Source organism: Variovorax sp. UC74_104 (assembly GCF_044055375.1).
Taxonomy (GTDB): Bacteria; Pseudomonadota; Gammaproteobacteria; order Burkholderiales; family Burkholderiaceae_C; genus Variovorax.
On record NZ_CP171978.1, the window covers coordinates 2,369,508 to 2,483,513 of the forward strand.

A 114,006-nucleotide genomic window follows, 5' to 3' on the forward strand; every position below is an offset into this window, starting at 1 on the left:
GGCGCAGACGGCATAGGCGGCACCGAGCGCAGGCGCCCTCAGGCGTTCTGCAGCGCCCGCGTCACCATGTCGTTCGGCGCAAGCCGCAGCAGATGCGGCAGCAGGCCGAGCGCCTTGTCGCGCAGGCCCGCATGCAGCAGGCCGTTGGCGCAGGTGGAGAGCGTGTCGGCCAGCTCGGGGTGGTCGGGCGCTGTTTTCAGCAGGATGCGGCAGAGCCGGTCGGCGTCGTCGAACTGGCGGATGCGGGCGAAGCGGCGCGCGAGCCGGGCCATGTCTTCCGGCTTGAGCCGAACGCCGGGACGCGCCTGGTCGAGGTAGGCCTGGAAGCTGGCGTGCTGCAGCGCCAGCGTGTCTTCGTCGGTGGCGGGCAGGCGGAAGATGCGGCGCGCGGCCTGGTGGAAGTCATCGCTCGCGGGCTGCAGGCGCGCGGTGTTGAACCAGGCGCGCAGCGTCTCGGCGTCGTTGGGGCGCAGCGCGGCGGCGGCGCGCCATTCGGCGCAGGCGCGGTCGAACTTCATTGCCGAGCCGAACCTGCGGGCCGCGGCCACGTGCTCGTCGAAGCGGTCGTCGTCGCGCACCATCTCCGACTTGACGGTCTCGGGCGTCTTCACGCGGCCCAGCAGCATGGCGCCGTACATCAGCGTGGCGCCGGTCAGCAGGCCGCCGAGGTGGGCCATGTAGGCGATGCCCTGGCCGCCCAGCCAGTGCTGCATCAGCTCGTTGGCGATCCAGGCCGGCAGCAGCAGCAGGGCCGGCGCGGTGACGTAGTTGAAATAGAAGAACAGCTGGTAGAAGAAGCGGATGCGCCGCAGGCGGTACATCACCGCGTACATGCCCATCAGCGCCGAGACCGCACCCGAGGCGCCCAACCCGTAGGTGCCCCCGGCATAGGCCCAGCCGGCCAGCACCGAGGCGCCGACCGCGCCCAGCAGGTAGAACGCCAGGTAGGTGCCGCGCCCCAGCGCCAGCTCCACCGAGAAGCCGAAGAGGAACAGGAACAGCATGTTGCCCAGCAGGTGGCCGGTGCTGCCGTGCAAGAAGGCGTTGGTGATCCAGGTCCAGGGCCTGAATTCGGCGTCCGTCGCGTAGCTCTGCGCCCAGCGTTCGGTGAAGGGCGCGGGCAGCATCGACTCGTACTGCTGGCGGGCGCGCTTCCACTCGTCGTACTGCGGGTTGTCGGGCTTGATGACCTCGTTGGCGCGCAGCTTCTGCAGGAACTTGCGGTCGTTCCGCAGGCCTTCGAGAAGCTGCGGATAGGCCTCCTCGTGCCGCAGCATGCGGCGCGCGAGCTTGCCGCGCTTGGGGTCGGTCTTCTCGAGCCACTCCACGAAGGCCGGCAGCTCCAGCTGGGGCAGCGCGCTCTTCAAGTAATAGGCGGCGGCGCGCTCCTGCCCCTTCTCTTCACTGCGCTGCGGTCCCCAGAACACGATCATGTTCACGAGGATCAGCAGCACCGTCATCCACGGTGGGTTGCGCCAGCTCGGTTTGTTCTCGAGCGGGATGGCGTAGAACACGGTGCGGCCGCTGCTGCAGTTGCGGCCGCGCTCAGCCGAGGCGGGCGCGGTGGCGGGCGACCTGCGCCTTCACCTGCGCCGGCGCCGTGCCGCCCAGGATGTTGCGCGCGTTCAGCGAACCGCGCAGGCTCAGCACGTCGTAGACGTCCTTCTCGATGCTCGGGTTGAACTGCTGCAGCACCGCCAGCGGCAGCTCGGCCAGGTCGACCTGGTGCGAGGTGGCGGCCTTCACGGCGTGGGCCACGGTCTCGTGTGCGTCGCGGAAGGGCAGGCCCTTCTTCACGAGGTAGTCGGCCAGGTCGGTGGCGGTGGCGTAGCCGCGCAGGGTGGCGGCCTCCATGGCCTCGGGCTTCACGGTGATGCCGCCGATCATCTCGGCGAAGATGCGCAGGGTGTCCTTGAGCGTGTCGACCGTGTCGAACAGCGGCTCCTTGTCTTCCTGGTTGTCCTTGTTGTAGGCCAGCGGCTGGCCCTTCATGAGCGTGATGAGCGCCATCAGGTGGCCGACCACGCGGCCGGTCTTGCCGCGCGCCAGTTCGGGCACGTCGGGGTTCTTCTTCTGCGGCATGATCGACGAGCCGGTGGTGAAGCGGTCGGCGATCTTGATGAAGCCGAAGTTCTGGCTCATCCACAGGATCAGCTCCTCGCTCATGCGGCTCACGTGCACCATGCACAGGCTGGCGGCGGAGGTGAATTCGATGGCGAAGTCGCGGTCGCTCACCGCGTCCAGGCTGTTCTGGCAGACGCCGTCCATGCCCAGGGTCCTGGCGACCAGCTCGCGGTCCAGCGGATAGCTGGTGCCGGCCAGTGCGGCGGCGCCCAGCGGCAGGCGGTTGACGCGCCTGCGGACCTCGCTCATGCGTTCCGCGTCGCGGCTGAACATTTCCACGTAGGCCAGCATGTGGTGGCCGAAGCTCACCGGCTGCGCCACCTGCAGGTGGGTGAAGCCCGGCAGGATCACGTCGACGTTCTTTTCGGCGATGTCCACCAGCGCTTTCTGCAACTCGACCAGCAGGTCGCCGATCAGGTCGATCTCGCCGCGCAGCCACAGGCGCACATCGGTGGCGACCTGGTCGTTGCGGCTGCGGCCGGTGTGCAGGCGCTTGCCGGCGTCGCCGACCAGCTGGGTCAGGCGGGCCTCGATGTTCAGGTGCACGTCTTCCAGGTCGAGCTTCCACTCGAAGGCGCCGGATTCGATCTCGGAACGGATCTGCGCCATCCCGCGCTCGATTGCGGCGTGGTCCTGCACGCTGATGATGCCCTGCGCCGCCAGCATGCCGGCATGTGCCAGCGAGCCGTGGATGTCGGCCTGCCACAGGCGCTTGTCGAAGAAGACGCTGGAGGTGTAGCGCTTCACGAGGTCGCTCATCGGTTCGGAGAAAAGGGCCGACCAGGCTTCGGATTTCTTGTCGAGTTGGTTTTGGGTCATGGGAGCCGTCCTGGAGGCAATAATGGGTTGGTTACCCGATGGATCAGATGTCTGCGATGCGCAACCCGGCGATTTTATCGGCCAGCTCTTCCCCCACGCCCCCGCCGTCGTCGGAAAGGGCGCGCGCGGCCGCGTCCCCGGCGCGCGGCGGGCCGTCGATCTTCGACGCCTGCCAGATCGGCGTGGTGCTGCGCACGGTGGTGTTCGTCGAGGCGGTGGTGGCCATCGCAGCCCTTTTCGTGGTCTCCACGCCCGGCGAATGGCTGGTGCAGACCGCCACCATCACCGGCGGGGCGCTGCCCGCCACGCTGCTGTGGCTGGTGAGCGCCTGCGGCCTCAAGAAGCCGCTGCGGCGGCTGCCCAAGCACTGGCAGTACACGGCCGGCGCGCTGCTCGGCGCGCTGTCGGCAACCTACGGCTGCGGCCTGCTGCGCCTGACGGGCGTGCTGGCCAGCGCGCCGTGGCTCGCCAGTGCGCTCACCGGAGCCCTGTTCGCGGGGCTGGTGATGGCCGCGATGGTGCTGCGCGCCCGGGGCCAGACGCCGGCCGCCACCACGGCGCGGCTGGAGGAGCTGCAGTCGCGCATCCGCCCGCACTTTCTTTTCAACACGCTCAACAGCGCCATCGCCCTGGTGCGCGAGGAGCCGGCCAAGGCCGAGACCATGCTCGAGGACCTGGCCGAGCTGTTCCGCCAGGCGCTGGCCGACCCGGGCGAATCGGGCACGCTGGCCGACGAGATCGCGCTGGCCGAGCGCTACCTGGCCATCGAGCAGGTGCGCTTCGGCGACCGGCTGCGCATCCGCTGGGACCTCGATGCCGCCGCCAGCAACGCGCGCCTGCCGCCGCTGCTGCTGCAGCCGCTGGTCGAGAACGCCATCAAGCACGGCGTGGAGCCCAGTCCCGAGGGCGCCAAGCTGCGCATCCGCACCGAGCGGCGCGGCAGCATGGTGGTGATCGAGGTGGTCAACAGCCTTCCGCCGCTGCGCTGGGCCGACGAGCCGCTGCCGCGCGGCCACGGCATCGCGCTGGCCAACGTGCGCGACCGGCTGCGGCTGCTGCACGACATGCAGATGCAGTTCAGCGCCGGCATGGACCAGAAAAGCTACAGAGTACGCATAGCCATTCCCGCCGAATCATGACCCTCAAGACACTCATCGTCGACGACGAAGCCCTGGCGCGCTCGCGCATGCGCACGCTGCTTCGCGACTGCACCTCGCCCGCCGCGGAAGTGGTGGCCGAAGCCTCGCAGGGCGCCGAGGCGCTGCAGCAGCTGGGCACGCTGGCGCTCGACCTGGTGCTGCTCGACGTGCACATGCCCGGCATCGACGGCATCGAGGTGGCGCGCGCGCTGCGCAGCCGCGCCGACGCACCGGCCGTGGTGTTCGTGACCGCGCACGCGGCCCATGCGGTGACGGCCTTCGATCTCGACGCGGTCGACTACCTCACGAAGCCCGTGCGCGCCGAACGCCTGCAGCAGGCGCTGCAGAAGGCCGAACGCTTCCTGAAGGAGCGCCGCGCGCTGCAGGCCGAGGCGGCGCCGGAGACGGTGCTGATCCAGGACCGGGGCCGCGCCGAACGGGTGCCGCTGTCGGAGGTGCTCTACCTCAAGTCCGAATACAAGTACCTCACGGTGCGCACAGCCACGCGCAGCCACATCCTCGACGGCTCGCTCAACGAGTTCGAGGAGCGCTACCCGCAGCGCTTCCTGCGCGTGCACCGCAATGCGCTGGTGGCGCGCGCGGCGATCCGCGCGCTGGAGAAATACGACGACGGCGAGGACGCCGAGGGCTGGGCCCTGCGGCTGGACTCGGTTCCCGAGCCCGTGGCCGTGTCGCGCCGCCAGCTCGCCGCGGTGCGCGAAGTGCTGAAGGAATCGCGATGAGCGACGACAAGCCCGCATCCACGCAAGCACCGCCGGCGGAGCAGGCGGCCGACGTGCCGCTACCGGCCGGAGCCGAACCGGAACCCGAGCCGGCACCGGCGCCCGTTCCGCAAGAGCCGCCCGAGGCCGAACCCGAGCCGCCCCCACCCCCGCCGGCGCGCGAGCGCCTGCTGCTGCACATGCCCGTCGACGTGCGCAGCGCGTCCCTGGTGGTGCTCGCGGTGCTGGCCAGCGTGTTCGCGCTGCAGTGGGGGCAGGCCGTCTTCATTCCGCTGATGCTGAGCCTGCTGCTGACCTATGCGCTGTCGCCGCTGGTCGAACTGCTGCATCGCTGGAAGCTGCCGCGCTGGATCGGCGCGGGGCTGATCCTCCTGGGCCTCTTCGGCGGCCTGGGCTGGACCGGCTATTCGCTCTCCGGCAGCGCCACGCAGCTGCTCGATTCGCTGCCGGTGGCCGCGCAGAAGCTGGGCCAGGCCATGCGCCGCGACCGGGGCGCCAGCGCCACGCCGCTGGACAACGTGCAGCAGGCGGCGGCGCAGCTCGAGAAGGCCGCCGAGGAGAACTCCGCCCGCGTGGCCTCGCGCAAGGGCGTGGCGCGCGTCATCATCGAGCGCCCGAGCTTCAACGTGCGCGACTACCTGCTCACCGGCACTGTCGGGCTGCTGAGCGCAATGGGGCAGTTCACGCTGGTGGCCTTCCTCACCTACTTCGCGCTGTGCTCGGGCGACACCTTCCGGCGCAAGCTCATCAAGATCACCGGCTCGAGCCTGCAGAAGAAGAAGGTGACGGTGCATGTGCTCGACGACATCACGCGCAACATCGAACGCTACCTGCTGGTGCAGATCCTGGTGAGCGCCATCGTGGGCGTGGCCACGGGCCTCGCGTTCTGGGCCGTCGGCATGGAGAACGCGGCCGTGTGGGGAATCATCGCGGCCGTGACCAACCTCATTCCCTACATCGGCTCGGTGATCGTGCTGGCGGCGGCCGGGCTGGTGGCCTTCCTGCAGTTCAACAGCCTGCAGATGGGGCTCGTGGTGGCCGGCATCTCGCTGGGCATCCACACCGTCGTGGGCAACCTGCTGATGCCCTGGCTCACCGGCCGTACCAGCCGCATGAACCCGGTCGCGGTGTTCGTGGGCGTGATCTTCTGGGGCTGGCTCTGGGGCATCTGGGGCCTGCTGCTGGGCATTCCGATCACGATGGTGATCAAGTCGATCTGCGACCGGGTGGAAGACCTGCAGCCGATCGGGGAGCTGCTGGGCGAGTAGCCCGGGCGGGCTGCTCTACATCGAGGGGCTTCGCGGCTTCGTCACCCTGGCGGTCGAGGGCAGTTTCTTCACGAAGGTCGCGTCCGGATCGAGCGGCCTGCCGTCGCGCGTGCGCAGCTCGACCTTCGGCACCGGCTTGCCGCTGTCGCGCTCGACGAGCACCGAATGCGGCTCGCCCCTGGCGTACAGGTGCGCCTCGCCCCAGTGCCGCAGGCCGACCACCACGGGGAACAGTCCCTTGCCCTTGGGCGTGAGCACGTATTCCTGGTAGGCCGATCCGTCGGAGGCGGGCACGAGTTCGAGCACGCCTTCCTGCACCAGGTTCTTCAGCCGGTCCGACAGGATGTTCCTGGCGACGCCCAGGCTCTGCTGGAACTCGCCGAAGCGCTTCATGCCGTCGAAGGCATCGCGGATCACGAGCAGCGACCACTGGTCGCCCACGATGTCGAGCGCGCGTGCCATCGGGCATGCATCGGCCTTGAGGCTTTTTCGTTGGGCCATGGGTTTCTTTCCGAAGCAGGGCAGGTTCGGTCGATACTGCCATTCGGTTTTATTTTAAAACCCAGACGGAAAGGCCCCCTATCGGACAGCGACGTGCGCGCGATGCAGCCGGGCGAAGCGCGCGATCATCAGTGGACCCAGCAGCGCGCCCAGCCCGGCCGAACTCCATGCGGCGGCCCAGGCCTGCGTGCTGCCGATGCCGAAGCTGGCCTGCCCCCAATCGAGCGCAAGGCCGAACACCCAGGGGCTGAGCGCACCCGCGCCGAAGCCCATCACCGAGCGCACCGAGAAGGCCACGCCCAGCCGGTGCGGCGCCACAACGTCGGCCAGCGCGGTCGAGTAGACCGACGAATCGGCGATGGCCAGCAGGTTGTAGACCGCCGCGGCCGCCGCCAGCAGCCACAGCGGCCAGCTCCACATCCAGCCGAAGGCGAAGGACATGCAAAGGCTCGCGACGGTCGCGATCATCATCACCCGCGCACGCCCCAGCCTGTCGGAAGCCGCGCCGCCCGCGATGCTGCCGAACACGCTCACCAGATGCGCCAGTGCCGCCAGCGCGATGCCGGCGCCTTGCCACGACGACGCCATGCCTGAGGAAGCGACCAGATACGCCGGCAGCCATGCCCACAGCGCCATGAGCTCCCAGCAATGGAAGGCGTAGGCCCAGTTACCGGCCATCGCGGGTTTGTCGCGCACCGTGGCGGCCAGGGCGTGCAGGGTGCCTTCGCGGACCGCGCCGGGCGCTCGTGGCGACGGCCGGCGCATGCGGCGCAGCGCGTGCGCAGTGAGCACCGTGCCCGCAACGGTGCAGGCCGCCGCCGCCAGCAGCCCCAGCCGCCACTGCTGCAGATGGCTGAACGTCGCCACCACCGCGAGCGAGAGTGCGTAACCCATCGACGACGATCCAATGAAGAGCCCCATCGCGCGCCCGCGCACGGCGGGCTCGGTGTTGTGCGCCAGCAGCTGCAGCCCTGGCGTGTACGAGGCGCCCGCGCACAGCCCGGCAAGGCCGTAGAGCAGCATGGCCGAGAGATGGTCGTGCGCAAAGAGCGCGAAGGCGAGCGCAGCCGCCGAGCTCACCGCACTGCCCGCGAGGAAGATGCGATGCGGCCCGTAGCGGTCGGCCAGCAGGCCCGCCGCAAAGAGCGAGCTCATGTAGCCCACGTGCCAGGCGCTCTGGATCGAGCCGGCCTGCGCAGCCGTCATGTGCCAGTCGGCCATCGCGAACGGCAGCACACCCGAGTAGGCGGTGACGATCATCGACTGCAGCAGCCGGCTCGCGCACAGCAGCGCCAGCCAGCCGCGCGCGGGGCCGGCGGTGTCGCCCGACATGACGGCGGGCCTCAGCGCAGGGCGCGCTGCATCAGCACGGTGTCGACCCAGCGCCCGAACTTGAATCCGATGTCGCGCAGCACGCCGACCTGCGCGAAGCCCAGGCTCTCGTGCAGCCGCAGCGAGCCCGTGTTGGCACTGCTGCCCACGCAGGCGACCATCTGCGTGAACCCGGCGTCGGTACAACGCCGGATCACTTCGCGCAGCAGCGCCTTTCCGATGCCGTGGCCGTGCATGCCCTGCGCGACGTAGACCGAGTCTTCCACCGAGTGCCGGTAGGCCGAGCGGGCGCGGTAGGCGGTGGCGTAGGCATAGCCGGCGACCTCGCCGTCGAGCAGCGCCACGAGGTAGGGCATGCCGCGCGCGATCACGTCGGCGCGGCGCTGCTGCATCTGTTCGACGGAGGGCACTTCCTCCTCGAAGGAGCACAGGTCGTGCAGCACGTAGTGGCTGTAGATGGATTGAACGGCCGCCATGTGATGCGGCATGGCGTCGAGGATCTCGACCGTGGCGGAAGCGAGCGGAGCAGGGGATGGCGATGACATGGCCCCGATCTTGACGATGCCTCATCGATAAGTGAAGCTTCGCCAGCCTATGCAAGGCATGAGAAAAACTTTGGATAAATCGCTCAACCTCGACCAGCTGCGGTCCTTCGCGCTGGTCATCGAAACCGGCAGCTTCTCGGCCGCCGCCGACAGGCTCGGCCTCTCGCAGCCGGCCGTGAGCCTGCAGATCCGCCAGCTCGAACGCCGTCTGGCGGTGCGCCTGGTGGAGCGTGTCGGCAAGCGCGCGCAGGCCACGCCGGCGGGCATGGAGCTGCTGCGCCATGCGCAAAACATCGAGACCGCGGTGGAGAACGCCATCGACGCGCTCGCCGACCACGCCAGCGGCGTTGCCGGTCGCGTGCGGCTGGGCACGGGCGCGACGGCCTGCCTGCATTTCCTGCCTGCCGTCTTGCGCGGGTTGCGCGAGCGCTTTCCCGAGCTCGGCGTGGTGGTCAGCACCGGCAACACCGAGGACCAGGCGCGCAAGGTGGAGGAGAACAGCCTCGACCTCGCGCTGGTCACGCTGCCCGCGGCCGGGCGCTCTCTGGCGGTGATGCCTGTGCTCGACGACGAATTCGTCGCCATCGGCCGGCACGACCTCGCACCGCTGAAGGCGAAGGTCTCGCCGCACGATCTGGCCGGCTTGCCGCTGGTGCTTTTCGAGCCCGCGGCCAACACGCGCAAGCTGGTCGACCGCTGGTTCGCCGCCGAGGGCCTGCAGCCGCAGCCGGTGATGGAACTGGGCAGCGTGGAGGCGATGAAGGAGATGGTGGCTGCGGGGCTGGGCTACGCCATCGTGCCCGGCATGGCGATGACGGGGCGCGGTGCGCACCCGGAGCTGAAGGCCAGCCAGTTGAATCCGCGCATGCACCGCGCGCTGGCGATCGTGGTGCGGCGCGACAAGCCCGTCAGCAAGGCCTTGCGGGTGGTGCTGGATGCGATCGCGGCGGCCGGGAAGCCCGGCCGCCGCTGACTGCGAAGTAGCTGCTGCTCGTGCTTACTCGGGCACGGCGGCAAGTGCAGCGCCGCCGCGCGCACGGCCCAGCGTGCCGACGATCAGCGCCGCGATCAGCACCAGCACGCCGCTGAGCACCATCGCGCTGGAGATGCCGAAGTTGTCGACCGTCACGCCGCCGATCAGCGCGCCGGAGGCGATCGCCACCTGGAAGCCGCTCACCAGCAGGGCCTGGCCGGCTTCGGGTGCGTCGGGCACCGCTTCCATCATCCAGCCGGTGAGCGCCACCGGGATCAGGCCGAAGGCGACGCCCCAGATCACGACCACCACCGCGCCGGGCACGAAGCCCGAGCCGATCACCGTCGTCAGCAGAAGCGCCGTGGCGAGCATCAGCGCCGCCAGCAGGGTGGTGCCGCGCACGCTGCGCGCCACCAGGCTGCCGCCGAGGAAGGTGCCGACGAAGCCCACCGCGCCGTACACCAGCAGCAGCGTCGACACCGAGTTGGGCGCGAGGCCGAACACCTGCTGCAGCAGCGGCTTCAGGTAGGTGTAGGCCGCGAAGTGGCCGGCGATGAAGAACAGCACCGCGAGCAGACCCACCTGCGCCATGCGGCGCGTGAGCGGCGTCAGCAGGTCGCGCGCACCGATGGCGCGCACCGGCGGAATCGACGGCAGCAGCCACAGCTGCACCAGCAGCACCGCGGCGGCGAGCGCGCCCGTCACCGCGAACGATGCGCGCCAGCCGAACAGCGTGCCCAGGAAGGAGCCGGCGGGCACGCCGAGCACCGTGGCGGCCGACACGCCGGCCAGCACGATCGACATCGCGCGCGCCTGCGAGGCATGCGGCACCAGCTGCGTGGCGGCGGCGGGCGCGAAGGTCCAGAAGCCGCCCACGCACAGGCCGAGCAGCAGGCGGGCCACCAGCATGGTGGCGAAATTGGGCGCGAAGGCCGCGAGCAGGTTCGACGCGATCAGCAGCGTGGTGAGCGCGATCAGCACGGTGCGGCGGTCGAGCTTGCCCGAAGCGACGATGAGCGCCGGCCCGGCGAAGGCGGCCAGTACGCCGGGCATGGTGACCATGAGGCCGGCCGTGCCGTCGGAAACGTTGAGGCCGCGTGCGATGTCGGTGAGAAGGCCGATGGGCATGAACTCGGTCGACACCATCGCGAATGTGCCGACGGCGATGGAGCCGACGGCGAGCCATGCGGAGCGCGAGGCCGGCACGGGCGCTGCCGCGGACGGCGCAGGCGCCCCGAGCTCGTCGATGCACGGGTTGCTGCTGGGTGAATTCATCATGATGGGGGTTGTCCTTTGGAGCGTCGGCGCCGGCGCGCGCACCGATGCCGTTGAAGAGGCGTCGAGTGTGCGAGCCGGCGCCTGCGCGACAAAGGGGCCGTGCGGCAGCAGACAGTTTCCCGGGGACGAACAATGGGCCCTTTTGATGGCTATCGCCATCCACGGGGCCGTTGCGACGGCCTAAGCCAGCGCGGGCCGCAGCTCCAATATGCGGCCATCGGCCACGAAGGAATCGCCGATCAGTACGCGAAAGTTCGTACCGGGCTGGAAGCGCGACAGCGCGGCGGCTGGCGAGAGGAACTCGACCTCGAGCGCGGCCGGCTTGCCGCGCTCCAGCGCATCGCCCGCGGGCACCATCCAGCGCGCAGAGAAGCCTTCCTTGTCGAGCACCAGCGCGCAGCGGTATTCGCCCGGCGCAATGGGCGTGTCCTGCGAGGGCAGGGCAGGCTTGCGGAAGGTGATCTCCGCGAGCGCGGCCGGCGTGAAGGCACCCAGCGCATCGAAGCCGGGAGGTGCCGCCGGCGGCTTGCGGCGCGGCCACTTGCCGATCAGCCACGCGATCACGTTGCCGATGATCGGCACCCACAGCACCATCAGCAGCGTCGCGATGTCGCGCGTGGTGGAGCCCGGTGCCGCGTAGTGCCGCACCACCGCGCCGCCCACCGCCACGCACAGCAGGATGGCGACGATGAGCCTGCGGCGAGAACCGATCTTCGTGCTCATGCGTTCATGCCTTGGCCGGCGGCGCCTCGGGGAAAGACGGAATCTCGCTCGCGTGGTCGAGCCACGGCACCTCGTGCGAAGTCCAGATGTGCGAGGCGGGGCGCTGGCCCGGGTCGTCGTCGAGCGAGCCCAGGCGCAGGATGACCTGCGGCTTGTCCACCCACTCGGCCACGAGGTGCGTGCCGCAGCGCGTGCAGAAGTGGCGCAGCTTGCCGGGCGTCGATTCGAAGGAGCCGATGGCTTCTTCGCCGGCGGTCCAGCGGAAGTCGGCGCGGTCGACGCGCGCGGTGGTGGTGAACGCGGCGCTGTGCGCCTTGCGGCAGGTCTGGCAATGGCAGTGAGCGATGGGGCCGGCGAGGCGCGCGGCTTCGTACCGGACGGTGCCGCAGAGGCAGGAGCCTTTCATGGCGTTCTCTTTCGGTGGATGGGGCTGCGAGTCTATGCGCGCCGCAAACGACGACGGGCCCCGAAGGGCCCGTCCCGGCTCGCGCGGTGGCGTCAGCCCGTGTTGCGCAGCCCCGCCGCCACCCCGTTGATCGAGATGTGGATGCCGCGCTGCAGCCGCTCGCCGCCATCGCCCGCGCGATAGCGCCGCATCAGCTCCACCTGAAGGTGGTGCAGCGGATCGATGTAGGGGAAGCGATGGCGCACCGATCGCTGCATCTCGGCGTTGCCTTCGAGCCGCTGCTTCGCGCCGGTGATGAGCGAGAGCGCGTCGGAGGTGCGGTGCCATTCCGCATCGATCATCGAGAACACCTTCTGGCGCAGCTTGCGGTCGGTCACCAGCTCGGCATAGCGCGAGGCCAGTGCGAGGTCGCTCTTGGCGAGCACCATGTCCATGTTCGACAGCAGCGTGCGGAAGAAGGGCCACTGCGCGTACATGCGCTGCAGCAGCGCCTGGCGCTCCTTGCGGCCGGCCGGGTTGCCCGCTGCGGCCAGGAACTGCTCCACGCCCGAGCCGAAGCCGAACCAGCCCGGAATCGTGAGGCGGCACTGGCCCCAGCTGAAGCTCCACGGCACCGCGCGCAGGTCGTCGATCTTGTGGCTGGGGTTGCGCGAGGCGGGGCGCGAGCCGATGTTGAGCTCGGCGATCTCGCGGATCGGCGTGGAGCCGAAGAAGTAGTCGCCGAAGCCCGGCGTCTCGTAGACCAGCTTGCGGTAGGCCGCCATGCTCGCGGCCGAGAGTTCGCTCGCGGCGGAGAGGAAATTGGCAGGCGCCGACTTGCCCTGCGGCAGCAGCGTGGCTTCGAGCGTGGCGGCCACCAGCGTTTCGAGGTTGCGCCGGCCGATCTCGCGGTTGGCGTACTTCGAGCCGATGACTTCGCCCTGCTCGGTGAGCCGGATCTGGCCGCGCACCGTGCCGGGTGGCTGCGCGAGGATGGCCTGGTAGCTCGGACCGCCGCCGCGTCCTACCGTGCCGCCGCGGCCGTGGAACATGCGCAGGCGGATCGGGTTGGCCTTCTTCTTGTTCAGTTCGTCGAAGAGCGACACCAGCGCGATGCCCGCGCGGTACAGCTCCCAGTTGCTGGTGAAGATGCCGCCGTCCTTGTTGCTGTCGGAGTAGCCGAGCATCACGTCCTGCTCGGCGCCCGAGCGCTCGATGAGCGCCTGGATGTTCGGCAGCGCATAGAAGGCGCGCACGATGGGCGCGGCGTTGCGCAGGTCCTCGATGGTCTCGAACAGCGGCACCACGATCAGGTCGCAGGTCGCCTTGCCGTCCATCGCGCCGCGCAGCAGGCCCGCTTCCTTCTGCAGCAGCAGGGCTTCGAGCAGGTCGCTCACCGTCTCGGTGTGGCTGATGATGTAGTGGCGGATGGCGGCGGCGCCGTAGCGCGCACGCGCGGTGCGCGCGGCCGCGAAGATGGCCAGCTCGCTCTTCGCGAGCGGCGAGTAGTCGGCATCGGGCACGCGCAGCGGCCGGGCGTCGTCGAGCAGCTTGAGCAGCAGCGTCTGCTTGGCCTCTTCGGCCAGCGATGCATACGAGGGCTCGATGCGCGCGGTGGCCAGCAGCTCGGCGATCACGGCCTCGTGCTTGTCGGAGCTCTGGCGCAGGTCGACCGTGGCCAGGTGGAAGCCGAACACCTCCACCGCGCGGATCAGCGGCAGGAGGCGCGGCGCGGCCAGCACGCTGCCGTGCTTTTCCTCCAGCGACTCGGCCACCGTGCGCAGGTCGGCCAGGAATTCTTCCGCGCTCTTGTACGGGTTCTGCGGTGCGACGGCGTGCCGCGCGGCCTCGCCGCCGGTGAGCTCGCGCAGCGTGGCCGCCAGGCGCGCATACACGCCGGTGAGCGCGCGGCGGTAGGGCTCGTCCTTGCGGTGCTCGCTGGTGTCGGGCGAGCGCTCTGCGAGTGCCTGCATTTCCACCGACACGTCGACCAGCGTGGCCGACAGCGACAGCTCGCCGCCGAGGTAGTGCACTTCGGTGAGGTAGTAGCGCAGCGCCAGCTCGCACTGGCGGCTGAGCGCGTATTCGAGCGTCTCGGCCGTGACGTTCGGGTTGCCGTCGCGGTCGCCGCCGATCCACTGGCCCATGCGCAGGAAAGGCGCGACCGACGGCACATGGCCGCCCTGTGCCAGCGCCTTTTCGAGGTCGGCGTACACGCGCGGAATCTCGCGCAGGAAGGTGGCTTCGTAATAGCTCAGCGCGTTCTCGATCTCGTCGGCCACGGTGAGCTTGGAGAAGCGCAGGATGCGCGTCTGCCAGATTTGCGTGACGCGGGTGCGGATCTGCGTTTTCGTTCTCGGCAAACTCCAGCGGCGTGAGCGTGTCCTTGCCCGAGGCATAGGCGCTCTGGCGCAGCCGGATCTCGTCGCGCACCGTCAGCAACTGGGCGATGGCGCGTTCGGCATCGAGGATGCTCTTGCGCTGCACTTCGGTAGGGTGCGCGGTGAGCACCGGCGAGACATAGCTGTGGGCCAGCGAGGCGACGATCTCGTCGGGCTTCACGCCGGCCTTGCGGATGCGCGCGAGCGCGGTCTGCAGGTCGCCCTCGACGCTTTCGCCGGCGCGCTCGGTCTCGGTGCGGCGGCGGATCTGGTGGCGGTCCTCGGCAAGATTGGCCAGGTGGCTGAAGTAGGTGAAGGCGCGGATCACGCGCACCGTCTCGGCGGCGCTCAGCCCCTTGAGCAGGTTCTTCAGCGCCCGGTCGGCCGCCTGATCCGCATCGCGGCGGAAAGCCACGGAGAGAGTGCGGATCTTCTCGACCAGTGCATATGTCTCTTCTCCCTCCTGCTCCCGGATCACGTCGCCGAGGATCCGGCCCAACAGCCGGATGTCTTCGATCAGAGGCTGGTCTTCGGCCTGGCGGCGCTTGGGCGGAGCAGGTGTCTTGCTGGCTTTCATTCGATGTTTGTCCTGGACTTCTTGAATGGAGTGCCGTCTTCGTTGTTGCGGCGCAACATGCTAGCATTCCCTCGGTTTGGAACACGTACTTTTGGGACCGGTCTTGAGCAATATCGTCATCGCCACGCGCGAAAGCAGACTGGCACTGTGGCAAGCCGAACACGTGCAGTCGCTTTTGCAAGAAAGAGGCCACGCCGTCAGCCTGCTGGGGCTGACCACCACCGGCGACCAAATCCTCGACCGCACGCTCAGCAAGGTGGGCGGCAAGGGGCTCTTCGTGAAGGAACTCGAACTCGCGCTCGAGGAAGGGCGCGCCGACATCGCAGTCCATTCGCTGAAGGACGTGCCGATGGACCTGCCCGAAGGCTTCGTGCTGGCCTGCGTGCTGGAGCGCGAAGACCCGCGCGACGCGCTCGTCTCTCCCCGCTTCGATTCGCTCGACGCGCTGCCGCAGGGCGCCGTGGTCGGCACCTCCAGCCTGCGCCGCGTGGCACTGTTGCGCGCGCTGCGGCCCGACCTTCGCATCGAACCGCTGCGCGGCAACCTCGACACCCGCCTGCGCAAGCTCGACGAAGGCCAGTACGACGCCATCGTGCTGGCGGCGGCCGGTCTCAAGCGCCTGGGGCTGGAAAGCCGCATCCGCGTGGCCTTCGACGCCGACACCATGCTGCCCGCCGCGGGGCAGGGTGCGCTCGGCGTCGAAGTGCGCGCCGACCGCAAGGACCTCATCGAACTGCTGGGCTCGCTGGCCCACAGGGGCGACTGGCTCTCCACCGCCGCCGAGCGCGCCGTGAGCCGCGCGATGGGCGGCAGCTGCTCCATGCCGCTGGCGGCCCATGCGCGCTGGCAGGCCGACGGCGCGCTGCGCATCGATGCCGCCTGGGGCGATCCCGAAGGCAACGTGCCGCTGGTGAAGGTGCATGCGCTGGCGCAGGCCGGCGACTTCGCCGAGGCCGACGCGCTCGGCCAGCATGCCGCGGCGCTGCTGCGCGCAGCCGGGGCCCACTGATACCGGTGGTCGTCGTATGACCGGCCGTCCCGTCATCGTCACGCGGCCGGCGCGCGAGGCCGCGCAATGGGTGAGCGATCTGCGCGGTGCAGGTATCGACGCGGTGGCGCTGCCGCTCATCGTGATCGAACCCGCCACCGACGTCGAGCCGCTGCGCGCGGCATGGCGGCAGATCGCCGACTACGCCGCGCTGATGTTCGTTAGCGCCACGGCGGTCGAGCATTTCTTCCAGCACAGGGGAGCCGCCGATTCGCTGGCAGGTCGCCGCTTCTGGGCCACGGGCCCCGGTACGAAGCGCGCCTTGCTGCGTGCGGGCGTGCCGCCCGAGTCCATCGACGCACCGCCGCCCGAGGCCACGCGCTTCGATTCCGAGGCGCTGTGGGAGCGCGTCCACGCGCAGGTGTCGAAGGGCGTTCGCATGTTGATCGTGCGCGGCGGCGACGAAGCCGGACGGCCCGCGGGACGCGACTGGCTTGCCAACGAGGTCGATGCAGCGGGCTGCCTTCGCGACACCGTGGTGGCCTATCGCCGGCTGCCGCCATCGCTGGATGTCGTACAACGCACGCTCGCGACCGACGGCGCCGAAGGCCGCGCGATCTGGCTCTTCAGCAGCTCCGAGGCCATCGGCAATCTGCAGCGCGCGATGCCCGGCGTGCAATGGCATGCCGCGAGCGCGGTCGCCACGCATGCGCGCATCGGCGAAGCCGCGCGGGCTGCGGGTTTCGGGACGTTGCGTGTATGCACACCGCTGCTGGAGGCGCTGGTCGCGTCTATAGAATCCTTGGCATGAGCGCCGCGTCCCCCACAGACGATCTTCCTTCTTCCCCATCCGCTGCCACGGCGCCGGTGCCCGCCCCGCTGGCACCCCACCAGGCACCTGCCGCGCAGGCCGCGGGCGCGCTGCTTCTCTCCCGCATCGGATTCGGCCTCGTGGCCCTCGTGGCGCTGGCCGCATTGCTGATGTCGATCGCGCTGTGGCAGAAGGTCGGCGGCATGAAGGAGCAGCTCGCGCGCCAGAGCGCAGACGCCATTGCGCAGTCGATGGAAGCGCGCACGCTGGCACGCCAGGCCAGCGACACGGTGCGCGATGCCTCGGCGCGCGTCGCATTGGTCGAGACCCGCGTGACCGAAATCGCGCTGCAGCGCTCGCAGCTCGAGGAACTCATCCAGAGCCTCTCGCGTTCGCGCGACGAGAACCTCGTGGTCGACATCGAGTCGGCCGTGCGCCTCGCCCTGCAGCAGGCGCAGGTCACGGGCAGCGTCGAGCCGCTGCTGGCCGCGCTGAAGGCCGGCGACACCCGCATCGCACGCGCCGCGCAGCCGCGGCTCGCTCCCCTGCAGCGCGCCATGCAGCGCGACGCCGACCGCCTGCGCGCCAGCGCCAGCAACGACGGCGGCGAGGCGCTGCAGAAGCTCGACGAACTGATGCGCAACGTGGACGACCTGCCCACGCTCAACGCGGTGGCCGTTCGCGGCACCGGCACCAACGCCTGGCAGCCCGAGCCCATTCCCGCCGACGCGCCCTGGTGGCGCCGCGTGCTGCTCACCGTGCAGGGCGAGGCCCGCTCGCTGGTGCGCGTCGGCCGCATCCAGACCCCCGAGGCGATCCTGCTGGCGCCCGAGCAGTCGTACTTCCTGCGCGAGAACCTCAAGCTGAAGCTGCTCAATGCGCGCCTGTCGCTGCTGTCGCGGCAGATGGAAGCCACGCGCAGCGAGCTGTCGCAGGTGACGGCTTCGCTCAACCGCTACTTCGACCCCGCGTCGCGCCGCACCCAGGCCGCGGCCACGCTGCTGCAGCAGCTGCAGTCCCTGGTGAAGACGACCGAGCCGGTCCGCATCGACGACACGCTGTCGGCACTTGCCACCGCAGCGGCAGGACGGTGATCGGACATCCATGCGCGCAGCAATCTGGCTTCTCGCCCTCTTCGCCGTCGCCGCGGCAGTCGCTCTCTTCGCAGGCAACAACCAGGGCACGATCACCGTGTTCTGGCCGCCGTGGCGTGTCGATCTTTCGCTCAACCTCGTGCTCGTGATCCTGCTGGTGGTCTTCGTGCTGCTGCATGCGGCGCTGCGTGCGCTCGCCGCGCTGTTCTCGCTGCCGAAGCAGGCGCGCCAGTGGCGGCTGCAGCAGAAGGAGCGCACGCTGCATGCGGCACTGCTCGACGCGATGGTGCAGCTGATTTCCGGGCGCTTCTCGCGCGCGCGCAAGGCCGCTCAGGCGGCGCTCACGCAGGAGAAGACGCTGGCCGCGCTCGGCGCCAGCCTGCCGCAGGCGCAGCAGGTTCGCGTGCTGTCGCACCTGCTCGCCGCCGAGAGCGCGCAGGCGCTGCAGGACAAGGCGGCGCGCGACGCGCATCTGCAGCAGGCCCTCAACGAAAGCGTCGACCGCACCGTGCTCGCCAGCCCCGAGACGCGCGAGGGCGTGCAGCTGCGCGCGGCGCGCTGGGCGCTCGAAGACCGCGACGCAGCCGCCGCGCTCGCACGGCTCGAAGAGCTGCCACAGGGCGCCCAGCGCCGCACGCTCGCGTTGCGCCTGCGGCTGAAGGCGGCGCGCCAGGATCGCCGCACGCTCGAAGCGCTCGAAACCGCGCGCCTGCTGGCCAAGCACCGTGCCTTCTCAGATGCGGCTGCGCAGAGCATCGTGCGCGGCCTCGCCACCGAGCTGCTGTCGGGCGCGCACGATCCCGCGCAGCTGCTGCGTGCGTGGAGCGAGCTCGACGCCAACGAGCGCGGGATGCCCGAGGTGGCGATCCACGCCGCCCAGCGCATGGTCGCGCTGCGTGGAGACCTTGCGCTCGCGCGCGGCTGGCTGCTGCCGGCATGGGAACGCATGGTGGCCAATCCGCGCGGCCTGGGCGACGCATTGCGCGTCAAGCTGGCGCGCGCGCTCGAAGCGGGGCTCGACTCGGTGGATGCCGACTGGCTGGCGCGCATCGAAGCAGCGCAGCGCAGCAACCCGCGCGACCCGAACCTGCAGTACCTCGCCGGCATGGCCTGCATGAAGCGCCAGCTCTGGGGCAAGGCACAGCAGCTGCTGATGCAGGCCGGGCTCGGACTGCAGGACACGGAGCTGTATCGCCGCGCCTGGCTGGCGCTCGCCAGGCTGGCCGAAGACCGCGACGACGCCGAGCAGGCGGCTGAGGCCTGGAAGCGCGCGGCGCAGGTCGAGAACAGCTGAATCTCCGCCGGGCCCCGTCAGGGGCAGGCGGGCTTTTCAGGCCCGGCGCCGGTTGCGTCGACCGCTTTCCGCTACCGAACACGAGCCAGCTGACGCCGGCCAGCACCCACACGCCGACGCCGCCGTAGAGCATCACCAGCCCGAAGCCGTGCACCAGCGCCGCGTGCACCGTGGCACCCGACGGGTCGGCCTGCGACAGCACCGGAAAGGCTTCGCCGAGCGACGCGAAGCTGCCGGCCGCGATCTTCTCCGCCAGCGAGCGCAGCTGGAGCGCGTCGAGCGACGCGGAAAGCGCGCCACGCAGATGCGCATGAATCCCTTCGAGCAGCACGAAGCCCATCAGCGCGATGTTGATGGCCAGCGTGATGAGGCGCGCGCTCATGTCCATGCCCGACGCCATGCCCGCACGCGCGCTCGGCACCGAGCCGGTGGTGGTGTTGGTGACGGGCGTGTTGGTCAGGCCCAGTCCGATGCCGGCCAGCAGGCAGCCCGGCAGCATCGTCATCCAGCTCGCGTGGCTCACGCCGCTGCCGTAGCGCATCGCGATGAAGCCCAGCCCGATCACGAACAGGCCTGCGGGGATGACGACGCCCGGCCGATAGCGCAGCGACAGCCGCTCCGCGAGCGGCGGCAGCGCCAGCGTGGGCAGCGTGTAGGCCAGCAGCGCCGAGCCGGCGACGACCGCGTCGTAGCCCAGCGCGCCCTGGAAGTAGATCGGCAGGTAGATCATGAAGGGCCAGAAGCTGAAGTTCATGCCGATGGAGCCGATGATCGAGCCCGAGAAGTTGCGGATCCTGAAGACCGAGAAATCGAACATCGGATGCGGGTTGGTCTTTTCCACCCACAGGAAGAGGGCGAAGCTCGCGGTCGACGCAACGGCGATGCCGATGGCCAGCGGGCTGGTGAAGCCCAGGCCCGGCCCCTGCGTGATGAAGCAGGTCAGCCCCAGCACCGCGAGCGACAGCGTGACGATGCCGGGCAGGTCGAGCCGCTGTGCATCGGGGTCGCGCGACTCCTGCACGCTGCCGAGCACGAGCGCCACCGCCAGCACGGCCAGCGGCGCATGGACCAGGAACACCCACTGCCAGCTCGACAGCGCCACGATCGCGCCGCCGATGATCGGCCGAAGCCCAGGCCCATGCCGAAGACCACGCCCCAGGTGGCGAAGGCACGGCTGCGCTCCTTGCCTTGCTGGAACTGGTGCGAGAGCGCCGCGAGCTGGCAGATCAGCATCGCGCCGCCGCTCAGGCCCTGGAGGAAGCGCGCGACGATCAGCACCGCCGCGTTCTGCGCGAGCCCGCAGGCCAGCGAAGCGAAGCCGAACAGCACCACGCTGACGACCAGGATGCGCTTGCGGCCGTAGCGGTCGGCCAGCGTGCCGGCGGCCATCAGCACCGTGGTGCAGGCGATGGTGTAGGCGTTCATGATCCACTGCATGTCGCTGAAGTCGCCGTGCAGTGTTTTCTCGAGCGTGGGGAGGATGACCGGCACGCTGGAGATCTCCAGGCCGAACATCATGGCAATGAGGCAGATCGCGGCCAGCGCGACGCGGTTCTTGCCGGTGTGGGAGAGAGGCATCGGAGTCTTTCGAAGAGTCCCTGGTCGGGAAGTCCGGGCGATTCTGTGGAAAGTCTCTTCATGATGGAAATGATTTAATTTCCTAGAATCCATGAACAGTCATCATTTATCTGACGCCATGGATTTCGACCCCGCACTGCTGCGCGCCTTCGTGGCCGTCAAGGAAACCGGCGGCTTCACGCGTGCCGCCCAGCGCCTGCATCTCACGCAGTCGGCCGTGAGCCACCAGATCCGGCGCCTGGAAGAACAGGTGGGCCGCCCGCTGCTGCATCGCACGACGCGCCGCCTCACGGTGACGGAGGACGGTGAGGACTTCCTGCGCTACGCGCAGCAGATCCTCGAAACGCTGGATGCGATGACGCGGCGCTTCCAGCCTTCGCCGATCTCCGGCGTGGTGCGCTTCGGCGCCCCGGACACTTTCATGGGCGAGCGGCTGCCGCCGCTGCTGTCGCAGTTCGCGCGCTCCTTTCCCGCCACGCGCATGGAGGTCAGCGTGAGCATGCACCTCGACTTCCGCGCCATGATCCGCGCGGGCGAGCTCGACCTGGCGGTGGTGATGTCGCCGCCGGGCTGCGAGGAGGGCACGCGGCTGCGCCGCACGCAGCTGGTGTGGGCGGCGGCCGAATGCTTCGAGCCGAAGCCGGGCGCATCGCTGCCGCTGGCCTTCTTTCCGAAGCCCTGCGTCAACCGCGAGGTGGCGGCCGGCGCGCTGGATGCCACTTCGCGCGACTGGCACGTGGTCTTCACTTCGGCGAGCCAGCACGGCATTCGCGCGGCAGTGCTGGCCGGGTTGGCCGTCACGGTGCTCACGCGCGAGGACGTGGAGCCGGGCATGAAGATCGTCGACGGCCGCTACGGCCTGCCGACTTTGCCGAGCGTGGACTTCTCGCTGATCTGGAGCGAGAACGGCAGGACCGAATGCGCCTGCAGGTTCGGCGAGCTGATCCTGGAGATGCCGGAGCTGCCGGAACCGGCGGCACGAGACAAGGTTTAGCAGGGCATAAAAAACGGCGCCACGGGCGCCGTTCTTCATTTGCGAGGGTGCGTCGCTCAGTGCGGACGCTGCCCTTGCTGCTGCTGTTCGAACGGCAGCGACATCGAACCGAGGTCGCGGCGGGTTTCGACCAGCACCAGCGGACCTTCATCCAGCACGACCACCGGCGGGCGCTCACGCGGCACGTGCACCGGCTTCGGCTCGGCCTCGATCGCGGCGCGCGCCTGGGCGATGCGCTCGGCGTCGGAGTTGACCCACTGCAGGCCAGAGCCCTCGGCGATCTGCGCGAGCTCGGCCAGCGGCAGTTCGAAAGGCTGGACCTTGGGCAGGGCACGGCCGTTGGCGGCTGCGGGGGCCTTGGCGGAGGCGCTTTCGGCAACCACGATCTGCTCGGCCGCAGCAGCTGCGACGACAGGCGCGGGGCGCTCGGCGCGAACCTGCTGCTGCGGTGCCTCGCGGACTTCCGCGGCGACGGCAACGGTCTCGGCCACTTCGATGCGCTCGGACGCCAGCGGCAGTTGCTGCTCGGGCTCTTGCGAAGAGGAGAAGCCTTCGGCAGCCACGGCTGCGCCTGCTTCGGCTTCTTCACGCGGACCGCGCTCGCGGCGGTCGCGGCCGTAGCGGTCGCGCGAACGGCCGCGGCGCTCTTCGCCGTCGCGGCGCTCTTCGCCGTCGCGGCGCGGTGCCTGTTCGCCGCTGCCGTTGACGGCGGCTTCGCTGCCTTGCTCGGCATCGGCTGCGGCGGCTTCGGCGCCGCGTGCATCCGCTTCGGCTTGCACGGCATCGTTGCGGCGTTCGCGGCGGCCGTCGTTGCGGTCGTTGCGTTCGCCGCGCGGTCCGCGCTGCTCGTCGCGGCCGTTGCGGGGCTGGCGTTGCTGCTCGCCCTGGGCGGCGCCTTCGCCGGCTTCGGCGGCGTTGCGTTCGCGGTCGCCAGTGCGTTCGCCACGCTCTCCGCGCTCATTGCGCTCATTGCGCTCGCCGCGTTCGCGACGCTCGCCACGGGCGCGCGGTGCGCGCTCAGCTGCGTTGCCTTCCTCGCCTGCGACAGCACCTGCCAGTTGCTGGGCTTCGAGGTTGGTGCCATCGAGCGCATCGGCCGGCAGCACGCTGTTGCGGCCCTCGCGACCTTCGCCTTCGCGGCGCTCGCCGCGTCCGTTGCGGCGCTGTTCGCCGTCGCGCGGTGGGCGTGCCTCACGTGCTTCACGCGGCTCGCGTTGTTCGCGCGACTGGTTGTTGGCGCCTTCGTTGCGCTGTTCGTTGCCACGGCCCTCGCCGCGGCCTTCGCGGCGCTCGCCACCACGGCCGCCGCGGCGTTGTTCGCCGTCGCGACCGCCCTGGCGTCCGCCGTTCTCGCCACGGCCCTCGCCACGTTCGCCGCGGCCTTCGCCGTTGCGGCCGCCACGGCGCTGTTCGCCGTCGCGCGCGCCGCCGCGGGTTTCGCCGTCACGGCCGGGGCGGCCGTCGCGGCGGGGCTTCGGTGCCTCGACCGGGATGGGGGCCGGCGCGGGAGCGGCGGCAGGAGCCGGCGTGCCGCCGAACAGGTTCTTGATCCAGGCGAAGAAGCCGGTCTGCGCCGGAACGGGCGCGCTCACCACGGGCGGAGCGACCGGTGCCGGTGCGGCGGGAGCGCGCACGGCTTCGGGCTTGGGCGGCACCACGGGAGCCGGCGCGTCGGGCAGCACGCCCTTGATGACCGGCGTCTGCTTGTTGGTGGGCTCCTGCGAACGGCGGGTGACCGAGGTCGGGTCCTCGATCTCGTCGGCCATCTTGTAGCTGGCCTCGATGTGGTCGAGACGCGGATCGTCGTGCTTCAGGCGCTCGAGCTTGTAGTTGGGCGTCTCGAGCGTCTTGTTGGGCACCATCAGCACGCTCACGCGCTGCTTGAGTTCGATCTTGGCGATCTCGGTGCGCTTTTCGTTCAGCAGGAACGACGCCACTTCCACCGGCACCTGCACGTGCACGGCGGCGGTGTTGTCCTTCATGGACTCTTCCTGAATGATGCGCAGGATCTGCAGCGCGCTCGATTCGGTGTCGCGGATGTGGCCCGAGCCGCCGCAGCGGGGGCAGGGGATCGACGAGCCTTCGGACAGCGCCGGCTTCAGGCGCTGGCGGCTCATTTCCATCAGGCCGAACTTGCTGATCGAGCCGAACTGCACGCGGGCGCGGTCTTGCCGGAGCGCGTCGCGCAGGCGGCTTTCGACTTCGCGGCGGTTCTTCGACTCGTCCATGTCGATGAAGTCGATGACGATCAGGCCGCCCAGGTCGCGCAGGCGCATCTGGCGGGCTACTTCGTCGGCGGCTTCGAGGTTGGTGCGGGTGGCGGTTTCCTCGATGTCGCCGCCCTTGATGGCGCGCGCCGAGTTCACGTCGACCGAGACCAGCGCCTCGGTGTGGTCGATGACGATGGCGCCGCCCGAGGGCAGCTGCACGGTGCGGGCGTAGGCCGACTCGATCTGGTGCTCGATCTGGAAGCGGCTGAACAGCGCCGCGTCGTCGCGGTAGCGCTTCACGCGCGAGGCATGCTCGGGCATGACGTGCGCCATGAACTGCTGGGCCTGGTCGTAGATGTCGTCGGTGTCGATCAGGATGTCGCCGATGTCGTGATTGAAATAGTCACGGATGGCGCGGATGACGAGCGAGGATTCCTGGTAGATCAGGAAGGCGCCCTTGCCGCCCTTGGCCGCGCCGTCGATGGCGCTCCAGAGCTTGAGCAGGTAGTTCAGGTCCCACTGGAGTTCGGGCGCCGAGCGGCCGATACCGGCGGTGCGCGCGATGATGCTCATGCCCTTCGGGTACTCGAGCTGGTCCATCGCCTCCTTGAGTTCGGCGCGGTCGTCGCCCTCGATGCGGCGCGAGACGCCGCCGCCACGGGGGTTGTTCGGCATCAGCACGACGTAGCGGCCGGCCAGCGAGATGAAGGTGGTGAGGGCGGCGCCCTTGTTGCCGCGTTCTTCCTTTTCGACCTGGACGGTGAGTTCCTGGCCTTCGCGGATCGCGTCCTGGATGCGAGCCTGGCTGGCCGACACGCCTTCAGCGAAATACTGCTTGGAGATTTCCTTGAACGGCAGGAAGCCGTGGCGGTCTTCGCCGTAGTCGACGAAACAGGCTTCGAGCGAGGGCTCGACGCGCGTGACGACCGCCTTGTAGATGTTGCCCTTGCGCTGTTCGCGCCCTTCGATTTCGATTTCGTAGTCGAGCAGTTTCTGCCCGTCGACGATGGCCAGGCGGCGTTCTTCGGCCTGCGTGGCATTGATCAGCATCCGCTTCATGATGCGTTGTCCTTATATGTATCGTTCTACAGGCCCTTGACGAGCCAACGATGCACGGACGACGCCCGCGAAACCAGGGAATTGCCGCTTGGGCCCCGGATGCTGTCGCTGCCGCGCAGGGCGCGGGCAGGCCCCTCGAGCGTTAGCTCAAGAAGACAGCCGGGGTGGGGGCGCGTGGATGGGCGCGAGCCAGATTCGGTGTTGGGTGGCTATCTTTTTGATAGCCGGTTGCGCAAGGGTGGAGCGCGCTGCGGACGATGGAATGGCCGAAGCCACTGGCGCAAGCCAGTGCAGGCACATTCGAATCAGCAGCATCAACACAACAAGGGACTCGCTTCGATCCGCCGACAGCTTGGAAGCTGCAGGCTGGGGTATTCCGTATCGGTGTTTCGTGGGTGTCGGCTTGACTTGGGCGCCTGGTCTGCCACTTTGCGCGATTGCGCGGGGTTTGCAGCTCGGCGCCAAAGCGGCATCGACCTACCTGCGCCGCCCTGGGTATTTGATGGCAGTGGACTAAACTTCTGTCTAATCAAGCACTTACACGACCGCGCTGGTGAAAAACATTATAGGTGCGAAGCAAAGCCCCGCGGCTGCTCGAAATCCCGCAGGCCGCGAGGCCTCAGGCGAGCCAGGGGCGCCGCATTCGGCCATCAGATTCCTCACGGTCGACGCCGAATCCGCCGGGCAGCGGCTGGACAACTTCCTTTTCCGCCATCTGAAAGGCGTTCCGAAGACGCACGTCTACCGGATCATCCGGTCGGGCGAGGTGCGCATCAACAAGGGCCGGGCGCAGGCCGAAACCCGCATCGAGGCCGGCGACGTGCTGCGGCTGCCGCCGATCCGCATCTCGCCGCGCGCGGAAGAGGATGCGGCCCCGCCCGCGCCGGCGCGCGAATTCCCGGTGCTGCTCGAAGACGAGTTCGTGCTGGCCGTCGACAAGCCGGCCGGCGTGGCCGTCCACGGCGGCAGCGGGGTGAGCTTCGGCGTGATCGAGCAGCTGCGCACGGCGCGGCCCGCGGCGAAATTCCTGGAACTGGTGCACCGGCTCGACCGCGAGACCTCCGGCATCCTGCTGCTGGCCAAGAAGCGCAGCGCGCTGGTCGCGCTGCAGGACCAGTTCCGCGAGCGCGAGACCGGCAAGACCTATCTGGCGCTGGTCGAAGGCGACTGGCCGGCCAACAAGAAGGTGCTCGACGCGCCGCTTGCCAGATATCTGCTGCCCGACGGTTCGGCCGGCGCCGGCGAGCGCCGCGTGCGCGTGGTCGCCAAGGATCACCCGGACGCCATGCGCGCCGTCACGCTGGTGCGAGTGCTCGCGCGGCTTTCGCTGCCGGGCGAGTCGGCTCCGATGTCGCTGCTGGCGGTCACGATCAAGACCGGCCGCACCCACCAGATCCGCGTGCACCTCGCCTCGGCCGGTCATCCGATCGCGGGTGACGACAAATATGGCGAATCCGCGCGCCAGCGCGCGCTTCACAAGCTCGGCCTCAGGCGCATGTTCCTTCATGCGTGGCGGCTGCAATTCAATCACCCGGCCAGCGGCGAACGCGTGGCGCTGCAGGCTGGCCTGCCGCCCGAATTGCTCGCGCTGATGCCGCCAGCCGCCCTCGAGGCGATGGCCCGACACCCCACTCCCACGGCTCATGACTGATTCCAACAGACCCCTACGCTTCGACCTGATCGCATTCGACTGGGACGGCACGCTCTATGACTCCACCCGCCTGATCGTGCGCTGCATCCAGGCGGCGGTGATCGACGTCGGCGGCGCCAAGCCGAGCGAGAACGACGCAGCCTGGGTGATCGGCCTCGGCCTGGCCGAGGCGCTCGCGCGCGCGGCGCCCGACGTGCCGAAGGAGAAATACCCCGAGCTCGGCGCGCGCTACCGCTATCACTACCTGCAGCACCAGGACGACCTGGTGCTGTTCGACGGCGTGCTGCAGATGCTCGATGCGCTGCGCGAGCGCGGCCACAAGCTGGCCGTGGCCACCGGCAAGTCGCGCCGCGGCCTCAACGAGGCGCTGAAGTCCGTCGCGCTGCGCGACCGCTTCGACGCCTCGCGCACCGCCGACGAAACCTTCGGCAAGCCGCATCCGCGCATGCTGCTGGAGCTGATGGAAGAGCTCGACGTGCCGCCCGAGCGCACCCTGATGATCGGCGACACCACGCACGACCTGCAGCTCGCGCAGAACGCCGGCTGCTCCAGCGTGGGCGTGAGCTACGGTGCGCACGAGCCGGCGAGCTTCGATGAATTCAAGCCGCTGCACGTCGCGCACTCGGTGGCCGACCTGGAACGCTGGCTCCTCGACAACGCCTGAATGAAGATGCCGCCATGAGCGATCAGGAACGCATTCCGCTGTGCAACGCCTCCGACCTGGCCGAAGGCGGCCTGGCGGTGCCCTTCGACGTGGTCTATGGCGGCGAGACCTGCCGGGCCTTCGCCATACGCTTCGAGGGCCAGCCGCATGCGTTCCTGAATCGCTGCAGCCACGTCGCGATGGAACTCGACTTCCAGCCCGACCGCTTCTTCGACGACACGGGCCAGTGGCTGCTGTGCGCGACGCACGGCGCGGTCTACAGGCCCGACACCGGCGAATGCGCGGGCGGCCCGTGCCGCGGCGGCCTCGTGAAGATCGCGCTGAGCGAGCATGACGGCGTGGTGCACTGGCATACTGACTGGAACCTCCACCCCCTGACTTTCTGACATGACCGACCCGAACCGAACCGAACCCTCGGGGTTCGAACCATTTGAGCGGGCCCCTTCCACGAACATGGCCAAAGATCCCACGCAGCGTCCCGGTTGGGAGCGCGCCACTCTCGAGAAGCTTGCCTTCGCATCGCTGAACGAACAGAAGGCCGCGCGCCGCTGGAAGACCTTCACGCGACTGGCCTGGCTGGCCTTCTTCGTCTTCCTGGCCTGGGCCGCGTTCTCGCGCAGCACGCCTAGCGCGGCCAAGAGCACGGCCCACACGGCCGTCGTCGAGATCAAGGGCGAGATCGCCAACGGCGGCGACGCGAGCGCCGAGTTCGTGGTTGCCGCGATGAAGACGGCCTTCGAGGACGAGGGCGCCAAGGGCGTGGTGCTGCTGATCAACTCGCCCGGCGGCAGCCCGGTGCAGGCCGGCATCATCAACGACGAGATCAAGCGCCTGAAGGCCAAGTACAAGAAGCCGGTGTATGCCGTGGTCGAGGAAACTTGCGCTTCGGCGGCCTATTACATCGCCGCGGCGGCCGACAAGATCTACGTCGACAAGGCCAGCATCGTCGGCAGCATCGGCGTGCTGATGGATGGCTTCGGCTTCACCGGCGTGATGGAAAAGGTCGGCGTCGAGCGCCGCCTGCTGACGGCCGGCGAGAACAAGGGCTTCCTCGACCCGTTCAGCCCGATGAGCGACGCGCAGCGCGCGCACGCGCAGACCATGCTCAACCAGATCCACACGCAGTTCATCAACGTGGTGAAGGCCGGCCGCGGCGATCGCCTGAAGCTCGACACGCCCGGCCTGTTCAGCGGCCTCTTCTGGAGCGGCGAGCAGGCCGTCGAGTACGGCCTGGCCGACCAACTCGGCAACGTCGACTACGTGGCGCGCGAAGTGATCAAGGCCGAAGAGGTGATCGACTACACCCGGCGCGACAACGTGGCCGAGAAGCTGGCCAAGAAGTTCGGCGCGGCGATGGCCGAGACCACCGTGCGCCTGATGCACACCACCCCGGCGCTTAGGTAGACCCCCGGGCTTCGCGCACTACTTCGTGTCGCTTCGCCAACCCCCCTTGCAGGGGGCAACACCAGAGGCCCGGCAAAGCCGGCTCCTCGGTGTTTCGCGAAGGATTCAGTTTCCCTATTGGCTAGTGTGGTTGCCAGCGGCCGTGTAGCGCGCCGATGCCGCCAGCGCCGCGGCGAAGACCACCACCACATAGAGCGCGGCCGTCAGCGAGGTCGCCCGCGCCAGCAGCCCGATCACTGCCGGGCCCGCCATGAACCCCAGATAGGCCAAGGCCGAGACCGACGCGATGCCGCGCGCGGGCTCGATGCCCGGCACCTTTGCCGAGGCGGAGAACAGGATTGGCACCACGTTCGCGAAGCCGACGCCCACGCCGGCGAAACCGACCAGCGCCAGCCAGGGCAGGTCGGTGATGAGCACCATCGCCATGGAAACCGCCGCCAGCAGGCCGCTGCCCAGAAGCAGCGCAGCCGGTGAGAAGCGGGCGCGCAGTGCGTCGCCGCCGAAGCGCGCGGCGGCCATCGCGGCCGAGAAGCTCGCGTAGGCCAGCGCGGCCTGTTGCTGCGGACTGCCGATCTCCTGCTGCATATAGAGCACGCTCCAGTCGTAAATGGCACCTTCGGCGATCAGGCCCAGCGCGGCGAGCACACCCAGCACCGCGAGCGTGCCTTTGGGCAGCAGGAAGCCGTGGTCGACCTCGGTTGCGCCGCTGGTAGCCGGCCGGGGCAGCATGCGCAGCGAGGCCAGGGCGACGAGCAGCATCATCGCGGCCGCGACCAGCAGCAGGTGCGCCTGCGCACCCAGGCCGGCCGCGAGCGCGGCGCTGCCGCTGGCGGCGCCGGCCATGCCGCCGAGGCTGAACATGCCGTGCATGCCGCTCATCAGCGGCGTGTCTCCGTGAAGTTCGAGCTGTGCAGCCTCGGTGTTGATGGACACGTCGAACACGCTGGTCACCAGCCCGAACGCGGCCAGCAGGAGCAGCAGGGCGGCATAGCCCGGCATGACGATCAGGCCGGCCAGCAGCAGTGCGTAAACGGTGCCGCAGATGCCGGCCACGCGGCGCGGGCCGTGGCGGCCGATCCAGCGACCCGCGCTGGTCAGTCCGAACATGGCGCCGGCGCCGGCTGCGAGCATGGCCAGGCCCAGCTGTGCCTCGTCGATGCCGTAGTGCGCCTTGACCGTGGGCACGTGCACGCCCCAGGTCGCGAAGATGAAGCCGGCTGCGAAGAACTGCGCACGCGAAGCCCACCGCGTGGCTGAAGTGATGGCCACCATGGTCAGCGGCCGATCGCGAACACGGCGGGCAGGCGTTCGTCTGTCGTGGGCTGGGGCTTCACGGCGCGCCAGGACTTGACTGTCTCGCTGCGCACCTGGGCGTTGGCGAGCGTCAGTCCGCGCGCCACGGCGAGGCGGGTGTTGTGCTGCAGCGTCTGCACCAGCGCCTGCAGCAGTGCGGCGTTGCGATAGGGCGTCTCGATGAAGAGCTGCGTCTGGCCCGACTTGAGCGCCAGCGTCTCCAGCTCGCGGATTCGGGCCTGCCGCTCGCCCGCGTCCTGCGGCAGATAGCCGACGAAGGCGAAGTTCTGGCCGTTGAGCCCGCTTGCGGCCAGCGCGAGCAGCAGAGAGACGGGGCCGGTCAGCGGAATGACGGCAAGGCCGAGGTCGTGCGCGGCGCGCGCCACGGACGAGCCCGGATCGGCCACGGCCGGCATGCCGGCTTCGCTCATCAGGCCGACGTCGTGGCCTTCGAGGGCTGCGGCGAGCAGCGGTCGGGCGTCGAACTGGCCGGCGTGATCGCCTTTCTTGTGCACTTCGCGCGGCAGTTCCTGGATGTTCTGCGCCTGCAGGGGGGCGGCGAGCGGCGCGACGGCGTCGATGCGCTTCAGGTAGGCGCGCGCGGACTTGGCGTTCTCGCAGATCCAGTGCGTGATCTTGGCGGCGGTCTGCAAGGTGCCCAGCGGCACGGCGTCCTGCAGCGGGGCTTGCGCTTCGCAGCCGAAGTCGAGCGGCGCGGGAACGAGGTAGAGCTTGCCCTTTTCCTTCTGCGTCATAGGAGGTCGACCCCCGCGGCGCGCAGCATCCGGCACGTTCTTATCAGCGGCAGGCCGACCAGCGCGGTCGGGTCGTCGCTGTCGATGGCGTCCAGCAGCGCGATGCCCAGGCCTTCGCTCTTGGCGCTGCCGGCGCAGTCGTAGGGCTGTTCGGCCTGCAGGTACTGCTCGATGGCGTCATCGCCGAGGTCGCGGAACACCACGCGCACGGGGGCGATGTCGCGCTGGACGAAGCCGGTTGCCTTGCAGACGACGGCCACGGCCGTCTGGAAGACCAGCGTCTGGCCGCGCATGCGGCGCAACTGGGCGGTGGCCCGGGCGTGGTCGCCGGGCTTGCCCAGCGCTTCGCCGGCGAGGTCGGCCACCTGGTCGGAGCCGATGACGACGGCTTCGGGAAAGCGGGTGGCCACGGCGTTGGCCTTCTCGAGCGCGAGGCGCACGGCGAGGTCGTGCGGTGTTTCGCCGGGCAATGGCGTTTCGTCTACTTCCGGCGAGTGCACGTCGAAGGGCAGGTGCAGGCGGGAGAGCAGTTCGCGGCGGTAGCGCGAGGTCGAGGCGAGGATCACGGTGCGTTGCATGGGGGCGATTGTGCGTGAGGCGTCCAAAACCCTCGGTCATGCCCCATTCCCCCCATGCCGACAGGGCGGCCGGCGCGCTAGACTGGCGCGGATGAAGAGAGAATTCGCCCCCGAACGGCTCAATGTGCCCGGTTTCGCCGCTGCGGCAGCCACGCTGGAAGCCGCCGATCCGGTCCCGAAATACGAACGCCTGGTCGCCGAACTGGCCGCTCCCGCACCCGACGCGGTGGTGAACTGGACGGCCCATGGCGAGGAGCGCCCTGGCGCTGACGGCAAGCCGGTACCCTGGATGCACCTCGAGGCGGAGGCCACCGTGCCGCTGGTCTGCCAGCGCTGCCTGTCGCCGGTGGATACCTCGCTTGGCGTGGATCGCTGGTTCCGCTTCGTGGCCAACGAGGAAGTCGCCGAGGCGGAAGACGAGGAATCTGAGGAAGACCTGCTCGTCGTCAGCCGGGATTTCGACCTGCATGCCCTGATCGAGGACGAGCTTCTGATGGAAATCCCCGTCATGCCGGCCCACGACGTCTGTCCGACGCCCGTGCAGCTTTCGTCGAGCGACGAAGACTTCAAGGCCGCCGAAGAGGCCAAGCCGAATCCCTTCGCAGTGCTCGGCGCGTTGCGTTCGCGCAAGCCGGAAGAGGGAAAGTAGCCCTTTCCCGCAGGCTGGGCTATAATCATGGGCTTCGCGCGCGCCGCCGTGAGCAGCGGTACACGAAACGACCAAGGGGAAAAGGGCATTCCATGCATGCCGCCCGGTTTCTTGTATCGCCACCGCTTGAGCCCGCATCCAATCACCAACCTTACAGTCCAGGAGCCATCATGGCCGTCCAGCAAAACAAGAAGTCGCCTTCCAAGCGCGGCATGCACCGTTCCCACAACGCCCTGGTCGTTCCCGGCATCGCCGTGGAGCCGACCACTGGCGAAACCCACCTGCGCCACCACATCAGCCCCAACGGTTTCTACCGTGGCCGCCAGGTGCTCAAGAACAAGTCCGAAGCCTGATTTCGCATCCCAAGGCCAAGGCCCGAAGCTACTTTTGCCGTAGCGTCGGGCCTTTGTTTTGATGGCTACGCCTTCTTTCTCCGAAAACACCGCTGCGCCTTCCGCGATCACGCTTGCCGTGGATTGCATGGGAGGTGACCATGGGCCGCGCGTCACGCTCGCGGCCTGCCGCGCGTTTCTCGAGCGGCACAGCGACGCTTCGTTGCTGCTCGTCGGCGCGCCGGCTGCGCTGGCGGGGTTCGCCGCCCACCCGCGTGCCCGCATCGTCGCCGCCAGCGAGGTCGTGGGCATGGACGACCCGGTTGAAATCGCCCTGCGCAAGAAGAAGGATTCTTCGATGCGCGTCGCGATCCAGCAGGTCAAGGACGGCGCCGCCCAGGCGGCCGTCTCGGCCGGCAACACCGGCGCCCTCATGGCGATCGCGCGCTATCTGCTCAAGACGCTCGAAGGCATCGATCGCCCGGCCATCGCGCCGCAGCTTCCGAATGCCAAGGGCGGGGCGACGACCGTGCTCGATCTGGGCGCCAACGTCGATTGCGACGCCGAAGACCTGCTCCAGTTCGCCGTGCTCGGCTCGGCCCTGGTGTCGGCGCTGACCGGCAATGAGGCGCCTTCGGTCGGGCTGCTCAATATTGGCGAAGAAGCCATCAAGGGCAGCGAAACGATCAAGAAGGCAAGCCAACTGCTGCGTACGGCTGCCAACTCCAAGGATCTGAACTTCTACGGCAACGTGGAAGGCAACGATATTTTCAAGGGCACGACCGACATCGTCGTCTGTGACGGTTTTGTCGGAAATGTGGCGTTGAAGGCCAGCGAAGGCGTGGCATCGATGATCGGCGAATTCATTCGCGTCGAATTTTCGCGGAGTGTTTTCACCAAGCTGGCGGCAATTGTTGCCTATCCGGTCCTAAAAGCGTTCAAAAGTCGCCTGGATCACCGTCGGTACAACGGCGCGGCCTTGCTGGGCCTGCGCGGGCTGGTTTTCAAGAGCCATGGCTCGGCCGACGAAGTGGCTTTCGGCCATGCTCTGGATCGCGCTTATGATGCCGCTCGCAACAACCTGCTCGATCGCGTGCGGGCCCGCATCGCCCACGCCGCGCCTTTGCTCGCACGGCAGGAACCGGCGGCGCCGGTCGACGCGACGGCCCTTCACGTTTGATGACTCCTTACTCACGCATTACCGGCACCGGCAGCTACCTGCCTCCACGCCGCGTGACCAATGACGATCTCGCCAAGGATCTGGCTACGCGAGGCATCGAGACCTCCGACCAGTGGATCGTCGAGCGCACCGGTATTCACGCCCGGCATTTCGCCGCACCGGACGTCACGAGCAGCGACCTCGGTCTCCAGGCCGCCAGGCATGCCCTGGAAGCCGCCGGCCGCAAGGCCAGCGATGTCGACCTGATCATCGTCGCCACTTCCACGCCCGACATGGTGTTCCCGTCGTCGGCCGCCATCCTGCAGAACAAGCTCGGCATCGCCGGCTGCCCGGCGTTCGACGTCCAGGCGGTCTGCAGCGGCTTCGTCTACGCGCTGACCGTCGCCGACGCGATGATCCGCACCGGCACCGCGCGCTGCGCGCTGGTGGTCGGTGCCGAAGTGTTCTCCCGCATCCTCGACTTCAACGACCGCACCACCTGCGTGCTGTTCGGCGACGGCGCGGGCGCGGTGGTGCTCGAGGCCAGCGAGGAGCCCGGCATCCTGGCCAGCGACCTGCATGCGGACGGCAAGCACGTCGGCATTCTTTGCGTGCCGGGCCATGTGTCGGGCGGCAACGTGCTGGGCACGCCGCTGCTGCACATGGACGGCCAGGCCGTCTTCAAACTCGCGGTCCGCGTGCTGGAAGAAGCGGCGCGCGCCACGCTGGCGAAGGCCGGCAAGGTCGACACCGACATCGACTGGCTCATTCCACACCAGGCCAATATCCGCATCATGGAAGGCACGGCGAAGAAGCTGAGGCTTCCGCGCGAGAAACTGATCGTCACGGTCAACGAGCACGGCAATACGTCGGCCGCGTCGATCCCGCTGGCGCTCGACGAGGCGGTGCGCTCCGGCAAGGTGAAGAAAGGCGAAACGCTCATGCTCGAAGGCGTGGGTGGCGGCTTCACCTGGGGCGCGGTGCTGTTGAATCTGTAGTTAGCTAGTGTGTTGCGGTGCCCTGGAAGGGCGCCGGCAATGCGAGACGACGCGTAAACAATGAAATCCTTTGCATTTGTCTTTCCGGGGCAGGGCTCGCAGGCAGTCGGCATGCTCGACGCCTGGGGCGATCACCCCGCAGTGGTCGAAACGCTGCGCGAAGCATCCGAGGCGCTCGGTGAAGACGTCGGCGCCCTGATCAAGAACGGCCCGAAGGAAGAACTGGCGCTCACCACGAACACCCAGCCGGTGATGCTGGTGGCCGGTGTGGCCGCATGGCGTGCCTGGCTGGCCGAGGGCGGCGCAACGCCTTCCGTCGTGGCGGGGCATTCGCTCGGCGAGTATTCGGCGCTGGTGGCTTCGGGCGTGCTGACGCTCGCGCAGGCGGCGCCGCTCGTGCGTTTCCGCGCGCAGGCGATGCAGCAGGCGGTGCCTGTCGGCGTCGGTGCGATGGCCGCGGTGCTCGGCATGGAGTCGAGCAAGGTGGTGGCTGGCTGCGCCGAGGCCACGGCGAGCTTCGGCCCCGGCAGCGCCGAGGTCGTCGAGGCGGTGAACTTCAACGACCCCATGCAGACCGTGATCGCCGGCAGCAAAGCTGCGGTGGACAAGGCCTGCGAGCTGCTGAAGGCCAATGGCGCCAAGCGAGCCCTGCTGCTGCCGGTTTCGGCCCCGTTCCATTCGAGCCTGATGAAGCCCGCCGCGGAAGCGCTGCGCGAGAAGCTGGCTTCGGTCACATTGGCCGCGCCGCAGATTCCGGTGCTGAACAACGTCGACGTCGCCGTCGAAACCGACGTCGACCGCACCCGCGACGCCCTGGTGCGCCAGGCCGCCGGCCCGGTGCGCTGGGTCGAGAGCGTGCAGGCCTTGAAACTGCGCGGTGTAGCCGCCATCATCGAGTGCGGCCCCGGCAAGGTGCTGGCCGGCATGGTGAAGCGCATCGCCCCCCGATCTGGAAGCCGCGTCGGTGTACGACCCGGCAACGCTCGCGGACACCCGACAATCGCTCGCCGGCTGACGGCGCCAAGGCTTCCATACTTTTCTTATGAGCATTCCCAAATTCGAAGGGCAGGTTGCCCTGGTCACCGGCGCGACGCGCGGCATCGGCGCGGCGATCGCGCTGGAGCTGGCCCAGCGCGGCCTCAAGGTCGTGGGCACCGGCACCACCGACGACGGCGCGGCCAAGATCACCGCCGCCCTGAGCGCCTACGACGGCCGCGGCCGTGCGCTCGACGTCAATGACGGCGCCGCCGTCGAGGCCCTGATCGACGAGATCGTGCAGGCCTACGGCGCCATCCACGTGCTGGTGAACAACGCCGGCATCACGCGCGACACGCTCGCCATGCGCATGAAGGACAGCGACTGGGACGCGGTGCTCGACACCAATCTCAAGGCCGTCTTCTCGCTCTCGCGCGCGGTGATCCGCCCGATGATGAAGCAGCGCTATGGCCGCATCATCAGCATCACCAGCGTGGTGGGCGCATCCGGCAATGCCGGCCAGGCCAACTACGCGGCCGCCAAGGCAGGCGTTGCGGGCATGACCCGCGCGCTGGCCCGCGAACTGGGCAGCCGCAACATCACCGTCAACTGCGTCGCGCCCGGTTTCATCGAGACCGACATGACGGCCAGCCTCCCCGAAGCCCAGCAACAGGCGCTGCTCCAGCAGATCCCGCTGGGCCACCTGGGCAAGCCGGCCGACATCGCGCACGCGGTGGCGTACCTCGCATCGCCCCAGGCGTCCTACGTCACGGGGCAGGAGCTGCACGTCAACGGCGGCATGCACATGTAGCCGCAAGGCGCAAGTTTTCTCCGTCCCGGGGGCACGGCAAATGCCACAATGCGCCCGGCTAAAATCCACCGATTACCTACAACCCTCAGAGGGAACCAAATGAGCGATATCGAAGCACGTGTCAAGAAAATCATCGCCGAGCAGCTCGGCGTGGAAGAGTCCCAGGTGACGAACGAAAAGGCTTTCGTGGCCGACCTCGGCGCCGACTCTCTCGACACGGTCGAACTCGTGATGGCACTCGAAGACGAATTCGGCATCGAAATTCCCGACGAAGATGCCGAGAAGATCACCACGGTGCAAAACGCCGTCGACTACGCCACCAAGAATCAAAAGGCCTGATAGGCCAGCTGACAAGATTGCAACTGCGGCCGGCGGCTTTTTCTTGAACCGCACGCGCCGGCAGGCAACTGTTCAGCGCTTCCAGAAAGGTTTGCCGGCATGACCAAACGCCGCGTCGTCGTTACCGGACTCGGTTGCATCGCTCCTGTCGGAAACACCGTTGCCGAATCCTGGGCCAACCTGTTGGCCGGGAAGTCGGGCATTGCGAACATCACCGCGTTCGATGCAAGCGCCTTCGCCTGCAAGTTCGCAGGTGAGGTCAAGGGTTTCGACATCACCCAATACATCTCGGAGAAGGAAGCGCGTCACATGGACCGCTTCATTCATCTGGGGCTTGCCGCCGCCATCCAGGCGGTGCAGGACAGCGGACTGCCGACCGGCGAAGCGCTCTCCTATGAGCAGGCCGTGCGCATCGGATGCAACATCGGCTCCGGCATCGGCGGCCTGCCGATGATCGAGGAAACGCACGGTGAACTGATGAACCGCGGCCCGCGCCGCGTGTCGCCGTTCTTCGTGCCGGCCTCGATCATCAACATGATCTCGGGCCACGTCTCGATCAAGTACGGCTTCAAGGGCCCGAACATCGCGGTCGTGACCGCCTGCACCACCGGCCTGCATGCCATCGGCACCTCGGCTCGCATGATCGAGTACGGCGACGCCGACGTGATGATCGCGGGCGGCGCCGAGTCGACCATCTCTCCGCTGGGCATCGGCGGCTTCACCGCGCCTCGCGCGCTGAGCACCCGCAACGACGATCCCGCCACGGCCTCGCGCCCGTGGGACAAGGACCGCGACGGCTTCGTGCTGGGCGAGGGCGCCGGCGTGCTGGTGCTCGAGGAGTACGAACACGCCAAGGCGCGCGGCGCCAAGATATACGCGGAAGTCGCGGGCTTCGGCCTGACGGGCGACGCGTATCACATGACCGCGCCCGACGTCGACGGCCCCCGCCGCTCGATGGCCATGGCACTGTCGAATGCGGGCGTCAATGCCGACCAGGTGCAGTACCTGAACGCGCACGGTACTTCCACGCAGATCGGCGACGTCAACGAGACCAATGCGGTCAAGCTGGCTTTCGGCGATCACGCGAAGAAGCTCGTCGTCAACTCGACCAAGTCCATGACCGGCCACCTGCTGGGCGGCGCGGGCGGCATCGAGTCGGTGTTCACGGTGATGGCGCTGCACGAGCAGAAGAGCCCGCCGACCATCAACATCTTCAACCAGGATCCGGAGTGCGATCTCGACTACTGCGCCAACGAGGCGCGCGATCTGAAGATCGACGTCGCGGTCAAGAACAACTTCGGCTTCGGCGGCACCAACGGCACGCTGGTGTTCAAGCGCGCTTGAGCGTCGCTCTGTCATGCACAGCGCGCCGTCGGTGACCTATCCGGTGGGGCGCTCGCGTGGCGCAACCCGGATCCTTGTCGTTCTCTGGGCCCTGGGCGCGCTTTGCGCGGGTGCGTCCTGCTATCTCTTCGATAGCGTCGGATGGCGCCAGCTGCTGCTCGTCCTCAGTGTCGGCTTCGCGGGTGTGGCCGCGGGCTTCGGCCTGCGGCAGGAGGGCGCCGGCGTCCTGCACTTCGACGGCCTCTTCTGGTCGCTGACGGGCAACCGCGCCTCCCGCGGAGTGCATGCGGCGCGGGCGTCAGTGGCGCTCGATTTCCAGTCGTTGATGCTGCTGTGCCTCAGCGAGCCGGGCCGCGCCCGCCGCTGGATCTGGATCGAGCAGCGGTTCATGCCGGAGCGCTGGCGCGACCTGCGTCGCGCGGTATATTCGCGCCCCCCGGCTGCCGCCCGCGCAGCCGACCCCTGGCGCGCGACCGCTCCGGCCGACGCGCCCTGAACCTTCCTCGATGACCACTTCCCCGCCCGTGCCGCCGGATTCCGGCCTGACCGACGCGCCCGCCGTGGCGCCGCGTCCGGGCGACGTCGATTTCCAGCTGGTCCAGCGCACCGTCGCGGGGGACCAGAAGGCGTTCGAGCTGCTGGTCATCAAGTACCAGCGCCGCATCGAGCGGCTGATCGGGCGGATGGTGCGCGACGTCGACCTGATCGAGGACATCGCGCAGGAAACCTTCATCCGCGCGTACCGCGCGTTGCACCAGTTCCGCGGCGAGGCGCAGTTCTATACCTGGCTCTACCGGATCGCCGTCAACACCGCCAAGAAGGCGCTGGTGGACATGAAGCGCGATCCGACCGTTTCCGAGGCCGCGCTCAGGCCTTCTTCCGAGGACGAGGATGAAACTTACCGTCCCGGAAACGAACCAACCAGCGACGAAACCCCCGAATCGGTCATGGCGGCGAACGAAATCGCCGGAGCCGTCGAGGCAGCCATGGAAGCGCTCCCCGCCGAGCTGCGTCAGGCGGTCACGCTGCGCGAGATCGAGGGCATGAGTTACGAAGAGATTGCCGAGGTCATCGATTGCCCCATCGGCACGGTGCGTTCGCGTATTTTCCGGGCGCGCGAGGCCATTTCGGCCAGGGTCAAGCCGTTGCTGGACAACCAGTCCGGCAAGCGTTGGTAAGTAAGCAGGTGAATGAAATGAATCAGACGATGACGGTTCGGGAACAGGTGTCCGCACTTGCGGATGGTCATTTGCAGGGCGAGGCGTTCGCGCAGGCGATCGAGGCTGCCTGCGCCGAAGGCGAATCGCGCGCGACCTGGCAGGCCTACCACGTGGTGGGCGACGTGCTGCGTTCCGGTTCGCATTCGCCGTGCAGCGATACCTCCGCGTTCCTGGCGCGCTTCCAACAGCGGCTGGCGGCGGAGCCGGTGATGGCGGCCCCGGTGTCGGAGCCCGTCGCCGTTCCGGTGGCGGTACCCGTGCAGCGCAGGGCGGAAGCGGCCAACGAGCCGGTGTTCCGCTGGAAGCTGGTGGCGGGCGCCGCATCGCTGATGGCTGTTGCCGCCATCAGCTGGACCCTGGTCGGCAACGGCTCGCCCGTGCAGCAGGGCGGTGCGCAGCTGGCTTCCGTCCAGCAGCAACAGCAGCCGGCCGTCAATTCGGTGCTGGCGGCTGCCGCGGTCAACGGCCCGCAGGCTGCGAGCAGTACGCTGACTCCGACGCGCGTGATCGTGGGCAACGGCAACCCGCAGGTGATGCTGCGCGACCCTCGTCTCGATCAGCTCCTCGAAGCGCACCAGCAGGCTGGCGGCGCTTCGCAGATGCCTTCCGGTTTCCTGCGCAATGCCACCTTCGAGGGCCCGACGCGCTGAGAGCGCGTACCTCCAGCTGCCCGTAATGACCGTTCCGATGCCGATTTCCGCACGCGCCTTCGTGCTTGTGTTTGCCGCTTTCTGCCTGGCGCAGGCCGCCACCGCGCAGACCCGCTCGGGCACCGCGAATGCGAAGAGCGCGGCGACGGCGCAGACGGACGAGCCGCCGGCGATGAGCGTGACCGAGTGGCTGCAGCGCATGCACACCGGCGCCCGGCAGCGCAACTACGTGGGCACCTTCGTCGTGTCGGCGCCGGGCGGCGACCTGTCGAGCGCGCGCATCTGGCATGTGCGCGACGGCGAGCACCAGATCGAACGCATCGAGGCCCTGTCGGGGCCGCCGCGCTCGACCTTCCGGCGCAACCGCAACGTCATGACCTTCCTGCCGGAGGCGAAGGTGGTGAAGGTCGAGAAGCGCGAGAACCTCGATCTCTTCCCGAACCTGCCGGACAAGCCCGATTCGTCCATCGGCGATTTCTACGACGTGCGCGCGATCGGCAAGGACCGGGTCGCCGGCTTCGATGCCGACGTGGTGCAACTGGTGCCTCATGACGGGCTGCGCTTCGGCTACCGCATCTGGAGCGAGCGCCGCTCCGGCCTGGTGGTGAAGCTCCAGACCGTCGACAGCGATTCCCGCGTGGTGGAGCAATCGGCGTTCTCCGAACTGCAGCTCGATGCACCGGTGAAGGCGCAGGCGCTCGCCCAGATGATGTCCAACACTTCGGGCTATCGCGTCGAGAAGCTCGAACTGGAGCGCAGCAGCGCGCAGGACGAAGGCTGGACCCTGCGCACGCCCGTGGCCGGATTCAAGCCCCGAAGCTTCTTCCGTCGTCCCGTGGCGGGCGACGACGGCGGCGGCAAGTCGAAGCAGGATGCGGCCACGGTCCAGTGGACCTTCTCCGATGGCCTTGCTTCGGTGTCGCTCTTCATCGAACGCTACGACCCTGCGCGCTCGCCCCGTGATGGCGTGCTGACCATCGGCGCGACCAACGCCATCCGCAGGCGCCTGCCCGAGCCTGCCAGCGACTGGTGGCTGACCGCGGTCGGCGAAGTACCCCAGCAGACGCTCAACGCATTCGCACAAAGTCTCGCGCGCACGCGCTGATGGGCTTGAGAAGCGCCAATTGCGCTGAACCAAGCCGACGGCGCAGACTCATAGACCTGTTTTTCGCCGCTCTGTTCTTTTGAAAGAAAGCCGATGATCTTCAAAGTCGAGGGACACAAGTTTCGTTCCGGCCTGATGGCCTGCGCGCTCGCGCTGACCGCCAGCGCCACATTCCTGCCGGCCGAGCCGGTCCACGCGCAGACGCGCACGCTGCCCGATTTCACCGACCTGGTCGACCAGGTCGGCCCCTCCGTCGTCAACATCCGCACCGTCGAGAAGGTGGTGCAGCGCGGCGGCAACGGCGAGATGGACGAGGAGATGCAGGAGTTCTTCCGCCGCTTCTTCGGCCAGCCGCTGCCCGGACAGCCGCGCCAGGGACCGCGCCAGAATCGTCCACAGCAGCCGCAGGAGGAAGAGCGCCCGCGCGGCGTCGGCTCCGGTTTCATCCTGACCCCCGACGGCTATGTGATGACCAATGCGCACGTCGTCGAGGACGCCTCCGAGGTGCTGGTCACGCTGCCCGACAAGCGCGAGTTCAAGGCCAAGATCGTCGGAGCCGACAAGCGCACCGACGTCGCCGTCGTGAAGATCGAGGCGACCGGCCTGCCGGCAGTGAAGGTCGGCGACATCTCCAAGCTGCGCGTGGGCGAATGGGTGATGGCCATCGGCTCTCCGTTCGGACTCGAGAACACCGTCACCGCCGGCATCGTGAGCGCCAAGCAGCGCGACACCGGCGAGTACCTGCCGTTCATTCAGACCGACGTGGCCATCAACCCCGGCAACTCGGGCGGTCCGCTGATCAACATGCGCGGCGAGGTGGTGGGCATCAACAGCCAGATCTACTCGCGCTCGGGCGGGTTCATGGGCATCTCTTTCTCGATCCCGATCGACGAGGCGATCCGCGTGAGCGACCAGTTGCGCACTTCGGGCCGCGTCTCGCGTGGCCGCATCGGCGTGCAGATCGACCAGGTCACCAAGGACGTGGCCGAGGCCATCGGCCTGGGCAAGGCGCAGGGCGCGCTGGTGCGCGGCGTCGAGGCGGGCTCGCCGGGCGAGAAGGCGGGTGTCGAGCCGGGCGACGTCATCACCAAGTTCGACGGCAAGCCGATCGAGAAGCCGAGCGACCTGCCACGCCTGGTGGGCAACACCAAGCCGGGCACGAAGAGCACGCTCACGGTGTTCCGCCGCGGTGCCTCGCGCGATCTCAGCGTGACCATCGCCGAGATCGAGCCTGACAAGCCCGGCAAGCGCGCGAGCGACCGCGACGAGCAGCCACAGAAGCCGCCGGCATCGGCTGCTGCCAAGTCGCTGGGCCTGGCCGTGAGTGATCTGACCGATGCGCAGAAGAAGGAGCTGAAGGTCAAGGGCGGCGTGAAGGTCGATGCCGCCAGCGACGCCGCGGCCCGTGCGGGCCTGCGCGAGGGCGACATCATCATGGCGGTCGGCAATGTCGAGGTGTCGAATGCGCGCGAATTCGAGTCTGCCGTTGCCAAGTCCGACAAGGGCAAGTCGCTCAGCATCCTGTTTCGGCGCGGCGACTGGGCGCAGTACGCGCTGATCCGGCAGACACGCTGATCCGGCCCTGGCGTCAAGTGGCCCCACCCGGCAGTCGGGTTTGGGGCCGTTTTTTTGAGGTGTTTACGACGTTCTGACGCCGGCCTCTAAAAAAATCGGAGGCGTCGAAAATGCCTGATTTTGTTTGCGTTCACTAACTTTCAGAAGGCCTAAGGACGGATTTCGGTAGAATAGGACACCCTCGGCGGCTGGTCGGCGCATAAAGAATGGCCCGGCCTTCACGATGCGAGATGTCAGATGGCAGTCCACCGGTGCTCCACAGATCGCCCACAAGTTGTTCAGTAACTGCTTCACCGATCCTGTTGATAACCTGTTCATATCTTTGATGTTGTGGACCTGCAACGACCCCTTTGGACCCCGTTCCTGGATGTACGCGCTTCCCTTTTTGCCTACAATGAAGCTCCAACTACTGCAGTTGCCATTGCTTGTTGGTTCAGGGCGCGTCTCCAGAAGACGCGCCCTTTTTTCTTGCCTGTCGCACTCTGCGTACGAGCCAATTCAAGTACTTAAGCGTTCCCGTTGATGAATCACATCAGAAATTTCTCGATCATTGCGCACATCGACCATGGCAAGTCGACGCTCGCAGACCGTTTGATCCAGCGTTGCGGCGGCCTCGCGGAACGCGAGATGGAAGCGCAGGTTCTCGACTCGATGGACATCGAAAAAGAGCGTGGGATAACCATCAAGGCACAGACCGCGGCGCTGCACTACAAGGCGCGCGACGGGCAGGTCTACAACCTCAATCTGATCGACACGCCGGGCCACGTCGACTTCTCGTATGAAGTGAGCCGTTCGTTGTCTGCATGCGAAGGCGCGCTGCTCGTCGTCGATGCATCGCAAGGCGTCGAAGCGCAGACGGTGGCCAACTGCTACACCGCGCTCGACCTCGGCGTCGAGGTGGTGCCGGTGCTCAACAAGATCGATCTGCCCAACGCGGACCTCGACAACGCGCGCACCGAAATCGAAGACGTGATCGGCATCGACGCGACCGATGCGATCCCGTGCTCGGCAAAGACCGGCGTGGGCATCGACGAGATCCTCGAAGCCATCGTCGCGCGCATGCCCGCGCCGCGCGGCAACGCCGATGGCCCGCTGCGCGCGATGATCGTCGACAGCTGGTTCGACCCGTACGTCGGCGTCGTCATGCTGGTGCGCGTGGTCGATGGCCGCCTCGTGAAGGGCGATCGCATCAAGATGATGGCGTCCGGTGCGATGTACAACGCCGACAGCATCGGCGTCTTCACGCCGGCCAACGAACCCCGCAATTCGCTCGAAGCGGGCGAGGTGGGCTACATCATCGCGGGCATCAAGGAGCTGCAGGCGGCCAAGGTCGGCGACACCGTCACGCTGATCAAGCCAGGTACCGGCGGCGCCGCGGCAACGGCGACCGAGGCGCTGCCCGGCTTCAAGGAGATCCAGCCACAGGTGTTCGCGGGCCTCTACCCGACAGAGGCGAGCGAGTACGACTCGCTGCGCGACGCGCTCGAGAAGCTCAAGCTCAACGATTCGTCGCTGCGCTACGAGCCCGAGGTGAGCCAGGCGCTCGGCTTCGGCTTCCGCTGCGGCTTCCTCGGCCTGCTGCACATGGAAATCGTGCAGGAGCGCCTGGAGCGCGAGTTCGACCAGGACCTGATCACGACCGCGCCGAGCGTGGTCTACCAGGTGGTCAGGAACGACGGCGAAGTGATCATGGTCGAGAACCCATCCAAGATGCCCGAGGTCGGCAAGATGGCGGAAATCCGCGAGCCGATCGTCACCGTGCACCTCTACATGCCGCAGGAATACGTCGGCGCCGTCATGACGCTGGCCAACCAGAAGCGCGGCGTGCAGATGAACATGGCCTACCACGGCCGCCAGGTCATGCTGACCTACGAGATGCCGCTCGGCGAGATCGTTCTCGACTTCTTCGACAAGCTCAAGTCGGTGAGCCGCGGCTACGCCTCCATGGACTACGAGTTCAAGGAGTACCGCGCGTCCGACGTGGTGAAGGTCGACATCCTGCTGAACGGCGACAAGGTCGACGCGCTGTCGATCATCGTGCACCGCACCCAGTCGCAGTACCGCGGCCGGGCGGTGGTCTCGAAGATGCGCGAGATCATTTCGCGCCAGATGTTCGACGTGGCGATCCAGGCCGCCATCGGGGTCAACATCATTGCGCGTGAGACAATCAAGGCCCTTCGCAAGAACGTTCTGGCGAAGTGCTACGGCGGCGACATCACCCGCAAGAAGAAGCTGCTCGAAGAAGCAGAAGGCGGGCAAGAAAAGAATGAAGCAGATCGGCTCCGTCGAGGTCCCGCAAGAGGCCTTCCTCGCCATTCTGCAAGTCGAAGACTGATCGAAAAATGGCATTCATCACCTCCCTGGTCCTCGCGGCCTTCGCCGCCTATGTCGGCGCCTGGTACTTCAACGCGATCGAAGGCAACTTCGCCTTGCTGCTGTTCCTGGCCACCGTGATCACGGGCCTCTACTGGCTGGCCGAGCGCTTCTACTTCCTGCCCCGGCGCGAGCAGGCCGCCGCAAAGCTGGAGGCCTCGCTGATCGACCGCAATGCGCGCCTGGCCGAGCAGGGCATCAAGCAGGTCGACACGGCCGATGCGAAGGCGAGCGAGCGCCTGCTGATGCAGCCCTGGTGGCTCGACTGGACCGCCGGCCTGTTCCCGGTGATCCTGGTGGTGTTCCTGCTGCGCTCGTTCCTCTACGAGCCCTTCAAGATCCCGTCGGGTTCGATGATGCCGACGCTGCTGACCGGCGACCTGATCCTGGTCAACAAGTTCACCTACGGCCTGCGCCTGCCGGTGGTCAACACCAAGATCACCGAAGGCACGCCGCTGGCGCGCGGCGACGTGGTGGTGTTCCGCTACCCGCCCAAGCCGAGCATGGACTACATCAAGCGCGTGGTCGGCGTTCCCGGCGACGAGGTCGCCTACCTGAACAAGAAGCTCACGATCAACGGCCAGCCGGTTTCCAAGAGCCCGGCCGCCGACTACCTCGACAGCGAGTCGATGCGCCTGCTCAAGCAATACGACGAGAAGCTGGGCGACAAGGAGCACAAGATCCTCAACGACGAAACCACGCCGTCGTTCATTCCCGGCGCGGGTGGTTTCAACTTCCCGGGCATCGAGAACTGCCGCTACACGGCCGAAGGGGTGGTCTGCAAAGTCCCGCCCGGCAACTATTTCATGATGGGCGACAACCGCGATAATTCGGCCGATTCGCGTTTCTGGGGCTTCGTGCCGGACAAGAACATCGTGGGCAGGGCCTTCTTCGTCTGGATGAACTTCGGTGACCTGGGACGCATCGGTCCGTTTCAATAAGCAATAGCCAACAAGCTTGGTTCGAGGGGTATGAGGGCATGAGAGCACATCGGTCCGTTCGCAGCAGCGCTGCGCAGCAACGTGGCATTTCGTTCATCGGCTTGGTGTTCGTCGCAGCCGTGCTCGGGTGCCTGGGCGTGGTCATCGCGCAGGTCATCCCGACGCTGATCGAGTGGCAGGCCATCGACAAGGCCGCCAACAAGGCCAAGGAGGGCACGACCGTGCCCGAAGTGCGCGCCATCTTCGATCGGGCCCAGGCCATCGACGACTTCAAGTCGGTCAGCGGCAAGGACCTCGAGATCAAGAAGGTCGGCGACAAGGTGGTGGTTTCGTACTCGTACGAGCGCGAGATCCCGCTCTTCGGCCCGGCCTACCTGACGCTCAAGTACAAGGGCGAAACCCGCTGAACACGGCACCCAAAAAGGTGGACGGCAGCCTGGCCGCGTTGCAGGCGCGCCTGCAGCACACCTTCTCCGATCCGCGGCTGCTGCAGCTCGCGCTCACGCACCGCAGCTTCTCGGCCGACCACAACGAGCGCCTCGAGTTCCTCGGTGACTCGGTGCTGAACCTGGCTGTATCGCACCTGCTCTACATGCGCCTGTCGGCCCTGCCGGAGGGCGACCTGTCGCGCGTGCGGGCCAACCTCGTCAAGCAGGACACCCTGCACCGCCTGGCCGTGGGGCTGGCGCTGTCGCCGCTGCTGCGGTTGGGCGAGGGCGAGGCCCGTTCGGGCGGTCCGAACAGGCCATCGATCCTGGCCGACGCGCTCGAGGCGCTGATCGGCGCGGTGTATCTCGACGCCGGTTTTGCCGCCGCCCAGGCGCTGGTGCACCGGCTCTACGAGTCGGTCGAGATCAACCCGCGCATGGAAGCCGCGGCCAAGGACCCGAAGACCGAATTGCAGGAATGGCTGCAGGGTCACAAAATGAAGCTGCCGGTGTACCGCGTGGCCGCCACACTGGGCGCAGCGCACAAGCAGACTTTCGATGTCGAGTGCGAAGTGCCCGAACTGGGCCTTCGCGAACGCGGCATCGGCGGCTCGCGCCGCGCCGGCGAGCAGGCTGCCGCGGCGGCCATGTTGATCCGGCTCAAGGCACGCGGCGGCGCGTGAAATCCAGAATGAACGACGCTATCAATCCCGTAGCGGAACCCGAAGACGCCGAAGGCGGCGAGGGTACCGCTGGTCCCCAAGGCCCCCAGCACTGCGGCCTCATCGCCATCGTCGGCAAGCCCAACGTGGGCAAGTCGACGCTGCTCAACGCCCTGGTCGGCCAGAAGATCAGCATCACCTCGCGCAAGGCGCAGACCACGCGCCACCGGATCACCGGCATGCGCACGCTGGGCGCCACGCAGTTCGTGTTCGTCGACACGCCGGGTTTCCAGACCCTGCACGCCAACGCGCTGAACAAGTCGCTCAACAAGACCGTGCAGGGCGCGGTCGGCGACGTGGACCTGATCCTGTTCGTGGTCGAGGCCGGCAGCTTCACGCCGGCCGACGAGCGCGTGCTCAAGCTGCTCGGCAAGGGCATTCCGACGGTGCTGCTGGCCAACAAGCTCGACAACGTGCACCGCCGCGGCGACATCGCTCCCTGGCTCAAGAGCATGCAGGAGAAGCACGAGTTCGCCGAATACGTGCCGATGTCCGCCAAGAACCCGAAAGACGTCGAGCGCCTGTTCGGCATCTGCGAGAAATACCTGCCCGAGCAGCCCTGGTTCTACGACGAGGACGAGCTGACCGACCGCAGCGAGAAATTCCTCGCCGGCGAACTGGTGCGCGAGAAGCTTTTCCGCCTCACCGGCGACGAGCTGCCCTACACCTCGACCGTCGTCATCGACAAGTTCGACGAGGAGCCGCCGCAGAAGAAGGGCCAGAAGCGCCTGCTGCGCATCGCCGCCACCATCGTGGTCGAGCGCGACGGCCACAAGGCCATGGTGATCGGCGACAAGGGCGAGCGCATCAAGCGCATCGGCATGGAAACCCGCGTCGAGCTCGAGAAGCTGGCCGACGCCAAGGTGTTCCTCGAGCTGTGGGTGAAAGTACGTTCGGGCTGGGCCGACGACGAAGCCCGCGTGCGCTCGTTCGGCTATGAATAGGCAAACCCCCAGGCTTGCTCGCTTCGCGTAGCCGCCAACCCCCTTTCCGGGGGCAACGCGCGCGGCCCGGCAAAGCCGGTTCCGGCGGCGTTTGCTGGTCTCAAGCCTCGATGCTCGATTGCTCACTGACATGGCCACCCATCGCGTTTCGCACGAGCCGGCTTACGTCCTCCATCGCTACGACTGGAGTGAGTCGAGCCTGATCCTCGAAGTCTTCACCCGCCACCATGGGCGCATCGCGCTCGTGGCGAAGGGGGCGAAGCGGCCGAGTTCCAACTTCCGCCCGGTGCTGCTGCCGCTGCAGCCGCTGCAGCTCAACTACGGCGGCGATGCCGAGATCCGCACGCTCAAGGGCGCCGAATGGATGGGTGGACACGTCATGCCCACCGGCGAGGCGCTGCTGTCGGGCTACTACGTCAACGAACTGCTGCTGCGCCTGCTGGCCCGGGACGACGCCCACGAGGCGCTGTTCGATGCCTACGCCGGCGTTGTCCAGGTGCTGGCGAGCGAGCACGCCGGCGCCCAGGCCGCGACCCAGGCTGCCGCGCTGCGGGCTTTCGAGCTGCTGCTGCTGCGTGAAGTCGGCCTGCTGCCCTCGCTCGACGTCCAGACGCTCACGCTGGAGCCGCTTGCCGCCGATGGGCGCTACAGCCTCGTGCCCGAAGCCGGCCTGCGCCAGGCCGGAGACGACGAGGCCGCGCTGGCCGGTGCCGACTGGCTGGCCCTGCAGGCCGTTCTGGACGACCGGGCCCCATTTACCGCCACATTGCGTGAAATTGCCACGATGAGCGCCGGCGGCAACAGTGCCCTGAGAAACCAGCTGCGTGCACTGCTCAACTACCATTGCGGCGTGTCCACGCTGCGCACGCGGCAAATGATGAGAGACCTGCAAGCATTATGAGCACTCCGGGCCAAGCCGGCGCCAACGCCGCCACCTCGCTGTCCGTCAACCTCAACAAGGTCGCCCTGGTGCGCAACACGCGCCACCTGGGCATCCCGAGCGTGGTGAAGGCCGCGCAGGCCTGCCTGGCCGCCGGCGCGCACGGCATCACGGTGCACCCGAGGCCGGATGCCCGCCACATCCGCGCGCACGACGTGAGCGATCTTTCAGCGCTGCTCGCCAAGGACTGGCCGGGCGTCGAGTTCAACATCGAGGGCAACCCCTTCCAGAACCTGATGGACTTCGTGCGCACGCTCAAGCCGCACCAGGCCACCTTCGTGCCCGACAGCGAGACCCAGTCCACCAGCGACCACGGCTGGACCTTTCCCGACGACGCCGAACGCCTGCGTCCGCTGATCGCCGAAGCCAAGGCGCTGGGCGTGCGCGTCAGCCTGTTCATGGACCCGATTCCCGAGATGATGGCCGCGGTCAAGGCCGTGGGCGCCGACCGCGTCGAGCTCTACACCGAAGGCTACGTGGCCTCGCGCGGCACCCCGAACGAGCAGGCCGTGCTCGCGCGCTATGCCGAGTCGGCGCGCGCGGCCCTCGCGGCGGGCCTGGGCGTCAATGCCGGGCACGACCTGAGCCGGGACAACCTCACGGCCTTCCTGCGCGCCGTGCCGGGCGTGCAGGAGGTTTCCATCGGCCACGCCTTCGTCGCCGACGCGCTCGAGCTCGGCTACACGGCAGCCACGCGCGACTACCTGCGCTGCATCGCCGAGGCGGGCCGGCAGCAACAGCAGCAGCAACAACAATGAACGCCGACGCCGCATGATCTACGGCATTGGCACCGACATCTGCGACCTGCGTCGCATCGCCGCGACCTTCGAGCGCCAGGGCGAGCGCTTTGCCCGCAAGGTGCTGAGCGACGCTGAATTCAAGGTCTGGCAGGCCCGCAGTGCACGCTGGCCGAAGCGCGGCCTGAGCTACCTGGCGACCCGCTTCTCCGCCAAGGAGGCCTTCAGCAAGGCCATCGGGCTTGGAATGCGCATGCCCATGAGCTGGCGCCTGTGCGAGATCGCCAACCTGCGCAGCGGCAAGCCGGTCATCGTGCTGCATGGCGGCCTGAAGGAGTGGTTCGAGGCGCAGGGCCTCACCGCCCACGTGACCGTGACCGACGAAACCGAATACGCCGCGAGCTTCGTGGTGGTGGAGAAGATATAGATATGACCGCCGGGCTAGCCGACCGCCCCCATGCGCCACTGATCATCGACGTTGCCGGCACGGCACTCACCGACGCCGACCGCCGGCGCCTCGCCGATCCGCTCGTGGGCGGCGTGATCCATTTCGCCCGCAACTGGCAAGACCGCGCGCAGATGACCGCGCTGAACGCCGAGATCAAGTCGATCCGGCCCGACCTGCTGATCTGCGTCGACCACGAAGGCGGCCGCGTGCAGCGCTTCCGCACCGACGGTTTCACCCACCTGCCATCGATGCGCGCGCTCGGCGAGCTCTGGATGCGCGACGCCATGCGCGCCACCCAGGCCGCGACGGCGGTCGGGCAGGTGCTGGCGGGCGAACTGCGCGCCTGCGGCGTCGACTTCAGCTTCGCACCGGTGCTCGACCTCGACTACGGCGGCAGCAGCGTCATCGGCAACCGCAGCTTCCACCGCGACCCGCGCGTGGTCGCGCTGCTGGCCAAGAGCGTGATGCACGGCATGCTGCAGATGGGCATGCGCAACTGCGGCAAGCACTTTCCGGGACATGGCTTCGTGCAGGCCGACTCGCACGTCGAGATCCCGGTGGACAAGCGCAGCCTCAAGGCCATCCTGGCCGACGACGCCAAGCCCTACGACTGGCTGTCGGGCTCGCTCGCGGCCGTGATGCCGGCGCACGTGATCTACCCGAAGGTCGACAGGCGGCCGGCGGGTTTTTCGTCGAAGTGGCTCGGCGAGATCCTGCGCAATCGCTTCGGCTTCGACGGGGCGGTGTTCAGCGACGACCTGAGCATGGAGGCCGGGCGCTACATCGACGGCAAGCTGCTCAGCTTCACCGATGCGGCGCTGGCGGCGCTGGAGGCCGGGTGCGACATGGCGCTGCTGTGCAATCAGAGCATTGGCGATGGACGCCTGCTCGATGAGTTTCTGGAGGATTTCGAGGCTGCCGCGCGCGCAGGCGGGTGGCGGCCGGACGCGAGCAGCGAAGCGCGCCGACGGGCGCTGCTGCCGCAATGCGCTCCGCCCGATTGGCAGATGCTCGTTGCTTCGCGCGCGTACCGCGATGCGAGGCGGATGGCTGACGTCTGAGAGCCGCTCAACCAACCCGAAGCCTGTCATGCCCTTGTGCCTCAGCCTCTTCCATCGCATGGACGAGGCCGTGTTGCGTAACCACGCGCATTACTGCCGCCTGTTCGGGTATCCGCACCAATGGGTCGAGAGCGACAAGCTGATTCATCCGGCGCTGCGTGCCAGTGCCAAGTACAGCCAGATCCTGCGGTACCTGCGTTCGCTTGCCGAAGGCGACTGGCTGTTGTTCCTCGATGGCGACTCCGTGGTCTTCCATCCTGTGGCAGTCGATGCCCTGATGCGGGGGCGCGATCTGCTCGCCGTTGAAGGCCCGAGACCCGAAGGGCAGCCCGGCCCGGCCATGACGAACATGATGGTCGTGCGCAACACCAAGGCCAATCGCGCGCTGCTGTACCAGTTGATCGTGGATGCGGGTCATGTCGTCGCGCTGGAGTCCGACCGGCTCGACGAATCCGCGCGGTTTCGTCCGGCAGGTCTGCTGCTCGAGTGCAACGGGGTGCTGGCCGATGTCTACGTCAACGTGTCGTGGCGCATTGCGCAATGGCATGACGCACGGGTCTTCGTGGTCAACCTGGCTTCGCCGCCGGTGCCGTTGCCCGGTGGTGGATGGCGTGACGAGGTCCTGCACGACGCGCACCTGCAGTCCCTGCTGGTGCGGGAGGTCAACGGCGCCCTGATGCACGGACGGCCCGTGCTGCAGCCGCCCCGGTACCCAGCGCTCGGCAACGAGCCGCTGAGCAGCTTCAATCCTGGCGCACGCATCGCGTTTGTGACGCTCTACACCCATCATGTCGAAACCTACGCAAGGGTGTCCGAGCACAACGTGCGCCGTTACAGCGAAAGGCACGGGTACGCGTACCACGTGTACCGCGAGATTCCCGAGGGGATCGGGCCGGGCATCAACGGCTCCTGGGTCCGGACTTGGCTGCTGCAGCAGCATCTGGCGGATCACGACTGGGTGATCTGGGTCGATGCAGACGTCCTTTTCTTCAATCAGTCCCGCCCGATCGAACCCCTGCTGGAAGGGCGCGACCTGCTGTTGGCCAAGGACGTGGGCGCCTGGCTGTTCAATTCCGGCGTGATGGGATTCCGCAATACGCCGCGCAACCTCGAACTGCTGGCTCGCATCTGGTCGCGCATCGGCGAGGTGGCCGACAAGTCGGGTGTCTATAGCAGCATGGGCGACCAGTACTACACCAACGAAGTGCTGAAGCAGGAAGGGCTGCTGGACGAAGGCAGCGTACTGGACAACCTGAGCATCAACACGCCACCTCTGTTCGCAAGCGGGGACACGCTGCTCGTGCACTTCGTGAGCCTCGCCGAGCCTTACCGGTCGGTGTACATGGCGGCGATGGATGCCGCGTCGCAGCAGACGCGGTAGCGAGGCTGGCCGGCCTGCCGCAGAAGCAACCAGTCGCCGGTTTTGCCAACAAGCTGGCAGATATGCCCGGCAAGCCGGTTGAACCGTCCTGTAAAGTCAAATGTCCTAAATCAAGGGGTCTGGGGGGCATTTTCATGGCGCACATCGGCGAATCCTGGCTGACTTTCGACAGCTTGACGCAACACGTCGTCAAGGCGATCGATCCGAAGCGCATCCTGGACATCGGCGCGGGGGGCGGCAAATACGGCGCCTTGCTCAAGAACATCGTGCCCGAATGCGAGCTGACCGCGCTGGAGTGCGACGAAATGGCGTTTCCCCAACTGCGCGAGGTCGGCTACCACCAGATTCTCCAGATCACGGCGGACAAGCTCTACGAGCGCAGCGGCGAGCTTTACGACGTGGTGATCCTGGGCGATGTCATCGAGCACATGCTCCATTCGCAGGGCCGTGACCTGCTCGAATTCCTCAACTACCGATCGCGCTATCTCATCATCTCCACGCCGGAGTGCATGCCGATGAGCCGTCCCATCTTCTTCGAAGGCCACAACTCGCTGTGGCGCCCGGACTCCTTCGCCTGGCATGACTACTGGGCACACCAGCAGTGCGGCGTGATGCATTTCTATCTGCTCAGGGGTCACGACAACTGGGCCGGACCCGGCTTGGCCGAGGTGGTGGGCGCAGTCAACGGCGCAGGGATCTTCAACGAGCATTCCAGCGGCCGTAAGGAGCCCGTCAACCTTACGATCCGCGACACGCGCTACAAGGAGACGACCGACGAGCACAATTGCGTGCTGTACCGCCCCTTCTGATGGAGGTTGCCTCATGGCCGAAGAAGCTGCAGAAAAGATCTCCCTTCGCGACATCGACATCGTCATTTCGTACAGGGAGGCGACCGAGGAGCGGCGCGAGAATCTCTACGCCGTGCTGGCGCATCTGGCCTGCACCTATACCGAATACCGGCTGTGGTTGATGGAGGCGGCGCCGGTCCCGCGCTTCGATTGGCAGCGGCTGGGCGATCCCAGGATCCGCCACGTCTTCATTCATCATGAAGGGCCGTTTCCCAAGTCAATGCTCTACAACACCGGCGTCCGGCTGGCGCGCAGCCCTGTGATCTGTTTTCATGATGCCGACTCAATCGCCCAGCCCCAGGCGTTGCGCATGTGCGTCGACGGGCTGCTCGACGGTGATGGAAGCGACGCGATGTGCCCCTACTGGAACGTCATCAACGTCACCGGCGAACTGAAGCAGGGCTTCATGGAAACGCCTGACTACGGCCGGCTCGCCTCGATCGACCCGCAGCGGCTTCCACCGGACGCGGGCATTCTTTACTCGAATGCCAACGGCGGCATCGTGCTGTTCAAGCGCAGCGAGTACATCCGGGTCGGCGGCTACAACGCGCGTCTCGAAGGGTGGGGCGGCGAGGACGATGAACTGCTGCGCCGTGCGGGCAGGATGGGTGTGCGCTGGCACTCCCTTGCCGTGCCGATGTTTCACCTGCATCACGACTCGGGTTCGCGCACGGAGCTGATCGAGAGCATCCGCGACACGGAGAACCTGCGGGCGCCGCAGGCCATCGAGGGCATGTCCCAGGAAGAGGTCGAGGCGCTGGTACGCGAACTGTCCGCCTTCTTCAACTGAGTGGATCAGCGCGGGGCGCCAACCTCGAGCACTTTGGCGCGCCACGCAAAGAACGCGTCGAGCGCAGGGCCCAGCACAGCTGTCTGGCTGTGCGCACTGAAGGCCTCGAAGCCCTGGTGCGCCAGCCGTTGGCGCAGTTGTGGGGCGCTCATGAGCATCACGGCCATGTCAGCCAGGTGATCGCAAGAGACGCCGGCGACGGCTTGTCGCAGCTCCGGATAGAAGATCTCGCTGTCCGCGTAGAGTTCGCACAGCACGGCCTTGCGCTGCCTGAAAAGCATTGCGAGCCTCGGTATCTCGACGATGCGGGAGTTATCGAAGAAGTGCATGTTGAGCACCAGCTTCGCGCGCCGGATCATCAGGTTGCGATGCGTCGTTTCCCACAGCACGTTGTCATTGCAGGCCACGTGCAGCCCCTTTCTTCGCATGGCATCAATGACCTGTGCTCGCCGCTGGTTCAGCGAGCCGAAGAAGAGCACGTCGATGTCCTGCAGGGCTTCGGGCAGCACGTCTTCGACCCGAAGGTTGTCTCCGGATTCTTCTTCATAGCCTAGCGGGACGTGGTGGCCGTTTGGAATTCCCAGCTCGGCGTAGCGGGCCAGATTGTGCTGGCTGTAGTCCCAGACGTAATGGTTTCGCAGCAGCGTCAAGTAGGACTCGTTGAACGCCTGCGAGCCTGCGACGATCTGCTCGAAGTTCAGCACGATGCAGTTGGCGCCCATGCCTTGCAGGGTCTCCGGAGCGAGGTGGTGTGCGAAGCAGACGATGTTGATGGCGTCACGGCGCACGGCGGCGTGCTCGGTGCTGACCTCGTACCCGAGCTTCCTGGCGGCAACGACGAAGGTGGCCACCACGTCGCCGACCATGTGCGGCTCCCCAAGCGAGGTGAAATGCAGAGGTACCGGGCGTTCCATCTTGAGTGCTGCTTGTTTCCGACGGTCGCCGACTACTGCAGGCCCAGGATGTTCCGCTTGTGATAGTAGTCGGAGAGCGCGGCCTTGAGCTCGGTCGCCTTCTGGATCGTCTCCGGCAATGCATCCTTGCCCAGGCCGAAGAAGTAGAGGTCGTGGCTGGTGTGGTCGTAGTAGAACGACCAGACCGAGAACCAGGCGTCGAACGGAATGATCGCCTTGAAGTCATCTTCGACCAGGTTCCGGTAGTAGTTCTGGTTGTTCTGCATGGTCAGCGGCGAATCGGTCGGCGCGTATTCGACCGTGCCGTGCTGCCTCCGCCCCGTGGTGGCGCAGGTCATCACGACGATGCCAGATTCCTTGACCAGCCGGAGCATGTTGAGCCAGGTCTTGCGCCAACCGGGGTTGTGTTCCATGGCCTCGCACGAGATCACGACGTCGAACTCGTTGGCCTTGCCACCGTAGTCCTCGCCGTAGCAGACGAGATCGACACCATTTCCTTCGCCCACGTCCAGTCCGATGTACTCGCACTCCTCGAAGTAGGTTCGAACGGAGCCGTTGATGTCCAAGCTGCCGATCTCGAGGACCTTTCTGCGCTGGAAGAGTTCACCCAGGAATTGCTTGATACCGCCTACGAAGAACAGTTGCTGGGGGTGCGACATGGTGGGCCTTCGGAGCGGAAAGCCGGCAGTTTAGTAGCTGGCCTGGCTGAATTTCGTGGAGCGGTCCCAACTTCCAAGCGTTGTCGGGGAAAAGTTTACAAACTCCCCTGAGGCTGTACCCGGGTCTCGCTGTGGCCCTCAGAGCCCCACAGCCTGGGGCCGCCGGTCTCCATGTGGGTCAGGTAGAGCCGCAGGTCGAACTCGAGCCGGTGGTAGTCCGGCTCCATATGCATGCACAGCGCATAGAAGGCCTTGTCATGCTCGCGTTCCTTCATATGCGCCAGCTCGTGCACGACGATCATCCTCAGCCACGCCAGCGGCACTTCCTTGAACAGGCTCGCCACCCGGATCTCCCGCTTGGCCTTGAGCTTGCCGCCCTGCACGCGCGACACGGTGGTGTGCGTGCCCAGGGCGTTGCGGATCACGTGCAGCTTGTTGTCGAACATCACCTTCGACAGCGGCTCGGCCTTGCGCATGAACTCGCTCTTGAGATCGGTGACGTAGTCGTAGAGCGCGCGATCGGTCTGGATGCCGTGCACGCCGTCGGGATATCGCTGGCCGAGCAGGGCGCCGAGCTTGTCCCCGGCGATCAGCTGGCGGACCTGTTCCAGCAGGGATGCCGGATAACCCGCCAGGTATTTCATCATCAGGCCCCGAGTTGCGCGCTGGCCGCGCAGGCCAGCCCCGTGGCCACGCCGCCGAACAGGTCGCCTTCGACCAGGTTCACGCCCGCGAAGCTCCTGCGCAGTGCGTGCTGGAACGGCCGCAGCGCGGAAGAGCCGCCGGTGAGATAGATCGCGTCGAGGTCGTTGCTGCGCAGGCCCGCGCGCTTGACGCAGGCGTGTGCGCAGGCGATCACGCTTTCCAGCGGCGCGGCCAGCTGCTGCGCCATGTCGTCCGGCGTGAGCGAGGCGACGAGGCCGCGCTCGGCGCAATCCAGGTCGATGGCGGTCGTGGCATCGCTCAGCGACACCTCGATCTTGGCCGCTTCCACCGCGCTCGCGATGCGGTGGCCGTGCCGTTCCTCGAGCACGGCCATCAGCCGGTCGTGCAGGCGCGTGTCAGCGTAGCTGGTGCGCAGATCCTTCGCCTGCCGCAGCGCCTTGGCGGCGTAGAGCCAGTTGATCAGGTGCCAGGACGACAGCTCGAAGAACACCTTGCTCGGCACTTCGCGCCCCTGCGGGCCGTGGTGGCGGAAGCCGAACTGCGGCATCACGCGCTCGAGGTTCAGGCGCTGGTCGAAATCGGTGCCGCCGATGTGCACGCCGCTGGTGGCCAGTACGTCGTCGCTGCGGTCCTCCCGCGCGGCGCGCTCGGGGCCGACGCGCACCACGGTGAAGTCGGAGGTGCCGCCGCCGATGTCGACGATGAGCACGATCGACTCTTTGGCAACGCGCTGTTCGTAGTCGAAGGCGGCCGCGATGGGTTCGAGCTGAAAGGAAATGTCGCGAAAGCCTGCCGCGCGCGCCGCGACGCGCAGGCTTTCTTCCGCGCGCTCGTCGCGCTTGGAATCGTCGTCCACGAAATGGACCGGCCGGCCGATCACTACGCGCTCGGGCACCTGGCCGAGTTCGCGGCTGGCGCGCACCGCCAGCTCGCGCAGGAAGCGCGCGATGATGTCCTCGAAGCTCACGAGGCCGTCGTAGATCGCCGTTTTCTCCTGCATCAGCGCGCTGCCGAGCAGGCTCTTGAGCGAGCGCATCAGCCGGCCTTCGGTCCCCGAGAGGTACTGGCCGATGGCATCGCGGCCGAAGTGCGTCGTGCGGTCTTCGGCGTTGAAGAAGATCGCGGTGGGCAGTGTGGTGGCCGCGCCCTCGATGGGCAGAAGGCGGGCCTCTGTGCCGATCCGGCAGGCGACAGCGGAGTTGGATGTGCCGAAGTCGATGCCGATCGTCGGCAACGACGACGGTGCCTTCACGATCAGGATTCCCTGCGCAGCGCCGGGAACAGGATCACGTCGCGGATGCTCGGCGAATCGGTCAGCAGCATCATCAGCCGGTCGATGCCGATGCCGCAGCCGCCGGTGGGCGGCATGCCGTATTCGAGGGCGCGCACGAAGTCGTGGTCGTAGAACATGGCTTCGTCGTCGCCGCTGTCCTTGGCGGCCACCTGCGCGTTGAAGCGCGCGGCCTGGTCCTCGGCGTCGTTCAGCTCGCTGAAGCCGTTGCCGAACTCGCGGCCGGTGATGTAGAGCTCGAAGCGCTCCGTGACCTCGGGGCGCTCGTCGTTGGCGCGCGCCAGCGGCGAGATCTCGGTCGGGTGCTCCATGATGAAGGTCGGCTGCCAGAGCTTCTCTTCGACGGTTTCCTCGAAGTACAGCACCTGCAGGCTGGCGAGGCTGCGCTGCGAGAGCTTGTCCTTTTCCTCGTTCATGCCGAGCTTGCGCAACGCGGCGATGAGCCAGGCGCTGTCGTCGACGCCCTGCGCCACGCCTTCAGCCTCGGTGTACTTGAGGATCGCCTCGCGGATCGTCAGGCGCTGGAAGGGCTGCGTCAGGTCGACCGGCTTGCCCTGGTAGGTGAGCTGCTGCGTGCCCACGGCCTTGTCGGCGATGGTGCGGATCAGCGTCTCGGTGAAGTCCATCAGGTCGCGGTAGTTCCAGTAGGCCGCGTAGAACTCCATCATCGTGAACTCGGGGTTGTGCCGCACCGAGATGCCCTCGTTGCGGTAGCTCCGGTTGATCTCGAACACGCGCTCGAAGCCGCCGACGATCAGGCGCTTGAGGTACAGCTCGGGCGCGATGCGCAGGAACATCTCCTGGTCGAGCGCGTTGTGGTGCGTCTTGAAGGGCTTGGCGTTGGCACCGCCGGGAATGGGGTGGAGCATGGGCGTCTCGACTTCGAGGAAGCCGTTGCCCACCATGAACTCGCGCAGGGCGCTCACGGCCTTGCTGCGCGCGGTGAAGCGCACGCGCGCCGTCTCGTCGGTGATCAGGTCGACATAGCGCTGGCGGTACTTCTGCTCCTGGTCGGCCATGCCGTGGAACTTGTCGGGCAGGGGGCGCAGGCTCTTGGTGAGCAGGCGCAGCTTCGTGACCTTGACCGACAGCTCGCCGGTCTTGGTCTTCATCAGCGTGCCTTCTGCGCCGAGGATGTCGCCCAGGTCCCAGCGCTTGAACTCGGCATACGCTTCCTCGCCGACAGCGTCGCGCGTCACGTAGAGCTGGATGCGGCTGGTGGCGTCCTGCAGGGTGGCGAAGCTGGCCTTGCCCATCACGCGCTTGAGCATCATGCGGCCGGCCACGCTGACTTCGACGGCCTGCGCCTCCAGCGCGTCGGCCTCGGTGGCGCTGTGCGCCTCGACGAGTGCGGCGGCGCGATGGCCCGGCTTGAAGTCGTTGGGGAACGCGACGCCCTTGCCCTCGGCCTGTGCCGTGCGCAGCAGCTTGAGCTTTTCGCGGCGTTCGGCGATGAGCTGGTTTTCGTCGACGGGGGGCGTGGGAGGCGGGGAGTTCTTTTGATCGGACATGGGAGACGGGTGGCGCGCAACCGGGAGCGTGCGCGGGCCCGGCATTTTAGCCGATCGGGTTCGAATAAAACCCGCCCACAGCGCCCGCCAATCCTGCGGGATAAGCTACAAAAAGGATAGCGATCTATTCAGTGATGCCGGTGCGTGCGAGCAGATCGCTGACCAGCTCCAGCCGCATCAGCGGGCTGTCGAGCTCCATCAGGCGCTGCCGCAGCTCGAGCTGCATCGGCACCAGCTCGCACCAGCGGTTGGCCACCCAGCCGCAATCGTCGAAGCGGTAGGGCTCGGCGATGGGCAGGCGCACCGCCCCGCCTTGGGCGCGCTTGCGCTCCTCCAGCGTGCCGACGAGGCGCTGCAGCGCGGTGGAGGTGTGCCGCAGGTCGTCGGGAATCTCCAGCGCGATGTCGTCGTTCACCGCCTCGACCTCGGCGACCCAGAGGCCGTGCTTCTGCAGCTCGTTGCTGCGGACGCGAAAGCGCTGCGTGCCGACGCATTCGATCTGCAGCAGGCCGCTTTGCGGCGATTCGAACTCGCGGATCACGGCCAGCGTGCCGATAGCTGCAAAGCTCTCGGCATCGGCGCCGGCCTTGCGCACCTCGCTGCCGCTGGTGAGGCTCACCACGCCGAAGGGCGCGTCGGCCTTGCGGCACTTGCCGATCATGTCGAGGTAGCGGACCTCGAAGATGCGCAATGGAAGAAGGCCGCCGGGAAAGAGCACCGTACCGAGCGGAAACAATGGCAGTGAATGCAAAAGGGGTTGTGTCGTCATCGAAGAGCCTTGCGTGGCTATCATCGCATTCCCCTCACGGCCGCGTCTCATGCTCTACCAGATTCCCTCGTTCCTTCTCGACGTGATCGTCGGTCTGCTCGGCGGCGCCTGCCTGCTGCGCCTGTACATGCAGTACCACCGCGTGCCCTTCGGCAACCCGCTCGGGCGCTTCGTGTTCGCCATCACCGACTGGATCGTGCTGCCGCTGCGGCGCATCGTGCCCGGGGTGAAGCGCTGGGACCTGGCCAGCCTGATCGCGGCATGGCTGCTGGTGATGCTGAAGTTCCTGCTGCTGTGGCTGCTGGTCGGCAACCTGGGGCGCATCGCGACCCTGCCGCTGGTGTCGCTGGTGGGGCTGATGCAGCTGGCGGTCTCGGGCCTGACGGCGCTGCTGGTGGTCTATGCGGTGCTGTCGTGGATTCCGAATGCCTCGCCGATGCTGCTCGACCTGATCTCCCGCCTGGCCGAGCCGCTGGTGCGGCCGTTCCGCCGCTTCATTCCGCTGATTGGCGGGGTCGACCTGTCGCCGCTGGCTGCCATCGTCGTGTTGCAGGTGATCGCGATCGTGCTGGGCAATCTGCTGGTTTTTGCTTATCAGCTGACGTTCTGATCTCCTGAATACAAAAAGGGCCCGGATGCATCGCACCCGGGCCCTTTTTGCTTTCGATTGCCGTTCGTTCGGTCAGCTCACCGCATCGGCCGGCTGGCGCAGCAGCATCGCCAGCGTGTTCGCGATCGTCTTGCGCAGCTCGCGGCGGTCGCTGATGAAGTCGATGGCGCCCTTGGTCTGCAGGAACTCGGCGCGCTGGAAGCCCTCGGGCAGCGTCACGCGCACGGTCGATTCGATCACGCGCGGGCCGGCGAAGCCGATCAGCGCCTTGGGCTCGGCGATCACCACGTCGCCCACGAAGGCGAAGCCGGCCGACACGCCGCCCATGGTCGGGTCGGTCAGCACGCTGATGTAGGGCAGGCCCTTCTTCGCCAGGCGCGTGAGCGCGGCGTTGGTCTTGGCCATCTGCATCAGCGAGAGCAGGCCTTCCTGCATGCGCGCGCCGCCGGTGGCGGTGAAGCAGATGAACGGCACCTTCTGTTCGATGGCGGTCTCGACGCCGCGCACGAAGCGCTCGCCGACCACGCTGCCCATGGAGCCGCCCATGAACTCGAACTCGAAGCAGGCCACGACCACGCTGATGCTGTGCACCGAGCCGCCCATGACGACCAGCGCGTCGGTCTCGCCGGTGTTTTCCAGGGCTTCCTTCAGGCGCTCGGGGTACTTGCGGCTGTCCTTGAACTTCAGGGCGTCGACCGGCAGCACTTCCTGGCCGACTTCATAGCGGCCCTCGGCGTCGAGGAACGCGTCGAGCCGCGCGCGGGCGCCGATGCGGTGGTGGTGGCTGCAGCTGGGGCAGACGTTCTGGTTGTGCTCGAGGTCGGTCTTGTACAGAACGGTCTCGCAGGCGGGGCACTTGATCCACAGGCCCTCGGGCACCTGGCGGCGCTCGGACGGGTCGGTTTGGGCGATCTTGGCGGGTAGCAGTTTTTCAAGCCAGCTCATGGGGGCTCCTTGTGTTGGCGGTGATTATCGACCAGCCGCGTTCTTGGCCGTCGCGGCGGGCAGGGCGTCGAGCGCCTCGCGGATGCCCGCGAGGAATTCGCGCACCGCCGGCACGACCTTGTCGCGGGGCTGGTCCTCGATGAGTTGGATGATCTTCGTGCCGATCACGACCGCGTCGGCGGCCGAGCCGATGGCCTGCGCCGTGGCGGCGTCGCGGATGCCGAAGCCCACGCCCACCGGGATGCTCACGTGCTCGCGGATGCGAGGGATCATCCGGCCGACGGCCTCGGTGTCGAGGTGGCCGGCGCCGGTCACGCCCTTGAGCGACACGTAGTAGACGTAGCCGCTCGCGATGCGCGCGACCTGCGCCATGCGCTCGTCGGTGCTGGTGGGGGCCAGCAGGAAGATCAGGTCGATGCCGGCGGCCTTCAGCTCGGCGGCGAAGGCCTCGCATTCCTCGGGTGGATAGTCGACCACCAGCAGCCCGTCGACGCCGGCTGCGGCCGCGTCGCGGATGAAGGACTTCTTTCCGTGCACCAGGTCGTAGCGCTCGACCGGGTTGGCGTAGCCCATCAGCACGACGGGCGTGGTCGTGTCCTTCTGGCGGAAGGCGGCGACGATGGCGAGCACCTGCTTCATGCCCACGCCCAGCGCCAGCGCGGCCTCGCCGGCCTTCTGGATCACCGGGCCGTCGGCCATCGGGTCGGAAAAAGGCACGCCCAGCTCGATCACGTCGGCGCCGGCCTCGACCATGCCGTGCATCAGCTCGGGCGTGATGTCGGCGAAGGGGAAGCCCGCGGTCACGTACGGAATGAGGGCGCGGCGGCCGTCTTTCTTCAGGGCCTCGAAGGTGGCTGCAATGCGGCTCATCACTTGCCTCCCTTCACGCTCAGGCCGCGCATCGAGGGGCGGTCGTAGAAGTCGACGCCCGACAGGTCGGCGACGGTGCCGATGTCCTTGTCGCCGCGGCCGGAGAGGTTCACCAGGATCGACTGGTCGGGGCGCATGGTCTTGGCGAGCTTCAGCGCGTGGGCCACCGCGTGGCTGGATTCGAGCGCGGGGATGATGCCCTCCGTGCGGCACAGGTAGTGGAAGGCATCGAGCGCTTCCTTGTCGGTGACGCCGACGTACTCGGCGCGGCCGATGTCGGCCAGGTACGCGTGCTCGGGGCCCACGCCGGGGTAGTCGAGGCCGGCGCTGATGCTGTGCGTCTCGGTGATCTGGCCGTCCTCGTTCTGCAGCAGGTAGGTGCGGTTGCCATGCAGCACGCCGGGGCTGCCGCGCAGGATCGAGGCCGAGTGCTTGCCGCTGTCCAGCCCTTCGCCTGCGGCCTCGATGCCGATCAGGCGCGTGCCCGCGAACGGGATGTAGGGGTGGAAGATGCCCATGGCGTTGCTGCCGCCGCCCACGCAGGCGATCACCACGTCGGGCTGCTTGCCCTCCGCCTCGCCGGTGATGCCGTCGGCCGCGAGCATGGCCGGCATCTGCTCGATGCACTCGGTGCCGATCACGCTCTGGAAGTCGCGCACCATGGTCGGGTAGGGGTGCGGGCCGGCGACGGTGCCGATGATGTAGAACGTGTTCTCCACGTTGGTGACCCAGTCGCGCATCGCCTCGTTGAGCGCGTCCTTCAGCGTCTTGCTGCCGGATTCGACGGGCACCACGGTCGCGCCGAGCAGGTTCATGCGGTAGACGTTGGGGCTCTGGCGCTTCACGTCCTGGCTGCCCATGTAGACCACGCACTCGAGGCCGTAGCGCGCGCAGATGGTGGCGGTGGCCACGCCGTGCTGGCCGGCGCCGGTCTCGGCGATCACGCGGGGCTTGCCCATGCGCCGCGCGAGCATCGCCTGGCCGATCACGTTGTTGATCTTGTGGGCGCCGGTGTGGTTCAGGTCTTCGCGCTTCAGGTAGATCTGCGCGCCGCCCATTTCGCGGCTGGTGCGTGCCGCGTGATAGATCGGCGAGGGGCGGCCGACGAAGTGCTTGAGCTCGTAGTGGAATTCCGCGAGGAAGGCCGGATCGTCCTTGAACTTCGCGTACGCGTCGCGCAGTTCGTTGATCGCGTGGGTGAGCGTCTCGCTCGCGAAGGTGCCGCCGTAGTTGCCGAAGTGGCCGGTGGCATCGGGTTGCTGGTAGTCCTGGAATTGGCTTTGCATGATTCTCGATCGGTGGGCCGCAGCCCGACAAACGATCGGCTGCGGCGGCTAACTGGAGAAGGACGCGTCGGCAGCCCTGACGGCTGCGACGAATTGCCGGATCTTTCCGGCGTCCTTGAGGCCCTTGTTCCCGGGACCGTCGATTTCGACGCCCGAGCTCACATCAACGGACAGCGACTTGCAGCGCGTCCGCAGGATGCGAATGCCATCGCCCACGCTTGCAGGTGTGAGCCCACCACTCAAGACGAGGTGAGCGTCGACGGCGGGTGGAAGAAGTGACCAATCGAATGCCTTGCCGCCACCGCCATAACCTTCGACATGCGCGTCGAGCAGGATGGCCTGGGCGTGGGAGTAATCGGACGCGTATTTTACGAGGTCGAAGCCGGCCCCGGCATCCCCCAGCGGAATGCGGGCTGCGCGCATGTAGCGGAATCGGCCCGGACCGGCGGCTTCCTCGCACTGCTGCGGCGTCTCTTCACCATGGAATTGCGCGATCGAGCCCTTCACCTGAGCGAGCGATGCTATGACTTTGGGAGCATCCTCATTCACGAACAGCAGGACTGGCGTGATGAACGGCGGCAGGCGGGAGGCCAGTTCGGCCGCCCGGTCGACCGTTACGGCGCGCGGGCTCTTCGGATACAGGACGAAGCCGATGGCGTCCGCACCGGCTTCGACCGCCGCGTCGACGTCGGCTTCACGGGTCAGGCCGCAGATCTTGATGCGGGTGCGGGGCAGGGAGGGCGCGCTCATGGCGGGCCATCATACGTAGCCCTGCCGGCCTGCAGCGTGGCCTCGGCCGGCAGACCCCACTTGGCGTCGTACAACGGGCCCATGAAATACAGGCCGTCCGCCGAGAAGGTGGGCGCCGCCGCATCGCGGCTGCGTGCCTCGAGCACCTGCGAGATCCACTCCGGTCGCTCGTCGCCGCGGCCGACGCGCAGGAGGCTGCCCATCAGGTTGCGGATCATGTGGTGCAGGAAGGCGTCGGCCTCGAACTCGAAATGCCAGCGGCAGCGCTCGCCGTTGCCGACGCGCGTGATCTCGATGCGCCGCAGGTCCTTGACCGGCGAGCGTGCCTGGCAGGCCGAGGCGCGGAACGAGCTGAAGTCGTGCTGCCCGATGAGCAGCGCCGCGGCGGCGCGCATCGCGTCGCCATCGAGCGGATGCATCGACCAGCCGACCCGGCCCGAATCGAGGCTGGGCCGCACGGGCGACTGCGAAAGCACGTAGACGTAGCGACGCGCCAGGGCGCTGGCGCGGCAGTGGAATTCGTCGGGCACCGGATGCGCCCACTGCACCGCGATGTCGTCGGGCAGGAAGCGGTTGGTGCCGCGCATCCAGGAGAAGGGTTCGCGCTGCGCGGTGGTGTCGAAATGCACCACCTGCATGAGGGCGTGGACACCCGCGTCGGTGCGCCCGGCGCACAGCGTCCGGATGGGCTGCGCGGTGAACTTCGCGAGGGCCGCCTCGAGCTTGTCCTGCACCGTGCGGCCGGAGGGCTGGCTCTGCCAGCCGTCGTACGCCTGGCCGTTGTACCGGATGCCGAGCGCCAGCCTCACGAATTCAGGGGACCGAGGAAGAGCGAGCGGCGAAGCTCGTTCAGCGCAGTTCCGCGAGCAGTTGACGGGCTTGCGACTTGAGGTCGCCGGCGCTCTCGGCTTCGACTTCCTCGACCAGCGAGCGGGCGCCTTCGACGTCGCCGATGGCTTGCAGCTCACGAGCCAGCGACAGCTTGACGGCATGCGGGCTGTCGTCGCCTTCGTCATTCTGCGCGGCCGCCGTTGCCGCCGGCTTGGCGGCTTCGACCGGGCGTGCTGCCGGCAGGCCGGCCAGCGCGCTCATGTCGAACTCGATGAAGCCCGAGTCGGCCGGCAGCGCGTTGCGCAGCATGGCGGGGCGGGTGTTGTGCTCCGGATCGCTCAGGCTCAGCGAGCCGGGGAGCGTGTCGGCCGACAGGGCGCCGGGGGCGGTGTCGAAGTCGTTCTCGAGGTCGACGGGCGTTGCGTGGCCGTTCGACAGCGGCGGCGCCGGACGCGCCGTCGTCGGAGCCGGCGCGTAGGCCGACTTCGGCAGGCTGGCGCCGACCGGCGCGTGCTGCACAGCCGGAGCCGCGACCGGAGCGGGCGCCGGCGGCGTGGTCAGGTCGAGGTCGAAGTCCAGCGGTGCGACCGAGGGCACGAAGGCGGGCGGTGCGACGGCCACCGGGGGCGACACCACCGGAGCAGGCGTCGCCGGTGCCGGCTTGGCTGCCGCCGCCAGGGCGCCGGCGAAGGCTGCCGTTTCGGCGGCGCTGGCGCCACCGCTGCCGCCGCTGCGGGGCGAGCCAGATTCGTACAGCGGGTTGCCCGGATCGAGGTCCTTGCCCATGTCGACCACGCGGTTCCAGTCGGAACCCAGGCCGCCGGTCAGCTTGTGCACTTCAGTGGCCAGGCTTTCGTAGGCACGCACGTCGCGGCGCTTGGCGTGGATCTCGAGCAGCTTGAGGTGGATGGCGGTGCGATCGGGGTTCAGGCGCAGCGCCTCGCGCAGGATTTCCTCCGCCTGCAGGTCGCGGCCGTAGGCCAGGTACACGTCGGCCTCGGCGACCGGGTCGACATCGCCCGCGTCGAGCTGGCTCGGCGAGTACGACAGCGACGAGACGGTGGAGTCGCCGCGGTGCTTGGTGTCCACCGATTCGCCACCGCTGGCGCCGAAGAACGAATCCTTCGGGATGCGGCTTTCGAGGAACACGCTTTCGCTCATTTCCTCGCGACGGCGACCCAGCACGCGGTACAGCAGGAAGCCGACCAGCAGCGCGATCAGCGCGGCACCCGCCAGCATCAGCGGGTTGTCCATCAGTTCTTCGAAGAAGGTGGGCTCCGGCGGCGGGGGCGGCGGAGCGGGCTTCTTCACAGCCGGCTTCGGCGCGGCAGCCGCTGCGGCGCTCGCTGCCGCGGCTGCGGGAGTGGCGGTGGCATCGGCGGCCGCAGGCGTGCCGGCGGGTGCGGCCACGGCCTGTGCATCGGCTACAGGAGTGGCTGCTGCTGCAGCGGGAGCTGCCTGCGCCGTGGCTTCGGGCGTCGGGGGAGTGCTGGGCACCGCTGCCGCCGGAGCGGCAGGTGCCGCCGCGGCGGCGGGGGCCGGAGCCGGAGGCGTGACCGGAGCAGCTGCAGCCGGGGCAGGAGCCGGTGCGGGGCTCGCGACCGGAGGCACGACCGTCGCGCTGGTGTTGGGGGCTGGAACCGGAATGCCCGGCGTTGCCGGTGCCGGAGCGGCGGCGGGTGCGGCCGCGGACGAGCCGGTGCCCGTTGCCGCCTTGAGCTTGTTCAGCTCGCTGATGTTCTTCGACAGTTCCGCGACGCGGTTGCTGTTGTCCTGCGCCTGGCGGTTCTGCGCGACCTTCTCGTCGGCGGCGCGGGTGGCTGCGTTGCCCTGCGAGATCGTGAGCTTGTCGGGCGAGTTGGCCGCTGCATTGCGGTCCTCGACGTTGGCCTGCACCTTGCCCGCTGCCTTGCGGCTCGCGGCGGCCACGTTGGTGGTAGGTGCGTTGTCGGCCAGGCGCTGGCGGTAGCTGCCGAAATCGCGGCTTTGTGCGGTGACCGTGCGGCGGGCTTCGGCCGGCGGAACGGCGGATGCTTCGGCAGCGCTCGGCAGGTCGAGCACGGCGCCTGCGCGCATGCGGTTGACGTTGCCGCCGACGAAGGCGTCGGGGTTGGCCATCAGCAGCGCGACCAGCATCTGGTCGAGCGACACGTCGGCGGGTTTGTAGGTGGCGGCGATCTTGCCGGCGGTGTCGCCGCGCTGCACCGTGACCTGTTCACCGCCGCCGGCGCTGCGGGCAGGGGCGGCGGCCGTGACAGGGGCAGGAGCCGCGGCTGCGGGTGCCGTGGAAGGTGCCGGGGCCGTTGCCGCCGGAGCGGCCACCACGGGGGCGCGTTCGCGGCGTGCGCGTGCCGCCGGGGCGGTGCGCTCGGCCGGAGCCGAGATCTGGGGAGAGATTGGGGCAGCCGGTGTAGCAGCCTGGCGCGTGGCCGGCGGATCGAGCAGCACCGTGTAGTCGCGCACGATGCGGCCGGAGGCGCCGTTGGCTTCGAGCAGCAGGTCGACGAACGGATCGTTCAGCGGGCGGCTGCCGCTCAGGCGGACCACGTACTGGCCGCCTGCGCGGCGCTGCAGCGTTGCCTTGACGTCGCTGAGCGCCGAGTTGTAGGGGACACCCGCGTTTCTGAAAGCTTCGGCCGTGGCGATGTTGATCTTCAGGCCATCCGCTTCATTGGCGGCCATTTCGGTCACATCGATCTCGGCCCGCAAGGGCTCGCCCAGAGCCGACTGCACCTTCAGCTGGCCCAGCGTGAATGCGCTGGCATCGGTGCTAGCGAGGCCCATGGCCACGGCTGCCGCCGCGCCAAGAATGGAAAGGCGCCAACCGTTCGACGGCAGAGGCGGGCGAGCGGCCGATGGGCTGGCCGCAGGCAACAGATGTCTTGTCATGCTGATAGGGGGCGGCTCAGGCCCGGAATTTGTAAGAGGACGTTAGCATCATCACTGAGCACTGACAAGGCAATGCGCTTGTTCTACCCAGTGCGCGCATACTTACGCACACATCTTCTGTTGCCATATGGCAACAATTCATGTTTCAAAAGGGCCTGAGCACCCCGCATCAGGCCTCGAGCAGGATGCGCAGCATGCGGCGCAGCGGTTCCGCGGCACCCCACAGCAGCTGGTCGCCGATCGTGAAGGCGCCGACGTATTCCGGGCCCATCGCCAGCTTGCGGATGCGGCCGACCGGGATGTTCATGGTGCCCGTCACGGTCACCGGCGTCAGGTCCTTGACCGTGGCTTCGCGCGTGTTCGGCACGACCTTGGCCCAGGGGTTGTCGGCGGCGATCATCGCCTCGATGTCGGCCAGCGGCACGTTCTTCTTGAGCTTGAAGGTCAGGGCCTGGCTGTGGCAGCGCATCGCGCCGATGCGCACGCAGAAACCGTCGACCGGCACGGCGGCGGTGCCGAAGCCCGCGCCCTGGCCGAGGATCTTGTTGGTCTCGGCGCCGCCCTTCCATTCTTCCTTGGACATGCCCCACTCGGCGTCGTCCTGGCTCTTGCCGATTCCCAGGTCCTTGTCGATCCAGGGGATCAGCGAGCCGCCCAGCGGCGCGCCGAAGTTGGCGGTTTCAGCCGCGCTGAGGGTCTGCTGCTTGTGCAGCACCTTGCGGTCGATCTCGAGGATGGCCGACTTCGGGTCGTCCAGCAGGGCGCGCACTTCGGCGTTGAGGGTGCCGAACTGGGTCAGCAGCTCGCGCATGTGCTGCGCGCCGCCGCCCGAGGCTGCCTGGTAGGTCATGCTGGTCATCCACTCGACCAGGCCGGCCTTGTAGAGGGCGCCCACGCCCATGAGCATGCAGCTCACCGTGCAGTTGCCGCCGATCCAGTTCTTGCCGCCCTTGGCGAGCGCGTTCTCGATCACCGGCAGGTTGACGGGGTCGAGCACGATGATCGCGTCGTCCTTCATGCGCAGGGTGGAGGCGGCGTCGATCCAGTGGCCGTTCCAGCCGGCGGCGCGCAGCTTGGGGAACACCTCGCTGGTGTAGTCGCCGCCCTGGCAGGTGATGACGATGTCGCACTTCTTCAGTGCCTCGATGTCGTTCGCATCCTTCAGCGCGGTTTCGTTCTTGGCCATGGCCGGGGCCTTGCCGCCGGCGTTGGAGGTCGAGAAGAAGACCGGCTCGATGAGACCGAAGTCGCCTTCGGCCTGCATGCGGTCCATCAGGACCGAGCCGACCATGCCGCGCCAGCCTACGAGGCCGACCAGAGGTTGAGATGCGTTCGCCATTTCAGTTTGCCCTTATGAAAAAAAGAAAAGTTGTCTTTTTTGCGCCCGACTCGTCGAGCCGGGGAGGGGCGTGACGAAGCGGGCTGCGGTTAGCCGGTAATCGTCTTTTTGGTGATTGCTGCAACGACCGCGTCGCCCATCTCGCGGGTGCCGACGCGCTTGGTGCCTTCAGACCAGATGTCGCCCGTGCGCAGCCCGGAGGCGAGCACGTCCTTGACCGCCGACTCGATACGGTCGGCAGCTTCGGGCTGGTTGAGGGAGAAACGGAGCATCATGGCAGCGGACAGGATTGTAGCCAAAGGATTGGCAACCCCTTTGCCGGCAATGTCGGGGGCGCTTCCGTGGCTGGGCTCGTACAGGCCCTGGTTGCTCGAATTGAGCGACGCCGAGGGCAGCATGCCGATGGAGCCGGTGAGCATCGCGGCCTCGTCGGAGAGGATGTCGCCGAACATGTTGCCGGTGACCACCACGTCGAATTTCTTGGGCGCCTTTACGAGCTGCATGGCCGCGTTGTCGACCAGCATGTGGTCGAGTTCGACGTCCGGATATTCCTTCGCAACGTCGAGCATCACGTCTTTCCACAGCTGCGAGGTTTCCAGCACGTTGTTCTTGTCCACGCTGGTCACGCGCTTGCTGCGCTTGCGCGCGGCCTCGAAGGCGACGCGCGCGATGCGCTCGATCTCGGGGCGCGAGTAACGCATCGTGTCGAAAGCCTCTTCGGCGCCCGGGAAGTGCCCGTCCGTCGCGACGCGGCGGCCGCGCGGCTGGCCGAAGTAGATGTCGCCGGTCAGCTCGCGGATGATGAGGATGTCCAGGCCCGCGATCAGCTCGGGCTTCAGGCTGGAGGCGCCCACCAGCTCCTCGTAGCAGATGGCCGGGCGGAAGTTCGCGAACAGGCCCAGATTCTTGCGCAGCCCCAGGATGGCCTGCTCGGGCCGAAGCGGCCGGTCGAGCTTGTCGTACTTCCAGTCGCCGACAGCGCCGAAGAGCACCGCGTCGGCTTCCTTGGCGAGCTTGAGCGTCGATTCCGGCAGCGGATGGCCGTGCGCCTCGTAGGCCGCGCCGCCGACCAGCGCCGATTCCGTCTCGAACTTCAGGTCGAGCACGTCGAGCACCTTGACGGCTTCCGCCACGATTTCGGTGCCGATGCCGTCACCCGGGAGAACTGCGATTTTCATAAGTTGGTCTGAGGTTTCTTGAAAACGATATGCGCGCGATCGATCAGGAGATCATCGTATGCGCCAGCCAGGGCTTCTGCGCCAGGCGCTCGGCCTCGAAGGCCTTGATCTTGTCCTTGTGGCGCAGCGTGAGGCCGATGTCGTCCAGCCCGTTGAGCAGGCAGTACTTGCGGAAGGCCTGCACGTCGAACGCGAATTCCTGGCCGTCGGGCTTCACCACCACCTGGCGTTCCAGGTCGATGGTCAGCGTGTAGCCTGGGAAGGCGAAGGTCTCGTCGAACAGCTGGGCGACCTGCGCCTCGGGCAGCACGATCGGCAGCAGGCCGTTCTTGAAGCTGTTGTTGAAGAAGATGTCGGCGTAGCTCGGCGCGATGATCGCGCGGAAGCCGTACTGGTCGAGCGCCCAGGGCGCATGCTCGCGCGACGAGCCGCAGCCGAAGTTCTGGCGCGCCAGCAGGATCGAGGCGCCCGCGTAGCGCGGCTGGTTCAGCACGAAGTCGGGGTTCGGCTTGCGGCTGGCCGGGTCCTGGCCGGGCAGGCCCGGGTCGAGGTAGCGCCACTCGTCGAACAGGTTCACGCCGAAGCCGGTCTTCTTGATCGACTTGAGGAACTGCTTGGGAATGATCGCGTCGGTGTCGACGTTCTCGCGGTCCATCGGGGCCACGAGGCCCTTGTGCACGGTGAATTTCTGCATGTGATGTCTCCAGATCAGGCGAAGGTGCGCACGTCGACGAAGTGGCCGTGCACCGCGGCGGCGGCGGCCATGGCCGGGCTCACGAGGTGGGTGCGGCCGCCGGCGCCCTGGCGGCCTTCGAAGTTGCGGTTGCTGGTGGATGCGCAGCGCTCGCCGGGTTCCAGGCGGTCTGCGTTCATCGCCAGGCACATCGAGCAGCCGGGCTCGCGCCACTCGAAGCCCGCGGCCTTGAAGATCTGGTCGAGCCCTTCGCGCTCGGCCTGTTCCTTCACCACGCCCGAACCGGGCACGACCATCGCGAGCTTCACGTTCTTCGCGACCTTCTGGCCCAGCTTCTTCACGACCGCAGCGGCTTCGCGCATGTCTTCGATGCGGCTGTTGGTGCACGAGCCGATGAACACCTTGTCGATGAAGATGTCGTTCATGGCCTTGTTGGGCTCCAGGCCCATGTAGACCAGCGCGCGCTCGATGGCGCCGCGCTTGCTGGCGTCCTTTTCCTTGTCGGGATCGGGCACGCGGCCGTTGATCTCGACCACCATCTCGGGCGAGGTGCCCCAGGTCACCTGTGGCTGGATCTGCGCCGCGTCGAGCTCGACCACGGCGTCGAACTTCGCGTCCGGGTCGGACTGCAGCGTGCGCCAGTAGGCCACGGCCTGGTCCCATTCCACGCCGGTGGGCGCGAGCGGGCGGCCCTTGACGTAGCTGATGGTCTTCTCGTCGACAGCCACCAGCCCGGCGCGCGCGCCGGCCTCGATGGCCATGTTGCACACCGTCATGCGGCCTTCCATGCTCAGGTCGCGAATGGCCGAGCCGGCGAATTCGATCGTGTAGCCCGTGCCGCCGGCCGTGCCGATCTTGCCGATGATGGCCAGCACGATGTCCTTGGCCGTGCAGCCCAGGGGCAGCTTGCCCTCGACCTTCACGAGCATGTTCTTCGCCTTCTTGCCCAGCAGCGTCTGCGTGGCCATCACGTGCTCGACCTCGCTGGTGCCGATGCCGTGCGCCAGCGCGCCGAAGGCTCCGTGCGTGGAGGTGTGCGAGTCGCCGCACACCACGGTCATGCCCGGCAGCGTCGCGCCCGACTCGGGGCCGATCACGTGCACGATGCCCTGGCGCTTGCTCAGGAAGGGGAAGAACGCGGCCGCGCCGAATTCGGCGATGTTGTGGTCCAGCGTGGTGACCTGCTCCTTGCTGGTCGGGTCGGCGATGCCTTCGTAGCCGCGCTCCCAGCCGGTGGTGGGCGTGTTGTGGTCGGCGGTGGCCACCACGGAGCTGATGCGCCACAGCTTGCGGCCGGCCTCGCGCAGGCCTTCGAATGCCTGCGGGCTGGTCACTTCATGCACCAGGTGGCGGTCGATGTAGAGGATCGCGGTGCCGTCTTCCTCGGTGTGGACGACGTGTTCGTCCCAGATCTTGTCGTAGAGCGTGCGTGCCATGTCGGTCTCTTCTGTCTTTCGTGGGGAAATGGAATTGTCCGTGGTTGCGGCCTAGGCCGCGAGCTGTTCGCCGCCGTCTGCGGCCGCGTGCAGGTGGTTCACCAGCGAGCGCGCCGCGACGGGCAGGGTGGAGAAATCACGTGCCACCAGCCTGATCTCGCGCGCGGCCCAGGCGTCGTTGAGCGCGATGCTCACCAGGCCGTGGCCGATGCCGTTGCGCATGAGCTCGAAGGCGCGCTGCGGCATCACGCCGATGCCCAGGCCGTTCTCGATCATCCGGCACATGGCATCGAGCCCCGTGACGTGGATGCGCAGCTTGATGCTGCGGCCCGCGTTCAGCGCGGCCTCGTGCATCGCGACGTAGATGGAACTGTTGGTGTGCAGGCCGACGTGGTCGAAGTCGAGCGAGTCGATGAAGTCGATGCTTCCCTCGGCCGCCAGCGCGTGGCCCGTGGGCACGATCAGCGCGAGCCGGTCGTGCCTATAAGAAAGGCTCTGAAGCTCGCCCGCGCCGCCGGCCACGTGGCACACGCCCAGGTCGGCCGCACCTTCCTGCACCGCCCGGATCACCTCGCTGCTGAGGTGCTCCTCGAGGTCGATCTTGATGGCCTCGTGGGCGCGCGTGAACACGCCCAGGTCTTCCGGCAGGAACTGCACGATCGCCGAGATGTTGGCGTGCACCCGCACGTGGCCGCGCACGCCGTCGGCGTATTCGCTGAGCTCGCCCTGCATCTTCTCGAGGCTGTAGAGCACCGAGCGCGCGTGGTGCAGCAGGCTTTCGCCGGCGGGCGTGAGGTCGACGCCGCGCGCATGGCGGTACAGCAGGGTGGTGCCGAGCGTGGCCTCGAGGTCCGACAGCCGCTTGCTGATGGCCGATGCCGCGATGAATTCGCGCTCCGCCGCGCGCCCGATGCTGCCCAGCTCGCACACGGCAACGAACAGCTGCAGCGACGTGAGGTCGATGCGGCGGGCGAAGTTGCGTTCGGAGGTGCTCATGGGGCTGCGAGGAGTCATCGTGTTTTGCGATGAGATCGCTATTTTCCCCTTGTTTTTACGCCGCATCCATCGCGATGCGCGATGGCCTCGTTGCCGGGTGGCGACGGGACGCCTGCCCGGAGGGCTTCTGCGGCCTACCGCGCGAAGGCCATCGCGTCGCCGGAGGCTTCCGCAGCAGCGCCCGGCCTGGTCTGCGTTCTCCAGGTTTCGAGCGGCAGCTTCCACAAGGGCGGCATCTGCGAGAACGGCGGCACGGTGTGGACGAGCTTGGCCAGGGCCAGCCGGCTGTCGGTGCCGATCTTGCTGAAGATCGCCTTCAGGTGCGCCTTGACGGTGTCCTGGCTGACGCTCATGGCGCTGGCGATGGCCTCGTTCGAGCGGCCCTCCGCGATCCACACGGCCACCTCGACCTGGCGCTGCGTCAGTTCCGGGAAGGCGTAGCGCAGACGGTCGGCTGCGGGGAGCTTGCCGACGGTGCGCTGCTGCGCCTGGCGGTAGGCCCGCAGCACGTGCCCCCGATAGATCTGCAGCCGGTCGCGTTCGGCGTCGCTGTATGCGGGTCGCCCGACGACGCGGTGCGCGCTCAGGTCCAGCGAGTACTCGCCGTGCAGCATCAGCACACCCATGATGCGGTGGGCGCCCGACGGCAGGAACACCTCGCGGGCCATCGGCAGCGCCATGAATTCCTCGTCGGTGAAGACGTCCGATTCGCGCACCGCACGCTCGCCGAAGAAGGCCGGGTCCTTCTGCCAGAACGGATGGCTGGCGGCATGGCGCGCATAGGCCTGGAACGCCGTGGCGCGGCGAGCCGGATCGTCCTCGACCGACAGCAGCGCGCGCATCTCGCCGCTGCGATGGTGCACCTCGGTCCAGGCGACTACGTCGGAGTCCGTCAGGCGGACCACGCTTTCGAAGAGCAGGGGCGGAAGGGTCAGCAGGTCGGGCTCGGCCTCGTAGAGGCGAACTATTTCCTGCAGCAGGATCGGGTCGGTGTTCATGACTACTCTTTCGGGTAATTGAAGCGTCCTGTTGCAAATCTTACAGTGGCGCCTCGATGTCTCCGGAATGCGGGTATTGCCAGCGCGGGCGGTACTTTCATCGAGCGGCGTTCCGCGAGACGCGGCTGCGGCCATGCAGCCGGATTCAACAGAACAAATACGGGACCAACAGGATGAATCGCACTTTCAGGGTCGTCTGGAACAGGCGGCTGGGCGTCTGGCAGGCCGTGTCGGAACTGGCCGTGTCGGCCGTCAGGGGCTCGGCAGTGGGCGCAAGCTCCAGTGCCCGGCGACGCATCGCAGTGGGCGCGGTGCTGGCGCTTTCGCTGGCCGCGCCGTTCGCGCACGCGGCCGACGTGCTCCTCATAGGCGCCGGCGGCGCGGGAGGCGGTGACGGCGGCAACGGCAGCATCCGCGGCGGCGGTGGCGGGGCAGACTTTTACCTGCCGGGCTCTGGCGGTGCCGGCTTCGTTCCCGCTCCGACGCAGACTCTTTCCAGCCCGGCCAGCGGCAGCAGCCTCCTGCCGACCTATGAATACGTCGGGATCGGCGGCGGTGGTGGCGGCGGGGACGGTGGCAACCTCGGCACCGGCACGGTCGGCATCGATGGAAGCGCCGGGGGAGCTGGGGAACTCACCCTCAGTGGCACGGCCCTGACAGTCAGCAACACGCTGCTGATCGGCGGCGCCGGCGGCGGCGGCGGTTCCGGCGGAGCCCCCTTCTCCGAGGCGGCAACGGCGGCACGGGCGGCACCGGGACGCTCACTGCCACCGGCGGGGCGACCATCACGGTCGGCACACAGCTCTATCTCGGCGGCCTGGGCGGCACGGGGGGCAACTGCGGCTGTGCCGGCAACGGCGGGGCGGGCGGCACGGGCGTCCTCAACCTGGGCGATGGCAGCACGCTGAACCTGGCGGGCGCCGCCTTCACCATCAACGGAGGCGGCACGCTCAATATCGGCAATGCCACGGCCAACGGCACGACTGCAGGCATCGTCACCGGGCTGGCCGGCAGCATCAACAACGCGGGCAGGATCAACTTCAACCAGTCCGATGCCACCTACACCTTCGCCACGGCCATCTCGGGAACCGGCACGGTGGTTCAGAACGGCAGCGGCATCACGTTCCTGACCGGCGCAAATGCCTACTCGGGCGGCACGACCGTCAATGCCGGGCTGATCAACTTCAGCAACGGCGCCAACCTCGGCACCGGCAACATCACGCTGAACGGCGGCGGCCTGCAATGGGCGGCGGCGAACACCACGGACATTTCCGGCCGGCTGAATGCGCTGGGCGCGAACGGCGGCACCTTCGACACCAACGGCAACAACGTGACGCTGGCCAGCGCCATCAGCGGCGCGGGCGGCCTGACGAAGACCGGCGGTGGATCGCTGGTGCTCTCGGCGAGCAATGCCTACTCCGGGGGAACCCGTATCGATGGCGGCAGACTGAGTGCAGCCGTCAACGGCGCCTTGGGCAGTGGGCCGGTTACCGTGAACGCATCACTTGAATTCCAAAGTGGGGTTGATGCGGGCGCGCTGTCCATCACGAATCAGAATGGTTACACGACCTTTCTCGGTGCGAGCACGGCAGGCAGTGCCACCATCACGAACTACAACGCAAGCGGCACCGACTTCTACGGCACGAGCCAGGGTGCCAACGCCACGATCACGAACAACGACGCATCGTTCACCAATTTCCGGGAGAACACTTCGGCGGGCAATGCGCGCATCAAGAACAGCACGGGCACCACCTTCTTCTACCAGAGCAGCAGTGCTGGCCATGCGGTCATTGACAACGACATCGGAGCCGCGTACTTCACCAATGACAGCAGCGCTGGATCGGCCACGATCATCAACCGCAATGGCGGTGCGAGCTTTTTTGTAGGCAACAGCACGGCCGATGGTGCGACCCTGGTGAACCAGGCCAACGGCCGGGTCGACATCTCGGCCCACAGCGGCGGCATCGGCATAGGCTCGCTGTCCGGTCAAGGGCAACTCCTGCTGGGGGCCAACTTCGCCACGCTCGGCGCGCTGGGTACCGACATGCAGTTCGATGGCATCGTCAGCGACGGTGGCACCAACGGCGGAGCCGGTGGTGGGCTGATCAAGACCGGCGCAGGCGTGCTGACGCTTACGGGCGCGAACACATTCACCGGTGGCACCGCACTGCGCCAGGGGCGCCTGAACCTCGGCAACAGCCAGGCGCTGGGCACCGGCACGCTGTCGATGGACGACGACACGACGCTGGGCTTCAGCGCCGACGGGCTGACGATCGCCAATGCGATCCAGCTCACGGGCAGCACCGATCCGGTCATCGACACCGGCGCCTTCAACGCGACCCTGAGCGGCGCGATCAGCGGCGGCGGCTTCATCACGAAGGAGGGCTCGGGCACGCTGACGCTGTCCGGCGCCAACGTGTACACCGGCGCCACCAACGTCGCGCAGGGCACGCTCAAGGCGGGCGCCGCCAACACCTTCAGCGCGGCATCCGCCTACAGCGTGGCCGCGGGCGCCGCGCTGGACCTTGCGGGCTTCAGCCAGACGGTCGCTTCGCTCGCCAACAGCGGCACCGTCTCGCTCGCGGGCGCGGCCGCAGGCACCGCGCTCACGGTGACGGGCGCGTACGTCGGCAACAACGGCGTGCTCAGGCTCGGCACCGCGCTCAACGGCACGGGACCTTCGGATCGGCTGGTGCTCGACGGCGCCGCCGCGTCCGCCAGTGGCAAGACCACAGTTCAGGTCACCAACCTCGGCGGCCTGGGCGCGCTCACCAGCGGCAACGGCATCGAGGTGGTCACCGCGAAGAACGGCGCCACCACCACGGCCCAGACCACCAAGGACGCCTTCAGCCTGGCCAACGGCCATGTGGATGCCGGCGCCTACGAGTACCGCCTGTACGCCGCGGACGCGAGCGGCGCGGGCGAGAACTGGTACCTGCGTTCGAGCACTACCGCATCACCCGCGCCTCCCACACCCACCACGCCTGCCACGCCGGTGATCACCTACCGCGCCGAGGCCTCGCTCTATTCCGCGCTCTCCGGCCAGCTGCGCCAGGGCAACCTCGCGATGCTCGGCGACCTGCGCAAGCGCGTGGGCGACGACGACGTGAAGGGCACCGCGACCACCTCGACCAACGCTGTCGGCTCCGATCGCCGCGCCTGGGCCCGCGTGCTCTCCGCCGACATCGACATCCAGCAGGGCGGCGTGGTATCGCCATCTAGCAAGGGCCGCCTCACCGGCTTCCAGGCTGGCACCGACCTGCTGGCCACGCCCAACTGGCGCGCAGGCCTCTACGTCGGCCAGCTCGACGGCGACGCCAGCGTGCGCGGCTTCGCCAGCGGCATCCAGAACCTGTCCGTGGGCCGCAACGACCTGCGCAGCCAGTACCTGGGCGTGTACGGCACTTACACCAACGACAGCGGCTTCTACGCCGACGCGGTGGTGCAGTCGGGCCGCCACCGCTACACCGTCGAGCCGCTGGCGAGCCAGGGCATGAGCGGCAAGGGCAACAGCCTGCTGGGGTCCATCGAGGTGGGCCAGTCCTTCGCGCTGGGCGGCAGCGGCTGGCGCATCGAGCCGCAGCTGCAGCTGATCCACCAGCACATGGACCTGGGCAACTCCGCCATCCTCGGCGCCATCGTCCAGCCGCAGGCCGACAGCGGCTGGATCGCGCGCGCGGGCGTGCGGGTCAAGGGCGAGATCGCCACGGGGCTCGGCACGCTGCAGCCATACGGCCGCTTCAACGTCTACCGGACATCGAGCGGCGCGGACATCGCGCGCTTCGTGAACGGCGTCACCACCACCGACATCGCGGCGCCGACGGGCGGCACGAGCACCGAACTCGCGGGCGGCTTCACGCTCGCGCTGGGCCCGTCGACCAGCCTCTACGGCGAAATCGGCAAGCTCTGGGCGAGCGGCGGCGACGCCAGGGTGAAGAGTTCGATCAACGGGTCGATCGGCGTGCGCGTGAAGTGGTGACGGGCTGCGCTCAGTCCGCAGGGACCCCGGCGCTCCAGGCCGCCCAGTTGCCGACGATGGCATCGACCAGGGGGCGGCCCGCGATCAGCAGGTTGGCGGTGGAGATCGGAAACCCGCCCGACTCGGCCGACAGCGAGGCATAGGCGGTCTGCCCCGGGTGGGGCCGGTCGAAGTTCGACGCGGTGCGCAGCACGGCCACGCGCTTCAGGTCCAGCAGGCCGGCGCTGGCGCCCCGCTTCAGTGCCTCGTAGGTGGCGTTGTCCTCCTGCTGGGTGGTGCAGTACTTGCCCTGCCCGTCGGTCACGAGCGAAACCCAGCGCGTGGCCGTCTCGCCCAGGTACTTGCCGTGCCAGTAGGTGTCACCGGCTGCGGTGTCGCATTGCAGGACCGAGGGCCGCGCCCTGGCCGCCGGCTGCGGATACCTCGCGCGATAGGCGCGTGCCTTGTCGCTGTCCGCCAGCGGTGCGTTGGCCGACAGTTTCAGGGCCTTCTGCAGCAGCTTCTCGTCGAGGCGGAAGACCTCGGTGCGGTACTCGAACTTGGGCTTGGAGTCCGGGTCCTTGGCACCGATGCCGAAGTAGCCGGTGCGCCAGCTCGGCGGCATCTCGCGCGCGTCGATCTCGTGGGCGATGCCGAAGTCGACCAGGTACCGGGCCCAGGTGGCCGAGCCGATGGTCGAGACGTTCGGGTCGACGCCCGAGATGCCGGCCACCAGGAAGTAGGTCTTCGAGAGATCGAACTTGCCGCTGAACACCAGCGCCGTGACCGAGGCTGCGGCGTTGGTGTGGCCCATGCCGGTGGTGACCTGGCACACCGAGTCGGCATTGCAGCGCACCGCCGGATCGTCGGCGGACAGGCCCGGCACCTTGATCTCCCGGTTCAGCTTCAGCGGCTCGAGCCAGACGTTGGCCTCGGGCTTGAACATGCTGATGATGAGAACCTTCACGGCCACCTGTTGTTGCGCACCTTGTGTGGCCGAAGGCGACGTGGATCGGCTCGCATCGCTCGCGCAGCCGAACAGGGCCGACGCGGCGAGGGCCACGCATGCCGCCCTTGAAGACAAACTGATTACCGGGCTGAAAACTGCCATCTGCTTTCTCCTTTTTCGTCGAACAACAAGAAGGAGACCGCAATTTACAGGCCAAAAAAAAGCTACCCGAAGGCAGCTTTCGTGAGTGAAGTCGCAAGACGCGGATCAGCGAGCCGAGATCGGCTTCACGTCGCGCTTGGGCGAACCTTCGAACAGTTGGCGCGGACGGCCGATCTTGTACTCGGGGTCGCCGATCATTTCGTTCAGCTGGGCGATCCAGCCGACCGTGCGAGCCAGCGCGAAGATCGCGGTGAACAGCGGCACCGGGATGCCGATGGCGCGCTGCACGATGCCCGAGTAGAAGTCGACGTTCGGGTAGAGCTTCCGCGACACGAAGTACTCGTCTTCCAGGGCGATCTTTTCCAGTTCCTTGGCCAGCTTGAACAGCGGGTCGTTTTCCAGGCCCAGTTCGGTCAGCACTTCGTTGCAGGTTTCCTGCATCAGCTTGGCGCGCGGGTCGTAGTTCTTGTACACGCGGTGGCCGAAGCCCATCAGCTTGACGTTCGAGTTCTTGTCCTTGACCTTCTTGATGAACTCGCCGATCTTCTCGACGCCGCCTTCCTTCTGGATGTCGTACAGCATGTTGAGTGCTGCTTCGTTGGCACCGCCGTGGGCAGGGCCCCACAGGCAGGCAACGCCGGCCGCGATGGCCGCGAAGGGGTTCGTGCCCGACGAGCCGCACAGGCGCACCGTCGAGGTCGAGGCGTTCTGCTCGTGGTCGGCGTGCAGGATGAAGATGCGGTCGAGCGCGCGCTCGAGCACCGGGTTCACCTTGTACTCCTCGCACGGCGTGGCGAACATCATGTGCAGGAAGTTGCCTGCATAGCTGAGCTCGTTCTTCGGGTACATGTACGGCTGGCCGATCGTGTACTTGTAGGCCATGGCCACGAGCGTGGGCATCTTCGCGATCAGGCGGATCGCGGCGATCTCGCGGTGCTCGGGATTGTTGATGTCCGTGCTGTCGTGATAGAAGGCCGACAGGGCGCCCACCAGGCCGGTCATGATGGCCATCGGGTGCGCGTCGCGGCGGAAGCCGCGCAGGAAGAACTGCATCTGCTCGTTGACCATCGTGTGGTTGGTCACGAGCTTGGTGAAGTTGGCCTTCTTGGCGGCGTCCGGCAGTTCACCGTACAGCAGCAGGTGGCAGGTCTCGAGGAAGTCGCAGTTGGTCGCGAGCTGCTCGATGGGGTAGCCGCGGTACAGCAGCTCGCCCTTGTCGCCATCGATGTACGTGATGGCCGACTGGCAGGCGGCGGTCGACATGAAGCCCGGGTCGTACGTGAACATGCCGGTCTGCGCATACAGCTTGCGGATATCGATCACGTCGGGGCCAACGGTGCCCTTGTAGATCGGCAGTTCGACGCTGTCGCCGCCGTTGCTGAACGACAGCGTGGCCTTGGTATCGGATGCTTTCATTTCGGTTTACTTTCAGAGGTGGATTCAGGACGAAGGAGAAATTGCAGGGCGCTGCGCGCCGTCGGTGCGCATGAGCTGCAGCAAAGCGACCACCTCGGCCCCGGCCCATTCGGGCTCGGGCTCCTTTCTGCGCAGAAGGAGGTCGAGGAGATCGTTGTCCGACAGGTCCATCAATGTCTCCATCGCTCCCGCCTGACCCACGGTCATGCGGGATTCGTGCCGCTCGAAGAAGCGGGCGATGAACAGGTCGTTCTCGAGCAGCCCGCGCCGGCAGCGCCATTTGAGCTTGCTCAGCGCGCGTTCGCTGAGCAGCTCCTGGGAGTCGACGGCGGATTGCATGATGACTTTCTGAAGAACGGCTGGACCGCGGGGCTCAGATGGCGCGGCGCACCATCAATTCCTTGATCTTGCCGATGGCCTTGGTCGGGTTCAGGCTCTTGGGGCACACGTCCACGCAGTTCATGATCGTGTGGCAGCGGAACAGGCGGTACGGGTCTTCCAGGTTGTCCAGGCGCTCGGCGGTGGCTTCGTCGCGGCTGTCGGCGATGAAGCGGTAGGCCTGCAGCAGGCCGGCGGGGCCCACGAACTTGTCGGGGTTCCACCAGAAGCTCGGGCAGCTCGTGGAGCAGCTCGCGCACAGGATGCACTCGTACAGGCCGTTGAGCTCTTCGCGCTCCTCGGGCGACTGCAGGCGTTCCTTCTCGGGCGGCACGGTGTCGTTCTGCAGGTACGGCTTGATCGAGTTGTACTGCTTGAAGAACTGGGTCATGTCCACGATCAGGTCGCGGATCACGGGCAGGCCCGGCAGCGGCTTGAGCACCACGGTGCCCTTGAGCGTGTTCATGTTGGTCAGGCAGGCCAGACCGTTCTTGCCGTTGATGTTCATCGCGTCGGAGCCGCAGACGCCTTCGCGGCACGAGCGGCGGAACGACAGGGTCGGGTCCTGCGCCTTGAGCTTCATGAGCGCGTCGAGCAGCATGCGCTCGTGGCCGTCGAGTTCGATCTCGACCGTCTGCATGTAGGGCTTGGCGTCCTTGTCCGGGTCGTAGCGGTAGATCTGGAATGTGCGCTTCATCGTAGTGACCTTGTGAATGCTTTGTATGAGCTGACTGTGAGCCGCTCGCTTAGAACGTGCGGACCTTCGGCGGAACCGAGGCCACGGTGAGCGGCTGCAGCTTGACCGGCTTGTACGAGAGGCGGTTGTCGGCGCTGTACCAGAGGGTGTGCTTCATCCAGTTGGCGTCGTCGCGGCCCAGCGGTGCGACCGGGTCGTCGGCCGGGCGCTCGTAGTCTTCCACCGTGTGGGCGCCGCGGCATTCCTTGCGGGCGGCGGCCGAGACCATGGTGGCCTGCGCCACTTCGATCAGGTTGTCGACTTCCAGCGCTTCGATGCGGGCGGTGTTGAACACCTTCGACTTGTCCTTCAGGCCGATGGCCTTGACGCGCTCGCGCACGGCGGCGATCTTGGTCACGCCTTCGTCCATCGAGGCCTGCTTGCGGAACACGGCCGCATGCTGCTGCATCACGGCGCGGATCTCGCCGGCCACGTCCTGCGCGTATTCGCCGCCGGTGGTGGCTTCGAGGCGGTTCAGGCGCTCCAGCGTGCGGTCGGCAGCGTCGTTGGGCAGGGGCTTGTGTTCCTTGAGCTTGTCGTTGAACTCGACGATGTGGTTGCCGGCCGCGCGGCCGAACACCAGCAGGTCGAGCAGCGAGTTCGTGCCCAGGCGGTTGGCGCCGTGCACGCTCACGCAGGAGCATTCGCCCACCGCGTACAGGCCGTTCACCACGGCGCTGTTGTCCTCGCCCTTCTGCACCACGACCTGGCCGTGGATGTTGGTCGGGATGCCGCCCATCTGGTAGTGGATGGTCGGCACGACGGGAATCGGTTCCTTGGTGATGTCGACGTTGGCGAAGTTGACGCCGATCTCGTACACCGAGGGCAGGCGCTTGTGGATGGTGTCCGCGCCAAGGTGGTCGAGCTTGAGCAGCACGTAGTCCTTGTTGGGACCGCAGCCGCGGCCTTCCTTGATTTCCTGGTCCATCGAGCGCGAGACGAAGTCGCGCGGCGCCAGGTCCTTCAGCGTGGGCGCATAGCGCTCCATGAAGCGTTCGCCATTGCTGTTCAGCAGGATCGCGCCTTCGCCGCGGCAGCCCTCGGTCAGCAGCACGCCCGCGCCGGCCACGCCGGTCGGGTGGAACTGCCAGAACTCCATGTCCTGCAGCGGAATGCCCGAGCGCGCAGCCATGCCGAGGCCGTCGCCGGTGTTGATGAAGGCGTTGGTGGAAGCCTGGAAGATGCGGCCGGCGCCGCCGGTGGCCAGCAGCACGGTCTTGGCCTGCAGGATGTGCAGGTCGCCGGTTTCCATTTCGAGCGCGGTCACGCCGACCACGTCGCCTTCTTCGTCACGGATGAGGTCGAGCGCCATCCATTCGACGAAGAACTGGGTGCGTGCCTCGACGTTCTTCTGGTAGAGCGTGTGCAGCATCGCGTGGCCGGTACGGTCGGCCGCGGCGCAGGCGCGCTGCACCGGCTTCTCGCCGTAGTTGGCCGTGTGGCCGCCGAACGGGCGCTGGTAGATGGTGCCGTCGGGGTTGCGGTCGAAGGGCATGCCGAAGTGCTCGAGCTCGTACACGACCTTCGGTGCTTCGCGGCACATGAACTCGATCGCGTCCTGGTCACCGAGCCAGTCGGAGCCCTTGATCGTGTCGTAGAAGTGGTAGTGCCAGTTGTCCTCGCTCATGTTGCCGAGCGACGCGCCCACGCCGCCCTGGGCGGCGACGGTGTGCGAGCGGGTCGGGAACACCTTGGAGAGCACGGCCACATTGAGGCCGGCGCGTGCGAGTTGCAGCGAGGCGCGCATGCCGGATCCGCCGGCACCGACGATCACGACGTCGAACTTGCGCTTGGTGATTTTTTCTTTTGTGTAGGTCATGGTGGGTCAGATCTTCCAAAGCACTTGAATGGCCCAACCCGCACAACCGACAAGCCAGACGATGGTGAAAACTTGCAGCACGAGACGGATGGCGACGGGCTGGATGTAGTCCATCCAGACGTCGCGCATGCCGACCCAGACGTGGTAGAGCAGGGCGACGATCACGGAGAAGGTCAGCACCTTCATCCATTGCGCGGCGAAGATGCCGGCCCACAGGTCGTAGCCGATGGGGCCGCGGCTGAAGATCAGCTGCGCGAGCAGGATGATCGTGAAGAGCGCCATCAGGCAACCCGTGATGCGCTGGCTGAGCCAGTCGCGCAGACCGTAGTGGGCGCCGACGACGACGCGCTTGGAGCCGTAATTCACAGACATGGTTGGCTCCTTCTCAGTACAGGCCGAACAGCTTGGCGCCGAGCACGACGGTGAGCAGGATGCTCAGTGCCAGCGTGGCGATGGCCGAGGTGTTGCCGAATTCCTTGTTCACCGCCGAATGGCTCACGTCCATCCAGAGGTGGCGCAGGCCGGCGATGAAGTGGTGCAGGTAGGCCCAGATCAGCGCGAGCGCGACGAGCTTGAAGAACCACCCCGGAACGAAACCAAGGCCGCTGTTGAAGGCGGCCTTGAAGCGGGCGAACGAATAGTCGGAGGACAGCGAGGTGTCGAACATCCAGATGATGAACGGCATCAGCAGGAACATCAGCACGCCGCTGACGCGGTGCAGGATCGACACGATGCCCGCCGGCGGCAGCCGGTAGGTCGTGAGGTCGGTGAAGGCGTTGATGTTGCGGAATTCGCGACGCTTGGGCCGGGGAGGAGTTGCAAGCTCTGTCATTGGGGGATGGGCTTTCGTGGCTTTTGTGACTGTTGGCTTGTTGCTTGTTCTGAGAGCGAACGCTTTTGTTTCTTATGGGGAAGTGCAAACAACGCAAAATTCTATTGCAATGCACCATCACGCTGCGGACGCATGCGAGTCACTGCACCGTTGCAGTCGGATGCTATTGACTTCGTAGCGCAATGCTCACGTTGCATGCGCGCGCTGGCGCGCCTGTGTTCGGCGTTCATCTGCATCGGGATCAGCCCAGCTGGTTCCTGTAGTGGTGCGTGTCGGTGCGATAGAGGCCGCGGCGCAGTTCCATCGGCGTGTCATGGTAGGTGTGCGCAACGCGTTCCACGCTCAGCAGGGGCATCTGCGGAGGCACGTCGAGCAGCTCGGCCTGTTCGGCGTCGGGCAGCACGGCGCGAATCTTTTCCTCGGCACGCACCATGCGCACGCCGAATTCCGTTTCGAAGAGCGCGTACATCGGGCCGGGCCATGCGCGCAGCCGCTCGGCGGTGAGGCCCTTGAAGGGCGCACCGGGAAGCCACAGGTCTTCGAGGATGGTGGGCACGCCGCCGTAGGCGAGCACGCGGCGCACCTGCAGCACGGCGTCTGCGGTGCGCAGGCCGAGCGCTCGGGCCACGTCGGCGGATGCGCGCAGGCGCTTGCAGTCGACGATGGTGCGCACGGCCGGGCCTTCGGTGCTCGGGTCGCCTTCGTCGGGTACGAGCTTGAGGAAGCGGTACTGCACATGCTGCTCGGCATGGGTGGCGACGAAGGTGCCCTTGCCCTGGCGGCGTACCACGAGGTTCTCGGCGGAGAGCTCGTCGATGGCCTTGCGCACCGTGCCCTGGCTCACGCGGTAGCGCACGGCCAGGTCCATCTCGCTGGGGATGGGTTCGCCCGGCTTCCACTCGCCCGCCTGCAGGCTCTGCAGGATCAGGGTCTTGATCTGCTGGTAGAGCGGACTGAAGGACGGCGTCGCGGGCTCGTCGAATGGGGTGGGCGTGTTCATGGCAGCGGTGGGGTGCGCCTTGGCGGACCCCGAGAGGATATCTTATATAAGACATAAGACGAGGCTCATTGAATCGGCTTAAAATGCTGCCGGTCTCGCGCTGCGGGAAGGTGTTTTATCCCGCAGAACCCCTGGCGCCCCACGAGAGCGCCGACACCGTTTCATTACCTTCTGGAGTCTTCCCATGAGCAAAAAGCCCGTCCGCGTTGCCGTCACCGGTGCCGCCGGTCAAATCGGTTACGCCCTGCTGTTCCGTATCGCCTCCGGTGAAATGCTCGGCAAAGACCAGCCGGTCATCCTGCAACTGCTCGAGATCCCCGACGAGAAGGCCCAGAAGGCGCTCAAGGGCGTGATCATGGAGCTCGAAGACTGCGCCTTCCCGCTGCTGGCCGGCGTGATCCCCACCGGCGACCCGCTGGTGGCCTTCAAGGACGCCGACTACGCCCTGCTGGTCGGTGCCCGTCCCCGCGGCCCCGGCATGGAGCGCGCCGACCTGCTGGCCGCCAACGCGCAGATCTTCACGGCACAGGGCAAGGCCCTCGACCAGGTCGCCAGCCGCAACGTCAAGGTGCTCGTGGTCGGCAACCCCGCCAACACCAACGCCTACATCGCCATGAAGAGCGCCCCCAGCCTGCCGCGCGAGAACTTCACCGCCATGCTGCGCCTGGACCACAACCGCGCCGCCAGCCAGATCGCCGCGAAGACCGGCACCGCAGTGGGCGACATCGAGAAGCTCACCGTCTGGGGCAACCACTCGCCCACGATGTACGCCGACTACCGCTTCGCCACTGTCGGCGGCAAGAGCGTCAAGGACCTGATCAACGACCAGGTCTGGAACGCCGACACCTTCCTGCCCACCGTGGGCAAGCGCGGCGCCGCCATCATCGAAGCCCGCGGCCTGTCGTCGGCTGCCTCGGCCGCCAACGCAGCCATCGACCACATGCGCGACTGGGCCCTGGGCTCCAACGGCAAGTGGGTCACGATGGGCATCCCGTCAAACGGCGAATACGGCATTCCGAAGGACGTGATCTTCGGCTTCCCGGTCATCACCGAGAACGGCAAGTACAAGATCGTCGAAGGCCTGGAAATCGACGCATTCAGCCAGGAACGCATCAACAAGACGCTGAAGGAACTGCAGGACGAGCAGGCCGGCGTCGCCCACCTGCTGTAAACCACTGCAGGCCAGCATGCTCGACTGGAACCCCGCGCTCTACCGTCGCTACGAGGACGAGCGCACCCGTCCCGCGCAGGAACTCCTCGCGCGGGTGCCGCTGACCGAAGCGGCCCGCGTGGTCGACCTCGGCTGCGGCCCGGGCAACTCCACCGAGCTGCTGGTCAACCGGTTCCCGAAGGCGCAGGTCGTCGGGACCGACAACTCCGAAGCCATGCTGGTCAGCGCGCGCGAGCGCCTGCCGCAGACGCGCTTCGAGCTGAGTGATATCGCGACCTGGGCGCCGCGATCGAAAGAAGAAGCGCCCGATCTCATCTATGCCAACGCGTCCCTGCAGTGGGTGCCCGATCACGAGAAGCTGATCCCGCGCCTGTTCGACGCGCTGGCCCCGGGTGGCGTGCTCGCCATCCAGATGCCCGACAACCGCCAGGAGCCCGACGCACCGCCTGATGCGCGCGCTCGCGGCCGAGGCGCCGTGGGCCGAGCCCATCGGTGACGCGGACAAGCTGCGCACGCTGCTGCTCGACCTGCGCGGCTACTACGACCTGCTGGCGCCGCTCGCGCCGCACGTCGATGTCTGGCACACCATCTACCAGCACCGCATGGCTGATGCGGCGTCCATCGTCGAATGGGTGCGCGGCACCGGCCTGAAGCCCTTCGTCGACCGCCTGCCGCCCGACCTTCAGGCGAGCTACCTCGCCGAATACCAGCGGCGCGTGGACGAGGCGTACCCGGTGCGCACCGACGGCAAGCGGCTGCTGGCCTTCCCGCGCATGTTCATCGTCGCGCAGAAGAACCAGGCATGACGAACACGGCCCATCCCGCTGAAGTGCTGCTCGGCGCACAGGCCGGTGCGGTGGCGCTGCCCGTTTGCGACCACTACAGCGGCGTCGAGGCGCGCATGAAGAAGAGCCTCGCGCTCCAGGCCGAGATGGCCGAGGAGTTCGGCGCCTGCGTGTTCGACGTCACCCTCGACTGCGAGGACGGCGCGCCCGTGGGCGGCGAGGCCGATCACGCAGCGCTCGTCACCGAACTCGCGCTGGCCGCGAAGCCCGGCATGCGCGTCGGCGTTCGTGTGCACCCGGTCGACCATCCGGCCTTCGCGGGCGACGTGGTCACCATCGCCGGCCGGGCAGGTTCGCGCCTGAGCCACCTGATGGTGCCCAAGGTCGAATCGGTGGCCGATGTGCATCAGGCCGTTGCAGCGCTCGATGCGGCCGATGCCGGCGCGCTGCCGCTGCACGTGCTGATCGAATCGCCGCTGGCGGTGCACAACGCCTTCGAGATCGCCGCGCATCCGCGCGTGCAGTCGCTGAGCTTCGGGCTCATGGATTTCGTCTCGGCGCATGCCGGCGCCATCCCGGCCGACGGCATGGGCGCGGCAGGGCAGTTCAGCCACCCGCTGGTGGTGCGCGCCAAGCTGGCCATCGCCTCGGCCGCGCACGCCTACGGCAAGGTGCCCTCGCACTGCGTGGTCACCGAGTTCAACGACACCGGCGCCATGCGCACGGCCGCGCGCAGGGCGGCCACCGAATTCGGCTACACGCGCATGTGGAGCATCCACCCGAACCAGATCCGGCCGATCCTGGAAGCCTTCGCGCCGGACGAGTCGCAGATTCAAATTGCCACAAAAATCCTTGTAAAGGCGGCGGCCGCGGATTGGGCTCCGACACAAATTGATGGCACATTGCACGACCGCGCGAGCTACCGCCACTTCTGGCAGGTACTGACGCGTGCCCACGCAACAGGGCGCGCGTTGCCCTCCGAGGCGAAAGCCTGGTTTGCACTCGCGGCCTCCTGAAACGAAACCTTCGAACCCAGCCTCAAGGAAACCCACACATGAAGAAAATTGCCCTGATCGCCGCTGTCGCAATGGCCCTGCCGCTCGCGGCCGTGGCACAGAGCACGACGCCGGCCAAGCCTGCGGCCAAGGCCGAGACGGCGAAGAAGGCGCCCCCGAAGCGCCAGGTCACCCGCAAGGCCGCCAAGGCAGTGGAAGAAGTCACGCCGATCAGCGACGACACCAACATCGTCCTCACCGACGCCGACCTCGAGGTCGCCAAGCGCGTGTCGATCGGCAAGGCTCAGTGCGAACTCGGCGCCGACGTGACCGTCACGCCTGACGAGAAGAAGCCCGGCTTCTTCACCGTCAGCACCAAGGGCCAGAAGTACCGCATGCACCCGGTCGAAAGCCGTACCGGCGCCATCCGCCTCGAAGACCCGCGCGCCGGCGCCATGTGGCTCCAGCTCGGCAACAAGTCGATGCTGATGAACCAGAAGGCCGGCCTGCGCATCGCCGACGAATGCCAGACCGACGCACAGATCGCGTTCGCTGCAGAAATGAAGAAGAACCCGCCCAAGGCCCTGTTCGACGGCGCCGACGGCGAGAAGAAGTAAGCGCCAGTAAGCGCCCCTACCGGCGTGCGGCGCGGCTCTTGCTTGACCGCTAGAGCCGCCTCGCACGCCCGCCAGATCAGTTTCCGGAGAAAAGAAGATGTTGCAAGCCTACGTTGACCATGTTGCCGAACGCGCCGCGCTCGGTATCCCGCCGCTGCCCCTGAGCGCGAAGCAGACTTCCGAAGCGATCGAGCTCCTCAAGAGCGCGAACGCGAAGGACGGCGCCTTCCTGCTGGACCTGCTCACCTACCGCGTGCCTGCCGGCGTCGACGACGCCGCCAAGGTCAAGGCGAGCTACCTCGCGGCCGTGGCCCACGGCACCGAGAAGAGCGAGTTCATTTCGCGCGCCCGCGCCACCGAACTGCTCGGCACCATGCTCGGCGGCTACAACATCAGCCCCCTGATCGACCTGCTCGACGACGCCGAAGTGGGCGCCGTGGCGGCCGAAGGCCTGAAGAAGACCCTGCTGATGTTCGACCAGTTCCACGACGTCAAGGAAAAGGCCGACAAGGGCAACGCCAACGCCAAGGGCGTGCTGCAGAGCTGGGCCGATGCCGAGTGGTTCACCAGCCGCCCCGAAGTGCCGCAGAGCCTGACCATCACGGTCTTCAAGGTTCCCGGCGAAACCAACACCGACGACCTCTCGCCCGCGCCCGACGCCACCACGCGTCCCGACATCCCGATGCACGCGCTGGCCATGCTCAAGAACAAGCGTGAAGGCACCGCGTTCCAGCCCGAGGAAGACGGCAAGCGCGGCCCGGTCAAGTTCATCGAGTCGCTGAAAGACAAGGGCCACCAGGTCGCCTACGTGGGCGACGTGGTCGGCACCGGCTCCAGCCGCAAGTCAGCCACCAACTCGGTGCTGTGGTTCACCGGCGAAGACATCCCCTTCATTCCCAACAAGCGCTTCGGCGGCGTGTGCCTGGGCACCAAGATCGCCCCGATCTTCTACAACACCATGGAAGACGCAGGCGCGCTGCCCATCGAGCTCGACGTGAGCCAGATGGACACCGGCGACGTCGTCGAGTTGCGCCCTTACGAAGGCAAGGCGCTGAAGGACGGCAAGGTCATCGCCGAATTCAAGGTCAAGAGCGACGTGCTGTTCGACGAAGTGCGCGCCGGCGGCCGCATTCCGCTGATCATCGGCCGCGGCCTGACGGCCAAGGCGCGCGAGGCCCTGGGCCTGCCCGCCTCGACGCTGTTCCGCCTGCCGCAAAGCCCGGTCGACACCAAGAAGGGCTTCTCGCTCGCACAGAAGATGGTCGGCCGCGCCTGCGGCCTGCCCGAAGGCCAGGGCGTGCGCCCGGGCACGTACTGCGAACCCAAGATGACTTCGGTCGGCTCGCAGGACACCACGGGCCCGATGACGCGCGACGAGCTGAAGGACCTGGCCTGCCTGGGCTTCTCGGCCGACCTCGTGATGCAGTCGTTCTGCCATACCGCCGCCTACCCCAAGAAGGTGGACGTGAAGATGCACCACGAGCTGCCCGACTTCATCAGCACCCGCGGCGGCGTTTCGCTGCGTCCGGGCGACGGCGTGATCCACTCGTGGCTCAACCGCCTGCTGACGCCCGACACCGTGGGCACCGGCGGCGACAGCCACACCCGCTTCCCCATCGGCATCAGCTTCCCGGCCGGCTCGGGCCTCGTGGCCTTCGCGGCCGCCACCGGCGTGATGCCGCTGGACATGCCTGAATCGGTGCTGGTGCGCTTCAAGGGCAAGATGCAGCCCGGCGTCACGCTGCGCGACCTGGTCAACGCGATTCCGCTGTACGCCATCAAGTCCGGCCTGCTGACGGTCGAGAAGAAGGGCAAGAAGAACATCTTCTCGGGCCGCATCCTCGAGATCGAGGGCCTGCCCGACCTGAAGGTGGAACAGGCCTTCGAGCTGAGCGACGCCTCGGCCGAGCGCTCGGCCGCCGGCTGCACGGTGCACCTGAACAAGGAGCCGATCATCGAGTACATCAACAGCAACATCACGCTGATGAAGTGGATGATTGCCGAAGGCTACGCCGACGCCCGCACGCTGCAGCGCCGCATTGCCGCGCAGGAAGCCTGGCTGAAGGACCCGCAGCTGCTCAAGGGCGACGACGACGCCGACTACGCGGCCGTCATCGAGATCGACCTGGCCGACATCCACGAGCCCATCGTGGCCTGCCCGAACGACCCCGACGACGTGAAGACGCTGTCGGACGTGGCCGGCGCCAAGATCGACGAAGTGTTCATCGGCTCGTGCATGACCAACATCGGCCACTTCCGCGCCGCGTCGAAGCTGCTCGAAGGCAAGCGCGACATCCCGGTGAAGCTGTGGATCGCGCCGCCGACCAAGATGGACGCGCAGCAGCTCACCGAGGAAGGCCACTACGGCGTGTTCGGCAATGCCGGTGCCCGCACCGAGATGCCGGGCTGCTCGCTGTGCATGGGCAACCAGGCCCAGGTGCGCGAAGGCGCCACGGTCATGTCGACCAGCACCCGCAACTTCCCGAACCGCCTGGGCAAGAACACCAACGTGTACCTGGGCTCGGCGGAGCTGGCTTCCATCTGCTCCAAGCTCGGCCGCATCCCGACGCGCGAGGAGTACATGGCCGACATCGGCGTGATCAACAGCAACGGCGACAAGATCTATCAATACCTGAACTTCGACAAGATCGAGGACTACAAGGGCGTGGCGGATACGGTCGCGGCCTGATCCGGGTTCCGGCTCTCCCGGGTGATCTGCGGATCGCCCCGATGAAACAAGCCCCGCTTTGGCGGGGCTTTGTTTTTTTGTGTCTTTTTCAAAGCGGCGGCTGGTTGGACTGCAGGTGCTCCCGGCCCGCGAGCACCATCGCCGCGCCGGCCGGTCCGCCGACCGCATGCGGCAGCGAAGTCAGCAGCGAGTTCGCGAAATCGCCGCGATACAGCTTCGCGCCCTGGTGCGTCAGGTTGGAGTTGGCGTCGATGTAGATCGACTCGCCCAGGCCCGTCCAGAGGCGGCAGAAGCCGTAGTCCTCCGACAGGTAGCGGCGCGTCTGCGGATCGACCATCACGTCGAAGAAGCGGTAGTGCAGGCCGAGGTCGGCCTCGCCGATGCTGTCGGGCACGTAGCGCAGCTCTGGGTAGCTGGCCATAAGCCGCTCGAACACCGAGCGCCTGATCACCATGAAGCCGGTCGGCGCCTCGGTCATCTTCATGAAGCCGTCGGGCTGCACTTCGAGCTCGACCCGCGAGGTGGCCTGGGAGGCCTCGGCGTTGACGGTGTAGCGGGTGAAGGTGGATTCGAACTGCTGCTGCGTCGTGCCCTCTGCCACGCCGCCTTCGGGCCAGTTCTCCCGCTTCAGCGGATAGACCCCCGCCGCCACGTCGTAGCCCGAGAGCAGCAACCGGAAGGCCGCCTGCGCCGAGAAGCCGATGTCGGCGTCGATCCAGAACAGGTGCGTCCACTGCGGGTTGGCGAGGAACTGGGCCACGCAGTTGTTCCGCGCGCGCGTCACAAGGCTTTCGCCCTGGTGCGTGAGCACCTGCAGCCGCATGCCGGCACGCTCGGCCTGGACGGTGAAATTCAGTATCGAGGTGAGGTAGTTCAGGAAGACCTTGCCGTCGTGGCTCGGCGTGACGATCACGGGAAAGATCTGCCGGAGTTCGGATGGATCGAGCATGTCGGGCTCCGTGTGCCTATCGGGCGGGGCGCTGCATCAGGCCGAGCAGCAGCTTGTCGTAGACCTCGGTGGCCGCGGCGTTGCCAGGGAGGTAGCGGTCGATCAGGCTGCGCTGGCGCGCGCGGTAGCTTGCCGCGCCGGCATCGTGCGTGTCGACGGCCTCGAGCACGCGGGTGCTGCCCGCGGCCACGTCGTTGCCCGGGTAGTAGTAGCCGAGGTCGGCGCACAGGTGCGCGTTGTGCACCAGCGGGTAGCCCTGCCAGCAGGTCTCCAGGTAGAAGTAGTTCAGCGGGTTCTCCCACTGGTGGGAGATCACGATGTCGGTGTTCTGAGCAAGGAACACCGGCGTCTCGTGCCGGCCCAGGAACACCGCCTTGTGCTCGCGGACCAGGTCGAGCTGGTTCATCAGCGTGATGAACTCCATGTTTTCCTTCGCCAGCCGCTCGGCATTGGTGACCTGCAGCAGCGCGATGGCCTCGGGCCGCGCTCGATACGCCAGTTCGGCGATCAAGACCGGATAGAGGCAGAACTTCACCACGTTGATGTTCGGCTCCATCACGCTGAGCCGGCGCGCGCCGGCATGCGGCTGGTAGACGCCTGCATCGGGCAGGCCGCGCGTGCGCTCGTCGAGGAAGACCGGGCTCCACACGAAAGGCACGGCGCGCGCCTCGGCACGGCGCAGCACCTCGAAGTAGGGCTGGCTGATGTTGGCCACCTGCGGAACCATCCAGATGTCGTCGTAGCGCTGGTTCACGAACAGGTTCTGGCCCCACAGCGGCTTGCCGAACAGCATCGACTCCATGGCGTGCACGTACTCGAAACCGCAGCAGTACGACACCAGCCGCGCGCCGCGCTGCTTCAGGTAGTCGGTCTGCGCCGCGTCGATCTGGCCGCCGAGTTCGATCAGCACATCGACGCTGTCCTTGGCCGCCTCGAAGGTCACGGTCGGCCAGCGCGCCTGGTCCCAGGGCAGGGCCGGGGTGATGGGGACTGCCGTCGTGTTAACGAGCACCACCGATGTAACCACCGGACAGTGCTTCAGCGCTTCTGCCAGGAAAACGGCGTTCTGCTTGATGCCGTTGTTCCAGAGCGTTTCGGCCTCGTGATGGAGGCCGATGGTGATTCCAATGCGGAGCCTGGATGCGTGAGGCATTGAATTGTTTCTTAAATGTTAATTCAAGCCGAGGGCTGTTTTTACGTGAAAAAGATCACGGGATTTGATTAATGGCGCCGTGATTAATTTCACGATCTCAAATCACCCTGTGAACTTTTTGGCAAAAAAACAAGCGCCGGCATGGCGTTGTGTCGAAGGCGGCAAGAAGGCGGGCTGATAGGCGTAGTTCGTTGCAGATAGGGCGGTGGAAGGCCTTCGAGTGATCAATTGGAACCTCCTTCCATGAGCCTAAGCTGATTGCAATCTCCGCAATACCGGCTGCTTTTTGAAAATTTTGTGAACTAAATCATCAGAGCGGATTTTGAAGATTGTTGCGGCGTCCCTGAAATGTAAACAACTCCGTACATTCCAGCATTCCTGTAATTGAGCGCTGCGCCGGACCGGCGCTTCCGCGATGAAACCTGGCGCAGGAAGCATCGCATTTCAGCTGATTCGAAACCGTCCATTCACCTTCACCGCGAGCCGAACGTCAACATGAACAAGTCATACAGAAGCATATGGAATGAAGCCCTGGGAGCATGGGTGGCGGTCAGCGAGCTCGAGAAAAGCAGGGGCAAGGCGAGCAGGAGCGGCATCAGCGGCGGGTTCCTGCGGGTCAGCATGCTGTCGGCTTCGCTGATGCTCGCGTTCGGGCTGGCAAGTCCGAATGCGTTCGCGCAGCTGTCGTGTACCGGCACTCTCGTGTGCCAGCCCGCGGGCAACCAGGGCCTGACCTTCGTCGCGAACCCAGACTCGACGGGCAGCGGCGAGAGCATGGTGCTGCGCGGGGGAGGCGCGGGCACGCCGGTTCGCAACTACTTCGTCGGCAATGCCGACATCGCGAACGCCACGAACATCACGCTGGGTGACGCGAGCACCACCAACTCCACCACGACCATACTTGCCAACCATTTCCAGGTGGGCAACAGCGCTACCAGCGCCTCGGGCGCCAACAGCTCCGCCATCGGCATCAATGCACAGGCGACCCAGTCGGATACGGTGGCCATCGGCAGTTCCGCCAACGCGTTGGCCGCTTCCGCCATTGCGCTGGGCAACAGTGCGACGGTCAGCGCGGGGTCGACTTCGAGCATCGCGATCGGCGCCAGCGCCAATGCGCTCGGTTCGGATGCAGTGGCGCTCGGCCGCGGCGCCCAGGCAGGCAGCACCAGCACCGTCGCCATCGGCGCCGGATCCGGCACCACCAGCAACAACGCCACGGCCATCGGCGCAGGAGCCACGACCAGCGATGCCTGGGCGACGGCGATCGGCAGCACCGCGAACGCCTACGGCAACAGCAGTACCGCCATCGGCGGCGGCGCGGCGGCCAACAGCAACGGCCTGGCGATGGGGCGCTCCGCGAATGCTTCCGGCGCGGCAGGCGTTGCACTCGGCCAGTCGGCGGTCGCATCCAGCAACTTCGCCACGGCAGTCGGCAGCATGGCCAACGCCGCCGGGCTGAACTCGATCGCCATCGGCGGCTCCACCGCCACCGCGCCGACCACCCAGGCGCTTGCCACGGGCAAGGGCGCCATCGCGATCGGCAACAACGGCACCCAAGGCGCCAAGGCCCTCGCCGACGACGCGATAGCGATCGGCGGCCAGGCCAACGCCGCGTACACCAACAGCGTCGCGCTCGGCGCGGGCAGTGTGACCGGCGCGGCCGCTCCCACGGGCAAGGGCTTCCTCACCGGATCCGCCGCGCCCGCCTCCGAAGTCTCGGTCGGCTCGTCGTCCGCCCTGCGGCGCATCACCAACGTGGCCGACGGCTCCGCCGCCCAGGACGCCGTGACGGTGGCCCAGTTGAGCACCGGCATGAGCACCACGGCGAGCAGCATCGCCAGCCTCTCCACCTCGACCTCGACGGGCATCGCCAGCCTGTCGACCGGCCTCAGCACCACCAACAGCACGGTCGGCAGCCTGTCGACCTCGACTTCGACCGGCCTGAGCACCGCGACCAGCCGCATCAACAGCCTTTCGACGGGCCTCAGCACGACGAACAGCAGTGTCGCGAGCCTGTCGACTTCCACATCGACGGGCATCACCAGCTTGTCGACGGGCCTGAGCACCACGAACAGCGCTGTCTCCAGCCTGTCGACTGGCCTGAGCACGACGAACAGCGCCGTCGCAAGCCTTTCGACTTCCGCCTCGACGGGCATCACTAGCCTGTCGACTGGCCTGAGCACGACGAATAGCGCGGTGACCAGCCTGTCGACCTCCACCTCGACCGGTATCACCAGCCTGTCGACGGGCCTGAGCACGACGAACAGCGCAGTTGCCAGCCTGTCGACTTCCACCTCGACGGGCATCACGAGCCTTTCGACTGGCCTCAGCACCACGAACAGCGCAGTGACCAGCCTGTCGACCTCCACCTCGACCGGCATTGCGAGCCTTTCGACCGGCCTCAGCACCACGAACAGCGCAGTGGCCAGCCTCTCGACTTCCGCCTCGACGGGCATCACGAGCCTGTCGACTGGCCTCAGCACCACGAACAGCGCGGTGACCAGCCTGTCGACTTCCACCTCGACCGGCATCACGAGCCTTTCGACCGGCCTCAGCACCACGAACAGCGCGGTGACCAGCCTGTCGACCTCCACCTCGACCGGCATCACCAGCCTCTCGACCGGCCTGAGCACGACCAACAGCAACCTGGGCACCCTGAGCTCGACGGTCAGCTCCATCTACAACACGGGCACGAAGTACTTCCACGCCAACAGCACCGGCGCGGACAGCCAGGCCATCGGCGCCAACAGCGTGGCCATCGGCCAGAACGCCGTCGCCAATGGCGACAACAGCGTGGCGCTGGGCGCGAACTCCACGGCCAGCCGCAGCGCCGCGGAGATGACGAACTACGACGCCTTCGGACTGGCGAGCAAGCAGACCGCTGCCGGCGAGGTGAACGTAGGCAACCGCGTGATCACGGGCGTGGCGCCCGGCACGGCGGACCAGGACGCGGTCAACGTGCTGCAGGTGAAGACGGTCACCGCGTCGCTGTCCAGCGGCCTGAGCACGGCCACCAGCAGCATCGTCAGCCTCTCGACCTCCACGTCGACTGGCCTGAGCACGGCAACGAGCAGCATCGGCAGCCTGTCGACTGGCCTGAGCACGACCAACAGCACCGTCGCAAGCCTCTCGACGAGCCTCAGTTCCTCGACGAGCGCCATCAACAGCCTGTCCACGGGCCTGAGTACGACGAACAGCAGTGTGGCGAGCCTGTCGACGTCGACTTCCACCGGGCTGAGCACTGCGACCAGCAGCATCGGAAGTCTGTCGACCGGTCTGAGTACGACGAACAGTAGTGTCGCGAGCTTGTCGACCTCGACTTCCACTGGCCTGAGCACCGCGACCAGCAGCATTGGCAGCCTGTCTACGGGGCTGAGCACGACCAACAGCAGCGTTGCGAGCCTGTCGACTTCCACGTCGACTGGCCTGAGCACCGCGACCAGCAGCATCGACAGCCTGTCCACGGGCCTCAGCACGACGAACAGCAGTGTCGCGAGCCTGTCGACTTCCACGTCGACTGGCCTGAGCACCGCGACGAGCAGCATTGGCAGCCTGTCCACGGGGCTGAGCACGACCAACAGCAGCGTTGCGAGCCTGTCGACTTCCACATCGACCGGCCTGAGCACTGCGACCAGCAGCATCGGCAGCCTGTCGACGGGTCTGAGCACGACGAACAGCAGCGTGGCGAGCCTGTCGACTTCTACGTCGACTGGCCTGAGCACGGCGACGAGCAGCATTGGCAGCTTGTCCACGGGTCTGAGTACAACCAACAGCAGCGTGGCAAGCCTGTCGACCTCCACGTCTAATGGCATCAGCAGCCTCTCAACTGGCCTGAGCACGACCAACAGTGCGGTGGCCAGCTTGTCAACCTCGACCTCCACGGGTCTGAGCACGGCGACCATCGGCATCAACAGCCTGTCGACCGGCCTCAGCACCACCAACAGCAGCGTCGCCAGCCTGTCGACCTCCACATCGACAGGCATCAGCAGCCTGTCGACGGGCCTGAGCACTGCGACGAGCAGCATCGGCAGCTTGTCGACGGGTCTGAGCACGACCAACAGTACGGTGGCCAGCCTGTCGACCTCGACTTCCACAGGTCTGAGCACAGCGACGAGCAGTATCGACAGCCTGTCCACGTCGACTTCGACGGGCCTGAGCACTGCGACCAGCAGCATCAACAGCCTGTCGACGGGTCTCAGCACCACCAACAGCAGCGTCGCAAGCCTGTCGACTTCCACTTCGACGGGCATCAGCAGCCTGTCGACCGGCCTTAGCACTGCGACGAGCAGCATCGGCAGCTTGTCGACAGGCCTGAGTACGACCAACAGTGCGGTGGCCAGCCTGTCGACCTCGACCTCCACGGGGCTGAGCACAGCGACGAGCAGTATCGACAGCCTGTCCACATCGACTTCGACGGGCCTCAGCACCACCAACAGCAGCGTCGCAAGCCTGTCGACTTCCACTTCGACGGGCATCAGCAGCCTGTCGACCGGCCTGAGTACGACCAACAGCAGCCTGGTCAGCCTGTCGACGTCAACCTCCACAGGCCTGAGCACGGCCACGAGCAGCATCGACAGTCTGTCGACGTCCACCTCGACCGGCCTGAGCACCGCGACCAGCGGCATCAACAGCTTGTCGACCGGTCTCAGCACGACGAACAGCAGCGTCGCCAGCTTGTCGACCTCCACGTCGACGGGCATCAGCAGCCTGTCGACCGGCCTCAGCACCACGAACAGCAACGTCGCGAGCCTGTCGAGTTCCACCTCGACGGGCATCAGCAGCCTGTCGACGGGGTTGAGCACGACCAACAGCAGCGTCACGAGCTTGTCGACCTCCACGTCGACTGGCATCAGCAGCCTGTCGACCGGCCTGAGCACGACGAACAGCGGACTGGCAAGCCTCTCGACGTCGACCTCCACGGGCCTGAGCACTGCCACGAGCAGCATCGACAGCCTGTCCACGTCCACCTCGACCGGCCTGAGCACTGCGACCAGCAGCATCAACAGCTTGTCGACTTCCACATCGACGGGCATCAGCAGCCTGTCGACGGGCCTGAGCACGACCAACAGCAGCCTGGCCAGCCTGTCGACGTCGACCTCCACAGGCTTGAGCACGGCCACGAGCAGCATCGACAGCCTGTCCACGTCCACCTCGACGGGCCTGAGCACCGCCACCAGCAGCATCAACAGCCTTTCGACCGGCCTGAGCACCACGAACAGCAACGTCGCGAGCCTGTCGAGTTCCACCTCGACGGGCATCAGCAGCCTGTCGACGGGTCTCAGTACGACGAACAGCAACGTCGCCAGCCTTTCCACCGGCCTGAGCACGGTATCGAGCACGGTCGACAGCCTGTCCACCGGCCTGAGCACCACGACCAGCAACATCGGCAGCCTGTCGACGGGGTTGAGCACGACCAACAGCAGCGTGGCGAGCCTGTCGACTTCGACCTCCACGGGCCTGAGCACGGCCACGAGCAGCATCGACAGCCTGTCCACGTCGACCTCGACCGGCCTGAGCACCGCGACCAGCGGCATCGGCAGCCTCTCGACCGGCCTGAGCTCCACGAACAGCAGCGTCGCAAGCCTGTCGACCTCCACCTCGACCGGCCTGAGCACGGCAACCAGCGGCATCGGCAGCCTGTCGACGGGCTTGAGCACGACCAACATCAACCTCAACAGCCTGAGCACGTCGGTCAACAACATCTACAACACCGGCACCAAGTACTTCCACGCCAAGTCGACGGCGGGCGACTCGGTGGCCAGCGGCCAGGAGGCGGTGGCTATCGGGCCGCAGTCGGTGGCCAGCGGCGCCAACTCCTTCGCCGCCGGCAACGGTGCGAAGGCCACGGCCGACGGTGCGGTGGCGGTGGGCTTCGGCGCGCAGGCGACGGGCACCAACGCGATCGCCATCGGCAGCGGCGCCCTGGCCACGGGCTCGCAGGCCATCGGCGCCAATGCACGTGCGGGCGGCGGCGGCGTGGCCCTGGGCGACAACGCGGATGCCGGCGGCACGCCGCTGAGCCAGGCGCAGAACGTCTCCAAGGGCACGGCGATCGGCTTCGGCGCAATCGTGCAGCAAAGCGGCGGCGTGGCGCTGGGCTCGGGCTCGGTGGCTTCCACCGCGGCGGGCATGGCCGGCTACGTGCCGGGCGGCGCGACGGCGCAGCAGGAGGCCGCGATCAGGGCCACCACCAGCACACAGGCCGCGGTGTCGGTGGGCGATGCGGCCAACGGCCAGTACCGCCAGATCACCGGCGTGGCGGCGGGCACGGCCGACAGCGATGCGACCAACGTGGCCCAGCTGAAGGCGGCCTCGGCGGCATCGAAGGCCAGCAGCGTGCAGTACGCGACCAACCCCGACGGGTCGGTCAACTACAACCAGATCACGCTGGGCGGCGGCCAGGCCCCGGGCGGCACGCGCATCAGCAACGTGGCGCCGGGCATCCTGCCGGGCGATGCGGTCAACGTGCAGCAGCTCAACCAGGTGCAGGGCCAGGTCGGCGACGTGGCGCGCATCGCCTACTCGGGCACGGCCATGGCGTTCGCGATGTCGGGCACCTACCTGCCGACGCTGTACCCCGGCGAGAAGACGGTGGGCGTGGGCCTGGGCAGCTACAAGGGCTACAGCGCCGTGGCGCTGACCTTCAAGGCGTTGTCGGACGACGGCAAGATGTCGTGGGGCGCGGGCCTGACGACCACGGGCAAGGAATGGGGCATCAACGCCGGCATCGGCTGGAAGTGGAAGTAAGCCTCTGAAAGGCCGACGGGCCGGCCCTCCAACGGGCGGCTCCCGCGCTTCACGGCGTGGGGGCCGTTCCTTCTTTTTGGTACACACTCCGCCTCATGCGCATCGGTATTTCAGTCCTTACCCATGCGGGGCAGAACATCTGGGAGAACGGAATGGGACAGAACGTCCTGTTCCTGGCCCGGCTGCTGCAACGCATCGGCTTCGTCGAGTCCGTGACCCTCATCGACGCGGGCGACCAGCAGAGCATGCCGCCCCAGGTCGACACGGCCGCCATGGGCCTGGCCTTCGGACGCGCGCGCGAGCTCACCGGCTCGCTGGACGTGGTCATCGAGATGGCCGGCGCGCTCGACGTGCAGTGGCTCTCTTACTTCCGCGCATGCGGCGGCCGCGTGGTGTTCCATTGCGTGGGCCAGCCTTTCGCGGCGCTGGCCGAGCCGATCGTCTTCACCGACAAGGGTCACTTCAGCAGGCCCGACCGCTGCGACGAAGTGTGGCTGCTGCCCAAGGACGCCGCCTTCGCGCCCATGATGCGCACCATGCACCGCTGCCCGGTGTTCGAGGTGCCCTACCTCTGGTCGCCGCAGTTCCTGGCCCAGCGTGTTGCCGAGGTCGAGGCCGCGGGCCACCGCTTCGGCTATGTGCCCCGCACGGCAGCGCAGCCGGGCTTTCGGGTGGCGATCTTCGAGCCCAACATCTCGGTGGTGAAGTGCAGCAGCGTACCCATGCTGATCTGCGACGGCGCCTATCGCGCCGATCCGTCGGCCGTGACCTCGATGCAGGTGCTCAACACGCTGCACCTGAAAGACCACCCGACCATGCTCTACCTGGCGAACTCGCTCGACATAGTGCGCCAGCACAAGGCGGTCTTCCATGGCCGGCACGACTTCGCGGGCTTCATGGTGCAGTTCGCCGACGCGGTGGTCTCGCACCAGTGGCAGAACGACCAGAACTACGGCTACCTCGACGCGCTCTACGGCAACTACCCGCTGGTGCACAACTCGCCCTGGCTGCGCGACGCGGGCTACTACTACCCGGACTTCGACATCGCCGCCGGCGCGGCGCAGCTGCGGGAGGCCGTGCGTTCGCACGACCTGCAGCTCGACGACTATCGCGCCCGTGCGCAGCGCGTGTTCCAGTCGGTCGATCCCTTCAGCCCCGCGAACGTCGAGGGCTACGCGCAGCGGCTGCTGCACCTGGTGGGCGGCAACGCCGGCTTCCGCGCCGATGCCGCGAGGGCTGCCGCATGATGCCGGCCAAGCTCAGGGTTGGCGTCTCCATCTTCATCCGCAAGGGCGAGCAGAGCCTGTGGGAGAACGGCGTCTACCAGAACTGCCTGTTTCTGGTGATGTTGCTGCTGCGCTCGCCGCGCGTCGAAAGCGCGGTGCTGGTGGCCGGCGGCGGCGACGGCGGCCCGGCGGACGCCACCAGCTTCCTCGCCGATTCGCCGGTGCCCATCATCGACATGGCCACGGCAGGGCAGCACCTCGACCTCATGATCGAGATGAGCGCCCAGCTCGCCATGCCGTGGTCGGTGGCCTTCCGCGAGCGGGGCGGCAAGATCGTCTCGATGCGCGTGGGCAACGACTACGTGATCGACATCGAGCGCATGATCTTCGACAAGCCGCACGGCCTGCTGATCTCGGGCGCGCCCTACGACGAGGTGTGGACGATTCCCGAGTACGAGGTGTCGTGCAAGCCCTATTTCGAGAGCACCTTCCGCGCGCCCGTGCGCCTCATGCCGCACCTGTGGAGCCCGATGGTGCTGGAGCGCGCCATGGCCCGTGCCCCCGACAGCCCGCCCTTCGCCTACGAGCCCGGCCGCAGGCAGTGGCGCGTGGCCATCTTCGAGCCCAACATCTGCATGGTGAAGACCAGCTTCATCCCGATGCTCGGCTGCGAGGCCGCGCACCGTGCGCAGCCCAGGCTCATCGAGAAAATGTGGGTCTTCAACAGCTTCCACCTGAAGGACAAGCCGCTCTTCGTCGGCTTCGCGCAGAGCTTGGACATCGTGCAGCACGGGCTGGCCACCTTCGAAGGGCGCTTTCCCGTCTACCAGGTGATGCCCGGCAAGATCGACGCGGTGTTCGCGCACCACTGGGAGAACGCGCAGAACTACCTCTATTACGAGGCGCTGTACGGCGGCTATCCGCTGATCCACAACTCGCACCTCATCGGCGACTGCGGCTATCGCTATCACGGTTTCGACTGCGAGGAGGGCGGGCTCGCGCTGCGGCGCGCCTTCGCCGAGCACGACGCCGACCTGCCGGCCTACCGCGAGCGCGCGCGCCGCTTCATCGCCACGCTCGACCCCGAGGGCGAGGAGAACGTGCGCGTCTACACCGCCGCCATCGAGAACCTTTACGCATGAGGACCGCGATGAAGCCGACCCCACGATTCCCCCGCCTGCCGGCCGCCGCCCTGGCATGGGCCGCCGCCGGTGCCGCGTTCGCCCAGGGCGTGCTGGTGCCGCAGGCGCCGCCCGCCGCGCCGCAGGACACGCTCACGCGCGCCGCCACCAGCGTGGGCGTCAAGCGCTGCCTGCCGGCCATCACGCGACTGTCCACGCTCACCGTGCAGGGCAGCCGCAGCCACGACGTGCTGCTCGACTGGGACCGCAAGCGCCCCGACGCCGGCCCGATGTTCTCGCTGATCGGCATGGAGTTTCCGAACGCGGGCGTGGCGGCGTCGATCACCGCGATTCCCGACGAGAGCGGTGCATGCACCGTGTCGGCCGAGCGCATCTCGGTGGCGCCCTTCACCTGCGCGAGCGTCGGCCAGCAGGAACTGGCCAGCTACAAGATGACGCGGCTGCTGCCCAACTACGCCGTCTATACCGACGAGAAGGAGCCGACCTCGTCGGTGTCGCTCATCGACTCGCCGCCGGGCTGCCTGATCATCCGGCGCTATGTGGAATACGGCTGGCGCGATCCGGCAGCTGCGCCGGGCGCGGCTCCCGCTGGTGCCGGTGCGGCCCAGCCGGCGAAGAAGCGATAGGCACCAGGCACGGCAGGCGCCACAGGAGCGACAGGCGCTCGTCTCCGACAAGCAGGGACGCCCTCGGCCGGCCCCCCGAGTCGGCCCCAAACCCGAAGAATGGAGCCGATCCGCATGCGAACCCGCGGCGGAAGGAAGGAGACGCACATGCCTCTGGCTTCACTGATCGGCCGATGGGCCATGCAGCCTTTCTCGAAGGCGCTGCCGCCGCTGGGCGACACCGAGCGCGCGGCACTGGAGGCCGGCACCGTCGGCTTCGAGGGAAGGCTCTTCGCGGGGCACCCTGACTTCGACGCGCTCGCAGCCATGGGCCCGAATCGCCTGAACGAGCGCGAGCAGGCCTTTCTCGACAACGAAGTGCGCGAGCTGTGCCGCATGCTCGACGACCACGCCATCGACGAGGCGCAAGACCTGCCGCCCGAGGTGTGGCGCTACCTGCGCGAGAAGCGCTTCTTCGGGATGATCATTCCGCAGGAGTTCGGCGGCCTCGGCTTCGGCCACCATGCGCACGCGACCGTGGTGGCGCGCATCGCGACCGTCAACGTGGCGACGGCCGTCACGGTCATGGTGCCCAATTCGCTGGGCCCGGCCGAACTGCTGCTGCGCTACGGCACCAACGCCCAGAAGGCCCACTACCTGCCGCGCCTGGCCGACGGCCGCGAGCTGCCGTGCTTCGGGCTGACCTCGCCCTACGCGGGCTCCGACGCGGCCTCGATCCCCGACCGAGGCGTGCTGGTGGAGCGCGAAGTCGACGGGCGCAGGGTGCGCGGCTTCCTCGTCGATTTCGACAAGCGCTACATCACGCTCGCGCCGGTCGCCACCGTGGTCGGGCTGGCCTTCCATGCCGTCGATGAAAGCCGGCCCGAAGGCAAGCGCGAACTGGGCATCACCTGCGCGCTCATTCCTGTCCCGCAGGCCGGCATGGAGATCGGACGGCGCCACCACCCGATGGACAGCGCCTTCATGAACGGCCCGATCCACGGCCGCCAGGTGTTCGTGCCGATGGACTGGATCATCGGCGGCGAGCAGCAGGTCGGCCAGGGCTGGCGCATGCTAATGGAATGCCTGGCGGCCGGCCGCGCAATATCGCTGCCGGCGCTGGGCTCGGCCATGCAGCAGACCGCGCTGTACGTGGCCAACGGCTACGGCCGGATCCGCGAGCAGTTCGGCATGCCGGTGGGCCGGTTCCACGCGGTCGCGGGGCTGGTCGCGCAGATGTCGGCCGAACTGTACGCGAGCGATGCGGCGCGGCGCTTCACCGCCGCCGCGCTCGACAAGGGCGAGCGGCCCAGCGTGGCGAGCGCCATCCTCAAGGTGCAGCTGACCGAGGCAGGGCGGCGCGCGGTGAACCGCGGCATGGACATCCTCGGCGGCAAGGGCATCATCTCGGGCCCGTCGAACCTGCTCGGCGTGGCCTACCGGCAGGCGCCGATCGCGATCACGGTGGAGGGCGCGAACATTCTCACGCGCGCGCTGATCGTGTTCGGGCAGGGCGCGGTGCGCTGCCATCCGCACGTGCTCGACGAAATGGCGGCCGTGCAGGCCAGGGACGAGACGGCACTCGGCAAGGCGCTGCTGGCGCACGGCAGGCACGTGGCGCTGAACCTGTGGCGCAGCCTCTTCGGCGCGCCGGTGCTCGGCTCGCCGCCCGACGACCTCGCGCACGAGGCGAGGCTCATCGCTCGCATGAGCGCCAAGTACGCGCTCACGGCCGACCTCGCAATGGGCCTGCTCGGCGGCAAGCTCAAGCGCATGGAGCTGCTGTCGGCGCGCCTGGGCGACGTGCTCGCGCATCTCTACCTGGCCAGCGCGTGCGTGTGGCGCTACCGGGTCGAGGCGGCACCCGAGATGCTGCCTTTCGCGCGGGCGGCGATCCGCCTGCAGATCGACGAGGCCGGCAGCATCCTGCGCGATCTCTACGCGAACCTGCCGACGCCGGGGCGGCGCCTGATCGGCGCGCTGGTGCTGCGCCGCACGGGTCACCTGGCGCCGCTGCGCGACGTGCAACTGCTCGAACTGGCGGAGCTGCTGCGCAAGGAGCCGCGCATCGTCGCGCGCCTGGCGCCTGACCTGAGCGAGCCCGCTTCGGGTGGCCTGCTCGACCTGATGCACGCGCTGGAACTGGGCGCGAAGCTCGGCGACGGCACGGCCGCGCTCAACAAGGTGCTGCGCCGCACGAATTCGCTCGAGGAGGCGGCGTGTTCTTCACCCGACCCTGAGCTGGCGCTGGCCTATCTGAAGGCTGCCGACAAGGTCATCCAGGTGGACGATTTCGAAGGCCCGCCGCGCGACGGGCAGGGCAGAGCGGACTTCAGCGAGCCGGCTGCTGCTGTTGTTGTGCCGCCAGCGCCGCCAGCGCAGCCGCCGTCTGCTCGTCCGCCGGAAAGAACGACTCCACCGCGAGTTCCTGCAGCGTGACGTCCACCGGCGTGCCGAAGATGGTGATGGTGCTGATGAAGCTCAGAATGCCGCTGGGCATCATCACCTGAAAGGGCACGGCCACCGCCGACAGCGCGGTGTCGATGACGGGCGCGTCGTGGCTCACGGTCGGCGGAGTATAGGCCTCGAGCTCGTCGTGCAGAGCCTGCAGCACCGCGTCGCCCGTCGCGGCGATCTGCTGCTGCAGCCGCTCCAGCAGGTGCATGCGCCATTGCGCCAGATTGGCGATGCGCGGCGCTACGCCTTCCGGGTGCAGGCTCAGGCGCAGCACGTTGATCGGCGGCTTCAGCAGCTCGGGCGAGGCGCCCTCCATCAGCAGCGGCACCAGCGCGTTGTGCGCGACCAGGTTCCAGTGGCGGTCCACCGCCAGCGCCGGAAAGGGCTCGTGGCCCTTCAGCACCAGGTCGATGGCGCGGCGCGCGGAGGCCATCGCCGGATCATCCAGGGAGCGCTGCCTGTACATCGGCGCGAAGCCGGCGGCCACCAGCAGGGCATTACGCTCGCGCAGCGGCACCTTCGAGCCGCTCGGCCAGGCGCAGCACCATCTCGCGGCTGGGGGCGGCGCGGCCGGTTTCCACGTAGCTCAGGTGGCGGGTCGAGACCTCGGCCTCCTGCGCCAGGTCGAGCTGGCTCAGGCGCCGATGGGTGCGCCAGTGCCGCAGGTGGACGCCGAAGGGGTCGCGCGCGCCGGGCTGGCCGGCCTTGGACGAGTGGGAGTGGGTTGTGCTCATGAGGCCGCATTCTGGCGTGGCCGGGCCGCGCCGCCATGACCTCCCAGGTCATCGACCCGATGCACGCCGCCCGGAATCATCGACCCCAACGCGGCAGGACCGGCCTGCAGCGTAGTCAACCACCAAGGAGAGATTCCATGTCCGCCATGTCCGTCTTCGCATCCCCCCGCTTCCTGCCCAACGTGATGTGGGCCGACGCCGCCTCCTGCGCCGCCACCGGCGCGCTGCAGGTAGCCTTCACCGACGCGCTGGCTCGCCTGACCGGGCTGCCGGCACCGCTGCTCATGGGCACGGGTGTGTTTCTTCTGGCCTACGCGGCCGCCGCGGCCTTCATGGCGAGCCGAAGCACGCCGCCGCGCACGCTGATCGGGCTCGTGGTGGCCGGCAACTTCGGCTGGGCCGTGGCCTGCGTCGCGCTGCTGGTGAGCGGCATGTTCCCGGTGACGGCCGTGGGCGTGGCCTGGGTGCTGGCGCAGGCCGTGTGCGTGATCGTGCTGGCCGAGCTGCAGTGGACCGGGCTGCGCCGCAGCCGCCGCAGCGCGAACATGGCCCTTGCCTGAGGAGTTCGTGAGGAATGCCGGCGACGCCGTTGTACCCGGCATTTTTCGCGATGAGGAACGTGGCGCGACAAGACGATGACAGGGAAGACCGACTACGCTTGTTGACATTGATCCCCGCTATCCTTGAGAGGCTTCCACGAACACACAGGAGTCTCCCTATGGCCAAAGCCCCGGCGCATGCCTTTGCGTCCACCCTCAAGACCTTCAAGACCCCGTCGGGCAAGTCCGGCAAGTACTGGTCCCTGAAGGAGCTGGCCAAGCAATACCCGTCCGTCGATCGCCTTCCCGTCTCCATCCGCATCGTCCTGGAGTCGGTGCTGCGCAACTGCGACGGGCAGAAAGTCTCCGCCAAGCACGTCGAGGAGGTGGCCAACTGGGCACCGAACGCCGAGCGCGTCGACGAGATTCCCTTCGTCGTCACCCGCGTCGTGCTGCAGGACTTCACCGGCGTGCCGCTGCTGGCCGACCTGGCCGCCATGCGCAGCGTGGCCGCCAAGCTGGGCAAGTCGCCCAAGACCATCGAGCCGCTGGTGCCCGTCGACCTGGTGGTCGACCACTCGGTGATGGTCGACTACTACGGCACGCCCAAGGCGCTCGACCTGAACATGAAGCTGGAATTCCAGCGCAACAACGAGCGCTACCAGTTCATGAAATGGGGCATGCAGGCCTTCGACACCTTCGGCGTGGTGCCGCCGGGCTTCGGCATCGTGCACCAGGTCAACCTCGAATACTTCGCGCGCGGCGTCTACAAGAGCCCGAACGACAAGAGCGACAAGCCCACCTACTACCCCGACTCGCTGGTCGGCACCGACAGCCACACCACCATGATCAACGGCATCGGCGTGGTCGGCTGGGGCGTCGGCGGCATCGAGGCCGAGGCGGCCATGCTGGGCCAGCCGGTCTACATGCTCACGCCCGACGTGGTGGGCTTCGAGCTCACCGGCCAGCTGCGCGAGGGCGTCACCGCGACCGACCTGGTGCTGTACGTCACCTCCATCCTGCGCGCCGAGAAAGTGGTGGGCAAGTTCGTCGAGTTCTTCGGCCCGGGCGCCGCATCCATCGCGGTGCCCGACCGCGCGACCATCGGCAACATGGCACCCGAGTACGGCGCGACCATGGGCTTCTTCCCGGTGGACGAGATGACGGTAGCGTATTTCGAGGGCACCGGCCGCACCAAGGAAGAGGTCGAGCGCTTCGAGGCCTACTACAAGGCGCAGGGCCTGTTCGGCATGCCCAACCCCGGTGACATCGACTACACCAAGGTCGTCAGGCTCGACCTGAGCACCGTGTCGCCCAGCCTGGCCGGCCCGAAGCGCCCGCAGGACCGCATCGACCTGGGCCACCTGTCCACCAAGTTCTCGGAGCTCTACAGCAAGCCCAACGACGCCAACGGCTTCAACCAGCCGGCCGACAAGCTCAAGCTGCGCTATCCGCTGGTTGCCGCCGGCAAGAGCGGCGACGAGGAAGCCGCCCCGCCGCCCGCCGGTGCGCCGCTGGACGTGGTCGAGATGGTGGCCAACCGCTCGACCAAGGCCGCCGCGCACGTGAGCGCCAGCGCGCCCGCGGCGCCCGAGGGCGCGGTCACCATCGGCAACGGCGACGTGCTGATCGCGGCCATCACCTCGTGCACCAACACCTCCAACCCCAGCGTGATGCTGGCCGCCGGCCTGCTGGCCAAGAAGGCGGTGGAGGCTGGCCTCTCGGTCAAGCCGCACGTGAAGACCTCGCTGGCCCCGGGCTCGCGCATCGTCACCGAATACCTGGAGAAGGCCGGCCTGCTGCCGTACCTGGAGAAGCTGGGCTTCTACCTCGCGGGCTACGGCTGCACCACCTGCATCGGCAACGCCGGCGACCTCACGCCCGAGATCAACGAAGCCATCACGAAGAACGACCTGATCGGCGCGGCCGTGCTCTCGGGCAACCGCAACTTCGAGGCGCGCATCCATCCGAACCTGAAGGCCAACTTCCTGGCCTCGCCGCCGCTGGTGGTGGCCTTTGCCATCGCGGGCAACGTGATGACCGACCTGATGACCCAGCCCGTGGGCAAGGGCAAGGGCGGCAAGGACGTCTACCTCGGCGACATCTGGCCCACGCCGAAGGAAATCGACCAGAATCTGCGCTATGCGATGAACGCCAAGTCGTTCCGCGCGAACTACGACAAGGTCAAGACCGACCCGGGCAAGTTCTGGAGCAGCATCAAGGGCACCACCGGCCAGGTGTACGACTGGCCGGAGTCGACCTACATCGCCGAGCCGCCGTTCTTCGAAGGCTTCAAGATGAAGCCGCACGCGTCGGACGCGGGCATCAAGGGCGCGCGCATCATGGCGCTGTTCGGCGACTCGATCACCACCGACCACATCTCGCCGGCCGGCTCCATCAAGGAAAGCTCGCCCGCGGGCATCTGGCTCAAGGCGCACGGCGTGGCCAAGGCCGACTTCAACAGCTACGGCTCGCGCCGCGGCAACCACGACGTGATGGTGCGCGGCACCTTCGCCAACGTGCGCATCAAGAACCTGATGATCCCGCCGGATGCCAACGGCACCCAGGAAGAGGGCGGCGTCACGCTGTTCCAGCCCTCGGGCGAGAAGATGTTCATCTACGACGCCGCCGTGAAGTACATGGAGCAGGGCGTGCCGACCGTGGTGTTCGGCGGCGAGGAATACGGCACCGGTTCCTCGCGCGACTGGGCCGCCAAGGGCACGCAGCTGCTTGGCATCAAGGCCGTGGTGGCGCGCAGCTTCGAGCGCATCCACCGCGCCAACCTGGTCGGCATGGGCGTGCTGCCGCTGCAGTTCCGCGGCGCCGACTCATGGCAGACGCTGGGCCTCACAGGCAAAGAGCAGATCGACGTGGTGATCGGCGGCGAGCTGAAGCCGCAGATGGACGTGAAGCTGGTGGTGCACCGCGCCGACGGCTCGCACCAGGAGGTGACGGTGCGCCTGCGCATCGACACGCCGATCGAGGTCGACTACTACAAGCACGGCGGCATCCTGCCCTTCGTGCTGCGCCAGCTGCTGGCTGCCTGAGCGGCAGGGGCCGAATTGCCCTGACTACTTGCCGGCGGCGTCGAGCCGCTGCGCAAGGCGGTCGAGCACGGGGCGGATCTTCTCGCCCACGCTGATCTGCGGATTCGAGAAGCCGTCTTCCTTGCCGCCATCGATCTCGCGCTGCTTGATTACCGGCACGGCGGCGGCGAAGGCGGTTTCGAAGGAGCGGGTCTTGCGCAGCTGCTCGTCGAACATCGCGCGGCCGAAGAAGGTCAGCTCCGACAGCCGGCCGCATCCGTACGAGGTGTGGGTGGCGTCGGCGGCGGTCATCACCAGCGTGTCTTCGCTGGCCAGCGGTTCGATCCAGCCGCCCGAGTAGCAGGCCGAGACCGCCACCACGCGATGGCGGATGCCGGCGCCGTCGAGTTCCTCGCGCAGTTCTTCCGGCGTGAGCCAGGGCACCGTGAGCGGCCAGTGCGCGGCGGCCAGCCTGTGGTCGCGCGCGCCGTGGGAGGTGAGGTAGACCACCAGCACGTCGTTCTCGCGGTCCATGCGCGCGGCCAGTGCTGCGATGGCTCGGCGCAGGTTGAGCGGCGTGGCCCAGGGCAGCGTCTCGGCGGTGGCCGGGTTGTTCAGCAGATGGATCACGCGGCCCTTGGCGTCGAAGCGCTCCTCCAGCACCTGCGTGACCATGTTGCTTTCGCGCAGGAACACGTCTTCCGACGCATAGGGCGCGAACACCAGTCCGTAGACGTTGGTCTGACCCGGCCTGCCGGCGGGCAGGGACTCGACCGTGCGTTCCCACAGCGCCTGCTGCTGCTCGAAGAGCTCCTGCGTGAGCTGCATCCGGGGGCGCTCGGGCTCGGTGGATGCGCTGGCGTCGGGCTGCCACATGCGCTCCTGCGTGTAGAGCGATTGCCAGAAGGTGGCAGCCAGCAGGACCACGAACGCGGGCGCGAAGAGCGCGACCCGCCAGCGGGCGCCGGCATCGCGCGCGGTGAGGCGCACCAGCGCCACGATCATCCAGGCGCAGCCCAGCCCGAAGACGACCCAGTATCCCGGCGAGACCGAAATCGCCGCCGGCAGCCAGCCGCGCGTGTAGCCCAGCGCCAGCAGCGACAGCAGCAGGTTGGCCGGGAACATCGTCCAGGTGGCCAGCGCGAACCAGCGCGCCAGTCCGCCAGCATGCGCCCGGCCGGAAAGCGCGAACCAGCCCAGCCAGGCGAGCACCGCCAGCACCCAGAGGGTGTTGAGGCCGACGTTGGCATACAGCGTGGCGGGGCCGGCGATCTCGAGCCGTGACAGTCCGACCCAGACCAGCTCGGGCACCAGCACGAGCGCCAGCAACTGCCAGGGGGCGGGCTGCGCATCGACGCGCGGTTGCAGCAGCATCGAGGCGCGCAGGCCGCCGGCGATCCAGCGCCAGAGGCTTGCGCGGGGCGGCCGCGGAACGGGTGTTTCTTCGGCGCTCCCAGGAGCCTGCTGCGGTGCGATGATGTCTTCGGGCATGGCGTCGATGATGCCTTTGCCAGGACTGTTTCCCGCACGACTTTTTCCTTCCCTCCCTTCCAGCAATGCTTCGCATCGGCCTGATCTCCGACACCCACGGACTGCTGCGGCCTGAGGCGCTCGCCTTCCTGGAGGGCAGCGACTTCATCGTCCATGGCGGCGACATCGGCAACGCCGGCATCCTCGAGGCGCTGGCGGCCATCGCGCCGCTGACGGTCGTGCGCGGCAACAACGACCGCGAAGCCTGGGCCGATCGCATCGCGGAAACCGAGCTCGCGAAGTTCGGCGACGTGAGCGTCTACGCCATCCACGACCTCGCGCAGCTCGACATCGATCCGCGCGCGGCCGGCGTGCGCGTGGTGGTCTCGGGCCATTCGCACAAGCCGAAGGTGGAGGAGCGCGAGGGCGTGCTCTACGTCAATCCGGGCAGCGCGGGGCCGCGGCGGTTCAGGCTGCCGATTTCGGTGGCCGAACTCATCGTCGACGGCGCGGCGGTGACCGCGCGCATCGTCCTGCTCGATCCTTAGGCGCTAAACGGCGTCCGGACTGCTCGAAAACCCCTGTTTGGGCATGCTCGGACGCTTTTGAAGGGATTTGGTCAGGTTTACGCGAGTGAGAATTGATAGCATCTAGGTTTTGCTTAATGGCGTGCCCGATATTCAGGGCATCCCCTCACCGTGCGAACCAACGATTTCGGTACGGCGCCGGCCACCGTCGCCCTGAGCCTCGACCAGCTTCCCAACAACCAGTGGGCCACCGTGCTCGACGTGGCGCGCCCCACCGACGCCGACGACCGCGAGCTCGTGCTGCGCCTGACCGAAATCGGCTTCGTGCCGGGCGAGGCGGTGCGCATCGTCGCCAGCGGCATCCCGGGGCGCGAGCCGCTGGCGGTGCGCCTGGGACACACCACCTTCGCGCTGCGCCGCCACGAGGCCGCGCTGATCCACGTCACGCCGGGAGCCGCCAACCATGGTTGAAGCCGTCATCCAGGGCCCGGGCCGCCTCGCACCCACCGCCCAGCCGGGGCGCATCGCGCTGCTGGGCAATCCCAACTGCGGCAAGACCGCGCTCTTCAACCTCCTCACCGGCAGCCGCCAGAAGGTCGCCAACTACGCGGGCGTGACCGTCGAGCGCAAGGAAGGCACGCTGCGCACGCCTTCGGGCCGCCGTGTCTTCGTGCTCGACCTGCCCGGCGCCTACAGCCTGAATGCGCTGAGCGCCGACGAGGCCGTCACCCGCGACATCGTCACCGGCCAGAGCAAGGAAGCGCTGCCGGACCTGCTGGTGTGCGTCACCGACGCCACCAACCTGCGCCTGAACCTCCGGCTGGTGCTCGAGGCCAGGCGCCTCGGCTTGCCGATGGTGGTGGCGCTCAACATGACCGACATGGCGAAGAAGCAGGGCATCGCGGTCGACACGGCCGTGCTCTCGCGCGAACTGGGCGTGCCGGTCGTCGAGACCGTCGGCGTGCACACCGGCGGCGCGCAGGGCCTACTCCAGGCGCTCGACACGCCTGTGGCCACCGCCGCGCCGCAACCCTGGCAGGCGCCGGACCTCGACGACGTGCTGGCCACCCAGCGAGAGGTGCGCCGCATCCTCGGCCTCGCGGTGAAGGAGCCGGTCGGCAGCCTCGCCACCAGCGACCGCATCGACCGCGTGGTGCTGCACCCCGTGTGGGGCATGCTGGTGCTGGCCGTCACCATGTTCCTGATGTTCCAGGCCGTGTTCAGCTGGGCCAACGTCCCCATGGACGCCATCAAGGCCGGCACCGAGGGGCTGGGCAACCTGCTCAAGACCTACATGCCCGAGGGCATGCTTCAGAGCCTGCTGGTCGACGGCGTGATCGCGGGCGTGGGCGGCGTGATCG

The 114,006-nt window shown here is 67.4% G+C and carries 92 protein-coding genes and 9 pseudogenes (2 of these 101 running past the window's edge); 57 read left to right on the plus strand and 44 right to left on the minus strand.

Translation table 11 applies throughout. From position 1 onward, the window contains the following. On the plus strand, positions 1-16 hold the end of the coding sequence (locus ACHMXA_RS11050) for a hypothetical protein (RefSeq protein ID WP_395320684.1). Its footprint begins 1,307 nt before the window's first position; only the last 16 of its 1,323 coding nucleotides appear in the window; its start codon lies beyond the left edge, outside the window; the stop codon is at positions 14-16. 22 nt (positions 17-38) lie between these two features. On the opposite strand, the gene ACHMXA_RS11055 is transcribed toward ACHMXA_RS11050, so the two are convergent. Both ACHMXA_RS11055 and argH read right to left on the minus strand, forming a co-directional pair. Beyond that, positions 39-1,514, minus strand: coding sequence for a rhomboid family intramembrane serine protease (locus ACHMXA_RS11055; RefSeq protein ID WP_395320685.1), 1,476 nt, complete (start codon positions 1,512-1,514; stop codon positions 39-41). 31 nt (positions 1,515-1,545) lie between these two features. Beyond that, on the minus strand, positions 1,546-2,943 hold the full coding sequence (gene argH / locus ACHMXA_RS11060; RefSeq protein WP_395320686.1) for an argininosuccinate lyase: 1,398 nt from the start codon (positions 2,941-2,943) through the stop codon (positions 1,546-1,548). A 56-nt stretch (positions 2,944-2,999) separates the two neighbouring features. Between argH and ACHMXA_RS11065 the strand changes: the two genes are divergently transcribed. From ACHMXA_RS11065 to ACHMXA_RS11075, 3 genes are read left to right on the plus strand one after another with little or no spacing between them, the layout of a single operon-like run. Beyond that, positions 3,000-4,082, plus strand: coding sequence for a sensor histidine kinase (locus ACHMXA_RS11065; RefSeq protein WP_371132172.1), 1,083 nt, complete (start codon positions 3,000-3,002; stop codon positions 4,080-4,082). Then, the gene (locus ACHMXA_RS11070; RefSeq protein ID WP_395320687.1) at positions 4,079-4,825 is read left to right on the plus strand and encodes a LytR/AlgR family response regulator transcription factor; all 747 of its coding nucleotides are present in this window, start codon (positions 4,079-4,081) and stop codon (positions 4,823-4,825) included. The genes ACHMXA_RS11065 and ACHMXA_RS11070 overlap by 4 nt, the downstream gene beginning before the upstream one ends. Next, a complete protein-coding gene (locus ACHMXA_RS11075; protein WP_176664426.1) occupies positions 4,822-6,093 on the plus strand; it encodes an AI-2E family transporter in 1,272 nt (423 codons plus the stop codon). Before ACHMXA_RS11070 ends, ACHMXA_RS11075 begins: the two co-directional genes overlap by 4 nt. A 15-nt stretch (positions 6,094-6,108) precedes the next feature. On the opposite strand, the gene ACHMXA_RS11080 is transcribed toward ACHMXA_RS11075, so the two are convergent. The 3 genes from ACHMXA_RS11080 to ACHMXA_RS11090 form a co-directional block, all read right to left on the minus strand. Beyond that, positions 6,109-6,594, minus strand: coding sequence for a helix-turn-helix domain-containing protein (locus ACHMXA_RS11080; RefSeq protein WP_176664427.1), 486 nt, complete (start codon positions 6,592-6,594; stop codon positions 6,109-6,111). A gap of 78 nt (positions 6,595-6,672) precedes the next feature. Further along, complete coding sequence (locus tag ACHMXA_RS11085; protein ID WP_176664428.1) at positions 6,673-7,926, minus strand: MFS transporter; 1,254 nt, start codon at positions 7,924-7,926, stop codon at positions 6,673-6,675. A gap of 11 nt (positions 7,927-7,937) precedes the next feature. Beyond that, entirely contained in the window at positions 7,938-8,471 is a 534-nt protein-coding gene (locus ACHMXA_RS11090; protein WP_218088170.1) for a GNAT family N-acetyltransferase, read from the minus strand. 49 nt (positions 8,472-8,520) lie between these two features. Between ACHMXA_RS11090 and ACHMXA_RS11095 the strand changes: the two genes are divergently transcribed. Beyond that, positions 8,521-9,444: a LysR family transcriptional regulator gene (locus ACHMXA_RS11095; protein WP_176664429.1), complete on the plus strand. Its 924-nt coding sequence runs from the start codon at positions 8,521-8,523 to the stop codon at positions 9,442-9,444. A 24-nt stretch (positions 9,445-9,468) separates the two neighbouring features. Here ACHMXA_RS11095 and ACHMXA_RS11100 read toward each other — a convergent pair whose 3' ends face one another. From ACHMXA_RS11100 to ppc, 4 genes and pseudogenes are all read right to left on the minus strand, one after another. Beyond that, entirely contained in the window at positions 9,469-10,722 is a 1,254-nt protein-coding gene (locus ACHMXA_RS11100) for an MFS transporter (RefSeq protein ID WP_176664430.1), read from the minus strand. 180 nt (positions 10,723-10,902) lie between these two features. Then, the gene (locus ACHMXA_RS11105; RefSeq protein ID WP_176664431.1) at positions 10,903-11,445 is read right to left on the minus strand and encodes a hypothetical protein; all 543 of its coding nucleotides are present in this window, start codon (positions 11,443-11,445) and stop codon (positions 10,903-10,905) included. A 4-nt stretch (positions 11,446-11,449) separates the two neighbouring features. Next, positions 11,450-11,851, minus strand: coding sequence for a GFA family protein (locus ACHMXA_RS11110; RefSeq protein WP_176664432.1), 402 nt, complete (start codon positions 11,849-11,851; stop codon positions 11,450-11,452). A gap of 92 nt (positions 11,852-11,943) precedes the next feature. Next, a pseudogene (gene ppc / locus ACHMXA_RS11115) lies at positions 11,944-14,788 on the minus strand (phosphoenolpyruvate carboxylase). A 103-nt stretch (positions 14,789-14,891) separates the two neighbouring features. On the opposite strand from ppc, the gene hemC reads away from it, so the two are divergent. From hemC to ACHMXA_RS11135, 4 genes are read left to right on the plus strand one after another with little or no spacing between them, the layout of a single operon-like run. Then, positions 14,892-15,797 carry a hydroxymethylbilane synthase gene (gene hemC, locus ACHMXA_RS11120; protein WP_256098953.1) on the plus strand — a complete coding sequence of 302 codons (906 nt, stop codon included), beginning with the start codon at positions 14,892-14,894 and terminating at the stop codon, positions 15,795-15,797. A gap of 16 nt (positions 15,798-15,813) precedes the next feature. Continuing rightward, positions 15,814-16,587, plus strand: coding sequence for a uroporphyrinogen-III synthase (locus ACHMXA_RS11125; protein WP_176664435.1), 774 nt, complete (start codon positions 15,814-15,816; stop codon positions 16,585-16,587). After that, positions 16,584-17,681, plus strand: a complete 1,098-nt coding sequence (locus ACHMXA_RS11130; RefSeq protein ID WP_176664436.1) for a uroporphyrinogen-III C-methyltransferase — start codon at positions 16,584-16,586, stop codon at positions 17,679-17,681. Before ACHMXA_RS11125 ends, ACHMXA_RS11130 begins: the two co-directional genes overlap by 4 nt. A 10-nt stretch (positions 17,682-17,691) precedes the next feature. Continuing rightward, entirely contained in the window at positions 17,692-18,975 is a 1,284-nt protein-coding gene (locus ACHMXA_RS11135) for a heme biosynthesis protein HemY (RefSeq protein ID WP_176664437.1), read from the plus strand. Between the two features lie 76 nt (positions 18,976-19,051). Here the strand turns inward: ACHMXA_RS11135 and ACHMXA_RS11140 are convergent. Then, positions 19,052-20,553, minus strand: a pseudogene (locus ACHMXA_RS11140) (MFS transporter); the annotation flags it as partial. Between the two features lie 118 nt (positions 20,554-20,671). Here ACHMXA_RS11140 and ACHMXA_RS11145 point away from each other — a divergent pair. Continuing rightward, a complete protein-coding gene (locus ACHMXA_RS11145; protein WP_176664439.1) occupies positions 20,672-21,547 on the plus strand; it encodes a LysR family transcriptional regulator in 876 nt (291 codons plus the stop codon). A 56-nt stretch (positions 21,548-21,603) separates the two neighbouring features. On the opposite strand, the gene ACHMXA_RS11150 is transcribed toward ACHMXA_RS11145, so the two are convergent. After that, positions 21,604-24,816 (minus strand): Rne/Rng family ribonuclease, encoded by a 3,213-nt coding sequence (locus ACHMXA_RS11150; protein WP_176664440.1) that lies wholly within the window; start codon positions 24,814-24,816, stop codon positions 21,604-21,606. A 553-nt stretch (positions 24,817-25,369) separates the two neighbouring features. On the opposite strand from ACHMXA_RS11150, the gene ACHMXA_RS11155 reads away from it, so the two are divergent. Genes ACHMXA_RS11155 through ACHMXA_RS11170 form a run of 4 tightly spaced genes read left to right on the plus strand, consistent with a single transcriptional unit; the run spans position 25,370 to position 28,535 of the window. Continuing rightward, positions 25,370-26,467, plus strand: a complete 1,098-nt coding sequence (locus ACHMXA_RS11155; RefSeq protein ID WP_176664441.1) for an RluA family pseudouridine synthase — start codon at positions 25,370-25,372, stop codon at positions 26,465-26,467. Continuing rightward, complete coding sequence (locus ACHMXA_RS11160; protein WP_176664442.1) at positions 26,460-27,131, plus strand: HAD family hydrolase; 672 nt, start codon at positions 26,460-26,462, stop codon at positions 27,129-27,131. The genes ACHMXA_RS11155 and ACHMXA_RS11160 overlap by 8 nt, the downstream gene beginning before the upstream one ends. A gap of 14 nt (positions 27,132-27,145) precedes the next feature. Beyond that, positions 27,146-27,517, plus strand: a complete 372-nt coding sequence (locus ACHMXA_RS11165; RefSeq protein ID WP_176664443.1) for a Rieske 2Fe-2S domain-containing protein — start codon at positions 27,146-27,148, stop codon at positions 27,515-27,517. Position 27,518: 1 nt separating this feature from the next. Further along, positions 27,519-28,535 (plus strand): S49 family peptidase, encoded by a 1,017-nt coding sequence (locus ACHMXA_RS11170; RefSeq protein WP_176664444.1) that lies wholly within the window; start codon positions 27,519-27,521, stop codon positions 28,533-28,535. Positions 28,536-28,649: 114 nt separating this feature from the next. Here ACHMXA_RS11170 and ACHMXA_RS11175 read toward each other — a convergent pair whose 3' ends face one another. From ACHMXA_RS11175 to ACHMXA_RS11185, 3 genes are read right to left on the minus strand one after another with little or no spacing between them, the layout of a single operon-like run. Further along, positions 28,650-29,807 (minus strand): MFS transporter, encoded by a 1,158-nt coding sequence (locus ACHMXA_RS11175; protein ID WP_176664445.1) that lies wholly within the window; start codon positions 29,805-29,807, stop codon positions 28,650-28,652. Positions 29,808-29,809: 2 nt separating this feature from the next. Next, positions 29,810-30,583 (minus strand): SAM-dependent methyltransferase, encoded by a 774-nt coding sequence (locus ACHMXA_RS11180; RefSeq protein WP_176664446.1) that lies wholly within the window; start codon positions 30,581-30,583, stop codon positions 29,810-29,812. Beyond that, complete coding sequence (locus ACHMXA_RS11185) at positions 30,580-31,161, minus strand: Maf family protein (protein WP_395320688.1); 582 nt, start codon at positions 31,159-31,161, stop codon at positions 30,580-30,582. The genes ACHMXA_RS11180 and ACHMXA_RS11185 overlap by 4 nt, the downstream gene beginning before the upstream one ends. A gap of 91 nt (positions 31,162-31,252) precedes the next feature. On the opposite strand from ACHMXA_RS11185, the gene ACHMXA_RS11190 reads away from it, so the two are divergent. The 25 genes and pseudogenes from ACHMXA_RS11190 (at position 31,253) to ACHMXA_RS11310 (ending at position 53,931) form a co-directional block, all read left to right on the plus strand. Continuing rightward, positions 31,253-31,810: a DUF177 domain-containing protein gene (locus ACHMXA_RS11190; protein WP_176664968.1), complete on the plus strand. Its 558-nt coding sequence runs from the start codon at positions 31,253-31,255 to the stop codon at positions 31,808-31,810. 170 nt (positions 31,811-31,980) lie between these two features. Beyond that, the gene (gene rpmF, locus ACHMXA_RS11195; protein ID WP_007830466.1) at positions 31,981-32,163 is read left to right on the plus strand and encodes a 50S ribosomal protein L32; all 183 of its coding nucleotides are present in this window, start codon (positions 31,981-31,983) and stop codon (positions 32,161-32,163) included. 61 nt (positions 32,164-32,224) lie between these two features. Then, on the plus strand, positions 32,225-33,322 hold the full coding sequence (gene plsX, locus ACHMXA_RS11200; protein ID WP_176664448.1) for a phosphate acyltransferase PlsX: 1,098 nt from the start codon (positions 32,225-32,227) through the stop codon (positions 33,320-33,322). Further along, the gene (locus ACHMXA_RS11205; protein WP_126022640.1) at positions 33,322-34,299 is read left to right on the plus strand and encodes a beta-ketoacyl-ACP synthase III; all 978 of its coding nucleotides are present in this window, start codon (positions 33,322-33,324) and stop codon (positions 34,297-34,299) included. The genes plsX and ACHMXA_RS11205 overlap by 1 nt, the downstream gene beginning before the upstream one ends. A gap of 60 nt (positions 34,300-34,359) precedes the next feature. Beyond that, positions 34,360-35,314, plus strand: a pseudogene (fabD, locus tag ACHMXA_RS11210) (ACP S-malonyltransferase). Between the two features lie 27 nt (positions 35,315-35,341). Continuing rightward, positions 35,342-36,085: a 3-oxoacyl-ACP reductase FabG gene (fabG, locus tag ACHMXA_RS11215; protein ID WP_093205043.1), complete on the plus strand. Its 744-nt coding sequence runs from the start codon at positions 35,342-35,344 to the stop codon at positions 36,083-36,085. A gap of 99 nt (positions 36,086-36,184) precedes the next feature. Then, a complete protein-coding gene (gene acpP / locus ACHMXA_RS11220) occupies positions 36,185-36,424 on the plus strand; it encodes an acyl carrier protein (protein WP_007830471.1) in 240 nt (79 codons plus the stop codon). Between the two features lie 99 nt (positions 36,425-36,523). Continuing rightward, on the plus strand, positions 36,524-37,768 hold the full coding sequence (gene fabF / locus ACHMXA_RS11225) for a beta-ketoacyl-ACP synthase II (protein WP_019654120.1): 1,245 nt from the start codon (positions 36,524-36,526) through the stop codon (positions 37,766-37,768). Between the two features lie 13 nt (positions 37,769-37,781). Next, positions 37,782-38,264 (plus strand): hypothetical protein, encoded by a 483-nt coding sequence (locus ACHMXA_RS11230; RefSeq protein WP_176664450.1) that lies wholly within the window; start codon positions 37,782-37,784, stop codon positions 38,262-38,264. 10 nt (positions 38,265-38,274) lie between these two features. Next, positions 38,275-38,946: an RNA polymerase sigma factor RpoE gene (rpoE, locus tag ACHMXA_RS11235; RefSeq protein ID WP_395320694.1), complete on the plus strand. Its 672-nt coding sequence runs from the start codon at positions 38,275-38,277 to the stop codon at positions 38,944-38,946. Positions 38,947-38,963: 17 nt separating this feature from the next. Continuing rightward, the gene (locus ACHMXA_RS11240; RefSeq protein ID WP_176664451.1) at positions 38,964-39,638 is read left to right on the plus strand and encodes a sigma-E factor negative regulatory protein; all 675 of its coding nucleotides are present in this window, start codon (positions 38,964-38,966) and stop codon (positions 39,636-39,638) included. A 25-nt stretch (positions 39,639-39,663) separates the two neighbouring features. After that, a complete protein-coding gene (locus ACHMXA_RS11245; RefSeq protein ID WP_176664452.1) occupies positions 39,664-40,743 on the plus strand; it encodes a MucB/RseB C-terminal domain-containing protein in 1,080 nt (359 codons plus the stop codon). Between the two features lie 93 nt (positions 40,744-40,836). Next, positions 40,837-42,318, plus strand: coding sequence for a DegQ family serine endoprotease (locus tag ACHMXA_RS11250; protein WP_176664453.1), 1,482 nt, complete (start codon positions 40,837-40,839; stop codon positions 42,316-42,318). Positions 42,319-42,840: 522 nt separating this feature from the next. After that, positions 42,841-44,653: pseudogene (gene lepA, locus ACHMXA_RS11255) on the plus strand (translation elongation factor 4). Between the two features lie 7 nt (positions 44,654-44,660). Beyond that, positions 44,661-45,632, plus strand: a complete 972-nt coding sequence (lepB, locus tag ACHMXA_RS11260) for a signal peptidase I (RefSeq protein WP_176664455.1) — start codon at positions 44,661-44,663, stop codon at positions 45,630-45,632. A gap of 38 nt (positions 45,633-45,670) precedes the next feature. Then, entirely contained in the window at positions 45,671-46,039 is a 369-nt protein-coding gene (locus ACHMXA_RS11265) for a DUF4845 domain-containing protein (protein WP_126022651.1), read from the plus strand. Between the two features lie 17 nt (positions 46,040-46,056). Continuing rightward, complete coding sequence (gene rnc, locus ACHMXA_RS11270) at positions 46,057-46,743, plus strand: ribonuclease III (RefSeq protein WP_176664456.1); 687 nt, start codon at positions 46,057-46,059, stop codon at positions 46,741-46,743. An 8-nt stretch (positions 46,744-46,751) separates the two neighbouring features. Beyond that, positions 46,752-47,726, plus strand: coding sequence for a GTPase Era (era, locus tag ACHMXA_RS11275; protein ID WP_176664457.1), 975 nt, complete (start codon positions 46,752-46,754; stop codon positions 47,724-47,726). A gap of 130 nt (positions 47,727-47,856) precedes the next feature. Further along, positions 47,857-48,627 (plus strand): DNA repair protein RecO, encoded by a 771-nt coding sequence (recO, locus tag ACHMXA_RS11280; protein ID WP_176664458.1) that lies wholly within the window; start codon positions 47,857-47,859, stop codon positions 48,625-48,627. Next, complete coding sequence (locus tag ACHMXA_RS11285; RefSeq protein WP_395320700.1) at positions 48,624-49,424, plus strand: pyridoxine 5'-phosphate synthase; 801 nt, start codon at positions 48,624-48,626, stop codon at positions 49,422-49,424. Before recO ends, ACHMXA_RS11285 begins: the two co-directional genes overlap by 4 nt. A 13-nt stretch (positions 49,425-49,437) precedes the next feature. Next, a complete protein-coding gene (gene acpS / locus ACHMXA_RS11290; protein ID WP_176664460.1) occupies positions 49,438-49,830 on the plus strand; it encodes a holo-ACP synthase in 393 nt (130 codons plus the stop codon). Between the two features lie 2 nt (positions 49,831-49,832). Beyond that, positions 49,833-50,912, plus strand: a complete 1,080-nt coding sequence (gene nagZ / locus ACHMXA_RS11295; RefSeq protein ID WP_176664461.1) for a beta-N-acetylhexosaminidase — start codon at positions 49,833-49,835, stop codon at positions 50,910-50,912. Positions 50,913-50,970: 58 nt separating this feature from the next. Continuing rightward, on the plus strand, positions 50,971-52,293 hold the full coding sequence (locus tag ACHMXA_RS11300; RefSeq protein ID WP_256098955.1) for a galactosyl transferase GMA12/MNN10 family protein: 1,323 nt from the start codon (positions 50,971-50,973) through the stop codon (positions 52,291-52,293). A 134-nt stretch (positions 52,294-52,427) separates the two neighbouring features. Beyond that, entirely contained in the window at positions 52,428-53,102 is a 675-nt protein-coding gene (locus ACHMXA_RS11305; protein WP_176664463.1) for a class I SAM-dependent methyltransferase, read from the plus strand. Between the two features lie 13 nt (positions 53,103-53,115). Further along, a complete protein-coding gene (locus tag ACHMXA_RS11310; protein WP_176664464.1) occupies positions 53,116-53,931 on the plus strand; it encodes a glycosyltransferase family 2 protein in 816 nt (271 codons plus the stop codon). 5 nt (positions 53,932-53,936) lie between these two features. On the opposite strand, the gene ACHMXA_RS11315 is transcribed toward ACHMXA_RS11310, so the two are convergent. From ACHMXA_RS11315 to ACHMXA_RS11340, 6 genes are all read right to left on the minus strand, one after another. Then, positions 53,937-54,845 carry a hypothetical protein gene (locus ACHMXA_RS11315; RefSeq protein WP_176664465.1) on the minus strand — a complete coding sequence of 303 codons (909 nt, stop codon included), beginning with the start codon at positions 54,843-54,845 and terminating at the stop codon, positions 53,937-53,939. 32 nt (positions 54,846-54,877) lie between these two features. After that, a complete protein-coding gene (locus ACHMXA_RS11320) occupies positions 54,878-55,504 on the minus strand; it encodes a class I SAM-dependent methyltransferase (RefSeq protein ID WP_176664466.1) in 627 nt (208 codons plus the stop codon). 95 nt (positions 55,505-55,599) lie between these two features. Next, positions 55,600-56,148: a YgjP-like metallopeptidase domain-containing protein gene (locus tag ACHMXA_RS11325; RefSeq protein WP_176664970.1), complete on the minus strand. Its 549-nt coding sequence runs from the start codon at positions 56,146-56,148 to the stop codon at positions 55,600-55,602. 2 nt (positions 56,149-56,150) lie between these two features. Beyond that, positions 56,151-57,422: an Hsp70 family protein gene (locus ACHMXA_RS11330; protein WP_176664467.1), complete on the minus strand. Its 1,272-nt coding sequence runs from the start codon at positions 57,420-57,422 to the stop codon at positions 56,151-56,153. Between the two features lie 2 nt (positions 57,423-57,424). Then, positions 57,425-58,972, minus strand: a complete 1,548-nt coding sequence (gene lysS, locus ACHMXA_RS11335) for a lysine--tRNA ligase (protein WP_176664468.1) — start codon at positions 58,970-58,972, stop codon at positions 57,425-57,427. 124 nt (positions 58,973-59,096) lie between these two features. Next, positions 59,097-59,741 carry an LON peptidase substrate-binding domain-containing protein gene (locus ACHMXA_RS11340; protein WP_256098956.1) on the minus strand — a complete coding sequence of 215 codons (645 nt, stop codon included), beginning with the start codon at positions 59,739-59,741 and terminating at the stop codon, positions 59,097-59,099. A gap of 49 nt (positions 59,742-59,790) precedes the next feature. Between ACHMXA_RS11340 and ACHMXA_RS11345 the strand changes: the two genes are divergently transcribed. Further along, entirely contained in the window at positions 59,791-60,351 is a 561-nt protein-coding gene (locus tag ACHMXA_RS11345; RefSeq protein ID WP_176664470.1) for a YggT family protein, read from the plus strand. A 72-nt stretch (positions 60,352-60,423) separates the two neighbouring features. Here ACHMXA_RS11345 and accD read toward each other — a convergent pair whose 3' ends face one another. The 12 genes from accD to ACHMXA_RS11405 form a co-directional block, all read right to left on the minus strand. Then, positions 60,424-61,296: an acetyl-CoA carboxylase, carboxyltransferase subunit beta gene (gene accD / locus ACHMXA_RS11350; RefSeq protein WP_019654097.1), complete on the minus strand. Its 873-nt coding sequence runs from the start codon at positions 61,294-61,296 to the stop codon at positions 60,424-60,426. A 24-nt stretch (positions 61,297-61,320) separates the two neighbouring features. Next, the gene (gene trpA / locus ACHMXA_RS11355) at positions 61,321-62,166 is read right to left on the minus strand and encodes a tryptophan synthase subunit alpha (protein WP_176664471.1); all 846 of its coding nucleotides are present in this window, start codon (positions 62,164-62,166) and stop codon (positions 61,321-61,323) included. Beyond that, on the minus strand, positions 62,166-63,452 hold the full coding sequence (trpB, locus tag ACHMXA_RS11360) for a tryptophan synthase subunit beta (RefSeq protein WP_176664472.1): 1,287 nt from the start codon (positions 63,450-63,452) through the stop codon (positions 62,166-62,168). Before trpB ends, trpA begins: the two co-directional genes overlap by 1 nt. A gap of 48 nt (positions 63,453-63,500) precedes the next feature. Then, the gene (locus ACHMXA_RS11365; RefSeq protein ID WP_176664473.1) at positions 63,501-64,202 is read right to left on the minus strand and encodes a phosphoribosylanthranilate isomerase; all 702 of its coding nucleotides are present in this window, start codon (positions 64,200-64,202) and stop codon (positions 63,501-63,503) included. After that, positions 64,199-65,011: a tRNA pseudouridine(38-40) synthase TruA gene (gene truA / locus ACHMXA_RS11370; RefSeq protein ID WP_176664474.1), complete on the minus strand. Its 813-nt coding sequence runs from the start codon at positions 65,009-65,011 to the stop codon at positions 64,199-64,201. Before truA ends, ACHMXA_RS11365 begins: the two co-directional genes overlap by 4 nt. 40 nt (positions 65,012-65,051) lie before the next feature. After that, positions 65,052-67,922, minus strand: a complete 2,871-nt coding sequence (locus tag ACHMXA_RS11375) for a FimV/HubP family polar landmark protein (protein WP_176664475.1) — start codon at positions 67,920-67,922, stop codon at positions 65,052-65,054. Positions 67,923-68,091: 169 nt separating this feature from the next. Continuing rightward, positions 68,092-69,261, minus strand: coding sequence for an aspartate-semialdehyde dehydrogenase (gene asd, locus ACHMXA_RS11380; protein WP_176664476.1), 1,170 nt, complete (start codon positions 69,259-69,261; stop codon positions 68,092-68,094). Between the two features lie 89 nt (positions 69,262-69,350). Continuing rightward, positions 69,351-70,439, minus strand: a complete 1,089-nt coding sequence (leuB, locus tag ACHMXA_RS11385; protein WP_176664477.1) for a 3-isopropylmalate dehydrogenase — start codon at positions 70,437-70,439, stop codon at positions 69,351-69,353. Between the two features lie 43 nt (positions 70,440-70,482). Further along, the gene (gene leuD, locus ACHMXA_RS11390) at positions 70,483-71,133 is read right to left on the minus strand and encodes a 3-isopropylmalate dehydratase small subunit (protein ID WP_176664478.1); all 651 of its coding nucleotides are present in this window, start codon (positions 71,131-71,133) and stop codon (positions 70,483-70,485) included. 14 nt (positions 71,134-71,147) lie between these two features. Continuing rightward, positions 71,148-72,569: a 3-isopropylmalate dehydratase large subunit gene (gene leuC, locus ACHMXA_RS11395; protein WP_176664479.1), complete on the minus strand. Its 1,422-nt coding sequence runs from the start codon at positions 72,567-72,569 to the stop codon at positions 71,148-71,150. Positions 72,570-72,620: 51 nt separating this feature from the next. Continuing rightward, on the minus strand, positions 72,621-73,565 hold the full coding sequence (locus ACHMXA_RS11400; RefSeq protein ID WP_176664480.1) for a LysR substrate-binding domain-containing protein: 945 nt from the start codon (positions 73,563-73,565) through the stop codon (positions 72,621-72,623). 134 nt (positions 73,566-73,699) lie between these two features. Continuing rightward, positions 73,700-74,563 (minus strand): helix-turn-helix transcriptional regulator, encoded by an 864-nt coding sequence (locus tag ACHMXA_RS11405; RefSeq protein WP_176664481.1) that lies wholly within the window; start codon positions 74,561-74,563, stop codon positions 73,700-73,702. Between the two features lie 173 nt (positions 74,564-74,736). On the opposite strand from ACHMXA_RS11405, the pseudogene ACHMXA_RS11410 reads away from it, so the two are divergent. Beyond that, positions 74,737-78,542, plus strand: a pseudogene (locus ACHMXA_RS11410) (autotransporter outer membrane beta-barrel domain-containing protein). 10 nt (positions 78,543-78,552) lie between these two features. Here the strand turns inward: ACHMXA_RS11410 and ACHMXA_RS11415 are convergent. The 8 genes from ACHMXA_RS11415 to ACHMXA_RS11450 form a co-directional block, all read right to left on the minus strand. Continuing rightward, positions 78,553-79,632: a purine nucleoside permease gene (locus ACHMXA_RS11415; RefSeq protein WP_218088171.1), complete on the minus strand. Its 1,080-nt coding sequence runs from the start codon at positions 79,630-79,632 to the stop codon at positions 78,553-78,555. A 105-nt stretch (positions 79,633-79,737) separates the two neighbouring features. Further along, positions 79,738-81,048 (minus strand): citrate synthase, encoded by a 1,311-nt coding sequence (gene gltA, locus ACHMXA_RS11420; RefSeq protein WP_176664483.1) that lies wholly within the window; start codon positions 81,046-81,048, stop codon positions 79,738-79,740. A 24-nt stretch (positions 81,049-81,072) separates the two neighbouring features. After that, positions 81,073-81,387 (minus strand): succinate dehydrogenase assembly factor 2, encoded by a 315-nt coding sequence (locus ACHMXA_RS11425; RefSeq protein ID WP_176664484.1) that lies wholly within the window; start codon positions 81,385-81,387, stop codon positions 81,073-81,075. A gap of 34 nt (positions 81,388-81,421) precedes the next feature. Continuing rightward, positions 81,422-82,123 carry a succinate dehydrogenase iron-sulfur subunit gene (locus ACHMXA_RS11430; protein ID WP_093049529.1) on the minus strand — a complete coding sequence of 234 codons (702 nt, stop codon included), beginning with the start codon at positions 82,121-82,123 and terminating at the stop codon, positions 81,422-81,424. A gap of 49 nt (positions 82,124-82,172) precedes the next feature. Further along, complete coding sequence (sdhA, locus tag ACHMXA_RS11435) at positions 82,173-83,981, minus strand: succinate dehydrogenase flavoprotein subunit (RefSeq protein ID WP_125947844.1); 1,809 nt, start codon at positions 83,979-83,981, stop codon at positions 82,173-82,175. Between the two features lie 6 nt (positions 83,982-83,987). Further along, positions 83,988-84,353, minus strand: coding sequence for a succinate dehydrogenase, hydrophobic membrane anchor protein (sdhD, locus tag ACHMXA_RS11440; RefSeq protein WP_176664485.1), 366 nt, complete (start codon positions 84,351-84,353; stop codon positions 83,988-83,990). 13 nt (positions 84,354-84,366) lie between these two features. Beyond that, positions 84,367-84,813, minus strand: a complete 447-nt coding sequence (gene sdhC, locus ACHMXA_RS11445; RefSeq protein WP_019654079.1) for a succinate dehydrogenase, cytochrome b556 subunit — start codon at positions 84,811-84,813, stop codon at positions 84,367-84,369. Between the two features lie 241 nt (positions 84,814-85,054). After that, the gene (locus ACHMXA_RS11450) at positions 85,055-85,813 is read right to left on the minus strand and encodes a GntR family transcriptional regulator (protein WP_176664486.1); all 759 of its coding nucleotides are present in this window, start codon (positions 85,811-85,813) and stop codon (positions 85,055-85,057) included. 184 nt (positions 85,814-85,997) lie between these two features. Between ACHMXA_RS11450 and ACHMXA_RS11455 the strand changes: the two genes are divergently transcribed. The 5 genes and pseudogenes from ACHMXA_RS11455 to ACHMXA_RS11475 all read left to right on the plus strand — a co-directional run bounded on the left by ACHMXA_RS11455 (position 85,998) and on the right by ACHMXA_RS11475 (position 92,070). Continuing rightward, positions 85,998-86,984 carry a malate dehydrogenase gene (locus ACHMXA_RS11455; protein ID WP_176664487.1) on the plus strand — a complete coding sequence of 329 codons (987 nt, stop codon included), beginning with the start codon at positions 85,998-86,000 and terminating at the stop codon, positions 86,982-86,984. 16 nt (positions 86,985-87,000) lie between these two features. Continuing rightward, positions 87,001-87,790, plus strand: a pseudogene (tam, locus tag ACHMXA_RS11460) (trans-aconitate 2-methyltransferase). Then, complete coding sequence (locus tag ACHMXA_RS11465; RefSeq protein ID WP_176664489.1) at positions 87,787-88,785, plus strand: CoA ester lyase; 999 nt, start codon at positions 87,787-87,789, stop codon at positions 88,783-88,785. The pseudogene tam and the gene ACHMXA_RS11465 overlap by 4 nt, the downstream one beginning before the upstream one ends. Positions 88,786-88,823: 38 nt before the next feature. Beyond that, positions 88,824-89,381, plus strand: coding sequence for a hypothetical protein (locus tag ACHMXA_RS11470; protein WP_176664490.1), 558 nt, complete (start codon positions 88,824-88,826; stop codon positions 89,379-89,381). A 97-nt stretch (positions 89,382-89,478) separates the two neighbouring features. Beyond that, positions 89,479-92,070: a bifunctional aconitate hydratase 2/2-methylisocitrate dehydratase gene (locus ACHMXA_RS11475; protein ID WP_176664491.1), complete on the plus strand. Its 2,592-nt coding sequence runs from the start codon at positions 89,479-89,481 to the stop codon at positions 92,068-92,070. 88 nt (positions 92,071-92,158) lie between these two features. Here the strand turns inward: ACHMXA_RS11475 and ACHMXA_RS11480 are convergent, their stop codons facing one another. Both ACHMXA_RS11480 and ACHMXA_RS11485 read right to left on the minus strand, forming a co-directional pair. Beyond that, positions 92,159-93,019, minus strand: coding sequence for a hypothetical protein (locus ACHMXA_RS11480; RefSeq protein ID WP_176664492.1), 861 nt, complete (start codon positions 93,017-93,019; stop codon positions 92,159-92,161). 16 nt (positions 93,020-93,035) lie between these two features. After that, positions 93,036-94,172 (minus strand): DUF2827 domain-containing protein, encoded by a 1,137-nt coding sequence (locus ACHMXA_RS11485; RefSeq protein ID WP_176664493.1) that lies wholly within the window; start codon positions 94,170-94,172, stop codon positions 93,036-93,038. 495 nt (positions 94,173-94,667) lie between these two features. On the opposite strand from ACHMXA_RS11485, the pseudogene ACHMXA_RS11490 reads away from it, so the two are divergent. From ACHMXA_RS11490 to ACHMXA_RS11515, 6 genes and pseudogenes are all read left to right on the plus strand, one after another. Next, positions 94,668-100,124: pseudogene (locus ACHMXA_RS11490) on the plus strand (ESPR-type extended signal peptide-containing protein); the annotation flags it as partial. Positions 100,125-100,469: 345 nt separating this feature from the next. Continuing rightward, positions 100,470-100,919, plus strand: a pseudogene (locus tag ACHMXA_RS11495) (YadA-like family protein); the annotation flags it as partial. A gap of 95 nt (positions 100,920-101,014) precedes the next feature. Continuing rightward, entirely contained in the window at positions 101,015-102,166 is a 1,152-nt protein-coding gene (locus ACHMXA_RS11500) for a DUF2827 domain-containing protein (RefSeq protein WP_176664494.1), read from the plus strand. After that, positions 102,163-103,287, plus strand: a complete 1,125-nt coding sequence (locus tag ACHMXA_RS11505; RefSeq protein WP_176664495.1) for a DUF2827 domain-containing protein — start codon at positions 102,163-102,165, stop codon at positions 103,285-103,287. The genes ACHMXA_RS11500 and ACHMXA_RS11505 overlap by 4 nt, the downstream gene beginning before the upstream one ends. 8 nt (positions 103,288-103,295) lie before the next feature. Then, positions 103,296-103,913, plus strand: a complete 618-nt coding sequence (locus ACHMXA_RS11510) for a hypothetical protein (protein WP_176664496.1) — start codon at positions 103,296-103,298, stop codon at positions 103,911-103,913. 147 nt (positions 103,914-104,060) lie between these two features. Further along, positions 104,061-106,331 carry an acyl-CoA dehydrogenase gene (locus ACHMXA_RS11515; protein ID WP_176664497.1) on the plus strand — a complete coding sequence of 757 codons (2,271 nt, stop codon included), beginning with the start codon at positions 104,061-104,063 and terminating at the stop codon, positions 106,329-106,331. Here ACHMXA_RS11515 and ACHMXA_RS11520 read toward each other — a convergent pair. Continuing rightward, positions 106,225-107,083, minus strand: a pseudogene (locus ACHMXA_RS11520) (helix-turn-helix domain-containing protein). The gene ACHMXA_RS11515 and the pseudogene ACHMXA_RS11520 sit on opposite strands and share 107 nt — an antisense overlap. A gap of 146 nt (positions 107,084-107,229) precedes the next feature. Here ACHMXA_RS11520 and ACHMXA_RS11525 point away from each other — a divergent pair. Beyond that, positions 107,230-107,643: a hypothetical protein gene (locus ACHMXA_RS11525; protein WP_176664973.1), complete on the plus strand. Its 414-nt coding sequence runs from the start codon at positions 107,230-107,232 to the stop codon at positions 107,641-107,643. A 158-nt stretch (positions 107,644-107,801) separates the two neighbouring features. After that, positions 107,802-110,669 (plus strand): aconitate hydratase, encoded by a 2,868-nt coding sequence (locus ACHMXA_RS11530; protein WP_395320715.1) that lies wholly within the window; start codon positions 107,802-107,804, stop codon positions 110,667-110,669. A gap of 24 nt (positions 110,670-110,693) precedes the next feature. On the opposite strand, the gene ACHMXA_RS11535 is transcribed toward ACHMXA_RS11530, so the two are convergent. Continuing rightward, entirely contained in the window at positions 110,694-112,139 is a 1,446-nt protein-coding gene (locus tag ACHMXA_RS11535) for a C13 family peptidase (protein WP_176664500.1), read from the minus strand. Positions 112,140-112,204: 65 nt separating this feature from the next. On the opposite strand from ACHMXA_RS11535, the gene ACHMXA_RS11540 reads away from it, so the two are divergent. From ACHMXA_RS11540 to ACHMXA_RS11550, 3 genes are all read left to right on the plus strand, one after another. Continuing rightward, positions 112,205-112,666, plus strand: a complete 462-nt coding sequence (locus ACHMXA_RS11540) for a metallophosphoesterase family protein (RefSeq protein ID WP_176664501.1) — start codon at positions 112,205-112,207, stop codon at positions 112,664-112,666. A gap of 150 nt (positions 112,667-112,816) precedes the next feature. Beyond that, entirely contained in the window at positions 112,817-113,116 is a 300-nt protein-coding gene (locus ACHMXA_RS11545) for a FeoA family protein (protein WP_176664502.1), read from the plus strand. Next, positions 113,109-114,006 carry the 5' portion of a ferrous iron transporter B gene (locus tag ACHMXA_RS11550; protein ID WP_176664503.1) on the plus strand. Its footprint extends 998 nt past the window's final position, so 898 of the gene's 1,896 nt are visible here — the first part of the coding sequence; its start codon is at positions 113,109-113,111; its stop codon lies beyond the right edge, outside the window. Before ACHMXA_RS11545 ends, ACHMXA_RS11550 begins: the two co-directional genes overlap by 8 nt.

Coding starts and splice junctions, on each gene's coding strand:
- argH (WP_395320686.1), bottom strand. CDS start 2,943: ATGACCCAAAACCAACTCGACAAGAAATCCGAAGCCTGGTCGGCCCTT.
- ACHMXA_RS11065 (WP_371132172.1), top strand. CDS start 3,000: ATGCGCAACCCGGCGATTTTATCGGCCAGCTCTTCCCCCACGCCCCCG.
- ACHMXA_RS11070 (WP_395320687.1), top strand. CDS start 4,079: ATGACCCTCAAGACACTCATCGTCGACGACGAAGCCCTGGCGCGCTCG.
- ACHMXA_RS11075 (WP_176664426.1), top strand. CDS start 4,822: ATGAGCGACGACAAGCCCGCATCCACGCAAGCACCGCCGGCGGAGCAG.
- ACHMXA_RS11080 (WP_176664427.1), bottom strand. CDS start 6,594: ATGGCCCAACGAAAAAGCCTCAAGGCCGATGCATGCCCGATGGCACGC.
- ACHMXA_RS11085 (WP_176664428.1), bottom strand. CDS start 7,926: ATGTCGGGCGACACCGCCGGCCCCGCGCGCGGCTGGCTGGCGCTGCTG.
- ACHMXA_RS11090 (WP_218088170.1), bottom strand. CDS start 8,471: ATGTCATCGCCATCCCCTGCTCCGCTCGCTTCCGCCACGGTCGAGATC.
- ACHMXA_RS11095 (WP_176664429.1), top strand. CDS start 8,521: ATGCAAGGCATGAGAAAAACTTTGGATAAATCGCTCAACCTCGACCAG.
- ACHMXA_RS11100 (WP_176664430.1), bottom strand. CDS start 10,722: ATGATGAATTCACCCAGCAGCAACCCGTGCATCGACGAGCTCGGGGCG.
- ACHMXA_RS11105 (WP_176664431.1), bottom strand. CDS start 11,445: ATGAGCACGAAGATCGGTTCTCGCCGCAGGCTCATCGTCGCCATCCTG.
- ACHMXA_RS11110 (WP_176664432.1), bottom strand. CDS start 11,851: ATGAAAGGCTCCTGCCTCTGCGGCACCGTCCGGTACGAAGCCGCGCGC.
- ACHMXA_RS11125 (WP_176664435.1), top strand. CDS start 15,814: ATGACCGGCCGTCCCGTCATCGTCACGCGGCCGGCGCGCGAGGCCGCG.
- ACHMXA_RS11130 (WP_176664436.1), top strand. CDS start 16,584: ATGAGCGCCGCGTCCCCCACAGACGATCTTCCTTCTTCCCCATCCGCT.
- ACHMXA_RS11135 (WP_176664437.1), top strand. CDS start 17,692: ATGCGCGCAGCAATCTGGCTTCTCGCCCTCTTCGCCGTCGCCGCGGCA.
- ACHMXA_RS11145 (WP_176664439.1), top strand. CDS start 20,672: ATGGATTTCGACCCCGCACTGCTGCGCGCCTTCGTGGCCGTCAAGGAA.
- ACHMXA_RS11150 (WP_176664440.1), bottom strand. CDS start 24,816: ATGAAGCGGATGCTGATCAATGCCACGCAGGCCGAAGAACGCCGCCTG.
- ACHMXA_RS11160 (WP_176664442.1), top strand. CDS start 26,460: ATGACTGATTCCAACAGACCCCTACGCTTCGACCTGATCGCATTCGAC.
- ACHMXA_RS11165 (WP_176664443.1), top strand. CDS start 27,146: ATGAGCGATCAGGAACGCATTCCGCTGTGCAACGCCTCCGACCTGGCC.
- ACHMXA_RS11170 (WP_176664444.1), top strand. CDS start 27,519: ATGACCGACCCGAACCGAACCGAACCCTCGGGGTTCGAACCATTTGAG.
- ACHMXA_RS11175 (WP_176664445.1), bottom strand. CDS start 29,807: ATGGTGGCCATCACTTCAGCCACGCGGTGGGCTTCGCGTGCGCAGTTC.
- ACHMXA_RS11180 (WP_176664446.1), bottom strand. CDS start 30,583: ATGACGCAGAAGGAAAAGGGCAAGCTCTACCTCGTTCCCGCGCCGCTC.
- ACHMXA_RS11185 (WP_395320688.1), bottom strand. CDS start 31,161: ATGCAACGCACCGTGATCCTCGCCTCGACCTCGCGCTACCGCCGCGAA.
- ACHMXA_RS11190 (WP_176664968.1), top strand. CDS start 31,253: ATGAAGAGAGAATTCGCCCCCGAACGGCTCAATGTGCCCGGTTTCGCC.
- rpmF (WP_007830466.1), top strand. CDS start 31,981: ATGGCCGTCCAGCAAAACAAGAAGTCGCCTTCCAAGCGCGGCATGCAC.
- plsX (WP_176664448.1), top strand. CDS start 32,225: ATGGCTACGCCTTCTTTCTCCGAAAACACCGCTGCGCCTTCCGCGATC.
- ACHMXA_RS11205 (WP_126022640.1), top strand. CDS start 33,322: ATGACTCCTTACTCACGCATTACCGGCACCGGCAGCTACCTGCCTCCA.
- fabG (WP_093205043.1), top strand. CDS start 35,342: ATGAGCATTCCCAAATTCGAAGGGCAGGTTGCCCTGGTCACCGGCGCG.
- acpP (WP_007830471.1), top strand. CDS start 36,185: ATGAGCGATATCGAAGCACGTGTCAAGAAAATCATCGCCGAGCAGCTC.
- fabF (WP_019654120.1), top strand. CDS start 36,524: ATGACCAAACGCCGCGTCGTCGTTACCGGACTCGGTTGCATCGCTCCT.
- ACHMXA_RS11230 (WP_176664450.1), top strand. CDS start 37,782: ATGCACAGCGCGCCGTCGGTGACCTATCCGGTGGGGCGCTCGCGTGGC.
- rpoE (WP_395320694.1), top strand. CDS start 38,275: ATGACCACTTCCCCGCCCGTGCCGCCGGATTCCGGCCTGACCGACGCG.
- ACHMXA_RS11240 (WP_176664451.1), top strand. CDS start 38,964: ATGAATCAGACGATGACGGTTCGGGAACAGGTGTCCGCACTTGCGGAT.
- ACHMXA_RS11245 (WP_176664452.1), top strand. CDS start 39,664: ATGACCGTTCCGATGCCGATTTCCGCACGCGCCTTCGTGCTTGTGTTT.
- ACHMXA_RS11250 (WP_176664453.1), top strand. CDS start 40,837: ATGATCTTCAAAGTCGAGGGACACAAGTTTCGTTCCGGCCTGATGGCC.
- lepB (WP_176664455.1), top strand. CDS start 44,661: ATGGCATTCATCACCTCCCTGGTCCTCGCGGCCTTCGCCGCCTATGTC.
- ACHMXA_RS11265 (WP_126022651.1), top strand. CDS start 45,671: ATGAGAGCACATCGGTCCGTTCGCAGCAGCGCTGCGCAGCAACGTGGC.
- era (WP_176664457.1), top strand. CDS start 46,752: ATGAACGACGCTATCAATCCCGTAGCGGAACCCGAAGACGCCGAAGGC.
- recO (WP_176664458.1), top strand. CDS start 47,857: ATGGCCACCCATCGCGTTTCGCACGAGCCGGCTTACGTCCTCCATCGC.
- ACHMXA_RS11285 (WP_395320700.1), top strand. CDS start 48,624: ATGAGCACTCCGGGCCAAGCCGGCGCCAACGCCGCCACCTCGCTGTCC.
- acpS (WP_176664460.1), top strand. CDS start 49,438: ATGATCTACGGCATTGGCACCGACATCTGCGACCTGCGTCGCATCGCC.
- nagZ (WP_176664461.1), top strand. CDS start 49,833: ATGACCGCCGGGCTAGCCGACCGCCCCCATGCGCCACTGATCATCGAC.
- ACHMXA_RS11300 (WP_256098955.1), top strand. CDS start 50,971: ATGGACGAGGCCGTGTTGCGTAACCACGCGCATTACTGCCGCCTGTTC.
- ACHMXA_RS11305 (WP_176664463.1), top strand. CDS start 52,428: ATGGCGCACATCGGCGAATCCTGGCTGACTTTCGACAGCTTGACGCAA.
- ACHMXA_RS11310 (WP_176664464.1), top strand. CDS start 53,116: ATGGCCGAAGAAGCTGCAGAAAAGATCTCCCTTCGCGACATCGACATC.
- ACHMXA_RS11315 (WP_176664465.1), bottom strand. CDS start 54,845: ATGGAACGCCCGGTACCTCTGCATTTCACCTCGCTTGGGGAGCCGCAC.
- ACHMXA_RS11320 (WP_176664466.1), bottom strand. CDS start 55,504: ATGTCGCACCCCCAGCAACTGTTCTTCGTAGGCGGTATCAAGCAATTC.
- ACHMXA_RS11325 (WP_176664970.1), bottom strand. CDS start 56,148: ATGAAATACCTGGCGGGTTATCCGGCATCCCTGCTGGAACAGGTCCGC.
- lysS (WP_176664468.1), bottom strand. CDS start 58,972: ATGTCCGATCAAAAGAACTCCCCGCCTCCCACGCCCCCCGTCGACGAA.
- ACHMXA_RS11340 (WP_256098956.1), bottom strand. CDS start 59,741: ATGACGACACAACCCCTTTTGCATTCACTGCCATTGTTTCCGCTCGGT.
- ACHMXA_RS11345 (WP_176664470.1), top strand. CDS start 59,791: ATGCTCTACCAGATTCCCTCGTTCCTTCTCGACGTGATCGTCGGTCTG.
- accD (WP_019654097.1), bottom strand. CDS start 61,296: ATGAGCTGGCTTGAAAAACTGCTACCCGCCAAGATCGCCCAAACCGAC.
- trpA (WP_176664471.1), bottom strand. CDS start 62,166: ATGAGCCGCATTGCAGCCACCTTCGAGGCCCTGAAGAAAGACGGCCGC.
- trpB (WP_176664472.1), bottom strand. CDS start 63,452: ATGCAAAGCCAATTCCAGGACTACCAGCAACCCGATGCCACCGGCCAC.
- ACHMXA_RS11365 (WP_176664473.1), bottom strand. CDS start 64,202: ATGAGCGCGCCCTCCCTGCCCCGCACCCGCATCAAGATCTGCGGCCTG.
- ACHMXA_RS11375 (WP_176664475.1), bottom strand. CDS start 67,922: ATGACAAGACATCTGTTGCCTGCGGCCAGCCCATCGGCCGCTCGCCCG.
- asd (WP_176664476.1), bottom strand. CDS start 69,261: ATGGCGAACGCATCTCAACCTCTGGTCGGCCTCGTAGGCTGGCGCGGC.
- leuB (WP_176664477.1), bottom strand. CDS start 70,439: ATGAAAATCGCAGTTCTCCCGGGTGACGGCATCGGCACCGAAATCGTG.
- leuD (WP_176664478.1), bottom strand. CDS start 71,133: ATGCAGAAATTCACCGTGCACAAGGGCCTCGTGGCCCCGATGGACCGC.
- leuC (WP_176664479.1), bottom strand. CDS start 72,569: ATGGCACGCACGCTCTACGACAAGATCTGGGACGAACACGTCGTCCAC.
- ACHMXA_RS11400 (WP_176664480.1), bottom strand. CDS start 73,565: ATGAGCACCTCCGAACGCAACTTCGCCCGCCGCATCGACCTCACGTCG.
- ACHMXA_RS11405 (WP_176664481.1), bottom strand. CDS start 74,563: ATGAACACCGACCCGATCCTGCTGCAGGAAATAGTTCGCCTCTACGAG.
- ACHMXA_RS11415 (WP_218088171.1), bottom strand. CDS start 79,632: ATGGCAGTTTTCAGCCCGGTAATCAGTTTGTCTTCAAGGGCGGCATGC.
- gltA (WP_176664483.1), bottom strand. CDS start 81,048: ATGAAAGCATCCGATACCAAGGCCACGCTGTCGTTCAGCAACGGCGGC.
- ACHMXA_RS11425 (WP_176664484.1), bottom strand. CDS start 81,387: ATGCAATCCGCCGTCGACTCCCAGGAGCTGCTCAGCGAACGCGCGCTG.
- ACHMXA_RS11430 (WP_093049529.1), bottom strand. CDS start 82,123: ATGAAGCGCACATTCCAGATCTACCGCTACGACCCGGACAAGGACGCC.
- sdhA (WP_125947844.1), bottom strand. CDS start 83,981: ATGACCTACACAAAAGAAAAAATCACCAAGCGCAAGTTCGACGTCGTG.
- sdhD (WP_176664485.1), bottom strand. CDS start 84,353: ATGTCTGTGAATTACGGCTCCAAGCGCGTCGTCGTCGGCGCCCACTAC.
- sdhC (WP_019654079.1), bottom strand. CDS start 84,813: ATGACAGAGCTTGCAACTCCTCCCCGGCCCAAGCGTCGCGAATTCCGC.
- ACHMXA_RS11450 (WP_176664486.1), bottom strand. CDS start 85,813: ATGAACACGCCCACCCCATTCGACGAGCCCGCGACGCCGTCCTTCAGT.
- ACHMXA_RS11455 (WP_176664487.1), top strand. CDS start 85,998: ATGAGCAAAAAGCCCGTCCGCGTTGCCGTCACCGGTGCCGCCGGTCAA.
- ACHMXA_RS11465 (WP_176664489.1), top strand. CDS start 87,787: ATGACGAACACGGCCCATCCCGCTGAAGTGCTGCTCGGCGCACAGGCC.
- ACHMXA_RS11470 (WP_176664490.1), top strand. CDS start 88,824: ATGAAGAAAATTGCCCTGATCGCCGCTGTCGCAATGGCCCTGCCGCTC.
- ACHMXA_RS11475 (WP_176664491.1), top strand. CDS start 89,479: ATGTTGCAAGCCTACGTTGACCATGTTGCCGAACGCGCCGCGCTCGGT.
- ACHMXA_RS11480 (WP_176664492.1), bottom strand. CDS start 93,019: ATGCTCGATCCATCCGAACTCCGGCAGATCTTTCCCGTGATCGTCACG.
- ACHMXA_RS11485 (WP_176664493.1), bottom strand. CDS start 94,172: ATGCCTCACGCATCCAGGCTCCGCATTGGAATCACCATCGGCCTCCAT.
- ACHMXA_RS11500 (WP_176664494.1), top strand. CDS start 101,015: ATGCGCATCGGTATTTCAGTCCTTACCCATGCGGGGCAGAACATCTGG.
- ACHMXA_RS11505 (WP_176664495.1), top strand. CDS start 102,163: ATGATGCCGGCCAAGCTCAGGGTTGGCGTCTCCATCTTCATCCGCAAG.
- ACHMXA_RS11510 (WP_176664496.1), top strand. CDS start 103,296: ATGAAGCCGACCCCACGATTCCCCCGCCTGCCGGCCGCCGCCCTGGCA.
- ACHMXA_RS11515 (WP_176664497.1), top strand. CDS start 104,061: ATGCCTCTGGCTTCACTGATCGGCCGATGGGCCATGCAGCCTTTCTCG.
- ACHMXA_RS11525 (WP_176664973.1), top strand. CDS start 107,230: ATGTCCGTCTTCGCATCCCCCCGCTTCCTGCCCAACGTGATGTGGGCC.
- ACHMXA_RS11530 (WP_395320715.1), top strand. CDS start 107,802: ATGGCCAAAGCCCCGGCGCATGCCTTTGCGTCCACCCTCAAGACCTTC.
- ACHMXA_RS11535 (WP_176664500.1), bottom strand. CDS start 112,139: ATGCCCGAAGACATCATCGCACCGCAGCAGGCTCCTGGGAGCGCCGAA.
- ACHMXA_RS11540 (WP_176664501.1), top strand. CDS start 112,205: ATGCTTCGCATCGGCCTGATCTCCGACACCCACGGACTGCTGCGGCCT.